Here is a 112870-nt window from a genome sequence, read left to right on the forward strand (position 1 = left end):
CGGATCCTTGAGGCGCAACAAGTCGATTTGCAGTCGGTGGACAGCATGAAATCAGCCGCCGAAGCCCTGCGCCCGCCACTGCAGTCTCACCTTTCAAAGTTCACCGACGACAATGAGCGGCAGTTTTTCATGCAGGCGACCGAAAATGTCTGGTCACCAGAAGCTCGGGCCGATCTTAGGCCGGACAGCCTGCTCGTACTCATTCCGGCGTTCGTCAGTTCAGAACTGACACGCGCATTTGAAATCGGCTTTTTGCTCTATCTGCCCTTCCTGGTTATCGATCTGATCGTATCGAATGTCCTCATGGCGATGGGCATGATGATGGTGTCGCCAACGCTCATCTCGATACCTTTGAAGATTTTTCTGTTCGTTGCAGTCGATGGATGGTCGCGACTGATGCACGGACTCATATTGAGTTACGGATAGCTGGCGATGGGTCAAACAGCTTTCCTTGCCCAGATGCAAAACGCGCTGCTGACCGTATTGTTGGCATCTGCGCCCGCACTGGCAGTCGCCATCATTATTGGTATCGCGGTGGGGCTGATCCAGGCGCTGACCCAGATACAGGATCAGACGCTGCCACAGGCCGTCAAGCTCGTCGCCGTGATGCTCACACTTATCGTTCTTGGGCCGACACTGGCGTTGCAGGTTGCAAACCTTGCAAGTCATGTTCTGGATAGTTTTCCTGCGATGACGCGGTAGCGGTCATGGATGCCGCCTTAACTACATCATCGTTGTTCGCCCTTGCCTATCCGCTTATTATTGCTACGGCTATTGCGGTGGCGCGTGCTCTTGGGATGATTGTCGTCACGCCAGCATTCATTCGCCTGGGCCTGACCGGATTGATCCGTTCCGGCGCCGCAATTGCCATCTGCATTCCCGCCATACCCGGTATATTGAACTCGCTGCTTGTTGAGGGCCCGATGAGCAGCTTGCTCATCACCGGACTCCTTGTAAAAGAAGTGCTGGTCGGCACCATTATAGGGATAGCATTTGGTATCCCATTTTGGGGCGCTGAAGTTGCCGGAGATCTGGTTGATCTGCAGCGCGGCTCCACCTCCGCGCAGTTGATTGATCCACTGCAGGTGAGCGAAACGAGCATAGCCGGCACCTTATTTGTGTTTGCCTTGCTTGCGCTGTTCTTCATGTCGGGCGGCTTCCTGCTGCTCGTCGACGGATTTTACAAAAGCTATGAGATTTGGCCCGCTGCAAAGTTTGTTCCCCTGGTGAATGTCCAGGCTGTCCCCGCTTTGCTCGGCATCTTGGACCGCATCATGCAGATCGGTGTCCTGCTGATCGCTCCGGTCGTCCTGGCGCTGTTGTTGGCGGATGTCATGTTGGCCTACCTTTCACGCATGTCGCCGCGGTTGCACATTTTCGACCTGTCGCTGGCTATCAAGAACTTGCTCTTTTCGTTGTTGATCGTGCTCTATATCGCCTATCTTGTCCCGTACATGATGGCAGAACTGAAAGAACTTCGCGGCACGTCCGAAATCATTCGCGCGCTTGTTGCCCCGCAGCCCGACAAGACCCCTTGACCTGATCCCGCACCGGCCGGCAAGCCCAAAAATTGCGCATTTTTTCCATCCGAATCGTGAATGACCGGCGAATGACCGGTGTCGCGTGAACAGAATGCGTTTGCCAAATGCGTGGCACGGGACCATCATTGCTGGCGTTGATTGCCACCCCAACAAAGCATTCAGGCCAGGGAGCATCGCATTGGCACAGCCCATCAACACTGTTGGATCACAGCAGGCACTCGAAAACACCTGGAACGATGAAAACGCGGTACAGAAATTTGAACGCGCACGCGAAAGTGCCTCGCGTGAGCACCGGGACAAATTGTTCGGCCGGCCACGGCCCAATGCCGTCGAGCTGGGGGTAGGTACAGCATTCGCCGATAACAATTTTGGGCCGGGCACCACCGACAAGGATCCTCTTTTCTTCACCAAGCATACAGCCCAGCCTTCAGCCGGTCATCGGCAGACCAGGACAGAAACGAAGAGCGTTCTTCAGTCCCCGCCAAACCCTCACCTGGTACGATATGCGGCAGGGCCAGCTATACTTGTTTGCATGATGCTGCTGCTGGCCGTCGGTCTTTATTTTGCCTGACAGGATGCGCCTCGCAGGCGGGCGGCAATCATCCGTTCGTTGAATATATTTGGTCGACGGTCCAGACGCATCGACCCGATGTTCGCTCACCGATTGTGGTCGATCAGGTCACCGGGATGCCGATGCCAAGTTCGGCAAGCACCACGTCGATCTGTGTGACGGATAACGGCATAGCCTCGCCTGACTGAATCCTGTCGGCAGTGCTTGGAACGTAAACCCCGCTGCCAGTATGCTGATAGTTCCGTTCGCCAGGATCAGTGTAGTTAGGGTCATTGCGGGCGGTGACGGTGAGCTTGGAAACATCGCCGCCGAAATCGTCGAGCGTATGGTGCAAATTGTCCCGAAGAGCTTCGAGCGCTTCCTTTGGCAGATTGTTTAACCAGTTCACAAATTTTTGCCGCTCGGCTGGCTGATCGAAATCATAACCCTTCATCTGGGCATATTTTGCCAGCATTGGCACAGGGCTGTGCCCGTCACCGCTCTGGTCCACCAGAGCAGCGGCGGCTGTCTCGTCAAGACCAGCATGAGCAAGGAAGTTTTTCGATGTATCCGTCATATAGATGTTGGAATTGCGGGCGCCGCCGACAATCATCTGGCCGATAACCGCTGCGCCGACGATGACAAGACCGGCGGGACCGAACATCGTGCCGGTACCCAGTGCGGCCATGACGGTTCCCCCGCGGCGGCTGCAGATAGGCTGCCCAGCAATGGATCGCCGGCTTTGAAATAGTCGAGCGCGTTCCAGGCATCGAAGGCACCACTGAGAGCGCCAAGGAACTTGACGGCCGGTCTGCTGCTACTGCCAAAATGCCTGACGGACGCCGAGTCAGGATCGATCCGCTCCATTCCGCCCAGAATCTCCACGCTGCGCTGCCCAAGACCAGCAAGATCGATGACCACCTTAAGACCGTTCTTCAGGGTCGGATCATTTTGCAGATTTGTCGCCGAATTGCTCAACGTGGCGCCGGTTGCTGCAACCCCCACCATGCGAAGCAACTGACCGGGGACCGCCGTATTGGCAAAGGACTTCACTCCATTTGAACTGCGCAGATCGTTAAGATCACTGTCCAATTTGGCCATTTTCGACTCGGCTTGTTCGATGCTATCGCCTGGTTCGGGCATCGATGTTTTCAGCGCATCGATGGCTTTGTTCATGTCGCCTTGGGGGATACCCAGCAATGTAGACACTTTGCCGTCCCTGAGGTGTTCAAGGCTGGCCCCGGCCCTTTCGATGGATGCCGGATTATGGGTATTCAGCTCGCCAAAGGACGGCAGGACCATGCGCCGGACAATCTGCGTCGTCGCCTCCTCGGTCAATTTGCGGCCACGATCCGTCAACCGGGCCTGGTTACCCAGAAAATTCAAAACCTGAGGTTCATCGAGCAATTCGGGCTTCTTCTTCATAGCGATATCAATCGCCATTGCTGTCTTTTCGTCCGACAATATCTGATTAATCTGGTTATCGGCAGCCGCTTGCTGGGAAGCCAATTCAGGAGGCAGATCGCTAAGCTGCGTGATTTGTGTCAGGAGTTTTTCACCTCTGGCTGCAATGTTGTCTTCGAGGCGCTTCTCCGTTGCTGTCCATTCGGTGCCCTTTTTGGGTCTTGTAATCTTTGATCGCTTGCGCGAGTTGCTCCGGTGTCATCGCTGCACCATGATTTTTGATCAACCACTGCAGCTCCTGCATATGGGTGGCGTAGGCGACCACATCCCTGTTCACCGTGCCCGTCGCATATTGCTTCACGCCAGGCGTAATATTTTGGGTCACGAAGGTCGAACTTGCCGATGAACTTTGAGCGGCCACGGCAATTGGATAGTCGAGGCTTGAACCATCGGCAATCGCTGGCGGAATGGAATTTGGATGATAGCCACCCAGCTCGGCGAAACCTTCAACAATCGCGTCAGCTCCAGGCGTTCCCGATATGCGATTGATAACCTTCATCATATCGGCTTGACCGTTGAGGCCTATCAATTGACCGCCAATTTCCTCTTGCCTTCTGCTATTGGCAGCCTTGATCGTTGGCATGGCCGCCGTGACCAAATCGACGGCAAGCGAAGGGTTAGCACCCTCGGTAAGCTTCTCCAGATTCATCATCGTCGTTGCCGCATCGCCCTGGTCGCTGACAGCAGTCTCGGGGTCGTAGTCGGCAAGCGGCCGGGCCGCCCACGTGGCAGCATTTTTTACAATTTCGCCGGCATCCTCCGAGCGCGCAAGCACCTGTTGCACATCCGGAGCCGCAGAATTGTATGCTTGATTCAACTGGATAAAAGCTTCATCTGGATTACCGGTCGTGCTGGCTGCATCAATGATGCGCCGCGCTTTTTTCTTCAACGTCCACGCCAGCGTGGGTGGATGAGCGCAAGGTGATACCCGTATCCCTTGCTGCAGTTTCAATCGCTGTTTGGGCCGGGGTGGCATCTTGCCAGTCGCGATCGTAAAGGCGCTGCAGAGCTGTCGCTCGTGCGTCCTGTGGCAATTGCCCGACGTAGGTTTTCACATCGCCGGCGATACGTTGGCTTTCGGCCTGGTAATCAATATTGGCATTGTCCGAATATTGGACTTGATTACCGCGATTGTAGATATCTTTGGTCAGTACCACTTCCGGATCGGATTGAAGACCGTGTGCCTGGATCGCCGCCGCAACGGCGGTGCCAGCCGGTCCGGCGTCGAGCCAGTCACTTTGTGCAAGTCGCAGCGCCGCCGCCTGCCTTTGCGAGGCTGGCAAATTGTCGAGATAGGTTGCGACTTGCTGCTGCATAGCCGTGGTCTGCGCCTCATCGTCGACCTGTGACGGATCAACCGCATAGGCAAGCTGATTGCCCCAATCATAAAGGTCGCTGATGAATGCAGCCTCGCCTTGCGGCACTCCGTTGCGGTTCGTCGCACCGTTTGCCACAACCTCTGGTGAACTTTGCGGCACGATCAAAACCTCGTCAGGTGCGATTACTTCGTTGCCAGTAATCTTGTTGGTCGCAAGAAGATCCCCTAGGCTGACATGGTTTTCGCTCGCGATAGTCCAAAGATTATCCCCCCGTTCGACAACAACCGTCTTTTTCTTTAACAGGATCGAGCCTGTTAGGGCCGCCCGCCTCAGCACGCTCGCGTACCGCCTGATTGATCTGTTCGACAAAGAGCCGTTGCTGTTGATCCGAAACGGCCGCAGTCCGATTTCCGGCTGCATTATAGCGGCTGCTTCCATCACTATCGATTCGGTACGACATGGACGATCTCCTGGTTGTGTGTACTTCGCAAGCTGGAGCCACCGCTTGCGACCAGTGCAACTGAGATGACAAGTTTCTGCATGATCGACAGTGTGGGTAACGGTTTGATGACATGATGCGGTCATTGCGGCGTTGCCGGTATTGTAACAATCGCAGGATGTCGACCCGGCCCCTTGGTGTCGCACCGAGGTGTTGTCCATTGTTTGAATTAAGGCGCAGAATGACACCGCTCCGGTTTTCAGGAGAATTGAAGCGCGACAGCGTTCCATTCAGCCATGGCCTTGCGGCGACGGGTGCGAATTTGTGAAGCGGATCGATTTGCACGGGATGGGATGAAGAGGTTGCGGACGGTGGAGAAGATTGACAGGAATTGCTGTAAGGCCCCGATGGATCGAAACCCTTGCCGTGTTCGCTCCCGTTTTCGAAACGGCAGATGGGAGTTCTCTGCACGGTTGTTCAGCCCCTTATGAGACCGGTGCTCGACATGCGGCATGACCTGGCACTTTGCCGCTCCACAAGAGCGCAGCTTATCGGTGACCATGCGCTTGGGTGCAACGCCCTGCTTCTTCAGCAGACGGATCAACAGGCGCCTGGCGGCCTTGGTATTCCTACGGTTCTGCACGATTTCATCGAGAACGTATCCGTCCTGGTCGACAGCCCGCCAGAGCCAGCATTTCCTGTCATTGATCCGCACGACAAGCTCATCGAGATGCCAGACATCATCATGCGAAGGCGGCTTGCGGTGTAAGCGGCGTGTATAGTCAACGCCGTGTTTGCGACACCATCGACGGATCGTCTCGTAAGAGACGATGATGCCGCGCTCGAGCATCATCTCTTCGACTTCGCGCAGGCTGACGTTGAAACGAAAGTATAGCTTGTGCGGGCGACAATCTCGATGGGAAAACGATGGTTCTTATACGTTGGGGCTGTCTGGCTCATCCGAAACGCCTAACGCAGAACCGTTGACGAAAAATCAATGTGACAACACCGGCGGAACTGCTGTCCCACTTCAGCGAAATACGCATCTAGCCCAGCCAGTTTTCGATCCGCAGGGCGCGGATGCGCGTGAACTCCCCGGTATTGGCCGTCACCAGCACCGCCCCCAGTGCATAGGCATGAGCGGCGATGAACAGGTCATTCGGGCCGATGGGCTTTCCAGCGGCTTCCAGTTCGGCACGGATACCGCCGTATTCGGCATCAGCGGGCACATCGAGCGCTAGCACTGGCAAGCTCCCAAGGATGGCCTCGATCTGCGCCAGCAGCTTCGGAGATCCCTTCTTGGCGCAACCATATCGCAGCTCTGCGGCCGTGATGATGCTGATGCAGATCGCATCCGGCCCAACTTCGGCGATGCGTCTGGTGACAGCGCCGTGCGGGTTGCGCGCCAGCTCGGACACGATGTTGGTGTCCAGCATGTAGCGTTTGCTCACAGGTCGATATCCTTCAGCGGCAACAGGGTATCATCAATCTCAGGGAACTGATCTGCCCGCCCGAGCGGTTCCAGACCGGCCAGTACTTCCAGCAGGTTCTTGCGGCGCACCGGCTCGATGATGAGCCGATCACCCTCCCGATGGATCATCACCCGGTCGCCGGGAAGCTCGAAGTCGGCCGGGATACGCACGGCCTGGCTCTTGTTGTTGCGGAAGAGCTTGGCCTCCCGTGGCGGCTCTTGCTCATGGTGTCGGAGTTGGGGCATGTTGACCTCTTTTTGCATATACAAAGACATATACACGGCAGCGAGGTAGATTACAAGTAGCTCGCGGTCGCCCGCTGGCGCGGAATGCGGAACACATTGTCCCAATCAAACGGCAGTCTATTTGGGCCATAATCCGCCCAGTAAAATCAAGGTGTTGCTAGGGTGTAGTCACATTGATTTTTCGTCAACGGTTCTGCGTTAGGCGTTTCGGATCATCGTTTTTCCCATCGAGATTGTCGCCCGCACAAGCTATACTTTCGTTTCAACGTCAGCCTGCGCGAAGTCGAAGAGATGATGCTCGAGCGCGGCATCATCGTCTCTTACGAGACGATCCGTCGATGGTGTCGCAAACACGGCGTTGACTATACACGCCGCTTACACCGCAAGCCGCCTTCGCATGATGATGTCTGGCATCTCGATGAGCTTGTCGTGCGGATCAATGACAGGAAATGCTGGCTCTGGCGGGCTGTCGACCAGGACGGATACGTTCTCGATGAAATCGTGCAGAACCGTAGGAATACCAAGGCCGCCAGGCGCCTGTTGATCCGTCTGCTGAAGAAGCAGGGCGTTGCACCCAAGCGCATGGTCACCGATAAGCTGCGCTCTTGTGGAGCGGCAAAGTGCCAGGTCATGCCGCATGTCGAGCACCGGTCTCATAAGGGGCTGAACAACCGTGCAGAGAACTCCCATCTGCCGTTTCGAAAACGGGAGCGAACACGGCAAGGGTTTCGATCCATCGGGGCCTTACAGCAATTCCTGTCAATCTTCTCCACCGTCCGCAACCTCTTCATCCCATCCCGTGCAAATCGATCCGCTTCACAAATTCGCACCCGTCGCCGCAAGGCCATGGCTGAATGGAACGCTGTCGCGCTTCAATTCTCCTGAAAACCGGAGCGGTGTCATTCCGCGCCTTAATTCAAACAATATGACAACACCCAGTTTTTTTCGCCTATTACGATTGGTTCCAATATGTCTTCTGTGGACGCCCCGTAGAATGCAAGACAATTTTTTGGATGAATTGCGGGGAGTCGAGCATGACTTCTGTCCGGCCTCTAATACGGCCATTCAGATGCCGCCGGCCCATACGGGAGTGCGTAGATCGGATCCAAAATCTACAATGCGCGTTCGAGACGCATAGACAATTTCCTGGTTTACCGATCCCGTCCCATCGACTGTTGCGCCATATCAATCCTTCGGCTGCCCTACACTCTCGGCGACCTCTGACCGTGAACGGCTATGCCGTCCCGACCGGAGCTTTGTAAACCTCAACCTTTGCCATCAGTGCCCAGACGATGCGGGCCATCTTGTTGGCAAGAGAGACAATCACCAGCATACGTGGTTTGCAGGCGATCATGCGTGCCAGTCACGATCCTTTGGGAGCACCACGGCGGGCCGCCTGCGCGACGACGGCGCATGCTCCGATCATCAGCAGGCGTCGCAATGTTCGCTCACCCATTTTTGATATTCTGCCGATCTTCTGCGACGCAAGCCTGCTTCGTATTCCGCCCAGTTCGTAACCCTGAATTTCATCTTCGCGATGTGGTGACGGTGAGCGGCATTGTATTTGTTCGGCATGAGACCACGATCGATATGGGAACTGCTCCTCTATCTATCTCGAGACCGTTCACAAGTTATCTACGCACCAACGCCCCATAAGTCCGCAAAGAGTACGGGCTCGCTGTTTCAGGCGCAAATACAGCCCGTCACCTCCTGGGACGGCGTACCGCTCTCACCTTCCCGCTGCTTCCGCCTCCGCAGAAGAACTGATCGCCACCATCCGACCTCGAGTCCCGATACGCCTGTTCCAGGCGGCATCTCGAGCCTCTCCAGGACTGCGCCCGTCTCAGGATCGACGCGCCTGACATCGCTTTCGTCACCCTCCCAGGTGCCATGCCACAGTTCTCCGTCTATCCAGGTGACCCCTGTGACGACGCGCCTGGACTCGATGGTACGAAGAATCTGCCCTGTTAGGGGATCGATTTGATGGATCTTGCGGCCCTGATGCTGACCCACCCACAATGTGCCTTCGGCCCAGGCGAGCCCGGAATCGCCACCCTTGCCGGGCGCCGGGATCGTGGAGAGAACACGACCAGTCTTCGGATCTATTTTCTGGATGCGGTCTTCAGCGATCTGGTAAAGATACCGCCCGTCGAAAGCCGTCCCCGCATGCGCGGCGACTTCAATGGTCCGAACTGTGTTGCCACTCACCGGATCAAAGGCGTTCAGCTTGTCGCCGGACGCAAACCAGACGCTCTGGCCGTCAAACGTGACGCCGTGCACGTGGTCGGTTTCCGGAAAGGGTCCATATTCACGAAGTATCTCGGCAGCGGAGCTTTTCATGATTGTATCCTGATCCTGTCAATTCGACCATACTAGTCACTCGGCAGCGGACCGGGGAGTAACAAAATAGTCGGGAACCCTGGCACGGGCGGTGTTATCCACCGGCGCGCTCGCCCGCGCCCAAACGACTGCACCTTGCCTGTGGTTGCAAGCTGGTCGAGCGCCCGCTGGATGGTGCGCGGGCTGGCTCCCAGCACAATCGCCAAGGCAGAGCTCGACCACGCCTCACCGTCAGCAAGACAGGCGAGCACATCGGCATGGCGTTCTTCAACGGGCGGGGCCAGTGTGACGACGTCGCTTGTGTCACGCGGCTCGAGCACAAAGCCACGCTTCGTCGCGCTGACCTCGGCAAACGGCCCGATCTCGGCGCGCAATCGCCCGACCTCGACCCGCAGCCGCGCACGATGCGATCTCGTCGACGTGTTTTCCTCCAAAGGCGCGTGCGATCAGTGTGCTGCGTGCCGCGTCTTCTGGCCATGCTTCAGCCAATGCCCGGGCCAGCGCGAACAATACCGGGCGCGTCGCCAGCGAAACTGTTGACCCTGACTTGCGCACGGCGTGGCGGCACGCGTCCACGACGAGCGCACCCGACGCCAGCAGTGCTTCAACGCCTTCGATCAGCAGGGGGTGTTCTGCGCCGCGCGCGATCAATCGTGCTGCAGGCGTATTAAAGACGAGAAATGCGCTTTCGACCTCCGCCGTCAGAGCGGGAATGTCAGCCAGGTGAGCGGCTTGTTTTGCCTGTGAAAGCGCGGCGCGAGCCGCCTTCGTATCCAAGCGCCGGATAGCGATGCCCGCGACCACCAATGCGTGGGCCGCTTTTGAGGCAGGAGGCAGCGGCCCAGGATGAAGCGCGGCGAGTGTGCGCTCGGCCTCGTCGATGCGGCCGATCAGCAGCAGGCGCCGCACTTCGAGATTGCGCGCATGCGCGGCATTAACGCCGTCGCCGTGCGCTTCCAGCGCCGCCCGCGCTGCATCGAGCGCTTTGGCCGGCCAGGAGAGGTCGCGCGAGACGAGTGCGATCTCGGCTTCGGCGACGACACATCGCGCCCGTGCCACCGCCTCTTTGTGGCCGAACGCGCGCCCGGCACTTTTCAGGAGCGCTTTTGCTCGAACGAAATCGCCGAGCTGCGCCATCACAATGCCTCTGAGCGCGAGCGCTGGCGCGTCGTCACGCAAGGCGACCCGCTTCAATACCCCGAGGAGATCACCTGCCGCGAGAGCGCGCGCCGCGGCTGTGATCATCGAGTCCATCGGAATCCCGTCATACTTGTAACTCCCGTGGTTTGATACCCGGCGCTAAGATCAATGCATGACCAACAACTTCCGCGAAACTTACGTTGCGCGAAATAGATGACCGATCAACCCCACAAGCGAAAAGAGACGAGAATGACCCACCGAACCGCGACCCGTGAAGAATGGCTGACAGCACGGCTTGACCTGCTCGAAGCGGAGAAGGAGCTTACGCGCCAAAGCGACAAGCTGGCGCAGCGACGCCAAGCGCTGCCATGGGTCCGCATTGACAAACAATACCGATCTGAGACCGATGGTGGGAGCGCCGCGCTGCCAGACCTCTTCCATGGACGCTCGCAGCTCCTCGTCTACCACTTCATGTTCGGGCCCGACTACACCGCAGGGTGCCCGTCCTGCTCGGCAATCGCGGACGGGTTCAACGGCATCGTGGTCCACTTGGCCAATCACGACGTTGCGTTTACGGCAGTGTCACAAGCTCCCCTTGCAAAGTTGCGTGCCTACAAGCAGAGGATGGGCTGGAGCTTCCCCTGGACGTCCTCGCTTGGCGGAGAGTTTAACTTTGACTTCAGCGTTTCACTCACCGAGGAGCAACAGCGCGAGGGGGCACAATACAACTACCGCCGCGAGGCGGCGTGGGCGCAAAGCGGAATTGGCGACTCATTGACGAAACGGGGTGAGGGGCCTGTCGCCCAAATCGCGGCGATGACCGGAACCGACGTGGCCAGATACACACGCGAGAGACCGGGCGTGAGCGCGTTCGCACTTGAGGACGGCATCGTCTACCACACCTATTCCACCTATTCGCGCGGATTGGACGGGCTTTGGGGCATGTTCCAGTGGCTCGACCGCGCTCCAAAGGGGCGCAACGAGACGGGGATCTGGTGGCGCCGCCACGACGAGTACAACACGTGATTTCCTCCGAGAGGTTTCCTACGATGAATGCTGCTGAGCATGAACCTGCAGGCGGCTGTGCGGGAAGCGCCAACACGACCGCCCTTGGCGCTGCCGATTGGCTATCGCTCGCGGCCACGCCCACCTTCGCAATCATGGCGCTGCTGACGTTTCTTGGCGGCACGCCGGACATGATCTGCTCGGTTGTGCAAGATGCGTCACCACTGGGCGGAATGGTCCCGATGTACTTGCTCATGAGCGCATTGCATTTGACGCCTTGGCTGAAGCTGGTTTCCAGCCGGCGGCGCGGTGTTTGCCAGTCATGATCCGATGCCAGATCAAACTGCAATTTTGGCGCGCGACCTCGTGGAAGTCCTCACGTCCCAAGGCAGTCCGTCGGTCACCCCGGAAGCGGATTCTTTCAACAAGTTGAAAACTCGGTATGGCTGACATCAGCATTGCACAGTTACAGGTGGCCTGTTGTGGCAGTGACGTTCAGCTGCTGAGGCTAGGGGAATGTTGCAAATTCCGCACGCACGGATCATAACGAGGCAGAGCCTAACGTCGTTAGTTTTCGTCCGTATCACAGCGAACACGACAACGACGTTTTAGGCCAAAATGAACCGGCCCTCCCGCCGGCAAATGCTATACGAACACCATGGACGCTGGGACCGCGGTATACATTGCCGATCGGCGTCAAAGCGTGCAAATTGCCTGCCGGCAAGGCTTAAGCATTCAGGGGTAAACTATGGAAGAATGGGATCCGGCGATCGTCAAGTTGTTCAGCATTTTTATGCCGACCACCTTTGAGAGGCGATTTGCCATTAAAGACTATTCTCGCTTCGTTCACTATACGACAGCAGCAAACCTGTTTCGTATCTTGGACAAGGAGGAAGTCTGGTTTCGAAACGCAAGATGCATGAACGACCATCGCGATATTGAAAATGGCATGGTTCAGCTGCAACAATGGAACAATGATGCGGAACGCAATGCCCCATTGATCCGTGCCCTTGAGGCGTGCATTCCTGGGGTGTGGAAAGACGGCCTTAGGAAATATCACCACTGGCTTCCCAACTTGCGAACTCAATCTTATGTTTTGTCCGTGGCGGAACATGCTCCGGATGAGAATGAGACCGGCAGATTGGCACTGTGGCGCGCTTATGAAAAAGGTGTGGTTGGCGTTGCCGTCGTCGTGAGCGTTGCACCGTTCATGCGGATGACGGATGCCTTGAAGGCTTATCCCAGTCCAGTGGCATACTGGACCCGCCAACAGCTCGATGACGAGTTCGAAGTGGTAGCCCACCGCATAGTGGCCAACAAGGATTTCCTGTCGAAACTCAACAAGGCCGCGGTGACCGAGATGGTGTTCTTGATGTTGCTGTTCGCGGCCATGTGCTCGAAACACACTGGATTTCACCAAGAGCGGGAATGGCGTGTTTTGACCAATCCGCTGCTCTGGCCTTCGACCCGGTTCATCGAACAACAAGATATTATCGACGGTATTCCGCAGACAATCTACAAATTGCCCCTGAAGAATAGTCCAAACGAAAACCTAACCGGGATAGAGCTGCATGAATTGATCGACCGTGTGATTATAGGACCGTCGTCTCATGCTGGCGCGATCCGTGACGCAATCGTGGCAAAACTGGCAGAAAGAAATGTCCCTGATCCTCACTCAAAAGTCGTCGTCTCGGGGATACCGGTACGCGCAACCGGCATGGGTTGATCCGGTCAACTTGCGTTCCTGATTTGCCCACTATGGACGAAAAGTGTCGTGCGCGATCCAAATCAGCACCGCGCACGCTCGAGGGCTATCGCGGAGCCCGCATCCGCCACCTCGATCTCATGAAAAGGCAACGTCGTCGGGCGAGAGATCGGCAATCGAGACGTTCTCTATGAAGATGCCATTCGTATCGCCGTCGAAGCTGACATAAACGCCGCCTTGGGTATCATGTGATGCCGCGATAAAGCTCTCGTAATCATGGATACCGGTTGCATTGCCAGAGGCGAAACTCCGAAAACTGATCACGTCGCCGCTGTCCGTGGCAAAATCGGTAATGCGGTCGGTGCTGTTATCGGCACTGACATCGGAGTAATTCCAGATGAAGGTGTCAGCCCCCGAACCGCCTTTCAGGATATCGGCGCCGGTGCCGCCGTCCAGCGTATCGGCCTCAAAACCCCCGTCGAGGGTGTCATTGCCATTCCCGCCTTCCAGGATGTCGGCCATGGTACCGTACATGGAGCCTCCCCCGTAGTCGGCATCAAGCGTATCGTCGCCATCGCCGCCGATCAGATGGTCGTTGCCGGTACCGCCCAGGAGCACGTCATCGCCGCCACGCCCGTCCATGAGGTCATCGCCGCTGGGTCCGCCCTTGTACGTGTCGAGGCTCACGAAATAATCGTTGCCGTCAGCGCCATAAAGTTCGACTCCTTTATAACCGGTGATCACGCTTATCTTGAAGTCTTCGATCGTCGAGTAAGACGCGGCGTCGAATACGAAATTCTCAGGCGTGGCGTGGAAATGTAGGTCAGCCTTGTCATAGCCTTCGCCACCATCGAGTGTACCGATCTGGCCTTCTGTCGAATAGAGGCTGAGGCTGTCATTGCCGGCACCGCCATGCATCTGAGCGTTGCCGCCCATGTAGTATTCCTCACTGCCATCGATCAGAACATCATCGCCATCACCGCCATCGAGGACATCGTAACCTTCGCCCTGATAACCGATCGCGCTCTGCAGGAAATCATTACCTTCTCCGCCTTCGATGTGATCATCTCCGGCGCCGCCGTAGAACCGGTCATCACCTGCGCCACCTAGCAAATGATCAGCACCGTCCTCGCCGAACAGCAGGTCATTGCCGATGCCGCCCTTGATGGTGTCGTCTCCATTGCCACCACCGAGACTGTCACTGCCATCGCCGCCATTGATATTGTCATTACCATCACCGCCGTCGATCTGATCATCGCCGCGGCCGCCTGCGAGACTGTCATTGCCAGCATCGCCGAAGACCTGGTCGTTGCCGTTACCGCCGTCGACGTGGTCATCTGCGCCGTCGCCGTGCAGCTCGTCATTGCCCTCACCGCCGAACAGCACATCCCTGCCGTCGCCGCCGGATACGAGGTCATTGCCATTGCCGCCCTCGACGCGATCATTGCCGGCACCCGCATGGACATTGATTTGCGCAAAATTGGTGGCGATGATTTCGTCATTACCACTGCCCGTCGTCAGATTCAGCCGCTCGATATCAACAAAATACAGATGATTGGCGGCCACGGCGGGATCACCGAAGCGGGCATGTCCGTTTGCACCATTCAACGTGAAGGCGTCAGCCGTTGCAGAAAGATCGACAACAAGTGTATCGACACCGTCACCGCCGCGCGCCGCACCACCGACCCCAGTGAACGCCAGCCGGTCATTGCCATCGCCGCCGGTAAATTCGTCAAAGCCACTTGAACTCGACAGGACGTCATCACCGGTCCCGCCAACAAGGAAATCATTCCCCGCGCCGCCATCAAGATCGTCATTGCCGGCAAGAGCCCAAAGGTGGTCCCTTTCGTCCGTGCCGCGTAGCGTATCGCTTGCGTCCGTACCAACGATCGTTGCCATCACATCCTCCTCCTTAAGATTAAGAAAGCACGTTATAAGCACCCAATCGCTACAATCAAGTATTACATTTATGACACTTTATTAGAATCCTCTTTATCCGAAATAATTCGGTTATAATTCAAAACTTAAATTAATATCCATGCAAACATCCTAAGCAACGAAGGCGAAGCAGCAACAGATTTCGATACTTTCTAGTAAAATCGCCTTTCAACGTGGAAAACCAATCGTTGATTGTATATACTCGCAGCCGCAGACGAGGGCTCGTTTGCCAATGACGTCGCATTAAACGGTCCAAGGATTGGCGAACCACACCAACGGTGTTCCAGGATGCTGTTCGCGCGCCAACATCTCCTTTCTTCGTTCCGTACAAGGTTCGACACACTTACGCCACATCAAGTCGAAAGTATTTTGAAACCAGAGAACAGTTGATTTTTTCCGCAAAGGATATCGACATGAAGCTGGATATCAATTTCCCGCCCGATTTTCGACCGCGCTATGGATATGCCTGCGATATTTCCAAACATATTCTGGCGATATTCTCGCATCACGATGCGAAAATGCGCGAGATGGTCAAGGATCTTGCAAAGTATCGCACTCTCTTTTCTGCAATTCCTATCGGAGCTGATGCCAAGAGCTTGCAACCGCGCTGGATAAACGGTTGGTTCCCTAGCCTCGACTGCATGATGCTCTATCACCTCCTGGCAGAGCGCAATCCGCCGACCTATGTCGAGATCGGCTCGGGAAACTCTACCAAGTTCGCCCGTCGTGCGATCGAGGACCACCGTCTCGGGACGCGGATCGTCTCGATCGACCCGGAGCCGCGCACTGAAGTCGATGCAATCGCCGACGAGGTTATTCGCTCGGGCGTCGAATCCGTCGATGTTTCCCTGTTCTCGCAGCTCGACACCGACAGCGTGGTCTTTTTCGACGGCAGCCACCGCTGCTTTCAAAATTCCGACGTGACCGTCTTCTTCATCGACATCCTTCCGGAGCTGAAGGCGGGGATCAATGTCGGCATCCACGACGTCTATTGGCCGTGGGACTATCCGCCCGCCTGGGTGGAGCGATACTACAACGAACAGTATATGCTCGGCACCTATATGCTCGCCTTCGGCCTCGCATTCCCGCTGATCTTCTCTTGCGCGCATGCGGCGCGAACGTTCCAGCGCGAGCTCGCCGAAGTGTTACCCGAAGCCGTCGTTGCCGCCGTGCAGCAAAAGTCCGGCTATGTCGGTGGTAGTGGCGTCTGGTTCGAGAAGCCGGCAATCGATTACGGCATGACCCCGGATCCCTTCCCGAGCTAAGCCCGCACCGACTGCATGCCCGCAGCATATCCCAAAAGCGACCGCTGCCGCTGGCCATCGAGACCTTGTCGTGCACGAGCGCTCGGGGCCTACCTCCAAAGACGGCATTCGCCAACGCGAGTTTGAAGGAATTGCGTCGGCGAGAAATCGAGAGCGACTTCGACGGCGAAGGCCTCGTGCTCGCGCGATGCGGTTGGTGGCTGATGCGAGCGACGCCAGCGGCCGAGAATTTGCGGGACCGACCGCGCCTCCATCCGCGGGGTGGTGATCGGCAATGCGCGGCCGCTACGTGAAGCGGTGCGAAGCTTGCTTCATCAATTGATGAAGCCGCACAGTCTGGGGGAACGCCCAGGCATCTGCGACATTCGCCGCTGCCAACGCCGACCGTTTTGCCTTGAATGCGTTTGTCGGTTCAGCTTATGGTGTCGTATATCGCAAACCGGCGCACAGTCGATCGATATCCAGGGCCCTGATATGTTATGCAGATGAAAAATCGAGCTGTGCTCCTTCATTCTGGACATCATTCAAGCCTTGCATGTTGCCAACAAATTGGAATTGCCTGAAAAGTGCCGCGAGAAGAACCGTTTCCCCACAAGAAGATCGCGTTGGATTCTTCCCCCGTTTCTTTCATCCATCGGTTGGCAAGTCATTGGGAAACCTTCAAAATTCAATCGCGACTGCGAAAGAGAAATGCCCGGCGCGCCGCAATTTTCTCGCTGCGTTCAGGCGACATCCGGACCCTGACAAACAGCGATATTCCGTTGGTTTTCTTAACCCGCAACGCTGAGAACTTTCTGCCGTCGTTCCTTGCACATTACCGACAGCTTGGTGTGACACGATTCTTGTGCGTGGATGACCAATCTTCCGACGCGACACGTGAAATCCTTTTGAAGCAATCCGACGTTGAACTGTTCGGCTCACCCGTTCGTTATGGCGAAGCAGATCGTGGCAGATTGTGGAGACAGGAACTGTTCCGCCTCTTCGGTATCGGCCGCTGGTATCTCAATGTCGATTGCGACGAATATTTTATCTATGATGGCTATGAGGAAAAGTCTCTGCAGACATTGATCTCACAACTTGAGGCGTTGAAGATCATGCATTGCCCTGCTCCCATGATTGACCTTTATCCAGAAGGTGTCATCTCATCGGCGGTTTTTGATGGGTCGAGCGATGTGATGCCCTGGCAAGTTGCAAGTATGTTCGATGCGAACGGGTACCATCTTAAACAGGACAATCGGTCCATGTCACTTACGGGGGGCCGCGCAAGCGCATTCTCAATGAGCATGTCGAGCTCATGAAGTACCCCTTGCTGTACGTGGAAAACACTCTTGCTTTGGCCTCCAGCATTCACAAACCATTGCCATATTACCGAAACTTTTCCCCCATCCTCGGCTCCTTGCTGCACTTCAAATTCTTCAGCGATGCGCTTTTGTTTGCGCAGGCGGCTGTGGCCGATGGCCAATACTATGGTGGTGCCCACGTCTATAAAAATGTTGTCGAGGTTTTAAGCGCACACGACGATGCGACTTTGGCTGGGCCCCACTCCGTTTCGTTCGAAAGTTCGCGTCAACTTGCGGATTTGGGTTTTTTTGCGCATTTGCCCGAACAATAACGGCGGTTGCAAATGCTTGTGAACGACTGGCTGGATTTGCAATGACTTGGCAAAGTCTGTTTGCCGAACCTTTTGGGCGCGGGACACCCCGGTTGAACATTCTTCATGCCCGGCATGGCCGACCAGGAAATCCCTCGGCGAGCAAGATCGAAAGGTAGCGGGGGAGGACGGCTCGCTTCCTTTTTTAGCACCAGGAGCGTACCCGTTTGAAACGAAATTGCCGCGCTCGATCAGTTGACCTTTATAGGACACCTCCAATAGGCTTTGCAGGTGGCCAATTGAGGGCGATTTGTGCGATTTCTGTTTGTTTTAAAGGATTTGGGCCCGCATGGTGTGGCGAACACGCGGATACGCTATTCAAGGGAACTTGCGCGCCGCGGGCACGACGTAACCATCCTTGCGCTGATCAAGGGAGAGACACGAACGATCCCGGACGGTGTCAGATTTGAGATACTCGACGCCGAAACCACCCATAGTTTGCGCACGGTATTCCAGCAGGTCCGCTTTGCCTTCAGGTTGCGCCGATGGTTCAAAAGAGAAACAAGAATCTGCCCTTTTGATTTTGTTTCCTCATCCATGACACCAACGGACCGCGTTGTGGCACGTTCAGGTCTGGTGAACGTCTATCACTGGATTCATATAGCGACCACGGAACTCCTTGGAGCCGTCACCGACAAACGCAAGCGGGCACGGCGTATGCGCCTCCTGCAAGCTGTTTATCGTGGCAAGCCGGTCATCGGTGTTTCGCAAGGTGTCATCGACGATTTATCGAGGTTCGATGCGGCACCCTGCCGATCCACGCTCATCTATAACGGGTTTGACGTGGAGCGTATTCGAGCGATGGCAAGCGAACTTCCCGCCGATCTGCCGCAGGAGCCTTATTATATCCATGTCGGGCGCTTCGCCGCGGCCAAGCGGCACGATATGTTGTTCCAAGCGCTGGCCCGCAGCGGTTCGGGGCGCAAATTGTTGCTGCTCACCGACAAGCCGCAGGAAGCGAGCAAACTTGCGCAAGAATTCAATGTCGCTGATCGGGTAATCGCCCTTGGCTTTCGCGATAACCCCTATGCATACATGCAGGCTGCCGAGGGACTCATCCTTTGCTCGGACCTCGAAGGGTTCCCGAACGTCCTCGTTGAAAGCCTCATCGTAGGCACACCCGTACTATCAACGGACTGCCCCTATGGCCCGGCGGAAATTCTCACCGGCCCCTATTCGCAATGGTTGTCACCGGTAGGTGATTGTGATGCGCTCGCATCGCAGATTCAAAAGCTGGAAACCGTGCCTTACGCAATCGGGCCCTGGGTTTATGAGCGTTTTTCCCTCTCATCTTCCATCGATACCCTCGAAAGGCTTGCCAAGTCAGCGGACCGTCCTTCCCTCGGACGATTCAGATTGCGGCTCAAACCTTGCGAAAAAGACGACCTTTGGCAATAATCGTAGCGAGCGCTGTGCCTGCAAGTCCCCTGGTCTGCAGCCCTATGCTCCCTCTTTATCCAAGTTCGAACGTGGTGATCCCGTAGATTTGTCCAAGGGGTAAATCGGGCGCCCGGCCGCGATACATCCGTGCCGTCTCGAACACCGGCTTCAGATTGTAGCGATCACACAGCGCCTGCGCGGCGGCGTTCGGCCCGGGGATATCGAGAAAGATCTGGCCACCGCCGACGCTCGTCACCAGTTTGCGAAAGATGAGATCCGCGCTGGTCTGCGTATCGGCAAACAGCGGTCCAATCTTGTGGCCCTCCCGGCAGGCGCGGATGGTGCCGTAGCCAAGGATCTGTGCGTTCCGGATGAACGCAACGCTCTTGCGCGTTGCGAGGGGCAGCAGCCATTTGCGCAAGAACGCATCGCGCCGGGCCGGATTGAAACGCGCGTCGTAGTCGACCAGGATCGGCACATGCACCGGAGAGACGCAAACAAGCCCCGTGCCCGGTGGCTCAACACATTGGACTTCGCCACCATAGCGTAAATTGGCATGCGCATAGACGAAACCCGATTTGCGGTAGCGGTCCTGCTGCGCCACCACGCCATCGAGCCCGATCGTACGGTCTCCCGCGCTCGATACCGCCTTTTGCCAGAGGGCAAAGCCGATGCCCTGGCCGCGATAATCCGGGTGCGCAATGTAGAAACCGAGAAAGGCATAGGTCGCATCAAAACGGACCAGGGAAAGCGCCGCCGCGACCACACCGTGTTTTTCGGCAATCCAATATCCTTGCGTGTCTGCCGCCCAAAAGGCAGGGGCATCGTCAAGGCCGGGATTCCAGCCCTCCCTTGCGGCCCAGTCGATCATGATATCAAGTTGGGCGCGGCTGGCTTTTCGAATGATCGCGGGCATCCCGGGTCCTGTTTAGAGTTTCCAGCTTAACGAAGCTGTTGTCCACCATTGCCACCATGGCTCGGCGCCTCGCCGGCGTGGCCAGTAGTATTTTGGCCGGTGTGTCAGGCGTTGCCTTGCGATAGTAGTTGCATGTTGAATATCCTGCATAGAGATACTTTGCCCACACCATGAGGAATCCGGTTTCCCGTCAAGGCTTGTCGGCGCTAAATTCTTTGGCAGTTTCCACCAGGTCCGGGGCCTTTTCAGCAATGCCGCGATACTGCCGGCAGAACCGAAGAACCGGCATGAAGTCATTTGACCGGCCTTGAGGGCGATGACGATCGCCACCTCGCGCTTCGTATCGCGCCGTCCCTGTTGCACATGTTGCGCCTTCGCACGATCGTTACGGTGTTCGAAACGACGTATTGGCAAGACCGTGCGCTATGCACCGTGACCGTCTTTACCTCGCCAAGGCAGTCATTCAATGGCTGGGCGAGGCCTCGTCAAAGAGCGGTCAGAATTTAACAAGTCCAGCAATATTGAATTTTAGTATTTGAAGGCGACCCGGCTCGATTCATTGCTTTGGCACTCATCAAGTAGTCTTTGCTTGTGCAATCATTGAGTAGTATTGTTTGAGTTGGGCATGAAGGCCCGGGCTTTGGGAGGAACAAATGACCAAATCAAGGACCCAAACAGGGGACAAGACCTCGCGCCGCAAGTTCTTGGGCGGTGTGGCTATGGTCAGCGCGGCGATCGTTGCTGCACCAAGCGTCGTCAAGGCGCAAGGGCCAGTCAATATGCGCTGGCAGAGCACATGGCCCTCCAAGGATATTTTCCACGAGTTCGCGCTCGATTTTGCCAAGAAGGTCAATGACATGACCGGCGGAGACCTCAAGATCGAAGTGCTTCCGGCGGGCGCGGTGGTGCCTGCATTTGGCCTGCTTGATGCGGTGTCGCAAGGAACGCTGGACGGCGGCCACGGCGTGCTTGTCTATCACTACGGCAAACAGACGGCGCTGGCGCTATGGGGATCGGGCCCCGGCTTTGCGATGGATGCCAACATGCTGCTGGCCTGGCACAAATATGGCGGCGGGAAGGAGCTCCTCGCAAAGCTCTATGACTCCATAGGTGCCAATGTTGTGTCATTCCCCTATGGTCCCATGCCGACTCAGCCGCTGGGCTGGTTCAAGAAACCCGTTGCCAAGGCAGAAGACCTCAATGGCATGAAGTTCCGCACCGTTGGCATCTCCATTGATGTTTTCACGGGTCTGGGCGCTGCGGTCAACGCGCTACCGGGCGGCGAAATCGTCTCGGCACTGGACCGCGGACTGCTTGATGCGGCCGAATTCAACAATGCCTCGTCTGACCGGGTGCTTGGTTTTCCTGACGTATCCAAGATCTGCATGCTCCAGAGCTATCACCAAAATGCGGAGCAGTTCGAGATCCTGTTCAACAGGACGAAATACGACGCACTGCCAGAACAAATGAAGGCCATCATCGCCAATGCGGTCGAGGCCGCTTCGCAGGATATGCACTGGAAGGCAATTGACCGCTATTCGAAAGATTATCGAGAGATGCAGACGACGGACAAAGTCAAATTCTACAAGACACCGGACGCGATCTTGAAGAAACAGTTGGAAGTTTATGACGAGGTGGTGAAGAAAAAGGCCGGCGAAAACCCGCTTTTCAAGGAAATCCTCCAATCGCAGCTCGCCTTTGCCGAGCGGGCAACGCGTTGGGAACAGGACACCGTTGTCAGCCGCCGGATGGCGTTCGATCACTATTTCGGCGAGAACGCGGCGGCAAAGAAAATCTAAGACGCAGTTCGAACAAAGCATCGTTGGGAACATGACCGGGGATGCTTTGTTCGGCGAAAATATCTCGCCATCGGGGGCAGGTGTGAACGTTCAGCAATTTCTGAATGCGGTCGATGCCATCAGCGTGTGGGTGGGAAAAGCCGCAGCGTGGCTTATTATCGGACTGATGACGCTTGTCTGCGTCGAGGTCTTCAAGCGCTATATCATGAACATGCCAACGGCGTGGATATTCGACGCCAGCAGCATGTTCTATGGCTCGTTATTCATGCTCGCCGGCGCGTACACGCTGGCGCAGAACGGTCATGTGCGCGGCGATTTTCTCTATAGTTCGATGCGGCCACGCACGCAGGCGGGGCTTGATTTGATATTGTACATCGTCTTTTTCCTGCCGGGGATCGCGGCCCTTGTTTACGCAGGCTACGACTACGCAGCACTTTCATGGCGGATCGGCGAGCATTCAACCGTGACCGCAGAAGGCCCGCCGATCTACTACTTCAAATCGATCATTCCATTGGCTGGGGCCCTGGTGATGCTCCAGGGCCTGGCCGAAATTGTTCGTTGTCTCGTTTGCCTCAAGACGGGGGAATGGCCCAGCCGGCTCAAGGATGTGGCTGAGATTGACGTGGTCGAGGAGCAACTCGCGCACAGCGAGCACGTGGATGAGGAAACGCGCAAAGTCGCGATCGAGCGGGCACAGCAAATCGACGAGACGGCGCGCAAACGTGGTTCGGGGGGGAGATTTGCAAACGTGAGTGATCCAGTTCTTGGAATCACGATGCTCATGCTCATCGTGGTCGTTATCATCATGGGATTTCCGACGGCCTTCACCCTGATGGGCCTTGGCATGTTTTTCGGCTTCTACGCGTTCTACAACCCCGCCGAGCACTGGATAGATAATCGCGTCTTCGACCTGATGGTGCAGCGTACTTATGGAGCCATGACCAACGACGTTCTGATTTCCATCCCGCTGTTCGTGCTCATGGGTTACGTGATGGAACGCGGAGCATTGGTCGACAAGATGTTCTACAGCATCCAGCTTTCGTTCCGGCGTGTGCCAGCATCCCTGGCCGTTGCCACACTCATCGTGTGCACGTTCTGGGGTATCGCCAGTGGTCTCGTTGGGGCTGTGGTGGTCTTGATGGGCGTGATTGCTTTCAACCCGATGCTGCGGGCCGGATACGATGTCAAGCTTGCTTCTGGCGTGATCACCGCGGGTGGCACACTGGGTATCCTGATCCCGCCGTCTGTGATGATTATCGTCTATGCGGCAGTCGCAGGACAGTCCGTTGTAAAGCTCTATGCCGCCGCGATGTTTCCCGGATTTTTCCTGGCTTTCCTTTATCTCGTCTACATTCTTGCCTGGGCGACAATCAATCCAAGGATCGCTCCCCCTTGACGGAGCAACAAACAAAGGTACCCGTGCCGGCCTGGATGCGAAGCTTTCAGACGCTCTACTCACGCAATATGCTTGTTGGACTTTTTTCGGCATTGCTCGCGCCATCCAGAGCGATGGCCCTCATGACAGACAATGGACGCCTTACCTATTGGAAACTGTTGAAGAATTTCAGTGCCGCTCTGATACCTTTCGCCCTGACGACATTCACCCTTTTGCTCGTTTGGTGGTATGTCGTTATCCATTCGCAAGCATCGAGCGAACTTGAAGCTCCATCCGGATTGGAGCAGCTCGGCTCACCGGTCGTGGAGGCGGCCCCCACGACGGCTGCTGGGCCGGCGAGTGGTTTTTACATCGCGTTCGGCCTCATTGCCGTGTTGGCTGCGCTGATACTCGGCCGCTACTACCGGAACATGAATGCCGAGCGGTTGGAGGTTGTTAAGCTTCTGACCTCCTCCGTCATGCCGCTTGGCACTCTCACCGCGGTCGTACTCGCCGTCATCCTGTTTGGAATCACGACGGCTACCGAGTCCGCGGCAGTCGGTGCCGCCGGGGCCTTTCTGCTGGCGTTTCAGGCGCGAACGCTCAACTGGAAGCGCACCAAGGAAGCGGTGTTCTTGACCGCGAAGACGACGGCCATGGTGTGCTGGCTTTTTGTTGGATCGGCACTGTTTTCGGCTGTTTTCGCAATTCTTGGCGGTCAGGCGCTGCTCGAGCAATGGGTCCTGTCGCTTGACCTGTCACCCATCCAGTTCATGATCCTGTCGCAAGCAATCATATTCATTCTTGGCTGGCCGCTCGAATGGACCGAGATCATCATCATCTTCGTGCCGATCTTTCTACCGATGCTGAAGCATTTCAACATCGACCCGGTTCTTTGGGGCGTGCTGGTTTTTGTGAATTTACAGGCGGCGTTCCTGTCGCCGCCCGTCGCCATGTCGGCGTTCTATCTAAAGGGTGTCTCCCCACCGCATGTCACGCTCAATCAAATATTTGCCGGCATGATGCCCTACATGCTGATCGTCATCGTGTGCATGATCATCATGTATATCTGGCCCGGTATAACGCTCTGGCTTCCGAACTACCTTTATGGCGGTTGAGGGCGACTGCCCTGCCTTAACCGCCGAACCCAAACTAAAAGCGCCCATCCGCGTGAAATGGTGCGGTCCGCATGCCATGCCGCCGCGTGACTTACCGACCCTTGAAAACGGACAAGGTGTGCAGGCGCAGGCACGATTTTCAACTCTTGGTTGCAATACATGGGCGATGCGGTACACTCGCGTAAGCCGTAGCGGTTCCCCCCATTTTTCCCGCGGCGGCTGTTCCCCCATGAAGGTTCTCAGCCTTCACAATTGCCGGACTGTTCAGTCCGGCTCTTTTTATCGGGGACAGCGTCTTATGGCGCAGCGACAAAAGACCATTTCTCCGAATGAGCCGAAGGCCCTATAATTGCATCATAGCCGCATCCACGGAGGGTGCCGTCGATGAATGACCTCATTGTCTTTATGTCGCTTACAACCATCGGCCTGATAATCGTAACGAACCTGCTCATAATGATCTACGATTAGCATGGTGCAGGGTTAGGCTGGCGCACGAAGATCACCGAACAGGGTTATTGGCGGGATCCGCATTCGCGTAACCTGGCTGCAACACCTTGCTTTGGTGCTGCATCGTTTTGGTGTTCCGCATGTCATCAATGCGCTGCCATGAACACCTATGCTAAACGTTTACGAGAAAACCGAAATCCGCCTTTTTTAGATTCTTATCGTCCGTTCTTTTGTCGCCAGGCGGCAAAATCGATCTTCGGTTTTTCGCTTGTGGCTGGGTAAAGCCCGATGATCGTTGCGCCATTCATGACTTGCTCTGTGACAAAATCTTCATAGGCCGTCATCTCGACCGTTTCGTCGGCAATCTCGTCGGCGAGATGGGCCGGAATAACCATGACCCCTTCATTGTCCCCAACGAGCACATCGCCCGGAAAGACAGCGACATCGCCGCAGCCGATTGGGATGTTGATATCGTAGGCTTGGTGATGGGTCAGGTTGGTTGGCGCCGAAGGACGATTGTGGTAAGCGTGAATGGTCAAATTGGCAATCTCAGGGCTGTCGCGGAAGCCTCCGTCGGTAACGACACCTGCCACACCCCGCACCTGCAGCCTTGATATCAGTATGGAGCCGGCGGAAGCTGCCCGGGCATCCTTGCGACTGTCCATCACCAGGACGCTTCCCTGCGGACATTGCTCCACCGCGGCGCGCTGCGGATGGTTGGGATCGCGGAACACCTCGATCGTGTTAAGGTCCTCGCGAGCCGGTATATAGCGCAATGTAAAGGCCTGCCCGACCATGTTGGTCTTCTTTGCGGACAGTGGTCGCACGTCTTGGATGAACTGATTGCGCAGCCCGCGCTTGAAAAGCGCCGTCGCAATTGTTGGCGTGGCCACGCCCATCAGCTTCTTGCGCGTTCCATCGCCTAGATCATAGTTTGTCATTCGTTGTCCTTGCATGTCAGTAAATATCCGGTTCAGGAGCCGATGGCCCAAAGGCTGTTTCGAGAAAGTCAAAATCCGCGCCCGTGTCGGCCTGGCCCACGTGTTTGGCAAACATCCAGCCATAGCCGCGGCCGGCCTTGTCGGCGGGTTTTTGCCATTGTGAACGACGGCGTTCGATTTCACTGTCATCGACCAGCATGTCGATACGGCGCGCATTCAGGTCAAGCCGCACGATGTCGCCTGTCCGCAAAAGTGCCAGCGGTCCCCCGACATGCGATTCCGGCGACACGTGCAGAACGCAAGCCCCATAGCTGGTCCCGCTCATGCGCGCGTCGGACAGACGCAGCATGTCGCGATATCCCTGCTTGAGCAGGGCCTTGGGCATCGGCAACATGCCCCACTCCGGCATGCCGGGTCCGCCCTGCGGGCCCGCCCCACGCAACACCAGGACATGATCGGGCGTGACGTCGAGGTTCTCGTCGTCGATCGCTGCCTTCATTTCAGGGTAGCTGTCGAAAACCAATGCCGGACCCTGATGCTGATGCAGTCTCGGATCGCATGCCGCTGGCTTCATGACAGCGCCGGTGGGCGCGAGGTTGCCCCTCAAGACCGCAAGCGAGCCTTCCTGATAGACAGGATTGTCGAGCGAGCGGATAACGTCGTCATTGAAACATTTGGCCCCCTCCAGCGTTTCTCCGAGCGTATGGCCGGAGACTGTGAGCACCGAAAGATCGAGCCTTGATGCAAGTTTTGCCATGAGCGCACGCAAACCGCCGGCATAGTAGAAATCTTCCATCAGGTAGCTATCGCCCGTTGGCCTTATGTTTGCCAGAACCGGGGTCGTCCGGCCTGCTTGATCAAGATCGTCCATTGTCAGGTTGACCCCTGCCCGGCGCGCCATTGCAACGAGATGGACAATGGCATTGGTCGAGCATCCGGTGGCCATGGCGACACAAACGGCATTGTCAACGGCCGCCCTGGTCAAAATCTCGCGCGGGATCAGGTCGTCCCAAACCATGCTGACGATCCGCCTTCCCACCGCGGAAGACATGCGGATGTGATTGGAATCTGCCGCCGGAATGGAACTCGCCCCGGGCAAAGTCAATCCGAGTGCCTCGGCAATCGCTGTCATGGTGCTGGCCGTACCCATGGTCATGCAATGGCCGTAGGAACGTGCGATTCCGGCTTCCACCTCGACCCATTCATCGGTCGATAGCTTGCCTGCACGCCGTTCATCCCAGAATTTCCAGGCGTCCGAACCGGAACCCAGAGCTTTTCCGCGGTAGTTGCCGCGCAGCATGGGGCCGGCCGGCAGATAGATCATCGGCAGGCCGGCGCTCACGGCTCCCATGACCAAACCCGGCGTGGTCTTGTCGCAGCCACCCATCAGCACGGCACCGTCGACCGGATGCGAGCGCAAAAGCTCTTCGACCTCCATCGCCAGCATATTGCGATAAAGCATGGTCGTTGGCTTGACGTAGCTTTCCGACAAGGAAAGGGCCGGCAATTCGAGCGGAAATCCGCCGGCCTGAAACACACCGCGCTTGACGTCCTCGACACGGTGTTTGAAGTGTGCATGGCAAGGGTTGGCATCCGACCAGGTGTTCAGGATGGCAATGACCGGCTTTCCTGTCCATTCTTCCAGTGCATAACCCATTTGCATGGTTCTTGATCGATGGCCGGAGCTGCGCAGGTCGTCAGGAGCGAACCATCGGGCGCTTCTCAATGTGTCCGGGATTTTCTTCATGTTTATTTGCTCAGCCTTGCAAGGTCATGGATAGCGACGGGAATGAACGGCTTATTCCTTCATGCCCCATCTTTGAATCGTGTGGCGCTCAATGGTCTGAAAGACCAGGTTCTCGACGATGAGACCGATGATGATCACGGTGAGGAGCCCGGCAAAGACTGCAGGAATGTCCAAGAGATTTCGGTTCTCAAAGATGAACCAGCCGAGCCCGCCCTGTCCCGACGAAACACCGAACACGAGTTCGGCGGCAATCAGCGTACGCCAGGCGAAGGCCCAGCCGATTTTCAGGCCGGTCAAGATCGACGGAAACGCAGCTGGAACGAGAATCCGCATCACATAGGACAAACCGGTCAATCCATAATTGCCTCCGACCATGCGCAGCGTTCGCGATACGCCAAGAAAGCCCGCATGTGTGTTGAGTGCGACCGCCCAAAGCACTGAATGGATCAGCACAAAGACAAGGCTGGAAGCGCCAAGGCCGAACCAGATCAACGCAAGCGGCAACAACGAGATTGCCGGCAACGGGTTGAACATTGCCGTCATGGTTTCCAGAAAATCGGTGCCGATCCGCGTGTTGATGGCAAGGATTGTCAATATGGCTGCAAGCAAAGTCCCTGTCACATAGCCTGTGATCAGCACCTGAAGCGTCGTCCAGATGCGCGACGGCAATGTGCCATCGACGAACCGATCGTAAAGAGTGACCAGCGTGTCACTGAGGGTCGGGAAAAGCAGCGGATTGTCGAGATAGCTTGCGTAGAGCTGCCAAATGATGGCGAGACCGATAATCAGCACCGTCTTGCGCACCGCGCTGATCCCCCAGATAAGCTCGAGGGAACCCAGCTTCTGTTCGACCTCGGTTACATTGGCATGCTGCCTGTTTGTTGTGACGTCGGCTGCAAGGATGATTTGCGGACTGGTCATGATCGTCACTCCCTGTGGCCAGGCTCGGAAAAGAGCAGGTTGTGGATATCGCGTTCAAGTGCCGAGGCACTGCCGTCGTCCTGACGGGCATGATCAACGTCGACCACCTCTGCCTTCACGCGTCCTGGATGAGGCGACAACAGCAAAATGCGGTTGGAGACCTTGATGGCTTCAGCGATCGAATGCGTGACGAAGATCACCGTAAACCTGGTGTCTTCCCAAAGCTGCAGCAGTTCATCTTGCATCTGGCGCCGCGTGAGTGCGTCGAGCGCTGCAAACGGCTCGTCCATCAGCAAAATGTCGGGTTGCATCGCCATGCCGCGGGCGATGGCCACGCGCTGTTTCATCCCGCCGGAAAGTGTGTGCGGGTAGCTGTCCGTGGCTCGTGTGAGCTTTACCTTATCAATGTATTCCCGCGCCCGCTCCTCCGCCTCCTTGCGTGGCAGTTTGCGCGCAACCATCAGTGGAAACATCACGTTATCAAGCACCGTTTTCCAAGGCAAAAGCTGATCGAATTCCTGAAACACCATCATGCGGTCGGCGCCCGGTCTTTTCACCGGACGTCCATTGATGTGAATCGAACCGCTCACCGGTGCCATGTATCCGCCAACAGCCTTCAAGAGGGTGGATTTGCCACAACCGGATGGTCCGAGAAGCACGAAGCGGTCCGATCGATTGACTGAAAAACTTACGCCCTCCGTGGCTGTAATGAGCAGGTTTGGCGTCTTGTAGCGCAGCGTGACCTTATCGACCGTCAGGAGCGGTGCGCCCGCGCTCTGCGCGGCTGGGGTGACAGGAGACACGGTTTCAGGATTATTTTTTTGCTGCACGGCCTGTAACATCTCGGCCTCCATAAGCATTGAGTGGAAAGACCTGGCATCTCATGCCAGGTCGATATCGTTCGAATGGGTATTAATTGCCCTGCAGATCGGCAGATTCAGGCAGATAGTAATCTGTCCACGCCGCAGGCATTGTCTTGAGCGTTCCGACCTTGTGCAGATGGGTGGCAAACTTCATCGTACCCTGCGGATCGGTGCGGAACTCCATCATGTCCGGCTGCTCAATGATTTTCACCAGGGCATCGAGATCGGTTTTATCCCCCGATACTTGCTTGTAGGCGCTCAATGCGTCGCGCGGGTTCTTCTTGATCATGTCGATCGCTTCGACCGTGGCTTCACGGACGGCTTTGATGATAACGGGATTTGTCTCGGCAAAATCCGTTGTCGTGAAGAACGTTGCCTGGGTTAAAGGACCGCCAATGATGTCCTTGGAATTGACCACGATGTGATTTCCGGCATCAATCTCCAGATATTGGAACGGCGGGGCGGAGAAATGACTGGCCACCTCGTGGCTCTTGTTGGCCAGCGCCGCCATTGCATCGGGATGCCCAAGCTGCACGGTGTTGACATCAAAATGCTTCAGATCGCTGTCTCCAAACATTTGACCCGCTGCCATTTGCAACAGGATCGCCTGCGTCGAAACGCCAACCGTTGGCACAGCAATCTTGTCGCTCGGACCGATGTCTTTCAATGATTTGATCTTCGGGTCACGCGATACCATGATGACTGGCTGCGCCGAGCTGGTGATGATCCCTTTCACCTTGCCACGCGTTCTGTCCCACAGCAAAAGCAAGTTGCCGGTTCCGGTATTGACGATGTCAACATTCCCCGAAAGCAGCGCATCCGTCTGCGCACCACCGCCGCTGAAGGTCCGCCAGTTAACGGTAACACCTTTCACGCCATCTTCTGCCGCGTGTTTTTCGATAAGCTTCTGCGTCTCCATGACATGGCTGGCCAGGTAAAGGATTCCTGGCTGGCGGGTGATGGAGATATCGGTCTTCTCTTGGGCATGGCCGGACGAGCCCAAACCCACAATGATAGCAAATGCGGCGATAGCGCCTTTAATCAATCGCATATTTTCCTCCCGATCGTTTTGCGTGTCGTTTGCACGAGGGCGACGATCCTCCGACATCGCTTGATTAATTAAAGCACTAATGCATCAGTGCATCAACCCAATAGTTGTGATAAACGTGTTGGAGACAGAAAACGAGAGAGCAACATTCATGAGTGGCAGGGTGCAAAAAAGTATGCTGGATCGGACAAGGCAGGTCGCCCATCAAATCCACGAAATATTGAGAGACCGTATCCTCTCCGTCGAACTTACACCCGGAACAATACTTTCCAGGGCATCGCTTCAAATGGAGTTTGGCGTCAGCCAGACCCCAGTTAGGGACGCGCTGATGCGCCTTGAGGAGGAGGCTCTCGTTGAAGTCTATCCGCAATATGCCACAGTCGTTGCAAGGATCGACATCGATCATGCAAGGCAAGCACAATTCCTTCGGCTCTCAATCGAACTCGAAGCCGTTCGCCGCCTTACCACGGAGTGTCCAGCCAAAATCGCCGCCGACCTCGAGGAATTGCTGGCAAGACAGCGGCAAGTCGCCTCTCCGCAGACATATGATCTGTTCGATGCGCTGGACAAGGATTTTCATCGGAAGATCTATGAGCGCGCAAACATCCTCAACCTCTGGTCGACCGTGCGCCGCCAGAGCGTCCATCTTGACAGGTTGCGCCGCTTGAACCTGCCGATGCCCGGCAAGATGCAAACTGTGCTTGAAGATCACCAAGAGATCATCAATGCGATACGTTCGGGACGCGCAGATACCGCTGAAACCGCCCTGCGCAAACACTTGTCTGGAACACTGTCCATCATTGATCTTATAAGCGATCAATTCCCCGATTATGTTCGCAAATGAGTAACGTTCACTTGTGGCCAGAGTGGCCACCCTGTTCAGTCGGATCGAACTGTTCGGTTCGCTATTACCATTTTCGCGAAATTGGTAATATATTCCTTTCGCTGCCTGTGATATGATCATTTTCGCAGAACTGGTAATAGCACAATGCAGCTTATCGACCACACCTATCAGGTGCTTTATTCCGAGCTGGCGCAGCGCTCGCTCGATGCAGCGTTTACGGGCGACTTTCCTCTCGACGGCCGGTTCATCTCAATGGAAAGTCGTGGTCGCCGCTACTGGTACTTCGATACCGCAAAAGAGGGCGGCGGCAAGGTCCGCCGCTATGTCGGCCCGGTCGACGACGCAGAAATTACCCGCAGGGTCGAGAGTTTCAAAGACCTCAAGGCCGATGCCCGAGCACGGCGCAAGCTCGTCTCAACACTCGTCCGGGAAGCCTACCTTCCGCGGCCGGAACCCTTTGTGGGTGCGGTGGTCCAGACCCTGGCGGATGCCGGCTTCTTCCGTTTGCGCGGCGTTCTCGTCGGCACCGTGGCCTTCCAATGCTATTCGGCGATCCTCGGCGTCCGCCTGCCGAACGCAGCGTTGCAGACCGCCGATGCCGACTTTGCCCAGTTCCACTCCATCTCAACTGCGGTCGGCGACGCACTCCCGCCGATCCTCGACGTGCTGCGAACTGTCGACCCGACATTTCGTGAAATCCCGCACCAGAGCGATAGCCACCTATCGACCAAATTCGCCAACCGTTCCGGCTATCGGGTCGAGTTTCTGACACCGAATACGGGATCCGACGATTATGGCCGCCATCCAGCACCTATGCCGGCACTGGGGGTGCGGCAGCCGAGCCCTTACGGTTTTTGGATTTTCTCATTTACCAGCCGGTGCGTGCAGTGCTGCTGCATGGACCAGGTATCCCGGTCCTGGTACCCGCGCCGGAGCGCTACGCCATTCATAAACTGATTGTGGGATCACGCCGCCGGACCGACGCCGATGGTTCGGCGAAGAGCCGCAAGGACAGGTTGCAGGCGCGGATATTGATGACAGCAATGATCGACACGAGACAGGGCGAGGCTTTGGCCGATGCTTATATGGCGGCCTGGGCCAGAGGAGAGGCATGGAAAGACGCGCTTGCTGAAAGCATGCGGACTTATGACGAACCGACGCAGGTCCTATTCAAAGACAGTCTGGCGAAAGCAATGGCTGATCTGGAAGCAGACCCGAAAGACTACGGTCTGGGCAAGAGCTGAGCCGGTGATCTTGACGTCCATGACGCATGTCTCGTGCTGCGGTTGGTCTTCATCAGCGGCAGCGTTCGCGTCATACCCCTGGCGTGCGAAGTCGCAGCTGAATTAATTCGACGGCTCAAACTCCTCAAGGTGCTGGAACGACCGGAAATACCGCTACACACCAATGCATCCGAGAACGACATCTCCGGCGGCACCATGAGCGACAAAGGCCGCCAGGCGCGTGACGTCATGCTCGGCCTGATGAAGACCTGCAGGAAGCTCGGCGTTTCCTTCTATTCGTATATCGGTGATCGGCTCTGTCTTAACAACCGCAATCAGAGGATTCCACCGCTAGCCGATCTTGTCGCTGCCGTGGCCTGAAGGCCACTGCCCGGAAATCCTCTATTTCGGCTGCATGAGTTCAATTCGATTTCCGAACGGATCATTGACGTATCGACGCTCGTACCCTTCTAGGGGCTGATCTTCTTTGGCCGAGAAACCTGCATCGTCTAGAACACGCACCAGCGCGGCCAGGTCATCCACGATAAATGCTGGATGGGCCTTTTTGGCAGGTGAAAAATCGCTCTCAACACCAAGATGAACTTTAACGCTGCCGCTTTCGAACCAGCATCCTCCCCTCGCTGCAAGCTGCGTTGGCTTGGCAACCTCAGGAATGCCAAACAAACCCTCGTAGAAGTCTCGAGCAGCATTTTCCTTGCCAACAGGCATAGCTAGTTGAACGTGATCAATTCTGCTGATGGACAAGGGTTTCTCTCCGAGATCGGAAACGCTCCGCGACGTTCTCTAACCGGAACCTTCGTGTCAAGCGCCTGTTGGAAGCTGGTTGATTGGTTGGGGCCATGGACACAAATCGTATTGTTTCCAGCCAAACTCAATCGGTATGTGATAGCCCTAAATACCCCGTGCCCGGGAATCTGGTCCGCTTACCTCCCGGATTGTAACCGGGGCAGATTTAGGGGCGAGCCGGATTCCCAACAGTGACGAATTCTGATTCAACGAGCTTATGAAGCTGCCCCTGGTTGAATCTGTTGAGACTCTGTCGCTCTCTGCGATGCGCAAGCTTGTTGCCGGGCTTGTAACCAAGGCGCATGGACACGAAGCCGAGTTTGCCAGGCTGCGTACCGTCAATGAGACGCAACGCTTGGAGATCGAGCGGCTTAAGCTCGACAATGACCGCGTGCGACTTGAGAACCAGCTGCTGCGGGACGAGATCGCCCGATTGAAGAACCTGCCACCGCGACCGCCATTCCGCTCATCCGGGATGGAGAAGGCGACTGAGCCGAAGAGCGGCAAGCCGGGAAAGAGACCAGGCCGCAGCGCCAAGCGCGACAAGGATCGGGTCACCCGCGAGGTGACATTGAAAGCAGATGTTCCGGATGGCTCGCGCTTCAAGGGCTATAAGAGCATCCTTGTGCGCGAGCTGGTTCTGGCGTCTGAGGTGGTGCGTTACAGGCGGGAACGCTGGATCACGCTCGAGGGCAAGACGATCATCGCGCCCGTGCCAACTGGCATCATTGGCGGCTTCGGACCTGGCTTGCGGCGCTTCTGCCTGGCCATGCATGCCGAGGGCCAGGTGACAACGGAACGGCTGACTTCGATACTGAACGGGATCGGCGTCGAGGTTTCCAAACGGCAGGTGGTGCGCATGCTGACGGCGGATCTCGACAAGTTTCTCGCGGAAGACCATGCCGTCCTACATGCTGGCCTTCTCTCGGCACCGTTCATCACCGTCGACGATACTGGTGCACGCCACGCCCGGCGCGACGGCGTGACCACCCAGATCGGCGGCGAGCGCTTTACAGTCTTCAGAACAGGCTGGTCGAAATCGCGATTGAACTTCCTGTCTCTACTAGGGGCAGGTCATGAAGAATATGTCACCAACGATGCTGCGCTTGACTATATGCGCCGGCGTCAGGTTGACCCGTCATTGATCGAGAAGCTCTCCGCCCACCCGGAAAAGATGTTTGGATCGCAGAGCGTATGGCTAGAACATCTGGCGCGCTGCTCCATAGATATCTTCGACAAGACTTTATTGCGGGCGTTGAGTGAAGCTGCGATCTGGGCGCCATCCGCCATCATGGCTTGATGAGCACTGCAGTTGTCGTCTCCGATGGGGCCGGGCAGTTCAGGATCGCCAATCATGCATTGTGTTGGATCCATGCCGAAAGGCTCATTCACAAATTGATGCCGGCAACACCGAAACAAGCTCGGGCGGTTGAGACGGTCCGCGATCTCGTCTGGTGCTTTTATCGGGCACTGAAGGTGTGGAAGGAAAAGCCCTCGCCGGGCGCGGCGAATGCATTCAGGCGACGCTTCGATCGCATCTTCACCCTGCGTACCGGCTTTGAACCGCTTGATCAGTTGCTCATGCGCCTGCACCGGCGCAAACCAGAACTTCTCAAGGTTCTGGAGCGGCCGGACATTCCGCTGCATACCAATGCCTCGGAGAATGATTTGCGCGCCTGTGTCATCAAGCGGAAGATTTCTGGCGGCACCATGAGCACAAGAGGCCGCCAGGCACGCGATGTCCTGCTCGGCCTGATGAAGACCTGCCGCAAGCTCGGCATCTCCTTCTTCAACTTTCTCGGTGATCGCCTCGGCCTGAATACCGGCAACCAGAATATCCCACCGCTCGCAGAACTCGTCGTTGCACGGGCTTAATGCCAGTTTTCTTTTCAGGAATCGATTAGATTGCTGCCTTGGCTCGCCTCGGCATCTCCGGTTTGCGGAGGTCGGGCAGGCGTCCATCATCGTCGTGCACGCGGGCGGCAAGTTCGGCTCCAAGGTCTATGAAACATCCGGCGGCCTGCACGGCGTCGGTGTTTCGGTCGTCAACGCGCTATCGTAACTGTTTTGCGATTATGCTGGATGAGCGTGCCATGAACGGTTTCTCCAGAGCGTCCGTCAATGCCACCCGCTCACCTATGCCTAATCTGAGCATGGCGTCTTAGGTCTTCATTTGCTGTAAGAGGGAGCCGTTCCACAATCCGGTGGTGGCAGTCGTGCAGTTCGTCTTCATTCAGACTTTCTATGTGTCGATGGTCGTACTGCCTCACCACAAAAAAACCGGCCTGAGGACCGTAAAGCAAGCCGCCAATTGCTGTGATAAGTTCCGAAAACGGATCACACGCGCCAAAGCAAAAGATGTTGCTCTCGACGAGTACGGTGTTCGCGACTAATCGATCTGATAACCTCAAGCGGCGTTTTCAATCCATTCGAGCGAAGCTCCATGGGGGTCGGCCCAAGCGACCGGAAATCCGTTGACGGAGACTAGGAAATGGCCGCGCTTTGAACTTGGTCCGGCAAGTGCAGCGATTTCGGGAAATACTCGTGGAGATTCATTTGCGATCCAATAGGGGCACAAAGATTGCACATGGCGCGCAAAAGCCGTCGCGGTCCGCCTGCGCAACCACATAGGACAGAACCGCAGTGTGAAAGACAACCAGTGTTGCCTCCTTAGGGGCCGCGTCGGCCAGCCGGCCAAGGTCGTTGCGCAAGTCACCCTTGATCACGTTGGGCCGGACCGATTTGGCAACTTTGATGGCCGCGCGCAGATCTCGCGAGACGATGGCGCTGTTCCGGCCACACCAACCTCTCGAGCCACACCGCTTGTTCCGGGTCAGATACTTCAAGTGGATTGAGATCCAGCCCGGCGCGCCAGACGATCTTTGGCATTGCTGCCGGCAACGGCGCCGCTTCATTCACTTTGCAGGAAAACAAAGGCGCTTCGACCGTCGGTGCTGTTGCACGCAGGACTACGCCACCAAAGTCGTAGCTGTAAAAATCGGGCAGGAGGTTCAGCCCGGCGGAAGCTCCAACTTCAATGAGAGCCAACGGCTGCGGCAGTTGCGCCAGAATGGGAAGTAGCGTGGCGCATCGGGCAGGCTCGTTGGTCTGGGTGGAACGCGCCAGCATCAGCGTGCGGACGTCATCGAAATTGGCCGTGATCCTTCGACGGAACTCATTCCAGCTCCCGAGCAAGCCGAACAGGTGCCGTACTGCTCCAAGCAACAGGTTAGGTTGTTGCTTGTCTTTTGGGAGGGTTGCCAGGAATGCAAGTACCTCCTGATCATCAGCCACACCATTTGCCAGTTGCTCGTACAGCGGCGAGCGGCCTCGAGCCTCTTCCTCGGCAAAACGGCGGTAGCGCGCCGAAATCTCTGCAAACTGCTGCTGGTACATTATTTAACTCCAACCTATTGGCCGGGACATGCAAGGGCCCGCAATCGTTATAGTACCACCGGTTGGTCCTAGCCGTGTGACACCTACCCCGACCTGCAGGAATTGCTTTTTACACCGCTCGCCACCAAATCTGCCCCACTTACCCCCGGATTGAATTTCACTGCTACCAACCCTCAAGACGTAACACCCTGTTTGCATTAATAGTTCTGTCCATACGGCAGCAAAATGCTAATTAGCTTCTGCTGATCGGACATGCATGAGACATTTTCCCGGTGGTAACTTCGGGCCGCTCTCTAAGCTGGTCAAGGCGGGTCGCGGAGCATCCGCGCCGTCCTCTCATCCGCATTATTTACAAATACCATTCTTCTGATGAAACGATCTTTCTCAACCCGCGTTAAGAGCACATGGATGACATTGTCTGGCAGAGAACCGGCGTTGAAACTCAGGAGCCGTCGCGTGAGTTCACGGCAATGGGCGTGAACGGGATTGATGTTGGCCGGATCTATCGCATCGATGGAGGTCCGCTCAAAGGTCGCTGGCGCTGGATTTTTCTGCTCGGTCATTCACAGTTTCGCCAAGGCATAGTGAGCGGTCACCAGGCATCGAAGCAACGGGCAGCCGACCAAGTGTGCAGAACCTACCGACGTTACCTTGAAACACCGGGCAGCGATGGTGGCGGTCAAAGCAGGATACCGCTCAAAAAGCCCTCGAACCAAGACCAGGCAATTTGAATTTGGGGACGCTCTGGTCCAATTTCATGTGACAGCGGACCGATGGGCGTCGACTGTTCCAAAGTCGCTGGAGAAAACGGATGAGACAACAATACCTCGTCCTTCTTGCCCTCGTCATGTGTTTTGCGCTGCTGGCGGCACTCGCCTTTTGCTCGACGGAAGACGGCCCGCCCGGCCAAACGCCAACCATGGCGCCTCTGCAACAACACGCAACCCATGCCTAGCAGCTCGACGGATGCTATCATGTCGTCACCAGTTGCGGATGCATTCCATTGACCTTCAACGCCGCCATCAGCATTGCCCCGATGGAAAACTCCCCTGCCCTTGCCTTTTTCGGTCAAGGCCCGCAGATAACCGCCGGCAGAATTGATGCGCTGAGCCCGCTGCAGGATGCAGGCGATGACGACGGCAGTGTTTTCCTGGCCGAAGACGTCAAGCGCCTCCTCATAGGCCGAGGGCGAAATGCCGAGGTACCCCCGCACCTGCGCCGCCGTGGTCATCAAATCGCGCCAGTTGCTGATGCCGTTTGCCGCATAGTCGGCGATTTCCGGACAGGCCCTGATCACCAATCCGAGCGGATAGGCCTTTGTGGCATCCTCAGCCTTGGTCTTTGCCAGCGCGGATTTCGACCCTTGGCTGTTTTCGAAGCCCGGTTCAATATCAAATTTTATACTAGATTCTGTAATCTGTTGTTGCGGATCATTCTGAGACTCATTGGCGCTCGGATTTTCAGCATTTACATGCTTTTCCAACAGCATAGCCACTTCGTCGTGCAACGCCGCCAAATCGCTCAGGATCGGCTCCAGGGCCTCAAGCGCTGCCCGGCGCGGGATTGCCTCGACAATGGCGCGAAACCGCGTCCACAGCGTCCCCCAGTCGCCGCAAACGTCTTCGGCAACGGCTACCTCGATGAGCTTGGCGATATCCCGCCGCTGCAGCGTGATGCGCTCACGCACCAGCTTCAGGGCCCGGGAGGCGGCCCGCACGCTCTCAGCGGCCTGCTGCAGCTCTTCTGCACGGGCCAGCAAGGGTGCCAGGGAAAAGCCGAACGCGTCGGTGATCTCCCCGCCCCTGCCCTTGCGGGAGTAGCGCTTGCCGTTGGGGCTGTCCTTGCGCGTGATCAGACCGCATTCGAGCAGCGCCGCCAAATGCCGGCGCAAGGTGGCATTGGCCATGCCATGGGCGCGCATCGACAGCTGGACGTTGGAGGGAAACACCACCAGACCGTTGTCGGCCGACAGTTCATTATCGGGCAGGAACGACAACAAAGCGTTGAGCACCGCCAGCGAGCGGTCGCCAACACCGATGATTTCCTTGCCTTCGCACAGCCAGCGATACACCTGCCACTTGTCGGCGGTCTTGCCCGCTTCGATGTCCTGGGCTTGAGCCTGGGTTTTCAACTGGCCAAGCGACATCGATCGCCGCCCAAAGGGCGTCGTTATGAGATTTCCAAGCATCTCCGTTTCACCTTTCAAAAAGGCAAAAGACTTCCGCTCGCCAAAACGACGATCAACACTCTTGACAGTGATTCGGGGAAATGCGATTCCTCTAGCTGTTCAGACTTATGAGAAGGGCTTCCGCGACTACGTCGTTTGGGGGCCTTTTTCTTTTGCGGCTTCAGTTCTCCTGTGACTGTTCGTTTTTCTCTGCCCGGGATGTCTGGGAGAGATAATCCTCGTGCAAGTTCTCAATGCGAGCCAAGAGAAAATCAACGAATTCTGTTGGCACGTTCTTCATGAAATTCAGCTTTACGCCTGATGGTGCATAGCTAATTCTCGCCAACGTGATGCCTTTTGAGCGCAACTCTGCCCTCTTCGGTTCCTTCGTGGTGCCGGTGGCGTGTTCCCTTGGACTTAACGCCTTCATGACCGCGGCAAAACGGTCACGGCTTGAAAGCTTAGGGAAAGAACGATGCGACATGACATCGTCGGCCAGTGCTTTGGGGCTGCTCGCGCGCTCCCACGCTTCGACAAATTCGATCCAGCGCGGCCGGCCAATTTCTGGCGCCGCTCCAATTTTCAAGAGCGTATCACGTGGAATTGCCGAGGCGATTTTGATCATCTCGGATACGTGCGACTTGTTGGTCGACAAGGACGAGCAGATTACATCGCGCTTGAAGCCTGCATGCTCCTGCGCAAGCGCAAAGGAGCACTTTTCGATGAATGACAGATCCTCGCGCGCAGTGTTTTCCTCGCCTTGGATAATGACTGCCTGTTCGTCGGTCAGTTCGCGGATTGCTGCCTTGAATTTGATCCCGAGCTGGTTGGCTGCCGCCAATCTGCGGCGACCGTAGACGATTTGAAAACGCCCGGCCTTGCCTGGAATGGGTCGGACCAGACCAGGAACGATCTGTCCCCGTTCGCGCATTGATTGCGCAATTTCGCCTATGGCGATCTCTTCGTAGGCAGGATCGTAACGATCGACGATTGATGACGGCTCAATCGTCGCCGGATCAAGCTCGACGATATGTTCGGCATCTTTCAACAACCGATCGGCGAGATCGCTGCGCTCCTGAATGTGGCGCACTCCCGCAGCAACCTTCAAGAGGTGCGGAGAGGATGACTTCGAATGCCCGGTCGGCTGAGAAATATCATTGCCAAGCTGGCCAAGTACGTTTGCAAACATACTCTTTGAATCTTTCCGGCTCATTGCTCACGTCCCCATGCTTGCCAAAGCAATGCTTCAATCTCAGCATTGGCTGCGTTTATGGACTCAATTGCTCTGTCATAAGTTTTCGGAGCCGAGAATCGCGCTCGTTGAACTTCGTAAAGACTCTGCTTCCAAGTCAGAGCATCAGCAACTGCAGTTGACTTGATGACGGTGTGGAGCAGGAGATCATCGCCAAACACTTGCCGCATCAGCGCTTGCATATTGGCCTGGGGATGATCATTCGGTTCAAACTTTGTGATCAAGAACTTCGCAAAATCCCATTGCGCCGATGTCCCCACTTCATCGAGAATTTGCATATAGGACGCAGCCAATTCTAGAAATTTGCCCGTTGAATCGACATCGAGCATATGGGCTGGAACCGGGATCAAAACCCCGGTTGCTGCAGTCAAGGATGAAAGCGTGAGGAAATTCAGCGAAGGTGCGCAATCGAGCAGGATCACATCATATTTTTCAGTAATTTGCTCCAACGCCTGAGACACACGAAGAAGAAAACTTGTCCCGCCTGACTTTCTCATTTCCAGGGCGACGGCGGTTTCAAACTCGGTTAGCTCGAGCCCGGCGCAAATAACATCAAACCCAGCAATATGCGTAGGTTGGACGATCTGATCTGTTGGAATGGGATCCTCGAACCGGATCGCAGAGTAAAGGGTGTCCCCTTCCCTATAATCGAAACCAGGCAGGGCGCCGTGCAGGCTTGTCAAAGAAGCCTGCGGGTCCATGTCAACCGCCAGGACGCGATAGCCGCGAAGCGCGAGATAGTGGCCGAGATGAATCGTCGTCGAGGTTTTGCTGGAGCCGCCTTTGAAATTTGTCACAGCAATAATTTGGCATTGTTCACCATCAATGCGCCGAGGGTTCATCCATTTCTTGCGGCCATGTTCAGCAAGGTACAATCTCAGCTCAAGGATTTGCTCAAGCGAGTACAGCCTTCTCCCATTGGCCGTCACTTCCGGCGTCGGCCCACGGTCCTTCAATGAAATCTGGCGAATGTATGCCTCGGTGACTTCCAGCAATGCAGCCACTTCCGACGAGGCAAATTTTCTCATCGCCCTGGTGGCGTCTGGCGGATACTGCGCGAGGCTCAAGTTATTAAGTGCCATCTCCAGTTTCGTGGAGAAGGTCTGCATGAATTCAAGGCTGCTTAAGTGACGTGTCACTCGAATCTCCATGTTTCGTCACGTTTAGCTTAGCGCTCGAGATGGTTAACGCCTAGTAAACCGCACATTGACTACGCGAAATCTCGATAATTCGAGTTCCTAGCGTAGGTACTTTTAGATCGATCTCGGCCAAGCTGAGCAAACGCGTTGTTTTGGCATGCGCTATCCCATTCTAGTCGCTCTTGCAGAAAGTTCCCAGCTGGGAACTTTCTGCATCGTTGGCTTGCAGAGGTGTTCCCAGCTGGGAACTTTCCGGTGATTACGATGCAGAGAATCCGGAACCTCGACGAACTGCAATCTCACTAACCACGCACGTCGATAATGGCGCGGTCGCGGTCGACAATGAGCCAAAATGACCGGTTTCTTTAGCTGCGCGAATTATCATATCTGTGACTGTTTGCCGGTCAGGATCGTTTGGATGGTGCGAACACACTTTGGTCTGTACGCCTCCCTTCTCGATCTTGCCGTTGACGCCGTCGCGGTCGTGATCGCCGCATCGATGCGTGAGTCCAGCGCGGCTTGACCAGCTTGGTGATGATGCCACCGCCTTGGCGAATGTTTCCGGTCGGCGGCGCCGGTGATCTGGGCGTCGACGTTGTTTGCGGCCTTGGCCAGGCAGGCTTGGGCCGCCGGCTTGTCATGGATCCATGCGCGGCCCATGTCCGCCAGCGTTATCGGGGTCGGCGGCGCCCGGGCGGCAAAACGGCTCCCATTCATTGCGCTGATCGACGGCGGCCGGCCTGATCGTTGCGCTTTTGCGGTTCAAGCTCGATACTGCGCTCGCATGCCTTTTCGCAAACCGCATCGGCCACGCGGTGAAATCGCCAATGCTGGATCCAGCCGCTTTGCCGTGAGAGTCGCGCAAGGCGACAACAACGTGAATTTAAGCACGGCGACCAACACGGTGGAAACAACACCCATTTCAAAGAAGCGAATTTCACTGGCCGAAAGTGAAGCGACAAGGCCTTGAACGTCCTGTGCAGGGACGGCATCAAGTCTGGAGTGGCGCTAAAGACCAGCGAACATCCGCCTCATCACAACGCAGCCATTGTCCCGAGCGTCGCGATTGGAACCAGAAACGAGCATGAGCTGAAAACGATGAAACAGCAAACGCCTTGCAGATGATCACTCTAAATGCAGTGAGTCGTAACGATGACAGGCGATGCGAAAGGACAGGCATTGTCCTAGACCGCAAGTCGCGGCAGTCCTCAGGACTGACAAAGCCTTAAAAGAAAAGAGGGGGGAGAAAAATACAGCGGTCTGGCCCCAGCGCCGCGAAATGCGCGCACTGCGCACGAGCAATGGGGCGATTGGCCTGGGAAAAACGATCGCCTCTTGACAACAGGTGAATATCCTCCCGGTCGAAACCGTCGTGCGAAAGACCGCCTTGTGCGTATTCGCATTGATTGATCGCGCAGGCTCGAGGGAATTCGGATCACCAGCCAACTACCGACGCAAAGATTGGCGATGCATAGGGGTAGCGTTTCATGCTGGAGGTTCTGATTCAACAATCAAACTTTAGCGCGACACGCTGAGCATACGGGAATGCAAGTACTTGGCCGAGAATTTGCGTGAGCAGCGCACTCTATCACAGAGATTGCCACCTGCCGTATAGCGCGATTTGGCAATTGATTTCCAAGAGACATGACGTTTGGGTGGAGCCCAGGAAATCATAAGGGGCAGGGTATCAATTGAGCGTCTGTGGCCATTGCCGCTCGAAGGACGTTGACGGATCTCCCTTATGGTGACATCCTTTGCAAATCAAGCGCAATAGCAGCCCGGGCCATGCCGGGCTACTACTGCCTCCCGAGACCCAGTCCCCTCACAGAGTCTCTAGAATGGAAGCCAACTCCAGATTAGTTTCCATTTATGCGTTTATTTGCTTATTTATCAACGCGTTATACACTGTACTCAATACGCTGTTCCAACTTCATTTCGACCGGATAAACCGCTAGGCTGACAGCCCCGGTCATGCTGCCGGCGTTTCAACAAGACGATCACCAAAGCGAAGTATCTTGTCCGACGTAGCGGTGCCATCGTCGTAAAGCTTGACGATCCCTTCCGGCAACGGCCGCCCGTCAGCGGCGCAGATGTAGTCGCGCATGGTTGTGCCTGTGCAGCGCGAGTCGAGATTGACGGCGCCGCGATGCGCCACGACATCGTCGATGTGCACCGTCCTGAAATCGATACTGTAGCGTGCAAAATCGGTCGTATTGGGTACTGTTTCGTGCAGCTGCGCTCCGGAGAAAATGATGATCCCCCCAGGCGGTGGCAAATAGCGCAGAGACTGAGAGTTCAACTCCTGCTGCGGCTTTGGTTGTTCGCGCGTGTCAGTCTTGACGTGTTGCGCGGCTGTCGCCCGGTTCTTGCTGTTCCATTCGTAATAATTGTAAATCTCGGAATTGTTCCTGACCGGTACGTTGAAATAGTCCGGGTAGAAGCCCATCGCATTGTCCGGGTCAATCGAATATATCGGCAGCCACCAATTGAGCTGACACATTGGTGCGGAGTACCAGGTGTCGCGATGCGGGTGAAACGCGTAAGCGATACCTGATGACAGAAAGTGCGAGGGATAGGCCGAGCGCATCCGCGGCACGTCGAAATACAGCTTATCGAGATCGACACCGCTTTCCTTCATGATGAGGGGAATCAGCCTCTTGCATTCCGGGTGGTGGATAAATGCCGGCTTCATTGTCGAGAGGATTGCCGCAACCTCTTCCGGCGTCATGTGCTTGTGAATGGTGCGCGGATCGTGCGGCGCAAAGGCTTCATCAAGCATCTTCTTGGCAAGAGCGATGAGCTCTCTGGTTGTGTCGGTTGCACACGAAATGAAAATATCGCCGGAATAAAGTCTGCGACGCCGTTCATCATCATTTAGATCGGAATCTATGAATACGCCTGGCATAAGTATTCCTTTCAGCAGAATCGGCAATGTGGCGGTCCGACAGACCTCGCTACCGACGATAGGCCCTGGCCCTATTTAATGTTCACAATGGTACGTGAAAGCCCAACTCCACAACACTGAGTCATTAGTCGTAACGGGTTGTCCAAGCGGCTACCCATTTTGGCCAAGGCAGTCACCAAGGAATGCAGCACGCAGTATCTGGCAGCCAAGCAAGCAGGTACGCTCAATGGCCAGAAATGGCCACAGTTCCTCTCGGCCTGTAGCGACAGCCTGAAGTCCGATAATTCGGACGCAGCGGTACCGGATGAGCCGACCCCTGCCGCAACCAAGACCACTGCAAGCAAGACCACGACCAAGACAGCTCCAGCAGCAACCACGGCCGACGGCAAGCCGCTGTCACCGGGTCAGGTTGCGTTCCGCGCGCGCATCAGCGAGTGCGGCGAGCAGTGGCAGAAGGCCAAGGCAGCCAACAAGACAGGTGGCAAGACCTGGCCGCAATATTGGAGCGCCTGCAACACGCGGCTCAAGGCCAACTAATTTCGATCGCATACCAACTTTTGACCGCCCGGACCCATGTCGTCCGGGCGTTTGACTATGCACAAGCAAGATGTTTGCTCATCAAGGGCCTGTTACTGCGGCGGGCTGACATTTTGCAGCCGACAATATAAACCGTTGCGCATCACCATGAGGAAACGCGGGCATGAACGGAACAAAGCGGACAGTCTATTTCGCGCTTGGATGGGTCATGGTGGCGCTCGGTTTCGTCGGCGCTTTTTTGCCCGTCATGCCGACGACCATCTTCCTCATTCTCGCCGCTTGGTGTTTCAGCCGCTCTTCACCGCGCTTTGAAAAGTGGCTGCTCGAACATCCGGTCTTTGGTCCAACCCTGGTGCAATGGCGAAAATATGGAGCTGTGCCAAAACGCGTGAAATGGATCGCATGCGCGGGCATGGTCTTCGGCTATGGCGCCTTCTTTTATTTCGCCCGCCCGACCCCCATCATCGGCGGTGTGGTCGCGGTGTTCTTTATTGCCTGTGCTGCCTACGTCGTTACCCGTCCAAGCCGCCGCCGCGTAGTGGGGCTTGTCACGTTGTTTGGCTTAACCGTTTTTGGAAAACAGATGGCCCGTCTTCCGGTGCCGTTACGTTACGTTGGTGTATCGTACCGGACCTGAACGGCGTATATTGCGGGCATGCGGAATTCTTCCAGGATGGACCGTGGATGACGACCGAAGAACAAGTTGCCAGACATTACACGCATGGCGCGCTTGAACGGGCAATTCTCGACGCATTGCTCGCGAGCGGTAAAGATATTGACACCCTGGTTGCATCCGACCTTTCGGCGCTGGACGAACTACATCTCGGTTGGCGCGCTGCAACTGTCGAGCTCGGCAAGGATCTCGGGCTTGCATCTCACATGCATCTTTTGGATATCGGTTCCGGCATCGGCGGACCCGCACGCTACTTTGCCGAAACATATGAATGCCGCGTCACCGGCGTTGATCTTACCGATGAGTTTGTCGAGGTTGCGGAGGCTTTGACCGACCGTTGTGGCCTTGACGACAGGCTTGCGTTTCATCAGGCAAATGCTTTGGCACTTCCTTTCGATGACCGAAGCTTTGATGCGGCAAGCATGATCCATGTCGGCATGAACATTGAGGACAAGGCATCGCTGTTTGCCGAGGTGAATCGCGTGCTGATGCCTGGAGCGCGCTTTGGTGTCTATGATGTCATGTCCCTGCAAGATGCGCCGCTTCCCTTTCCTATGCCGTGGGCCGACACCATTGAAACCAGCTTCGTCAGGACACCTGAAACCTACCGCAAGTTGTTGACGGAGCATGGCTTCCAGATCGAACAGGAACACAATCGCCTTGATCTCGCATTGAAGCTCAGCCGTGAAATGCGCGAAAAGGCTGCAATTGAGGGCCCTCCAGCGTTGGGCCCGCACATCATTATGGGACCGGCAGCAAAACAGCGCCTGGCAAATGTCATGGACGCGCTTCAGAACGGGATCATCGCGCCCATTGAGATCCTCGCCAGGACATAAGTTTATCATCGTCCCACAAAAATCGAGACCTTGACGCGGGTCCCCCACGGCGCCCTAAGAGGTTGTCAGCATTTTTATTTCAACTGAAAGCCAAAGTCCTTAAGGATTGCCAAAAGCCTGTCGCGGTTTTTGAGGGACGCCTTTGTCGCAATGCGCCGGGCTATCTGCTCGGACCAGTCGATCGTTGCCATGGACTGGATTTTCTGAAACGTCCGCAATGTCTGATTGTAGCCAATCAATTCTTCCTGGCCCGGATTATCGCGATACTGCTCCCGGTGCAGCAAGGTAGTCTGCGGCAATCGTGGTTTGATATCGGTCCTGATGGATGGGTCGGGAAAACCCACCGTCAGCCCGAAAACCGGGAAAACCTGATCCGGAAGATTAAGCTCACGGGCGACGGTGATCGGATCGTTGCGGATAGCACCAATGTAACAGGTGCCGAGCCCCAGCGATTCCAGTGCGACGAGGGCATTTTGAGCGGCGAGCGCCGCGTCGATGATGCCGAGGAGAAAGCTTTCAAGGTAATCGAGGCCCTCGGAAGTTGAACTTTGCCCGTCCGCGATGCGGCGCAGGCGCGACAGGTCCGCCAGCCACACCAGTAGCAGCGGCGCCTGCTCGATCTGGCGTTGATTGCCCGCGACAGCATTGATGCGGGCTTTGCGTGCCGCATCCTCGACAGCAACGACGCTCCAAGCCTGCAGGTTCGAGGAAGTCGGGGCGGATTGTGCTGCTGCAACGGCAAGCTCAAGGGTCGCTGGGGGTACCGGCTCTGGCAGATAGGACCGTACACTCCTGTGGGCGAGCAACGTATCGATGGTTTGTGTCCACGAAGCGCTGGCGGATCGCGTTGAAGCATTGCCATAACGTTGTCGAAGGAGGATTTCGAGGCGATCTTCACCGCTTCGTTCCTCAGGCTTGACGGGATCAGCGGCGGCGATGGACATGGGTTATACTTTCAATGCGCACTGACGCGCCAGCGCAGGAGATAGGACTCAACCGTAGCGGCGAGGCGGTTAAGAATAAAGCCGACCAGGCCGAGGATGATCACGCCAACCATGACGAGCGCCATGTCAAACCGTTCGCGGCCTGCGATGATCAGTCCGCCAACGCCCGGACCAACGGCCAGGAAATATTCCGCGCCGACGGTTGCCAGCCATGAATAGATCAGTCCGAGATGAACGCCGGTTGCGATCGATGGCAGCGCCGATGGGAGAAAAATACGCGTGATGCGCTGCAGCGGCGTGAATTTCAACGCGCGTCCAACTTCGATCAGATCGCGGGGCGCATTGCGCATGCCTTCATAGGTGTTGAGCACAACCGGGATGAAGGCTGCGATGGCGACAAAGACAATTTTGGCCTGCTCGCCAAAGCCGAACCAGATCGAAATCAGCGGGATCCAGGCCAGAAGCGAAATCTGCTTCAATCCGTTAAAGGTCGGCGTGATTAAGGCGTCGGCTAAACGCGACAGCGCAAGCAGCGTTGCAAAGAGGATGCCAATCACTGAGCCGATGAAAAACCCCGCTATATTGCGGAACAGGCTAAAGCCAAGCTCGCCGAAGAGATTGTTGTCGATGAGTTCGCGCTTGGCGGTCAGAAAAACATCTTCCAGCGAGGGCAGGAAGCGGGCATCCACCAGACCTGTATGGCTGGACACCTCCCACAGCGCAAGAAGAAGCACAGGAAGGGTCAAACCGCGGCGTATCTTGACTGCGCGTTTGGTTTGAAGGGTTGCGGCAAGTGACATTAGCTGTCCTCCCCTTGCTTCCAGCGCTGGACCAAGTTTTCGGAAGCATCAAGCCCCTTGTCCATCAAAAAGCCGATGACGCCGACGGCAATCATCGCCACGATCACCACATCAAGCCAGAACATCTGCCTCCCCCAGACCAGGAGATAGCCAAGCCCTTCGGATGAGGCGAGCAATTCAACGCCAACGAGAGCGGTCCACGAATGGGTCAGGCCGTAGCGGATGCCGGTAAAAAGGGACGGAGCGGCGCCGGGTAAAACGATCAGACGCAATGTTTGCAGGCGGCTGAAACGCAGGGCATGGCCAACTTCCACCAAACTTGCCGGTACGGCGCGAATACCCGCTGCGGTATTGATCGTCATGGGCACCAGGGCGCCCTTGGCGATGACGATGATCTTCAAGGCCTCGCCAATGCCGAAGATGAGCATCAAAAGCGGGATCCAGCCGAGGGTCGGAATCTGGGCGAAGGCCAAAAACAACGGCCTCACATAATCGTCAACCCGCCGTGACAGACCCATGGCCATGCCTAACGTGAGACCAGCAGCAGCGCCAAAGAGAAAACCGATTACCACACGCCGCAGGCTGACGCCTGCGTGATAGAAGATTTCACCGGAAGTGACCATCTCCAGCGCTGTTGAAGAGACATAAGCTGGCGATGGAAGGATCTGTTCGGGTAGCCAGCCCTGGCTGGATGCGATCCACCAGGCGAGGAGCAGGCCCAACGGCACAATCAATGCGATCCCAAAACGATCAAGTGCGCGGCGATTTAACAGCTTTCGCGGCGCCCCACGGATTTGGACCGATGCAGGCGCGACGGAAACGCTCTTTGATGCGGTGCTCATGCGATGGCTACCAACTTCTGAGATGCTTTATGATGAGCCGAGTGGCTTGCCATTTGCGCCATAGGCCTGCCAGAATTTCTGAAGGCCCAGCTTCTCCAGTGAGACCTTGAGATATTTCGGCTCGAACCAGCCTTCAACGCTGACGTTACGGCGGATCAACCCGAATTCCTTGGCCTTGGTCCCCTGCTCCTCATATTGCGAGACCAGCAGATCGTCTATGAGCGGTGAATTGCGATAAGCCAGTTTGTCATTGCTGAAATAGTCCTCGAGGATCGGAATCGGGGTGCCGGACTTGTGCCAGAGCTCAAAAAGAGCCGCCCGGTTGGGTTCGTCGGAAGACCATTGCGCCGCCTTCACAAAGGCATCAACGACGCGCTGAGTGATTTCCGGATGTTTGTCGATGAAATCCTCCCGGCCGATAATGCCAGCGTTACGGCCAAAGCGGGGATCGTCGCCCTTTGTGGTATAGATCACCCTGGCATTGCCCTTGGAGGCAAGGTTAATCAGCGTTGTGTCGCCAAAGGCCGCGTCGATATCCTGACTGGTCAGTGCCGCCACCGTTCCAGCGCTGTCGAGATTGATGACCTGAATATCCTTCTCCGTCAGGCCGTTGGCTTCCAGAACCTTGATTGCGGCCAAATGGCCGTTGGTGCCACGCTGATAGGCGACTTTCTTGCCCTTAAGGTCTCCAACCGACTTGATCGTCGAATCCTTGGCTGCGGCGAGATAGAGCGGCTTGCGCGCGCCGCTTGCCAACAGATATTTCGTCTTCAGCCCATTGGCACGGCCGATCAGCGACGGAAGATCGCCCTGATAGGCAAAATCGAGCTGATTGTTGGCAAATGCCTCGTTGACCGCCGGTCCGGCGCCCTTGAAGAAAAACCACTCGATCTTGACAGTGGGATCGTTGGCAAATTCCTTTTCGAGGTACTCGCCGGCTCGCGCTGTGGCCGCGGAAGTTCCTTCCGCATAGGGGCGGCTATCAAGTCCAATCGCGGCATAACCGACATTGATCGTCAGGGGTTCTTCTGCAACGGCAGAAGAGGCCAGTACAGACAAGGCAAATGCGGCCATAACCGCGCGGCGGGTGAAATGGGATAACGTCATGTTAAATCTCCGTCGTTGAAAACAGGGGTTTGCCGGATGGCTTTGCTCTGAGCACGGCATGGGCCGGAATTGTCTTGGCGAGCGGACGCTTTTGCCGTGTTGGCTGTATTGCCGTTGCCGCAGGCAGACCGACAGTCGTGCTGTTGAGAATATCAAGAACGTGGTTGCGAATGCTGGCGAGCTGCGATGAGGTGCGTTCACGCGGGTGCGGCAGATCGACGGGCACGATTGTTCTGATCCGGCCTGGACGCGGCGACATGATCACAACGCGGTCGCCGAGATAGACAGCCTCGTCCACATCATGCGTGACGAGCACCATGGTGATCTGTCCCTTCGCCCAGATGTCCTGCAACTCGCCCTGAAGGCGCGCCTTGGTAATAGCGTCGAGCGCGCCGAAGGGCTCATCGAGAAAAAGAACATCGGGGCGGTTGACGAGGCCGCGTGCAATTCCGGCGCGTTGCGCCATGCCGCCCGATAGCTGATGCGGGTAGGCTTTTTCGAAACCGGTCAAGCCAACGAGTTCGATCTGCTGTGCGACGAGGTCGCGTTTTTCTGCCTTCGACAACGGAGCGTTTTCAAGACCAAGATCGACGTTGCGTTCAACCGTCAGCCACGGGAAAAGCCGCGGCTCCTGGAATACGATCCCGCGATCGAGGCTCGGACCTTCCACCGGCTGGCCGCCATGTTCGATGACACCGTCATGCTCGACGTCAAGTCCGGCACCAAGGCGCAGCAAGGTCGACTTGCCGCAACCGCTCGCACCGACAATGGTCACAAATTCGCCGGCTCGAACGTCAAGGCTGACCTCGTCGAGCGCCGTAAGGTCACTGCCATTGACGCGGAACCTTCGGCTCACATTGCTGATCCTTAAATGGGCTGTGCTGGTCATGGCGCCATCTTTCTTGCTTGAATGGACAGGATTATTCGGCTGCAACTGCGGAGCGCGGGTGCTGCGGCTCGCGCAGGCCGAGATGGCTGCGCAAGGTGCGGCCCTCATACTCGGTGCGAAACAGGCCGCGCCGGCGCAGTTCAGGCACAATGTGCTCGACGAAATCCGTAAGACCGGCAGGCAGGTGCGGCGGCATGACATTAAATCCGTCGGCGGCGCCCGACGTGAACCATTCTTCCATCTGGTCGGCGATCTGTTGCGGCGTGCCCACGATCTGCCAATGGCCGCGTGCGCCGGCAACCCGCAGATAGAGCTGGCGAATGGTCAGGTTTTCGCGGCGGGCCAGATCGACCATCAGCTTCTGACGGCTCTTGCTGCCGTTGGTCTCGGTTACTTGCGGAAATGGCCCATCCAGCGGGTATTTCGACAAGTCGACGTCCCCGGCCATGCCATTGAGCAGAGACAGACCAACAGCCGGATGGATCAATTCCTGGATCTGTTCGAATTTCTCGCGAGCCTCCGATTCTGTCCTGCCAATCACCGGGAAAATGCCGGGCATGATCTTCAGATCATCTGGAGAGCGGCCGAAACGGGCCAGCCTGCCTTTGACATCGCCATAGAAGGCGCGGGCGTCATCGATATTCTGGTGCGCGGTAAAGATGACTTCCGCGGTGCGGGCGGCCAGATGCTTGCCCGGCTCCGATGAGCCTGCCTGAACAATTACCGGATGGCCCTGCGGCGCGCGCGCGACGTTGAGCGGCCCGCGGACCTTGAAGTGCTTGCCGCGGTGATTGAGCAAATGTTGCTTGTCGGGGTCGTAGTAGATACCGCTTTCCTTATCGCGAAGGAAGGCGTCCTCTTCCCATGTGTCCCACAATCCGCGAACGACATCGGCAAATTCTTCGGCCCGCTCGTAGCGTTCCGCATGGGCAACGTGGTGCTCGCGGTTGAAATTGTGTGCTTCGTCCTCACTCGCCGAGGTCACCAGATTCCATCCGGCCCGTCCGCCGCTGATATGATCAAGCGAGGCAAATTTCCGGGCGATGTGATAGGGTTCGTTATATGTGGTCGAGGCCGTGGCGACAAAGCCGACCCGATCCGTCAAAGCTGCCAGCGCCGACAGCAGCGTCAGCGGTTCGAACTGGGCCACATAGCGGATTGCAGTGCGGCTGAGCGCCTCGGTATCGGTGCCACGCGTACCAACGCCGTCGGCCATGAAGATCAGATCGAATTTTGCCGCCTCGGCGGTGCGTGCAAGTTCGGCGTAGTGGGCGAAATTGGATCCGGCATCGGCTTGGGCCTCGGGGTGGCGCCATGCAGCAATGTGATGCCCGGTGGGATAGAGGAATGCCCCCAGTTTCATTTGGCCGCCGCGTTTGCTCATTTTCAGTTTCCTGATGACTGTCTTTGCGAAAGCCTAGGCCGCAAATTCTAATCACGACAGAAATGGTATTCTTTAAAATTTGGCCGGCGGGGTTTTATTGATTTCCCGTCACCTGCTACCGGAGGTTGTTTTTCGAACGCCGCCCGGATTTGTTGGAGCTTGTGTTCGGGTCTGAGACATAGTTGACTGTCGATGGATCAGGTTCGGGGACGGCAATGACTCTTAAAGATGACGACGAACACCTCATTGAAACGCTTTTCCGCAACGGCACAATTACCGTGGTTGGTGTGGTGCTTTCATTCTCCCTTGGATTTCTCACCCAGTGGGCAAGTAATCCCATACCCTGGAAACTCGCTGATCTGCCGACTCTCCTCCTCATTTCGATCGGCATCGTTCTTCAGTTGCGATCTCTCGCTTTTCTGCTGAAGACGGATTCATTGAGGAAAGTGGTCTATGACAGGGCAAGCCGGCTGTTTCTAGACGGGGTGATCACCACTGGGTCAGGTGTTTTCCTGGCCATTGTCATCGACACCTTCCGATTGCTGGCCGAGCGTTAACCGACACTTGCGATCTCTTCCCGTCGCCCCTTGATTTGCTGCCGCACCCCTGTTGTGTTGCTGGCTGTTGAGGAGACGGAAATGCGATTAGAAACTGATTTGTCGGACTTCAGAAACAGCCGGTTTTCGCGTGAACCTGCGCCATCGCACTGGCCCCGCGGCGTCAGACAGCTTTCGGCCAAGGGCAGCGACCTGTTCGGCGTTCATGAAGAGACCGGCAACCTCTATTGGGATGGCAAACTCGTCCAGACGACCAACCGCCTTGGCAATTTCGAAAGAGGGCTGGCAATCGCGCTTGCGGCATCATTGGTGTCCCTCGCCGTATTGGATGCCATCCGCTTTTTTCTCGGCCACTGATCCACCGAGCGTGCTTGCAGACTATTTTAATACAAATGCAAACAACCCGACTAACATGGCATTAAGCAAGAAGAACAGTCAGCTTTCGTCAACCATATTCTTTAAGATCCCTGTAAATGCCGGCGACTTATGTTCACGACGGTTCAACGAAACCAAAGTCAACAAACGACCAGCCAAACAGGGATCCATGATCATGAGCAAACTTTTCGCACGCTTCCTTAAAGATGAGTCCGGCGCAACTGCTATCGAGTACGGCCTGATTGCAGCCCTCATCTCCGTCGGCATCATTGCCGGTGCAACTGCCCTCGGTTCGAGCATCAATACGACGTTCACAAACCTCGGCACAGCTATGTCTGGCGCTGCTCCGGATTAATGAGTGGATTGGGTGCTCTTCAAGCAGCCCCTCTCGGTTAAGTTTAGGCCACCTACGGGTGGCCTTTTCATTTTTGGCGATGAATAAATGGATCACCTATAGTGTTTTGACGCCTGACAAGGCCAGCGCGCAGGGCGTCATTCTATGGAGGACAAAATGGAAAGATTTCAGGCACCCATCGCGCTGCTTGCAAGGTTGTTTCTGGCCTATATCTTCATCATTGAGGGCTGGGGCAAGATTGGCGAATACGCGGCAACCGGCAGCTATATGGAAGCCAACGGCGTGTCAGCGGCGCTCCTCCCCCTCGTCATAGTCACCGAGCTCGGCGGGGGGATCCTCGTCGCTGCCGGCTTCGCAACCCGCTATGCGGCGGCAGCGCTCGCCGGGTTTTGTCTGCTGACAGCGATGCTGTTCCACACCGATTTCAGTGACTCTGAACAAGTCATCAACTTCAACAAGAATATCGCCATGACAGGCGGGTTTTTGGCGATCGTTGCTTTTGGTCCCGGTGCCTGGTCAATCGAGGCATGGCGAAAACGCACCTAACGAAATTTGGCTCGCATGGCATCGATGCCGGGAATTTTCGCCATCAGCGGGCGGTGCACTTCCTCGAAATTCTACACGAGGGAGCGCTGCGTCTTCCCGACGAGAATCGTAAAAATATAGGACGCATGGCCGGGCGAGGTTGCGGTGGGGTGGTATCCCGTCGAGAAAGCGAATGTGTCGCCGCTTCGCGTCACGTATACATGGGGCTCTTTCTCCTCCTCATGCCAGAGTTGGGTGCCAAACCCTGACGATGGATCGAAGCGCCAGTGATATAGTTCCTCATGCGCCGTCTCACCGGGCCGGCCGGTATCGTGCTTGTGCGGCGGATAGCCGGACCAGCAGCCCTCATCGGCATAAAGCTCGCTGACCAGCAGACGTCCAACGCGATCTGCCTGTTTATTGCCGAGAATGTGAAAAATGCGCCGACGCGATTTTGTCTCGTTGGATCCGACATCGACCATGTCGACGTCCTCAGGCACAACGCGAAAAGGTGCCATTGGCTCGCGCCAGCGGCCTCCGGCAATGGCGATCTCGCAATCGCCAAGTGCGGTGATCTCGCACCTCGGCACCGGGGCAGGTTTTGACCGTGACCGACACTTGTTGACTGTGGAGATTTGAAGTCAGCCCCGCAACCCCTTCCAACATAAATCGATAATCGCTTCTGTCTGACAGAGGCAGTTTTGTGCGCTGGCACGATTTTCTCTTCACTTGCGGTTCGAACATAGGTTCCGCCAGATCCTCGCCTTGCTAGCGCCGATGACCATAGCAGAGTGTTTCGTGCTGCGGCCCAAATTCAGGTGCGCATCCATTGTAATCCGAAGGGGTTGGTCAATCTTTTGGGGACTGCCCCTCGACTGTCTCTGTTCACGACCGTCTTCGCCCGTTTCCGTCGGCTCATTTTTCGTCAAGAAGTTCCAGCGGTGGCTGGTGAGACCGCCTGCATCCGCCAACATCACTTAACATTTCAAAACCCAACCCAACGAGGGAATGTGGGAACTCATCCTGGCAACCGGCAGAGAGTGGTGCAGCCCCGGAGACAAGGGATGTCATCGCCATGTCCTATAACAGGAACACGATATGTCACATTCCCGAATTGGCCTGGCAGGCGACCTGTCGCGGCGTCGATCCATTGGCTCCAAGCATCTTGTATGGCCTCTGGCTTTGATGGTTGGTGGTTGCGCCTCAGTGCCGCTCCAACAGGCGAACTCGTTGACGTCCTACGATGGTTTGGCCTCGAACGGTGGGCGATTGACCAAGGCGAAATATAAGGTTGCGCCTGCGGATATCGCTGCGGCAAAGACGGTCTATGTAGAGCCGACGACGATTTCAGCCGCCGCCGCACAAGATCGCTGAGGGCACGTTCCCCGCCCGGTTGAAAATCAGCATCCATGGCGCGGGCTGGCGCAGAATCCGACATCAACCGCTGGGTGGCAAATCCCATTGGATGGCGCGCTGTCAACGACAACGAAGCGCCTAACGCAAAGGGAGAGCACCCATGACGCCGGATGACCCGCCCGATCCAGAAGATCATCTTGTCGCAGCCAACGATAACGGCGGTATGGACCGCCCTGATCCCGAGGCGCTGCGCAAGGTCAACGATGTCGTTGTCGAGCTTGCGCGCATCATCGGTCGCCGTATGGCGCGTGAGGACTTCGCCAAGCAGATCGCCGCGAACAACAACGCGCCGAAATCTGGCGACAGAGCGGACGACAGGAATACATGAAGCCGCACTCATTTTGTCTTGACAATGTCTGTCATTCTGGCAGGGTGCGTGCAGGAGACAACATCATGACCACACGCATCAACCGCACCGAAAAGCTCGATCTCCGCCTGACGGCGGACGCCAAGCACACACTGGCCGCCGCCGCGCAGGCGGAGCGCCGCTCGCTAAGCGAGTTCGTGCTTGAAAGCGCCCTTAACCGGGCCGAGGAAACCCTTGCCGACCGTCGCGTTTTCCAACTTCCACCAGAGGAGTGGGAAGCCTTCATCTTTGCCCTGGACGCCCCGCCGCGCGATCTGCCGCGCCTGCGTGAACTTCTGAACGAACCGAGCGTCTTTTCGGGTGACAAGCGGACGTGACAGGCTTTCGCATCGAAAAGCTGCATCGCCGCCATGCCGTCGAAAACTTCGATTGCGGTGAGGAAGCGCTGAACCGCTTTCTGGTTCGCTTCGCCCTTCCAAACCAGATGGCAAACGCCTCGCAGACCTATGTCGGCATCGCGGATGACGATGCTATCGTTGGTTTTTATACGCTCGTTGTCGGCGAGGTTCGCTATGAGGGCGCGCCGGAGCGCCTGACCAAAGGATTGGCCAGGCATCCCGTGCCGGTCATGCTGCTGGCTCGGCTGGGAGGCAGTGAGCAGTGGCAGGGCAAGAGGATCGGCGCTGGATTGCTGCGCGACGCCATTCTGCGCACTTTGCAAGTAGGCGACATTGCCGGCGTCCGCGCACTTGTGGTTCACGCCAAGAACCAGGCGGCGCGCTCGTTTTATGAGCGGTTCGACTTCCAACCGTCGCCCACCGATCCGCTGCATCTGTTCGCGCTCATCAAGGATTTGAAGAACCTCTAGACAGGAATGCCGCCGTCCTGACCCGCGTTGCCCTTTATGCTCGCTATTCCTCCGACAACCAGCGTGATGCCTCTATCGAGGATCAGTTGCGCCAGTGCCGTGAGCGGGCCGCGCGAGGGCTGGACCGTGGTGGACACCTATTCCGACCGCGCCATCTCCGGCGCCTCCCTTATCCGCTCCGGCATCCAGTCGCTGCTTGCCGACGCGCGGGCTGGCCGCTTCGACATGGTTCTGTCCGCGGCGCTGGACCGTATCAGCCGCGATCAGGAGGACGTGGCCGGCGTCTTTAAACGCCTGCGCTTTGCCGGCGTCACAATCTTCACCCTGTCGGAAGGCGAGATCAACGAACTTCATGTCGGTCTGAAAGGCACCATGAACGCGCTGTTCCTGAAAGACCTCGCCATCAAGACCCATCGTGGTATCAGGGGCCGGGTCGAGGCCGGCAAGACCGGCGGCGGCAACGGCTATGGCTACCGCGTTGTCCACCAGCTCGACGCGCGGCGAGCCGATCCGGGGCGAACGCGAGATTATCGAGGAACAGGCCGAGATCGTGCGCCGCATCTTTCGTGAATATGTCACCGCAACGTATCGCCGCCGATTTGAATCGCGACGGTATCCCGAGCCCGACCGGCAAGCGGTGGAACGACACCACGATCCGGGGCAACCGGACCATCAGTTCCGGCATTCTCAATTGCGAGCTTTATATCGGAATCATCCGCTGGAACCGGCAGAAGAAGCTGAAGAACCCCGACACCGGCCACTTTGCCTATCGGCTCAATCCCGAAAACGAATGGATACGCTCCGAGGCTCCCGAGCTTCGCATCGTGCCGCAGGAGCTATGGGATGCCGCCAAGATACGACAGGACGAAATGACCGCCCGCTACAAGAACCAGATCGAGGCATCGCGCGAAGGCGTGAAGCACAGCCTCCAGACACTGCTGCGGCTGCCGACGCAAGCGAATTTCGTGCCATCGACATGAACGTCGCAGCTGCCGGCGAGCGGCACGATGGCCGTTTCGAAGTCAGCCAGACGATAGGAAGACACGCCTTCTGTGGTCAATTTGACCAGGTTGAAATGAATAAGGTTAGCCGGTTCACTCCCGTTGAGAATGGGTTCGTTGCCATTGTCGAAGGTGCGGATCATTTTGGCCGCCAGTTTACTGCGTCTCGCTGTTCAGCACCTGAAGCAGCGCCGCGATATAGCCATAGGTGAAGGCGAAGGCCGTATTTTGCGGATCGCGGCCGGAGACCTGCGGCACGTGGTCCGGCATGATCATGTATGGATAGCCGACTTCCGCATAAGTCCTGAGCGACCGCCACATGTCCATGTCACCCTCCTCGGGGAAAGTTTCCATGAAAGACAGCTTGCCGCCGCGAATATTGCGGAAATGCACGTTGAACAATTTGCCGCGTTCACCGAACCAGCGGATGACATCGAAGATTTCCTTCGCGGGATTGTCGAGCATCTCACCCACAGTACCCTGGCAGAAATTCAAGCCGTGATACGGACTTTCACGCATCAGCACGAATTTCTTCAGGCCTTCGACCGTACCGAGAACCCGCGTCACACCGCGATAGCCTGGCGGGGTATAGGGATCGTGCGGATGACAGGCGAGCCGCACCCTGTTCGCCTCGGCGACAGGCACGACGCGTTCGAGGAAATAGTCAATGCGCTGCCAATTCTCGTCCTCATCAACGACACCGGCGATTGTTGGCGGCGCATCGTGATCGGCCTTATCCCAGCGAAACGCGTCGTTGCGTGATCCGCCCCTCCCCGTTTCGAGTTCCGTGCGCGGAATACCGATGATGTTGAGGTTATACTTGACTGCCGGAATGCCAGCCTGTGCAGCGCGCTCGATCAGACGGCAGATCGAATCGATCTGGCGATCGCGGTCAGGCCCGGCAGAGAGGATATCCGGACTGAACTGCTTCTCGATGACATGCGAGCTCAACGGCAGCTGGATCATATCGAGGGCAAGGCCGAAACCCGCTAGATGATCGCGATGCTCCTCAAGAATATCCAAGGTCCAGTCGTGCGGATTACCGGCGGGGTCGGCGCAGACATGTTCGATACCAAATTGTGCCATGACCCGGTAATCATCATCATCGCGCGCACGAAATTGGGTGCCCAGAAACATGTTGTACTCCCTGTTAATTGCTGGAAACGCGCGGCTCGGCGACGTCCCGCGGGTCTTCGCCGTAAGCTTCGCTCGCTGCGATAAGTTTTTTCGTATAGGCCCTCGTTGCACCGCCATTGATGAGCGCCTCGACGCCCAAAGTTTCGACGATCAATCCAGCGTGCATCACCGCTGTGCGTTTGCACATGTGGGCGACGACACCAAGATCATGGCTGACCATGAGGTAGGTCAAGCCGCGCTCATCCTGCAAATCGCAAAGAAGGTTGAGAATTTCCGCCTGCACCGAGACATCAAGCGCTGACGTTGGTTCGTCCAGAAGCAAAACGTCGGGCTCCGACATCAGCGCTCGGGCAATGGCCACGCGCTGTCTTTGGCCACCGGAAAGCTGATGCGGGTAGCGCCAGAGCAGTGTTTGACTCAAACCGACCGAGTCGAGCGCCGCATGACCGCGCGCTTCGGCATCGGGAATATGTTGGATGCGGGCAGGTTCCATGAGCTGGCGCCAGATCGTATGGCGCGGATGCAGGGCCTCGTAGGGATCCTGAAAAACCATCTGGACCTTGCGGTAGAAATCCTTGCCGCGCTTTTGTCGCACATCCTGGCCGGCCACGCGCATGACATCGGCCTCGTTGGCAACGAGCCCCGTGATCGCCCGCAGGATCGTTGATTTTCCCGAGCCGGATCCCCAACGAGCCCAAAGGTCTCGCCGCGATTGACGCAAAAGCTGATGCCACCGACCGCCCGGCGCTCGTCCTCCCCTTCCCCGAAAGTGACGACGAGGTTCTCGATTTCGATGATCGGCGTTTGGCTAGTCATGTCGCTTACCATGCTGCGTCACGCTTAAGCACAGGCAGACGCTTGCGCTGCGCGTGAATGCGCGGCATCGCGTCGAGCAGCCCCCTCGTATAGGGATGCGTCGCCTCGTCGAGTTCACTTGCCTTGAGGGTCTCGACCACCCGGCCCCGATACATGATCAGGACCCGATCGCAGAAGCGGCGCACCAGATTGAGATCGTGGCTGATGAAAATCAAACCAAGTCCGCGCTTTTGCACGAGTTCGTTGAGAAGGCCGAGAATTTCGAGGCGCACGGTCACATCAAGTGCCGATGTTGCTTCGTCGGCGATCAGGATTTCGGGTTCCGAAACCAGCATCATGGCGATCATGATGCGTTGGCCCATACCACCGGACATTTCATGCGGGTACATGCAATAAACGCGCTGCGGATCGCGGATCTGGACCGCGCCGAGCATTGCGACAGCCTTTTGGCGTGCTTGCGAAGCGGAAGATCGGGCATGGATGCGGTAGGCTTCCGCAATCTGTTCGCCAACCGTGACGACGGGATTGAGCGAGTATTTCGGATCCTGCATGATCAGGCCAATGCGGCGTCCGCGAAGGGCATCCATCGTCTTTTCGGACGCTCGCAGAATATCGATTTCACCGAGCTGGATGCGCTCCGCCCCGACGGCTGCTGCGGGGGAGTCAAACGCATGATTGCGCGGCCGGTCATGCTTTTTCCGGAACCGGATTCGCCGACAATGCCGAGTTTTTCCCGTCCAAGGTCAAAGGACACGCCGCGCACTGCGTCGAAGGTGCCGGCAGCGCCGTGGAAGCTGATCTTCAGGTCACGTACGGAAAGCAGAGGTTTGTCCATGCCGTTCACTCCTGCCTCGGATCGAGTGCATCGCGCAGCGCATCGCCGACAAGATTGAAGGCCAAGCTGACAGTCAGGATCGAAAGACCAGGCATGGTCCCGACCCACCAGCTGTCAAGCATGAAGCGCCGGCCGGTCGAGACCATTGCACCCCATTCGGGACTTGGCGGCTGCGCGCCGAGCCCGAGAAAGCCAAGTCCGGCAGCCGTCAGAATGATACCTGCCATGTTGAGTGTGATACGCACGATCACCGAGGGCACGCACAGGGGCGCGATATGGCCAAGTACAATGCGCAGGTTCGTGGCGCCCATCAGATGCACGGCCGAAATATGATCGCGCTTGCGCAGGCTAAGGGATTCAGCACGAGCCAGCCGAGCGATCGGCGGCCATTGCGTTAGCGCAATGGCAATGATCGCATTGTTCAAACTTGGCCCCAGTGCCGCGACAAAAGCCAGCGCCAGAATGAGGCTGGGAAAAGACAGAAACAGCTCGGTTATGCGCATTAAGATCGTATCGAGCCAGCCGCCATAGTAGCCAGCGAGGCAGCCTACGACGAGGCCGATGGGCGCGACGATGACACTGACAATGGCGACGATCGACAATGTGATGCGGCTTCCCCAAAGAATTCGGCTCAGAATATCCCTGCCCAGCTCGTCGGTACCAAGAAGGTGCTGACCGTCTGGTGGTGAAAGTGCGTCGCGCAAGTTCTGATCAAACGGCGAGTATGGGGCAAGCCAGGGTACAAAAATGGCAACGAAAACCAATAGCAGGATGATGACTAGACCGGCTAGGCCGAGCGGATTGGACGCAAACCGCGTCCAGACATGCCATGTATTTTGAAAAGCTGCGTGGGTTGCGCTGCTTGGCTCTTCGGTGGTCAGCCAGGCTGTCAGCCCCTTGCTATCGGTGCTCATTGAATCCTCGGATCGAACAATTTGTAGAGCAGGTCGGAGATCACGTTGAGGGCGATGAAGACGCAACCGATGATCAGCGTGCAGGCGACGACGACATTCATGTCGCCGATGACAAGGGCGTTGGTCAGGTACTGGCCGAAGCCTGGCCAGCCGAATACAGTCTCGATAAGAACCGCCCCCTCCAGCATGCCGCCATAGGAAAGCGCGACAACGGTCACCAATTGCACGCGAATGTTCTTGAAGGCGTGACGCCATATGACGCCGCTGCGCGCAACGCCCTTGGCGCGCGCAGTGATCACATACTCCTGGTTCAATTGTTCCAGCATGAAACTGCGCGTAATACGGCTGATATAGGCAATCGACGCATAGGCGAGCACGCAGGCCGGCAGGATGATGTGCGATACGGCACTCCAGAACACTTCCATGTCCCCGGCGAGCAGCGCGTCGACCAGCAGGAAGCCAGTTACATTCGGCACGATATCTTCATAAAAGAGGTCTATGCGTCCCGAGCCGCCAACCCAGCCGAGCTTTGCATAAAACAGCATCAGCCCGACCATGCCGATCCAGAAGATGGGTGTTGAGTGGCCAAGCAGTGAGATGAGCCGCACCGCATGATCGGCGAAGCGGCCACGATTGACCGCCGCGTAGACGCCGAGCGGAATACCGATCCCGGCGCCAAGAATAATCGTCACTGTTGCAAGCTCGACTGTCGCGGGCAAGACCCGGGCAATATCCTCCATGACCGGACGGCCTGTCAGCAGGGTGCTGCCGAAATCACCATGCAAAAGGTTGTTGAAGAAGATCCAAAATTGCTGCAGCACTGGCAGGTCCAGCCCCAGCTCTTGCTTGACCTTAAGGTAGGTAGCACGGTCAGCGTCCGGGCCGACCACGGCAATCACCGGGTCGACCGGCATCAGCCGGCCGATCACGAATGTCAGAAGCACCAGCAGGAAGAGCGTGGTGACGACACTGGCCAGCGAGCCGCCAAAACGGCGATATTTTCGCAGACCCGAACGCCGCCTTGGCGTTTGCACTGCCGTTTCTACCTGGTTGACCATGCGCGGGGCGACCTGACTGTGCTTTTCTAGTCCTGTTTCTCGACCTGATCCCAGCGGGTCATCCAGCCAATATCGCCGACATAATTCTTGAGGCGGGCACTCTTGGCATAGGGATCGACGCGCTGCGAAATCGGGATAATGGGCGGAGCGGACGCTTCAAACAGCTTCAATGCCTGCTCGTAAAGTTCGATGCGCTTTTCCTCATTGTCGGTGATTGCAGACGCTTCGTCGACCAGTTTGTTGACCTCGGGCAGCTCAAAAGAGGCCCGCCACGCCTGCAGATTGGCAAGATTGGCGCCGTCAGTATTGTCGGGGTTATATGCATGGGTACGGATCCAGCCATCCGCATCCGTCTGCGCCGAAGAGGCGGTGCGTCCGACGCCGAGCTGGAACTTGCGATCACGCATCGGCCCATAGGTCTGATCGCCGTTGCCTGTCTGAATTTCGACCTTGACGCCAGCCACGGCGAGGTTTTGCTGAATGGCGGTCGCAAGATCTGCATAGGGCGTAGAATTGAGCGAAAGCAGCTGCTTGCTGAAGCCGTCGCCATAACCTGCAGCGGTCAGATCCTGCTTGCATTTCTCCGGGTCATATTTGTTGCCGATGTCCGCAAGATAGCCCGGTATGTCGGACGGAACGAATGTCGTTGTACTCTTGCCGTAGTTCTTCATCACGACATCATTGATGTCCTTGTAGTTGATGCAATAACGCAAAGCCTTGCGGACTTCTGGCTTGGCAAATTCAGCGTCCTTTGTGCTCATGATCAGATAGTAAAACCCCGAACCGACGAGCCGGTCGATGACAATGTCCGGATTGCTTGAAAGACCGTCAATATCAGCGGAAACGAGCTGGAAGCCAACGTCCAGATCGCCCTTTTCCAGCTGCAGCCGTTCCGTCTGTGATTCAGGAAGATGGCGCACGAGAACGCGCTTCATCTTTGGCTCGCCGCCCCAATAGCCATCAAACCGGCTAAGAACGGCAATGTCGTTGGGATTCCAGCGGTTGAGCGTGAACGGGCCGGAGCCGGCGGCGTTCGAAGCCAACCAGCCACGCCCCATATCGCCATCCTTTTCGTGCTTGGCGATGACTTCCTTGTCGAGGACGGCACCATAGGCGCGCGTGAGTGCACCGAGCTTTAGCGAGGGCGCAACCGGCGTTGCCACCTCCATGACGAAGGTCTTGTCGTCCTTGGCACGGAATTTCTGCTCGACGTTGTCCGCAGTATAACCCCAGTTGGCGTAGTAGGATTTGGCAAGCAGGCCAAGTTTGACAGCACGCTGCAGGGAATAGGCAACGTCACTTGCGGTGATCTTGCGCCCGCTCTGGAACGCTGCCCTGTCGTCAAGGGTAAACTCGATCGTGCCATCCGGCAGGATGTTCCAGGATTTAGCCAGCATCGGCAGGATTTTGCCCGGCGTCTGCGGATCGTTGCGGACCAGCGTGTCGTAGAGATTGGCTATGACATGGTAAGATTCATAGGAATTGACATTGTGCGGATCGAGGCTGGTCAGATTGACCATATTCATGCCGATGACCAGCTGGTCCTGCGGCGTTTTTGCCTCGGCAACATTCATTGTCATGGCAGCGACGACGGCCGTCGTCCCTGCCAGTAAGGCCCGAAAATGCGACATAGTTTTCCTCCCTATGGGCAGCGTTCGTATATGTTGTATGACATCGTAGTATTGATTTGGCGAACCGGCAAGGGCAAATTTGCCGCTGCGGTGGCTGGGCAAAGGCGCGTCTGCACGGCACAAGCCAAAGCCAGATCTGCGCAAAGCATTTGATTTTATGAGGAAATGTCGGTGCCGCAGTTTTCATTCAATGAATATATGATATCTTACTTTGTTAACACTTACGCCTATGGCATCCTGCTCCAGGAACGGCGAGCAGCGTTGTTTGGCGGAAGCAAAGAAGGTGCACATGGCCGGTCTTGGCAAACGAGAAACGCTTACAGGTCAATTGGTTAAGGCGGTTGCAGACCGGATTACGTCCGGCCATTACAAGCGCGGCGAACGGTTGCCGACAGAGCAGGACATGATCGCCGAATTCAATGTGAGTCGGACCGTGGTGCGCGAAGCCATCGCCAATTTGAAAGCCAAAGGACTGGTTCACACCCAACAGGGCATCGGGGCTTTTGTGCTTAAAGACATTCCTGCGGTGGCGTTCCGGATTGAAGAAGACAATCTCGAACTCGTCGAGGAAATTGTCGGCGTTATGGAGCTGAGAATTAGCATCGAGCTTGAGGCTGCTGCCTTGGCGGCGGTGCGTCGCGACGAGGAAGATCTTGCGAGAATCAAAAATGCGCTCGACCTGATGAATGAAGCCATAGAGCGCGATGAAAGTTCGATCCATGCCGACCTGGAATTTCATCGCGCAATCGCAATTGCCACAAAAAACCGTCACTTTCTGAGTATGTTCAACTATCTCGGCGAGGTCCTGATTCCGCGCGCGCGGTTGCAAACCCATCGGATCAATGGTTTGCCACAGCGTGAGTATCTGGAACGGATCAATCGCGAGCATGACCAGATCTACCAGGCCATCAGGGCGCAGGACGTGGAAGGTGCCCGCGCCGCCATGCGCCTTCACCTTGGCAGCAGCCGCGACCGGCTGCGCAATAGTGCCCTGCACGCGGATCAACGGCAGGCCTAACTCGGCCGATGAGCCTGAAAGCGAAGTCAGTAAAGATCCGTTTTATAGTTGTATGATGACATACACGATGGTAATCGTCGGTGTGTTCGATTCCAGACGAGGCTCCCATGCATTTCCAGGCACTCAAGCAAGCAGTCAGCTCCGGTCTCCTGTCCTTCCCCATCACTGATTTCAATGAGGCTGGAGACTTCCAGCCGGATTCCTACACCAAACGTCTGGAATGGCTTGCGCCTTATGGCGCCTCGGCGCTGTTTGTCGGTGGCGGGACGGGCGAAGGATTTTCGCTGACGCCGGCCGAACATGAGCAAGTGGTTCGTACCGCAGTTGCAGCTTGCGGTAAGCAAGTGCCCATTATCGCTGCAGCTGCATACGGAACGCGCATTGCCGCGGAGATGGCACGAGCTGCAGAAAAGAACGGTGCTGCCGGACTGCTCTTGCTGCCACACTATCTGACTGAAACCAGCACCGAGGGCGTTTGCAGACATGTCGAGGCGGTCTGTGCTGCGACAAGCCTTGGCGTCATCGTCTACAACCGCAATGTGTGCAGGTTGAACGCAGATGCGTTGGAACGCCTTGCCGAAAAATGCCCGAACCTCATCGGCTTTAAGGATGGCGTGGGCGAAATTGAGAATATGGTTTCGATCCGCCACCGTCTCGGTGATCGGTTCGCCTATCTCGGCGGCTTGCCCACCGCTGAGGTCTATGCGCAGGCCTATAAGGCCATGGGTGTCGATGTCTATTCGTCGGCCGTCTTCAATTTCATTCCGCGAACCGCCCTCACCTTCTACAAGGCAGTCGCCGAAAATGATCGGGAGACGACGGCAAGATTGTTGAGCGAGTTCTTCTTACCCTACATTGCCATTCGCAACCGCGTTCCCGGCTATGCCGTAAGCATCGTCAAGGCAGGTGCGTCGATCGTTGGCCGGTCTGCCGGAGGTGTGCGCGCGCCACTTGTGGACTGCACAGCCCGGGACCGAGAGGATCTGGGGGAGCTTATCGAACGACTGGGCCGGCAAACCTGATTGGCCAGCAAACCTGATTGGCTTGCAACCTGCCGCTCAACCGAAGCTTGATGTTTTCAAAAACTCTGCAAGCCGTTCGCTCTTCGGCTTGTGGAACATCTCGCGCGGATTGCCCTCCTCGCCGATTCTGCCCCTCATTCATGAAGATGACCCGGTTGGAAACCTCATAGGCGAAACGCATTTCGTGGGTGACGAGCAGCATACTCATCCCGTCCTGGGCCAGCGCCTTGATCACCTGCAGCACTTCGTTGACGAGCTCCGGATCAAGGGCCGACGTCACTTCGTCAAACAGCATCAGTCTGGGGTTCATGGCGATGGCCCGAGCAATGGCCACGCGCTGCTGCTGGCCGCCGGAAAGCTGTCCGGGGAAGTGGTCGGCGCGCCCACGAAGCCCAACGCGGTCCAGCCATTTCTCGGCAAGGGCCCGCGCTTCCTCCTTGCTCAGTTTCTTCACCTTCATCAGGCCAAGCATGACATTGCGGGCGGCGGTCATATGCGGGAAGAGATTGAACTGCTGGAAGGCCATGCCGGTCAGTGCCCGCTGGCGCGCGATCTCCTTTTCCTTCTTGCGGCGGCGCTCACCACCAACAATTTCGTAGCCGATCTCCTGCCCGTCAATGCTGATCGAGCCGCCCTGGAATTCTTCCAGCATGTTGATACAGCGTAGCATTGTTGTCTTGCCGGAGCCGCTTGACCCGATAATGCTGATGACGTCGCCTTGCGACATGGTGCAGTCGACACCTTTTAAAACTTCGACATCGCCGTAGCTTTTGTGCAGGTCGCGGATTTCAAGCAGGTTATTTGACATCGGCGGACATCCTTACGAGGGAACTGCAGTCTTGCGTTCGACATAGCGGCCGAAACGCTCGATGGCGTAGTTGATGGTGAAATAGAGAAAGCCGGCGAACAAATAGAATTCGAGGCTCATGAATGCGCGTGAGATCAGTTCTTGCGTTCGCAACAACAGCTCGGCAACGCCGATGATGGAGAGCAAGGTCGATGCCTTGACCATTTCCGCAGCGGTGTTGACCCATGCCGGCAAGACTTGACGCAGCGCCTGCGGTCCGAGCACATAGGCAAAGGTTTGCGGGAAGGTCAGGCCGATTGCCTTGGCAGCTTCCGTCTGTCCTTTGGGGATCGACTGCAGCGCGCCGCGCACGATTTCGCCAACATGCGAACTGCAGAAGACTGCGAGCGCCAGAACACCAGCCTGGAATGGTCCAAGATCGAGGCCAATCGTGCCAAGGACATAATAGCTTGCAAGGACGAGGACCAGCACCGGGGTACCGCGGATGAAGTCCGTATATCCTCGAACAATCCAGCGCAGCGGGCGAACACCGTAGGTCAGGGCCAAGCCGACAAAAAGACCGAGCACTGTGCCGAAACAGATTGCCAGGAACGAGATCGAAATCGTAACCCCAAGACCCTTTAGGATCGGCAAGCGTGCGAGCCAGAGAACATCGAGGAAATGCGCAATATCCATCACATCACCTCGGCAATGACAGGCGACGGCTCGACAGCGCGCATCAGCGCCGCGAGGATCGAACAGGTAAACACATAGAGGCAGCTCGCAACAATCCATGTCTCGATTACGCGAAATGTTTCGACATTGATCTTGCGCGCCTCGAAAGTCAGTTCCGGCACGGCAATCGCAGCAGCCAGCGAGGTGTCCTTGAACAGCGATATAATGGTACTGCTGAGCGATGGCAGGACATTGCGGAGCATCAATGGTGCGATAATGGAGGTGCGAATCTGCATTTCGGTCAGGCCGATGGCGAGACCTGCTTCGCGCAGGCCGCCTGGAATTGACAATAGTCCTGCGCGAAAAACTTCCGCGAGGTAGGCGCCGGAATAAAGAGCAAGCGTGAAGACAAAACTTTCGATCTTGCCAAGGCGGAACCCAATTTGCGGCAGTGCGAAATAGGTGAACAGGACCAGCACCAGGATTGGCGTGTTGCGGATGATCGTCACGTATGTGCCGGCGGGACGCTGGATGAAGCCATTCTTCGAGATCAGACAAAACGCGATGAAAAGGCCGATCACGGCGCCTATGGCAATGGCGCCAAAGGCCAGAGCAAGGCTCAGCGCCAGTCCTTCGAGCAAAAGGTCAAAGCTGCGCCAGACCGCAGCAAAATTCAGTGTATAGCCCATGAAGCGCTCACCGTTCCAAACCACAAGAGCACGGATCCGGCGAAGCCGGAGCCGTGGGATGACCGGGGTTACTTATACTCGACCGGGAAACCGATTTGCGGTGGTGTCAGATCCTTGCCGAACCAGGTCTTGAACGATTTAGCATAGAAATCGAACTCGACGCCTGTCATGGCTTCGTGCAGGGCCGTGTTGACAAAATTCAGCCAATCCTGGTCGCCGCGCTTGACACCGCAGGCATAGGTCTGCGGGCTCCAGCCATAACCGGCATCCTTGTAGCGCCCCTGGTTCTGGGTCATGTACCAGGCGAGCGACGACTGGTCGGTCGCAGCCGCATCGGCGCGGCCGGATTCCAGCGCCTGATAGATCAGGTCCACAGACTCATATTGATCGACCTTGGCTTCCGGCAGGGCCGCATGCACCATGCTCTCGGCATAGACATTCTGCAAAACGGAGATCGTAACGGACGAGCCCGCCGCTTTCAGCGCAGCATAATCAGCATATTTGCTGTCGGCCTTGAGCATGAGGCCGACGCCTTCCCGGTAATAGGGAATAGTGAAGGCGATCTGTTGGGCGCGTTCACCCGTAACGGTCATGAACTGGCAGGTGATATCGACCTTGTCAGTGGTGATGTTCGGGATGCGGGCATCCGAAGATTGATTGACGAATTCAATTTTCTCGGGATCGTTGAAAAGTGCCTTGGCAATGATATGGCCCATGTCAACGTCGAAGCCTTGCAGCTTGTCGTCAGCACTCTTGAAATGCCATGGCGCATTGGTGCTGCCGGTACCAAGCACCAGATGGCCGCGAGCCAGAACCTCATCAAGTTTGCTCTTGGTTTCCTGGGCGAACGCGCCGAGCGAAGGCATCATGGAAAGTGCGGCAACAGCGGCCGCAAGATAAAATCGTTTGGACATTTTAGTTCCCCTATTCGTCGAAGCGAATGTTTCTAATCCATTATAATGGAATATAGTACCTAATAATGGATTGCTAATAGAATGACAGGTGCTGCAACTTGTCAAGCGGCATTTAGGGGACCTGAGCTGAACTACATGCCGTAGGCGATAAGCTGACCATAAACCTCAACGGCAAGCCAGACGAGCGCCGCCAAGCCCAAAGAGACCGTCAAGATGGCCAGGAGCGGATAGCCCTGTCTGACCTGTTTCGCATCTTCAGCATTAATTCTCTTTGCCATGTCGAACCTCGATTGTTCGTGGGTCTCGCACGATTGAACGGGTCGAGGTGACGATTGTTCCCATTCTACAGAACACAAAAGAGGCCCGCATCACCGATGCGGGCCTTTTGCAAAACGGAAGGAAAATTAGGCGGCGGCCGCGTTGACGCGGCTTTCAGCCATAGCCGTCAAAGCCTCGTCGGTCTTCATTTCTTCCTTGAGGTTTTCCTGCAGCAAGGCGGCGCAGTCATTGCGGCCAAGCTGCTTTGCCCAAGCTATCAAAGTGCCGTAGCGGGTGATTTCATAGTGCTCGACAGCTTGTGCAGCAGCGATAAGCGCTGCATCCAGCACCTTGTCGTCATCGACCTCGCCGGCGACTTCATCGGCTTCTTCAAGAATGCCATCGATTGCCGGGCAATTGACGCCGCTGACCTCTACTCCATGCAGTTTGAAAACCTGCTCCAGTCTTTCGATCTGCATTTCGGTTTCCTGCAGATGGCGCTCGAAACCGTCCTTCAACTCCTGATCGAACGCCTTGTCGATCATTTCCGGCAATGCCTTCACGATCTGATTTTCTGCGTAATAAATGTCACGCAGCGTGTGGACGAAAAGATCGTCCATGGTTTTGATATCCTTGGAAAAGAAACCCATTTTGTCCTCCTGATTATAGACGCGCACAGCCATTCGGCAGTCTGATGACATCCGCAAGCAGTCGCTTATTGGGGTCGGTTACACAGCAACTAACGGTGTCGCGGCGCAATGGTTCCTTCCGATTGCGCGCGCTATATCCTGACAGGAGGATCAAGGCGGCCTTTGCCGGCGAGCTCGACAAGAAAGGTTTTTCCGGCGTCAGGATCGGACTTGTGGACCCGTTCGCTCATCTCACGATAGGCCGTTGTCACGATAAGATTGGCCGTTTCCTCGCCGACAAAGGCGGGACAGGAGGGTTGCCGGACCGGCATTGCTATGGAGCGTACGCGTTTCCCCGCCGGCGAATAGACGTCAACGCTCGATCGGCCCCAACAGGCGTTCCACAAATTGCCCTCGCCATCGACAACCGAGCCATCGACACCGCCCTTTTCCTTGTGTTGATAGAATAGTACAGGCTCGGTGATGGGAAGCCCGGTCTCAGGGTCTGTATCGACACGCCAAATGATGTTCTTGCCGGTGTCGGCGAAATAAGCGATGCGTCCATCCGGGGAAAAGCTGATCGAGTTGGTAATCGATATGTCGCTGAAAAGCCTGCGCAATTCGCCTTGCCGATACCAATAGATCGAGCCAGCGCCCTTCTCGCATTTTTTTCCCATCGTGCCGATCCAAAACGCTCCCGCGGGATGCACGCGCCCGTCATTGGAGCGTGTGGCAGGATTTTCCGCCTCGATCGGCTGGTGCATTGTGGTGTGACCGGTCTGGCGATCACGGATGAAGAGCCCGGTCTCGGTAGCGATGAGCTGTCGCTTTTCGTCAATAATGGCCAGAGCGCTGGCCATCTGTCCAAGGGTATGAATTTCAGCTTTGCCGCCGGCAAGCGGCTTTTTCGAACAGCCGTCCGGTGACGATATCGAACCACCAGACGTTCTTGGTCAGAGCATCATAGCCCGGCCCTTCGCCCAACTCGCACGCCACATCATGAAAAATGCTGATCTTCGGCTCGTCCATCATAGGGTTCCGCTTGCGAAAACGCGATCATAGGCATCCACAGTTGCCTTTGCCCGGTCGCGGACAAAGGATGAAGAAGCGCCCACCTTGTATAGGCTCGAGCCGAGGCCGAATGTGCGCACGCCCACCTTGGCATAGGCGGCAAAGCCACTCTCGTCGACGCCGCCGACGGCGCCAATCACCGCGCCTTTCGGCAATACTGCGCTAATGGCCTTGATGCCGTCGGGGCCAAGAACGCTCGCCGGGAAGAACTTCAGACCGGACGCACCGGCTTTCAGGGCAGTGAGCGCTTCGGTCGGGGTAAAGACGCCCGGCATCGTCACCATGCCCGCTTCAGCAGCGGCGGCCAAGACATTGACATCGACATTGGGGCTGATCATCAGACGCCCGCCGGCCGAATCCAGCCGCCTAATGTCGGCCGGATCGAGCACTGTGCCGGCACCAATCAGCACATGTGCTGGAAGTGTTTTGGCAAGCAATTCAATGGATTGGAACGGATCCGGCGAATTCAGCGGAACCTCGATGACCTCGATTCCTGCATTTACCAGTTCCTTGCCAATGGCCAGCACCTCGTCTGGTTTGACACCGCGCAGAATGGCGATGAGGTTGCGCTTCAGCGCCGGCCAGGGAGCCGAGATCTGTGTCATTTGGATGGTCCTTCGCTGGGCCAGATGCCGGATGCGGCGACGAACAGGCCTTTGCGTACGGCTTCGTCGGCGTCGACAAAATCATGATCGAGGCCGGCAACCTCGAGCGCCCTGCCATAGAGCCCGGCCATGGTGCCGGACGCGACGAGGGTGACCTTGCCGTTCTGCCTTGCCTTCGCAGCAGCGATCTCCGCGCCAATGAGCAGACCCGACAACCGCGAAGCAGCGCCCTCCGGTGGTAAATTGTCAAGCAGCATGGCCGCGCGGATGCCGAAGAGTTCGCCCAGCATCCGTTCGCCAGAAAACATCAGTTGGAGCGCTGCGGTGAACTGAGGATGGTCCGGCGCGGCAAAGGCAGCGGCCTCGCCAATCGAATGGCGCAGGATCGATTGCGAGGCGAGTAGCGCATAGAGCTCGCCCGTCAGGTAGGTGGAAAACGACTTAGCTCGACCGTCGACGAGCTCGACCCACTTGGAGTGGGTACCTGGCATCGCAATGATTCCATTGGTCAAATTCTTGGTGAGGATGGCACCGAGCAATTGCGTTTCCTCGCCGCGCATGACGTTCGGGGCGGTGCCCGACTGCGACAGGCCGGGGATGATCCGCACGTCACGCAAGATGGTTTCGATTTTTACCGTGCCCGAAAGGATCGCTTGCAGATCGGCCGGAACCGGCACGTAATTCGCTTCGAGCCAGCCCTGCCGCGAACCCGCCATACCGCAGATGACAACCGGCAGGTCGGCAGGGGCTCCCAGTCCGGCAAGATGACTTTCCAACGTCGCGGCAAAGCCGCGGGCGCGGGAGGCATCCAGCCCGTCCTCGGAGCGCTTCTCCACCAGAACCTGACCGTTCCCGTCAACGAGCCAAAGGCGAAAACGGCTAGTTCCCCAATCACTTAATGCGTAGACAGGCACGGTACTCACAGATAGCCACCATCGACAATAAGTGTCTGGGCGCTAAGCATGCGGGCGGCGTCCGAGGCAAGAAACAGGCAGGGGCCAACCATGTCGCCGGGCTGAATTTCCTCACGCAGCACCTGCTTGTTGATATGGGTCTTGAGACCTTCTTCGGTCACCCAATGTTCGCGCTGGCGTGGCGTCATCACCCAACCCGGCGCAATGGCATTGACGCGGATCTTCTCTGGTCCCAGCCGTCCGGCCAACCCCTTGGTAAGTCCAATGATTCCAGATTTCGCCGCCGTATAGGAAGGCATATCGCCCTGGTTGATCATGAATGATGTCGAAGTGAAATTGATAATGGAACCGCCGCCTGCCTCACGCATTCCCGGCACGACAGCCTGCGCCGCGAAGAATTGCGGCCGCAGGTTGATGGCCTGGTTCCGGTCCCAGTATTCGACCGTCACATCGTCGATATCATGCCTGTCGTCCCAGGCCGCATTATTGACGAGGACGGTAATTGGTCCGTTCTTATCAATGGCTTGGGCGATGGCATTGCGCAGTAGCTCAACGTCGGTAATGTCTGCATTCAAATAGAATGGCCGGTTGCCGTATTGCTTTTCCAGCCGCCCTGCCAAGGCCTGCGAGGGTTTTTCGGCGATGTCGATGAAGGCGACGCGCGCGCCTTGGGCGATGAAGCCCTCGGTCAGTGCGGCGCCGATGCCGGAGCCGCCCCCGGTAATGAGGACGGAGCGGTCTTTCAGGTCCGGGAAGATTGCAGAAGGCATCATGGTGGTGGTCTCCCAGGATCAATAGGAGTTCCATTATATGGAACATAGTTTGACTATGCTGAATTGTCATACTAGAATGGAATAAGTCAAGATGTGACGCCTTTTTATAGCTTCACACAACTGAAATTCTTGCGGAGGTTGTTAAAGTTGGGCCAGAATCGGCAGTCCTTGAGCAGGCATGGCGGACGTTTGCACGAGCGCTGCGCCGGACCTGATCCGATCCGTTCCAAGGTAATGGGGTGAACCGGTGCGGGAAGATCCGGGAGGCGGGGTCGTGAAAAAAGCCTACCCATCAGTGCGCAAAACGTCAGGGAACCGGCAGGAACGGGCACGCTCGGCAAGGCTATCGCCGTCCTTGATATCATCGCCGCTTCGCCCGGACCGCTGCGCTTTACCGACGTCCTTCAACTCACCAACCAGCCGCGTGGCACCCTGCACCGGCAGATCTCCAACCTGATCGAGGAAGGGCTGCTGACTGTCAACCGAGACCACTCCTATGAGCTCGGTTTGCGGCTGCTGCAGTTCGCTTCGAAGGCCTGGGCCAGCAACCGCTTCCGCTCGATAGCCGAACCGCATCTGCACAGATTGCACGAAGCGACCGGCGAGACGGTCCATCTGGGTGTTCTGCGCAATACAGATGTCGTCTACGTCGACAAGTTTGAAAGCCGGCAAAACATACGCATGGTTTCGCAGATCGGCAATACTGCGCCCGCCTGGTGTACCGGCGTCGGCAAGGCGGCGCTTTCCGCTCTGCCCGATGATGAATTGCGCGCGCGACTGGGTCGGATCAGTTTCCGGAAATTTACGCCAAACACGCTCACCGACCGCCAGGCTCTGCTTAGTGAAATCGAATTTATCCGCGCCGAGGGCAATGCCTATGACCGGGAAGAACATGAGACCGGCATCTGTTGCGTTGCGGCGCCAATTCATTCCGCTGACAGGCAGCTGATCGCGGGTATCTCGGTAACCGGCCCCGCCTATCGGATCACGCCTGACGTCCTCAGGTCCTGGGCCGGGATTACCCGCGTCGCTGCCGCCGCGATCATGGAAGATATGGCAACGCAGCTTTCGCCCCGGAGCTGACAATCGTTGTGGATAAAACGATCAATTGCTGACGGTAAAATCCGCATCCCGCGACTCTTCGACAACGAGTTCCGCATTCGGCATGTCATTTGACAAGGCGCGCTGTTGTGCCGAGCCGACATTATGGCCAAAGCCGAGCCAACGCTGCACCAGCCGGTTTTCCAGTTCGATCCGGTCCACATCAAGAAAAATTGTCACGTCGAAGAGCGGTGCCAGCCGGTCCCAGGGCGGCAGGTTGAGCAAAAGGTAATTGCCTTCGACCAAAAGAATGCGCTGGCTTGCCATGACGATACCCGCGCCGGCCCGCGCCAGATCAAGCTTGCGGTCGAACAACGGGATGACGACATCTTCGCTGGTGTCGCGCAGGCGCGTCAGGAGCACTTCGAAGCCGGCGCAGTCGAATGTCGGTGGCGAACCCTTGCGCTTGCGCAGGTTCCGCGCGTCGAGAATGGCATTGTCGAGGTGGAACCCATCCATCGGCACGACGGCTGCGGCAACCGGATCGCGGGCGTTGATGGCTGCGCAGAGCGTCGCGGCAACGGTGGATTTGCCGGCTCCCGGGGGACCGGCTATGGCCACGATTAGCCGCTTGGTCTTCGCCGCGCGGGCCAGCAGCTCAGGCACCAGATCGTCGAGCGTGATCAACATACTGTTTTGCCGCGCCAATCAAGCAAGCCATTTGTCGTAATCGGAGACGAGCAGGTGCAAGGGGGCCTCGTCCTCGTCGATCGAGGAGAAACGCCCGATCGGTTCGCGGAAGATATTGTCGGTCAGGTCATCATTAACCGTCGAGACTTCGCCGATCAGGACATCACCGCCCTCGCCCCAAAATGCATGCCAGTTGCCCGGCAGCAGGGTGACGCTCTCACCCGGCTGCAGCTTCAACAGGCCGCCAGCCTTCTGGCGGACGATACGCCCATCGGTCGCCACCTCAACATCGGTCTTCTCATCGACGTTGCCGTCGGGATTGGAATTGAACAGCTCGAGGACGAGTGTGCCGCCGCCGCGATTGATGATGTCTTCCGCCTTGACGATATGGCGGTGCATCGGTGACAGCTGCCTCTCCCTCGAGATCATGATCTTCTCGGCATAGAGCATGCCGCCGCCCTTTTTCAGGTCTTGCTGATTGCCGTTGCGGGTGGTGAAGAGGAACAGGCCAAGTTCATCGAACTTGCCCTGTCCGTAATCGGTGATGTCCCAGCCCAGACGCGCCTGAAGGATGGCTTTGGAATCGCTGGAGGTACGGGCCTTCAGTTCCTCCGGTGACCAATAGGCGAAAGGCGGCATGACATAGCCGAACGAGCGGATGAACTTGTCGCTCTCGCGGATGATCTCATTGACTTCGGAACGCTTCATTCTCACTCATTTCCTCTATGCGATGGATTGTGCCGGGGGTGTCTTGGCGCCGGTCATGAAGGCAACGGCATCCGACATCGTGTATTCCTTCGGATCGATCACGGTAAGGCGCTTGCCCAGCCGGTGAATGTGGATACGGTCCGCCACTTCGAAGACGTGTGGCATATTGTGCGAGATCAGCACAATCGGCAGTCCGCGTTTTTTCACATCCTGGATGAGTTCGAGGACACGGCGGGATTCCTTGACGCCGAGCGCTGCCGTCGGCTCGTCCATGATGACGACCTTGGAACCGAAGGCGGCAGCACGCGCCACCGCAACACCCTGACGTTGACCGCCGGAGAGCGTTTCCACCGCCTGGCCGATGTTCTGGATGGTCATCAGGCCAAGTTCAGTGAGCTTGTCACGCGCCCGCTTTTCCATGGCCTTGCGATCAAGCATGCGGAACCAGCTGCCCATGATACCGGGCTTTCTGATCTCGCGGCCCAGGAACATATTGTCGGCGATGGACAGCGCAGGCGAGAGGGCGAGCGTCTGATAGACGGTCTCGATGCCGGCATCGCGCGCTTCCATGGGCGAGCGGAAATGCATCGGCTTGCCTTCGAGCGTCATCTCGCCTTCATCGGGATGAATGGCGCCGGAAATCGCTTTGATCAGGGAGGATTTCCCGGCGCCGTTGTCGCCGATCACCGCCAGCACTTCGCCGGGGTAGAGGTCGAAATCCGCGTGATCGAGAGCAGTGACACGTCCATAGCGTTTCACCAAGCCGCGAGCGGTGAGGATGGGTTCTCTTGACATCAGCCTGCTACCTTTCTGATCCACTGGTCGATGGCAACAGCCAGGATGATCAATACACCGATGATAAGGTACGTCCATTGAACGTCCGTGCCGTACATGCGCATGCCGAAGGAGAAGACGCCCACGATCAATGCACCAAAGAGCATGCCGAGAATGGAGCCACGCCCGCCAAAGAGCGACATACCGCCAATCACCACTGCTGTAATGGATTCAATGTTGGCGAACTGACCGATTTGCGGAGAAACCGAACCGTTGCGTCCGATCGAAGCCCAGCCGGCCAGGGCGCAGATGAGACCGGCCAGTACGTAAACCGTAATGAGAACCTTCTTGGTCCTGACGCCAGAAAGCTTCGCCGCCTCGGGATCATCGCCGATGGCATAGACATGACGGCCCCAGGCGGTGTGATTGAGCACATACCAAAGGATGGCGATGAGGACGAGCATGGCGAAGACGCCATAGGTGAAGGTGGCCCCTCCGATATTGATCTTCTCGCCGAAGAACTGCAGCAGCCTTGCATTCGCTTCGATATCCTGGGCACGGATCGTCTCGTTGGCGGAATAGATATAGGTCGTCGCCAGGTAAATCTGCCAGGTGCCGAGGGTCACGATGAAGGGCGGCAACTTTAAATAGGCAATCAGCACGCCGTTGATAAAGCCGCACAGCGCCCCGAGCGCCACGCCGCACAGGATCGCGAGTTCTACGGGCATGCCATAGCGGAACGTGAATTGACCCATGATGACGGACGTCAGCACCATGATGGCGCCAACGGAAAGGTCGATGCCCGCAGTCAGGACGACGAGCGTTTGCGCAGCGCCGACAATGCCGACGATGGCCACCTGCTGCAGGATGAGCGACAGTGCAAACGGCGTGAAGAAGCGCGAGCCGACAATGACCGCAAAGATGATCAGTGACAGCACCAGAACGATGAGCGGCACGGAAGCCGGACTGGAATGGAGGAAATGCCGGACCTTTTCAAGCGGGCTTCTCTCATGGGTGTCGAAACTGGCAACAGCCGTCGCGCTTTGTGAAAGCACGCGCTCGAACTCCTGCGCCGGCTCTGATGTTGTTTTGGTCTCTGTCATGGGTCAGCTCCCTGGGTCATTAACGCATGAGTTGAAATGATGCGAGGCTCTACAATCCGATAAAGTATGGAGAGAGGACGTTACACCGTCCTCTCCTCGCCTGCTAATATTTCTGTCAATCGGGCCAGATCAGCCCCAGCACTTGGCCATGCCGGTCTTGACGTCGATGGATTCAAGGCCCTGCACCGGCTTGTCCGTGATCAGCGAGACGCCCGTGTCGAAGAAGCTCTTGCCTTCGGTGGGCTTGGGCTTTTCACCCGTGTCGGCGAACTTCTTGATCGCTTCGATACCCAGCGATGCCATCATCAGCGGGTACTGCTGCGAGGTTGCGCCAATGACGCCGGCTTCGACGTTCTTCACGCCCGGGCAGCCGCCATCAACGGAAACAATCAGGACGTCCTTTTCCTTGCCAAAAGCCTTCAATGCCTCATAGGCACCGGCAGCGGCAGGCTCGTTGATCGTGTGAACGACGTTGATGCCCGGATCCTTCTGCAGAAGGTTTTCCATCGCCTTGCGTCCGCCTTCTTCATTGCCGTTGGTCACGTCATGGCCAACAATGCGCGGGTCCTTTTCGTCGCCGATCTTGTTGATGTCGACGACGTCAATGCCAAAGCCCTTCATGAAGCCCTGGTCGCGCAGAACGTCAACGGTTGGCTGTGACGGTAGGAGGTCGAGGAATGCAATCTTGGCGTCCTTTGCCTTGTCGCCAAGGGTTCCGGCAGCCCATTTGCCGATCAACTCGCCGGCAAGCAGATTGTCGGTGGCGAATGTCGCATCGGCCGCATCGGCTGGATCGAGCGGCGTATCGAGAGCGATGACCAGGAGACCCGCATCGCGTGCCTGCTTGACCGAGGAGACAATGCCGGCCGTGTCGGATGCGGTGATCAGGATACCCTTGGCGCCATCGGCGATGCAGGTTTCGATGGCGGCAACCTGGCTTTCGCTGTCGCCGTCGATCTTGCCGGCATAGGTCTTCAGCTCAACACCGAGCTCCTTGGACTTGGCAAGGGCGCCCTCTTTCATCTTGACGAAGAACGGGTTGGTGTCGGTCTTGGTGATCAGGCAGGCGCCCACACCGGCAGCCTGCGCCGGAGCGGCAAATGCGGCAACTGCCACAGCGGCAGCACCCAATACAGTCGATTTCAGATAGAAACTTCTACGCATGTCACTTCCTCCCTATAAATCGCGCCAATGCGCGACGGGCCGACGGCGGTCGTACCCTGGTTCCGCGTTGAACATCTCGGACAGTTATCCTCCCGGCCAAGTGTTGGACCCTAGCAAATACCACTGTTTGCAAGCTGTCAACATTAATAAATCACTCTGATTTAATATTGACAGCTTTGCCGGATATCTCCATTGTCAGCGGATTGTTGGAGGAGTCCCATTTGGGCATTCGAGTTTCGGAGCGTAGCGGCACGGGAGGAACCAGGCCGACGCTCCATCACGGTACAAACCAGAGCGGCATGCGCGACCACAACGAGCGTGTGGTACTGTCACTGTTGCGCCAGCATGGCAGTCTCGCCAAGACGGCGATCGCCCGCATGACGGGACTTTCGGCGCAGACAAGCTCGATCATCATGCGCATGCTGGAAGCCGATGAGCTCCTGTCACGCGAGGAGCCGTTGCGCGGCCGTATCGGCCAGCCGCTCATTCCGATGTCGCTCAATCCTGAGGGTGCCTTCTTCCTTGGCCTGAAGATCGGGCGCCGCAGCGCCGATCTGGTGCTGATTGATTTTCTCGGTCAGATCCGTTCCATGCTGCAAGTGCCCTATGATTATCCGGCGCCGGAACCGATCTTCCGCTTTGCGAAGGAGGGTATTGCGCAGATGATGCGCGGGCTGACCAAGAAGCAGCGCGACAGAATTTCCGGAATTGGCATTGCCGCGCCGTTCGAACTGTGGAAATGGGCTGATACGGTCGGAGCGCCGCAGGAGATCATGGACCAGTGGCGCGGTTGCAATATCCGCGCGCGGGTCACTGCGCTGTGCCCTTTTCCGGTCTATCTTCAAAATGACATGACGGCCGCCTGTGGCGCCGAACTGGTGTTCGGCCAGACCAAGGACGTCAATGATTTTGTCTATTTCTACATAGGCTCGTTCATCGGCGGTGGCATCGTCATCAATGGCAGCCTCTATGCGGGACGCAGCGGCAATGCCGGAGCGCTGGGTTCGATGCCGGTACCGGGTCCAGGTGGCGCCGCGCGGCAGCTGATCGACATCGCCTCGATCACCGCGCTCGAGAGGGTCGTGACCGAATTGGGGCGGGATCCTTCGCCGCTTTGGGCCTCGCCCGAGGACTGGGGCGTCATGGGCGCCGAGCTGGACGATTGGATCGACACCGCCGGCAAGGCGATCGCGCAAGCGGTTGTCGCTTCGTCTTCCGTCGTGGATTTCGAGGCTGCCATCATCGATGGCTGGATGCCGGTCAGCGTGCGCGCGCGTATCGTCGAAGCGGTCCGCAAGCATGTCGAGACATTCGATCTTGAAGGCATCGAACTGCCCGCCATCCTCGAAGGAACGGTGGGCATTCACGCCCGGGCGCTGGGGGCAGCCAGCCTGCCGCTTTCCGACCGCTTTCTGCTTGCACAGAAGATTTTCAGGAAGGTTGACTAGTCATGTTGATTGGAATTCCCCCGATGCTGGGGCCGGAGCTGCTGGCGACGCTGCGCGCCATGGGCCACGGCGACGAGATCGCCCTGGTCGATGGCAATTACCCGGCGCTGGAACATGCAAGGCGGCTGATCCGTGCCGATGGGCTGCCGCTCGTCCCGCTGCTCGATGCCATATTGCAAGTGCTGCCGGTCGATGATTTCGTGCCGGCAGCCCTATTCCGCGCGTCGGTTAAAGGTAACCCTGTGCTTACCGATCCCGTGCATGAAGAGATGGAAGCGGTCTGCTCCCGGCGGGCGCCGGACTACGCGCTGGTTGCGCTTGACGGGAATGCGTTCTATGCGCGTGTGAAAAATGCCCATACCATTGTTGCGACAAGCGAGCCGCGGCTCTATGCCAATATTATCATCCGCAAGGGTGTCGTATATCCTGAGAAAGATTGATCAATGATTTTATGTTGTGGTGAAGCCCTCATCGATATGCTGCAGCGCAAGAGCGAGGCCGGCGAACCGGCATTTGCGCCGTATGTCGGCGGTGCCGTCTTCAATACGGCGATTGCTCTTGGACGGCTCGGCGTTCCGACCGGGTTTTTCTCGGGGGTTTCTTCCGATTTCTTCGGCCAGATGCTGCTCGACAGCCTTACCGCCAATCATGTCGGCACCCACTATGCGCATATTTCTCCGCAGCCGACGACGCTGGCCTTCGTGCGCCTGACCGATGGGCAGGCGAGCTATATGTTCTACGACGAGAACAGCGCCGGACGTTCGCTCGCGATCGAACACCTGCCCGAACTCGGCGATAATGTCACGGCGCTGCAGTTCGGCGCCATCAGCCTGATACCGGAACCCTGCGGCTCGACCTATGAGGCGCTGATGGCGCGCGAGCACGAAAAGCGCGTGATCATCCTCGACCCGAATATCCGGCCGGGATTCATTCCCGACAAGGAGAAGCATCTCGCCCGCATGCGCCGTATGATCGCCATGACCGATATCGTCAAGATTTCCGATGAGGACATGCGCTGGTTCGGCGAAAGCGGGACCATGGACGAGATTGCACGGCGCTGGATCGTTCCCGCTGGGAAGCAGGGACCGAAGTTCATTCTCGTTACCCACGGCGCCGATGGTGTGACGGGCTATACCGCAGATCTCACCGTGCATGTCGCGGCCCAGAAAGTGCCGGTCGTCGATACGGTCGGCGCTGGCGATACGTTTACCGCCGGCGTGCTGGCTTGTCTCGATGAGGCCGGGCTATTGACGAAGACCGCGCTTACCGCACTGACCGAAGCGCAGATCAGCGATGCGCTGCTGCTTGGCGTGAAGGCCGCCGCAGTGACCGTTTCGCGGGCTGGTGCAAATCCACCCTGGCGTTCCGAGCTGGGGTAGACGCCGTCGGCCGACTCAAGCCACTTCGATGTCGGTGTAGGGGAAGTCATTGCCTTTGAACAACAGGGGCATATTGTGTGCCTTCGCGCACGCATAGGCAAAACAATCGCCCATATTGAGACTGGCCTTGTGGCGGCCCCGGCCAAACGTGTTGAATGCGTTGACGGCATGCCGGCCAATCTCGGCAGTTATATCAATGATCTGGGCATCCGTCTGTTCGATGAATATATCGACCGATCGTTCGGCTACCTCTGTCGGTGAAGCGCGCTTGCGGGCAAGACCAGTCACAGTTTCATAAATAACCACCGGCGATATGTAGATGGGCGAAGCTTGAGTCATCCGTGCGGAAAGGACAACAGCGTCCTCTTCGCCATCGATGATAGAAATGACCGCTGATGCATCCACGAATATCATTCATTACCCGAAAGGTCGTCGAAGAAGGCTTTGTCTGCTTCCAGGCCAGTCTTTGGGTAGCTCCTGTATTCTTCAAAAATCTTCGCGAGCTTTTCGTGTAATGGAGTTTCTCTCCTGGCACGCTCATATTCATGCACAACTGCTTCGCGAATAGCTTCGGTGAGACTGGTATTTTTCAGTTTTGCCAGCCGTCGCACTGCCTCATCAGTCGCTTTGTCTTTCACAGAAAAGGCCATTCTATAGCTCCGCGTCTATACGTCTATACGTGATTGTCTATAAAATGAGCTCTTTCCTTATCGAATGCAAGGGCAGCTCATTCCAGATCGAAAGCCGCGGCCATCAGCGTCTTGGTATAGGCCTGGTGCGGGGAGTCGAAGATCTCCTCGGTGGGGCCTTCCTCGACGATCTTGCCGTTCTTCATCACGATCACATAGTCGGACATCGCCTTGATCACCGCGAGATCGTGGCTGATGAAGATATAGGAGAGACCGTGCTTCGCCTGCAGGTCGCGCAGAAGCTCGATCACCTGCCCCTGCACGGAACGGTCCAGCGCCGATGTGGGTTCATCGAGAATGACCACCTTCGGCTTCAGGATCACTGCGCGGGCGATGGCGATACGCTGGCGCTGACCGCCCGAGAACTCATGCGGGTAGCGATTGCGCGCGGCCGGATCAAGCCCGACTTCCTTCAGCGCTGCTATGGCCCGCTTGTCGCGATCAGCGCGTGATAGTTGCGGCTCGTGAATGAGCAGGCCCTCGGTGATGATCTCGCCCACGGTCTGGCGCGGCGACAGCGAGCCGTAAGGGTCCTGGAAGACGAGCTGCAACTCCTTGCGCAGCGGCCGCATGGCGGAGCGATCGAAGTTCGATATGTTCTTGTCGGCGAAATGATAGTGGCCGCTGCTTGGCAGGAGCCGCAGCAGTGCCCGGCCAAGCGTCGATTTGCCGGAGCCGGATCTCGCCGACGATGCCGATGGTCTGGCCCTTTTTCAGCCGGACGCTGACGCCGTCCACAGCGCGGAAGGATGTGTTGGAACCGAAGAAGAAACCACCACCTATGGCGAAATCCACCGAGACGTTGCGGCCCTCGAGGATAATGGGCGCAGTGTCTGCCGGCGGCTCCTTGATGCCGCTCGGTTCGGCGGCCAGAAGCATTTTTGTATAGTCTTCCTTCGGCTGTTCGAAAATCTCCTTGATGCTCCCCTTTTCCACCACCTCGCCGCGGCGCATGACGACCACTCGATCGGCAAAATGCTTGACGATGCCAAGGTCGTGGGTGATGAGCACGACAGCCATACCGAAACGTTGCTGGAGCGAGCGCAAGAGATCGAGAATCTGCGCCTGGATCGTCACATCGAGCGCGGTCGTCGGCTCATCCGCGATAAGCAGATCCGGTTCGTTGGCCAGTGCCATGGCGATCATGACACGCTGGCGCTGGCCGCCGGACATTTCATGCGGATACGAGTTCATGCGGCGCTCGGGTTCGGGAATGCCGACGAGCTTGAGCAGTTCCAGGACGCGCACCTTGGCCTGCTTGAAGGTCATGCCCTTGTGATGAACGAGCGGTTCGGCGATTTGCCGGCCGATGGTATAGAGCGGATCAAGCGAGGTCATCGGCTCCTGGAAGATCATGGTGATCTTCGAGCCGCGCACTTCGTTGAGGCCCTTGACCGGCAACCCGACCAGCTCCTTGCCGCGATACCGCGCCGAACCCGCAACCCTGCCATTGTTGGCCAGCAGCCCCATGATACCCATCATGGTCTGGCTCTTGCCGGAGCCGGATTCGCCGACGACGGCGAGCGTTTCGCCTGGCTTCACATCCAGGTCGATACCCTTGACGGCGTTCACATCGCCGTCCGGGGTGGTGAAGTCGACTTTCAGTCCGCGCACGGACAAAACGTTTTCGTTGGTGCCCATTGAATCGGCAGTCATGTCAGCGGTCCTTGGGGTCGAGTGCGTCGCGCAGTCCATCGCCGATGAAATTGAGCGAGAACAGGGTGACGACGAAAAAGATGGCCGGGAAGATCAGCAGCCAGGGTGCGGATTGCATCTTGTTGGCGCCTTCGGAAATCAGCGCCCCCCAGCTGGTCAGCGGTGCCTGAACACCAAGACCAAGGAAGGAGAGGAAACTTTCCAGAAGAATGACCTTTGGCACGACCACGGTGACGAACACGATAACGGGCCCGATGGTATTGGGGATGATATGGCGGCGGATAATCTGCCAGTCGGTCAGGCCAAGGGCCTGCGCGGCGCCGATAAATTCACGGCGTTTCAGGGCCAATGTCTGGCCACGCACGATACGGGCCATGTCGAGCCATTCCACCGCGCCGATGACCAGAAAGATCAGGATGAAGCTGCGTCCGAAGAATACGACCAGCACCACAACGAGGAAGACGAAGGGCAGCGAATAGAGGATTTCGACGAGGCGCATCATGACATTGTCGATGCGACCGCCAATATAGCCGGAGATCGCACCATAGGTCACGCCGACCGCCAACGAAACGAGACTGGCGAGGAAGCCGACGGCGAGCGAAATCTGACCGCCCAGCATGATGCGGGCGAGCATATCACGGCCGTTGGCATCGGTGCCGAAGGGGAAATATTCGCGGTGAACTTCACCGGTGAGTTTCAGCGTCCTGCCATCCTCTTCAGTGGCGGTAACCTGCGTATTATCGAACTCGTTGGCGCGGTCGAAATAACGGGTGGAGCGCGGGTCGATGGGCTGGTCCGAGTGGATGGTTGCGGTGAAGCTGTTGTCTTCAACCGCAAAGTCACGCAGCTCGACGCGGGCGCGATCTGCAACACCCTTCATCACGTCACCCAAAGTTTCCGCCTTGGGAAGCGGTTCGAGGCTTGGCGGGACTGTCACATAAGATGGGAACACCTGATCATAGCTATGATTGATGACGTACGGTCCGAAGAACGAAAAAATAGTGATGAGCGTGAGCATCACGATGCCGCTCATCGCGGCACGATTGCGGCGGAAGCGGATCACGGCGAGCTGGAACAGACTGCGCCCTTTGGATTCTTCCGGTGGAATGATGGTCGTGGGGATATCGGTCAAATCAGTCATGACGAACCCTCGGATCAAGAAGGCCGTAGAGAATATCGACCACAAGATTGAAAACGATGACGAAGATCGCCACGAGAACCACCGTTCCCATGACGAGCGTATAATCACGGTTGATTGCGCCGAGCACGAAATATCTGCCGACGCCGGGGATGGTGAAGATGGATTCCACCACGGCCGAACCGGTCAGCAGTGCCGCAGCGCAAGGTGCAAGATAGGATACAACCGGCAGCAGCGCCCCGCGCATGGCGTGGGTAACGACCACGGCGCGTTGTGGCAGGCCATAGGCTTTCGCGGTTCGGATATGGTCGGCATGCAGGGCTTCGATCATTGAACCGCGCGTCAGGCGGGCGAACACTGCCAGCTGCGGCAGTGCCAGCGTGATGACCGGCAGGATCAGGAATTTCAACGATCCGTCACCCCAGCCGCCCGCAGGAACCCACGACAGCAACAGGGCGAAGATCAACGTCAAAATCGGCCCGACCACGAAATTTCGGCACGGTCACGCCGGTCGTGGCGACGGACATGACAAGAAAATCGAGAAAGGAGTTTTGCCGCAGGGCGGCGAGTGTGCCGACAAGGACGCCGCCAATCAGAGCGAGCAGTAACGCATAGGTGCCGAGCTGGACCGAGTAGGGCAGACCCTTGCCGATCAGCTCAGCAATGGTGTTGTCCTTGTAAATATAGCTTGGACCGAAATCGCCGGTCACGGCATTCTTCAGGTACTGGATGTACTGGTTCCACAGGGGCTGATCGAGATGGTAGGCCTTCATCAGGTTTTCCATCGTCGCCGGGGGCAGCGGTCTTTCCAGATTGAAGGGCCCCCCGGTGCAAACCGCATCAGGAAGAAGGAGATGGTGACGACGATAAACAAGGTCGGCACTGCACTCGCCAGTCTGCGAAGAACAAATTGAAACATGGCATCACTCTCTCAAATCTAGCGCGCAACCCGCATCGGCTTGCGCGCTGCGTACTTATTCCGCCACGCTCAGATACTTGCTGAGATGGTCGTTGGATCCATTGTCCTGCCAGCCTTTGACCTTGCTCGACACAAGCCAGAGCTGGCCGAAGTTCATCATGGGCGCGATTGGCTGGTCGCGCAGAACGATGGCTTCTGCTTCGTGCATGATCTTCGCGCGGGCGGCCGGATCCTTCTCGTTGTAGGATTTCTCCACGAGCGCGTCGTATTCCGGATTGTCATAGCGGCCATAGTTGAAGACGGGATTCTTCTTCAGATTGATCGCCAGGAAGTTTTCCGCATCGGCGTAATCGGCCGTCCAGCCGGCACGGGCAGCATTGAATTTGCCGCCCTCCTTCAGGTAGGCGTAGTGAGCGCTGATATCGTTCTGCAGCAGCGTGACATTGGCGCCGAATGTCTTCTTCCACATGTCTGCGACTGCGATGGCGACGCGCTCATGATTGGGGTTGGTGTTGTAGCGGATTTCAATGTTTAGCGGTTTGCCACCTTCGCCGTAGCCCGCTTCCTTCATGAGTTCGATGGCCTTGTCCTCGCGATCGAGCTGGGACCAGGCGGCGAAATCGGGCTTGGCAGGTTCGCCATAGGTGGCGATACCAAGCGGTATCAGCGAATAGGTGGGCAACTGCGCGCCGCTATAGATTTCCTTCGACAGGAAATCACGGTCGATAGCCATGGAAAGCGCCCGCCGCACGCGGATATCGCTGAATGGCTCAACGCGCGTATCGAACGAATAGAAGTAGGTGGAAAGCGCTGCATTCACACGAACTTCATCGCCATGCGACGCGCGCAGCCGCTCGATCTGATCGGCGGAGAAATTATAGACAAGTTGAAGTTCGCCCGCCTCGAAGCGCCGCACGGCCGCGGCCTGGTCTTCGGACGGGTAGAAAATCACCTTGTCGAGCTTGACGTTGGCGGCGTCCCAGTAGTCAGGATTCTTGACGGCGGTCAGGTGATCGTTCTGGACATGCTCGGAAAGTTCGAACGCCCCGTTGGAGACGAGTTTGCCGGGCTTGATGAAGTCCGCACCGTTCTTTTCAAAGCTGGCCTTGTTGACGGGGAGAGCCGTCTGGTGGGCCAACAATTCGACAAAGAAAGGGGTCGGGCGTTCAAGCGCAATTTCGAGGGTCTTGGCATCGATTGCCTTGACCGCGAGCTGGTCGATTGGCAGTTCGCCCTTGTTGACCTTCTCCGCATTCTTGATCGGGTAGAGAATATTGGCGTAGCCGGCCGCTGTCTTCGGATCTTCGACGCGCCGCATCGAAAATACAAAATCTTCGGCCGTTACCGGTGATCCGTCCGACCAGTTTGCCTTGTCGTGAAGCTTGAATGTGTAGACCGTGCCGTCGTCCGACACTGTCCAGCTCTCAGCCGCACCTGGCACGATCTTGCCGGCGGCGTCATAGGCAGTGAGACCCTCATACAGATCCTTCAGGATGAACGCTTCGATTTCGAGCGATGTCTGGGATGGATCGAGGGTCTGTGGTTCGCCGCTATTGCCACGATGCAAGACAGCTTCCGCAAGTGCGGGACACGCAGCGATGAGCAGTGATCCCAATAGAATTGCGGCGCCAAATTTATGCTGCATGAAGGTCATTCCCTTCAATCCTCCCATCCGTATGAACCATCCGGCATAACCCGGATTATCTCTTCAATCGCATCAGCAGGCTGCACGGCATCTTACACCAGTTAACGACGTGCAGCTGATTGAAACTGCTAACGGCAAAGCATGACGCTGCCCTCTTGAAGCAGGGCGGCGGGCTAGCCGTTGCAAATTGTGCTGTCGGGAAAGTGTCGCATTGCGAGCCGGGCAACAAAGGCGCGCAACCCGTCATCACGGGTTGCGCGCTTAAGCGTTATTCGACGCTCAGGTACTTGCTCAGATGCTCGTTGTTGGCATTGTCGCCCCAACCCTTGACCTTATCGTTCACCAGCCAGAGATTGGCGTCGTTCATCAATGGAGCGATCGGCTGGTCGCGCATGATCAAGGCTTCCGCCTCATGCAGGATCTTGGAGCGGGCTGCAGGATCGCGCTCCTCATAGGACTTCTTCATCAGCGCGTCGAATTCCGGGTTTTCATAATGACCGTAATTGAACGTCTTGTTGCTGCTGACGCTGAGGTTGAGGAAGTTTTCCGCATCGGCATAGTCGGCAGTCCAGCCGGCGCGGGCGACGTTGAACTTGCCGCCTTCCTGCAGATAGGCGTAGTGCGACGAGATATCGAGATTCATCAGCGTTACATTGGCGCCGAAGGTCTTCTTCCACATGTCGGCGACGGCTGTGGCGACGCGTTCATGGTTCGGGTTGGTGTTGTAGCGGATCTCGATGTTGAGCGGCTTGCCACCTTCACCGTAACCAGCCTCTTTCATGAGTTCCACGGCCTTGTCTTCGCGATCGAGCTGCGACATGCCGGCAAAGTCGGGCTTGGCTGGCTCGCCATAGGTTTCAAGCCCTGGGGGCACCATGGAATAGACCGGCAGTTTCGTCCCGTTGTAGATATCCTTGGCAAGGAAGTCGCGATCGACGGCCATCGAAAGCGCCCGGCGCACGCGAACGTCGTTGAATGGTTCCGTGCGCGTATCGAAGGGGTAGTAATAGGTTGCCGCTGCGGGTGTGACGTGCACCTGTTTGGGATTGGCGGCACGCAGGCGGTCGATCTGGTCGGACGAGAAGTTGTAGACGAGGTCGAGTTCACCAGCCTCGTAGCGGCGAACATTCGCAGCCTGGTCATCGATCGGATAGAAGATCACCTTATCCAATTTGACGTTGGCAGCGTCCCAGTAATTTTCGTTCTTGACGACGGTCAGATGGTCGTTCGGCACGTGCTCGGCGAGCTTGAACGCGCCATTGCCGACCAGCTTGCCGGGCTTGACGAATTCAGCGCCATTCTTCTCGAAGCTTGCCTTATTGATCGGCAGTGCGGTCTGGTGCGACAGCAGTTCGATGAAGAAGGGGGTCGGCCGTTCCAGCGTAATCTCAAGCGTCTTGTCGTCGATGGCCTTCATGCCAAGCTGATCGACAGCCATTCCGCCCTTGTTGATCTTTTCGGCGTTCTTGATCGGATAGAGAATGTTGGCATATCCGGCCGCGGTCTTCGGATCTTCGACCCGGCGCATGGAGAAGATGAAGTCTTCAGCGGTTACCGGCGAGCCGTCGGACCATTTCGCGTCAGCCCGGATCTTGAAGGTATAGACGGTGCCATCATCTGACACGGTCCAGCTTTCGGCGGCGCCTGGCACGATCTTGCCGTTGGCGTCATAGATGGTCAGGCCCTCATAAAGGTCCTTGACGATGAAGGCTTCGATGTCGATCGAGGTCTGCGACTGATCGAGGGTTTGGGGTTCGCCGCTGTTGCCGCGATGAAGTACCATTTCAGCCAGTGCCGGGCTTGCGCCGAGCATGAGTGATCCAAGCAGCAGGGCCGCGCGGATGTTGAGTTTCATAAGGGTCATTTTCTTATCCTTCCCCTCCAAGAGAATTGCGAAGGCATGAACAAATGCCAAAATTTTCCCAAAGGCAAGGAGGGTGTAATGCTTTCGTTGTAATATTTTTTGAACACGGGGCTTACGAGCACGTCAAAAAATTGTTGCACCATATGGACCAAAGCGCCATTTGGCGGCACTTTTCAATGGAAATGCGGCAATTTGCGACAGACGACAAATTTTGTCGGATTGTGTGGAAAACCGCGGTTATCGGGTTTTGTTAAAGGCTTCCAGCGCCCTTTCACGGGCACGTTGAAGGTCGACAATGGGCAAAGGATAGGTCTTGCCGAGATCAATCTTCGCCATTTTTAGGGTGACGTGAGGCGCAGACCATGGCCGGTGCAGATATTTGTCGGGCAGCGCCGCCAGCTCGGGCAGGAATTTGCGCACGTAGTCTCCCTTCGGATCGTGTTTTTCGCCCTGCAGGACAGGATTGAAGATGCGGAAATAGGGTGCCGAATCCGCGCCTGAGCCAGCCACCCACTGCCAGCTCGCGGCGTTGTTTGCCGGGTCCGCATCGAGGAGCGTCTCCCAGAACCATCCCTCGCCGATGCGCCAATCGACAAGCAGATGCTTGATCAGGAAAGAAGCAACGATCATGCGCACGCGGTTATGCATCCAGCCGGTCCGCCATAGCTGGCGCATGCCGGCATCGACGATTGGATAGCCGGTTCGGCCATGCTTCCAGGCGCTGAGAAGGTCGGGGCGATTTTCCCAGGGGAAAGCATCAAAAGCAGCATTGTAATTTTCCGAGGGCAACTTCGGATTGTTGTACAGCAGATGGTAGGAAAATTCGCGCCAGCCAAGTTCCTGACGGAATTTCTCCACTCCTGCCCGCTGCCCATCGAGCATCGGGTTCCTCGTGGCGTGCCAGATCTGAAAGGGCGTGATTTCGCCATGGGCAAGGTGCGGCGACAAGCGCGATGTCGCCTCAATATCCGGCCGGTCGCGATATTCGGCGTAACTGCCGATCCTATCGTGGAGGAAAACCTGGAGCCGATCGCGTGCGCCCTTCTCGCCCGGGCTCCACGCTTCGGAAAATCCCTTGGCCCAGTTCGCCTGGTGCGGCAGCAGTCCCCAATCATCAAGTGTGTCCGAAGCAAGTTCATGTTGCCAGCCCTTCAGTTCAAGCGGTGCCGGCAACGGATCGCGAAGCCCGGGTATAGCGTTGAGCACGCGCCAAAACGGCATATAGACGCGGTAATGCCCGCCGGCCCCCGTCCTGAGCACAGAGGGTTCGTGCAATATTTGCCCTTCGAAAGTCTGCGTCGCGATAGCCCGATGCGACAGTTGCACGCGCAGCGCCTCGTCAATCTCGGCTCCGGGAGGATCATAGCGGCGGTTCCACACGACCATATCCGCGCCGGTATCGTTGATCAGGGTGTCGATGACGTTGTCGGTCCTGCCGCGCCTTAGGACCAGGGGAGCCCCGAGCTCCCGCAGTGAAGCAGCAAGCGCGATCAGGGAATGATGCAGCCACCATCGCCGGGCGCCGCCCATAGGACGGCTGTCGCCGCTCACTCTTTCGTCGCGTAGATATACTGGAATGACCGGCTTTCCGGTCTGCGATGCGCGATGGAGCGCGCGATTGTCACCGAGCCGCAGATCATGGCGGAACAGAACAATGACGGGCTTTTCGTTACCGGTATCGCTCATCTGGATAGCTGCACACCCTGCGCAATGACGATCACGCCTCAACCCTTATAGTGTCCTTGCCGGGTTGACCATGAGGAACGTGCGATCACGGAAACATAGCAGTTAACGGTTATCCTGGTGCACCAAATTTTCTGCGGCCAGCAGCGGAGGGCGGGTAACTTGTTTTGTGCCAGGCCGGGACATCAATCTTCCGTTTCGGAATCGCGCAACAGGGCTTCCAGTGTTTCCAGCCGGTCTGCTTCGATGGGCGGCTTGTCCCAGCGCAGGCGGGAGATGCGCGGGAAGCGCATGGCAACGCCCGACTTGTGCCGCTTGGAGCGATTCAGGCCTTCGAACGCCACTTCCAGCACAAGGCCGTGCTTAGGCTCGGCCCGCACCGAACGCACCGGGCCAAAACGCTCGGTCGTATTGTTGCGCACGAAAGCGTCGAGCTGTTTCAGCTCATCGTCGGTGAAGCCGAAATAGGCTTTGCCGACGGGAACGAGGTACGGCTCGGTTTCCGGCCCGGTCCATACGGCGAATGTGTAGTCCGAATAGTAGCTCGACCGCTTGCCATGGCCGCGCTGGGCATAGACAAGCACGGCATCGATGATGAACGGATCGCGCTTCCACTTGAACCAGGGGCCCTTGGGGCGGCCCGGCACATAGGCGGAGGAGCGTTGCTTCAGCATCAGTCCTTCGATGATCGGATGCGGCGGAGCCTTGCGCAGTTCGACCAGGTCCTCGAAGGACGCGTAGGGCACCAATGGCGAAAGGTCGAAGCGTGTGGGTTCCAGCTTTCTGACGAAGGTTTCGAGTCGGGTGCGGCGCTCGGCAAAGGGCAAGGCACGGATATCCGCCTCGCCGTCGAAGAGCAGGTCATAGAGCCGCACGAAGGCCGGATGGCTTTCGAGCTGCTTGGCTGAAACATTCTTGCGGTTGAGACGCTGCTGCAGATCGCCGAAGGCACCGATCTCGATGCCGGACTCTGCGCCGCGTGCGACCAGCAATTCGCCGTCGAGTGTGCCCTCGAAGGTCATAAAATTGGCGATATCGGGAAAAACATGGGAGATATCATCGCCGGTGCGCGAATAGATGCGCCGCTGTCCGCCTTCCGCGGTCAATTGCACACGGATGCCGTCCCACTTCCACTCGGCGGCATATTCGGTTGCGTTGATCCTGGCATAATCCAGCTCTTCGAGCGGAGTCGACAGCATAACCGGGCGGAAGGGTGCGGCGGCGAGGCTCTGCGGCTTGTCCGCCTTGTTTTCCAACCAGGCGAAGAGCGGCTCATAGGGCGGTTTCAACCCATGCCACAATTCCTCGATCTCGGTGACGTCTACCTTACCGAATTGCGCCAGCGCCTGCTTGGCGAGCCGCGCCGAGACGCCGATGCGCAGGCCGCCGGTGACAAGCTTGAGCAGAGCGTAACGGGCCGAGGCATCGAGCTGATCGAGCCATCGCTCAACCAGCCGTAACGCATCGCTGCGTGACGCACGGGCAAGCGAACTGATCACCTCGCCAAGGGTGGGCACCGCATTGGCGCGGACAGGTTCGTCCGTCGACCAGACCAGCGAAATGGTCTCGGCAAGGTCGCCGACATAATCATAGGAATAGGCGAACAGCTGCTCGTCCACGCGCTCGGCGATAAGCGCGCGGATCATCGCCGGTTTGACATTGGCAACGTCGAGATCACGGGTAATGGCGGCCAGGGCAAGTCCGCGATCCGGGTCGGGGGTGTCGCGGAAATAATCGACAAGCAAAGTGAGCTTGCCGTTGCGCGCGGGCGTCAGGACCAGCCGGTCGAGGAGCTGTGCGAATTCTTCCATTGCGACCTAGTCTCCCTCGTCCTCATAGCCGACGAGATGCAACGGCCGCGCGGCAAAGCCATTCAGCTCGCACCAGCGCACCAGCGCTTCCTCGCGCCCGTGCGTCACCCAGACCTGCGAAGGACCAAGCTCAGTGATCGTATCGGTGAGCTCGTCCCAATCGCAATGGTCCGACAGGATAATGGGGAGTTCGACGCCGCCCTGACGCGCGCGCTGGCGGATCTCGCATCCAGCCGGACGCGAAGCAGGAGACAGGATCAGGGAACCGCCGCGCCCAGCGATCGACAAAAGCGGAGGGTGGGCCGACGACAATGGCGCCGGCAAAATCCTGTACGCTGCCCGTTTCGACGGTCGCGGCTGCCAGAGGTCCAAGATCGACGCCTTGCGACTGGTAGTAGTCACAAAGTTTGGCCAAAGCGCCGTGAATATAAATGGTCCGGTCATACCCTGCATCGCGGAGCATTCGAATGACGCGCTGGGCTTTGCCAAGCGCATAGGCGCCGACGAGGTGGGAGCGTTCGGGAAACTGTTCGACCGATTTCAAGAGCTTGGCAATCTCCTCGCGGCCATCGGGATGGCGGAATACCGGCAGCGCGAAGGTCGCTTCGGTGATGAAGACATCGCAGGCAACGGGCTCAAAACCAAGACAGGTCGGATCGGCGCGGCGCTTGTAGTCGCCGGAGGCGACAATGCGCATGCCATCCTTCTCGACGGCGATCTGTGCCGAACCCAGCACGTGGCCGGCCGGATGAAAGCTGACGATGACGCCATTGACTTCGACAGAATTGCCAAGTGTGGCAGCTTGCGTTTCGCCGGCGAAATGCGCGCCATAGCGCAAGCCCATAATGTCGAGCGTCTGCCGCGTCGCCATCACCTTTTGATGGCCGGAGCGTGCATGGTCCGAATGACCGTGAGTGATGAGTGCGCGATCTACGGGGCGCACCGGATCGATATAGAAATCGCCGGCGGGCGAATAGAGGCCGGCAGGTGTCGAGCACAAAAGAGCTTCAGGACGTTTCAGCAAGATGATCCTCTGGTTTACCCCCTAACGAAGATAGGCCGCATTTCGCTCCATGCAATCCTGACAAACAAGGCCTTGGCGCATTGAATCAACACCACTACATTCGCCGCCGTGAGCACGAGCAAAGTACCCCTCGCCGATATCGGCACCCCTCTTCTGCCGCCGCCTTTCCTGAACTGGTTTCAGGCCAAGGGCTGGTCGCCGCGCGTGCATCAGCTCGATCTACTGCTGGAGGCACAACAGGGGAACTCAACCCTCCTGATCGCGCCCACCGGTGCCGGCAAGACGCTGGCTGGATTTCTTCCGGCTCTGGTCGACCTTGCAAGCCGCGGCAAAAGCAACACAACGAGCCGCGGCGTCCATACGCTTTATATTTCACCGCTGAAGGCGCTGGCTGTCGACATTCGCCGCAACCTCGAAAGGCCTATCGAGGAGATGGGACTGGATATTTCGCTGGAGACCCGTACCGGCGATACGCCCGCCTACAAGCGCCAGCGGCAGAAACTGGCGCCGCCGGACATCCTGCTGACGACGCCGGAACAGCTGGCGCTGCTGATTTCAGCCAAGGACGCCGGGCGTTTCTTCGAAGACCTGCGCTATGTAATCTTCGACGAACTGCATTCGCTTGTCACTTCCAAGCGTGGTCACCTCCTGTCGCTCGGGCTGGCGCGGCTGCGCCGTCTGCAACCGGGCGTGCAGACGATCGGTCTGTCCGCCACGGTCGCCGAACCCGATGCACTGCGACGCTGGCTCTTGCCACAGAGCGGAGATCTCGGCGATGGCCAGCCTCGTTACGGTGGAGGGCGGCGCGAAGCCGCACATCACCATCCTCGAAACCGATGACCATGTACCATGGGCGGGGCATTCGGCGGTCTATGCGCTGCCGGGTATTTACGATGCGATCAAGCGGCATGGGACCACGCTGATCTTCGTCAATACGCGCAGCCAGGCCGAGCGCCTGTTTCATGATCTGTGGATGGCGAATGACGATAATCTTCCAATTGCGTTGCATCACGGCTCGCTCGATGTCAGCAAGCGCCGCAAGGTCGAGCAGGCAATGGCGGCGAATGCCCTGCGCGCCGTGGTCGCCACCTCGACGCTGGATCTTGGTATTGACTGGGGCGACGTCGATCTCGTCATCCATGTCGGTGCACCCAAGGGCGCAAGCCGCCTCGCCCAACGCATTGGCCGCTCCAATCACCGCATGGACGAACCATCGCGCGCCATCCTCGTTCCCGCCAACCGCTTCGAGGTGATGGAATGCCAGGCGGCGCTCGATGCCAATTATGTCGGCGCGCAGGATACGCCGCCGCTCGGCGACGGTTCGCTCGACGTGCTGGCCCAGCATGTGCTCGGCATGGCCTGCGCCGAGCCGTTCCATGCAGACGATCTCTATGCAGAAGTCTCCACCGCCCTGCCTTACGCAGCGCTGCCGCGCGAAACCTTCGACCGCATCGTCGATTTCGTCGCGACCGGCGGCTACGCGCTGAAAAGCTATGAGCGTTTCGCCAAGATCCGCCAGACTGTCGATGGCACGTGGCGTGTGACACATCCGCGCTTTGCCCAGCAATACCGGTTGAATGTCGGCACCATCATCGAGGCGCCAAGCCTGAATGTTCGCTTGACGCGCCAGCGTGGCAAGGGCGCCAATGCACGTGAAATGATCAAGCGGGGAGGACCGGTGCTTGGCAAGGTGGAGGAATATTTCGTCGAAGGGCTCAGTCCCGGCGACACGTTTTTCTTCTCCGGACGTGTGTTGCGCTTCGAGGGTATCCGCGAGAACGAGTGCATCGTATCGAACGCCGAGGGCTTCGACGCCAAGATTCCGGCCTATGCCGGCGGCAAGTTCCCGCTGACCACCTATCTCGCCGATCAGGTGCGCTCCATGCTCGCAGATCCCAAGCGCTGGGGTGCCCTGCCCGATCAGGTCAGCGACTGGCTGCGCATCCAGCGTGACAGGTCCGTCCTGCCGCAGCCGGGCAGCCTGCTTGTCGAGACATTCCCGCGCGGCGAGCGTTCCTACATGGTGACCTATCCATTCGAAGGCAGGCTGGCGCACCAGACGCTCGGCATGCTGCTGACGCGGCGGCTGGAGCGGGCCAAGGCGAGACCGCTCGGCTTCATTGCCACGGATTATGCGCTCACCATCTGGGGACTGCGCGACATGGGCCGCATGTTCAAAAAAAATGAGCTGCCGCTGTCAGAGCTCTTCAACGAGGACATGCTGGGCGACGACCTTGAGGCCTGGCTGGCGGAAAGCTGGATGCTGAAACGCACCTTTCGCAACTGCGCGCTCATCTCCGGTCTCGTGGAAAAACGCCACCCTGGTCAGGAGAAGTCCGGCCGGCAGGTGACAGTCTCGACGGACTTGATTTATGACGTGTTGCGGGAGCATGAGCCGGACCACATCCTGATCCAGGCGACGCGTGCCGATGCCGCAACGGGCCTTCTCGACATTCGCCGTTTGGCCGATATGCTAAGCCGAATCAAGGGGCATATCGTGCACAAGGATCTCGACCGGATTTCGCCGCTCGCCGTTCCCGTGATGATGGAAATCGGCAAGGAACGCGTTCCCGGCGAAGCGCACGAGAGGCTGCTGGAAGAGATCGCCGACGAGTTGACCCGCGAAATGATGGACCACAGATGAATTTGGCATTTCAGGCGACGAAGACAGCCTTGCACGGCACGGCCGAAATGGCCGTTGCCGGGCAGCGGGCCGTGTGCGATCCGTCGGGGGCGCTATACCTCGACAGGGACCGGATTCTCGTTGTCTCGGATCTGCATTTCGAAAAAGGCTCGTCCTTTGCCCGGCGTGGGATGCTGCTGCCGCCCTATGATACGGCAACGACGCTGGCGGCGCTTGCCAAGGTCATTGCGCGCTACAATCCGGTCTGCGTGATCAGCCTCGGCGACAGTTTCCATGATGGCGATGCAGCGGCCCGCCTGCCTGCACTTTATGCGGCGCAACTTGCCGTGCTGATGGCAGGACGGGAGTGGATCTGGATCACCGGCAATCATGATCCGGAGCACCCCGCGGATCTGCCGGGCGAAACGTTTGCCGAACTCGCATTTGGCAATCTCGTCTTCCGGCACGAGCCGTCGAAGACGCCCTGCCCCGGCGAGATCGCAGGACACCTGCATCCGGCCGCCAAGGTGGTGCGGCGCGGACAGGCGGTGCAACGGCGCTGTTTTGTCAGCGACCAGTCGCGCGTGATCATGCCGGCCTTCGGCGCCTATACGGGCGGGCTCAACGTTCTTGGCCGGGCATTTCACGGGCTGTTCGATGCCCACGCGATTACGGCCTATATGCTCGGCCATGCCCGGGTCTATCCGATGGTAAGGAAGGCGCTTTATATTTGAATCCTATGCGACGCGTGCTTGCAATTGGTAAGGAAATTCCTTACTTTCCGTGCAAGGAGATGCACATGATTACCAGCAAAATGACCAGCAAAGCGCAGACGACGATACCGCAAGCGGTCCGTATGGCTCTTAATCTGAAGCCTGGTGACGAAATCGCCTATCAAATTGAGGACGGTCGCGTGATTCTCATGCGGACGGAAGGTAGCGCGCTGACCGATGACCCGTTTGCAACGTTCTCAGAGTGGGACAGCGAAGCGGACAGAAATGCCTATGCCAACCTTTAAGGCTGGCGACGTTGTGCGTGTTCCATTTCCATACACCGATCGGAACACCCGCCAGCACCGGCCTGCCTTGGTGATTTCAGGTGGCGCGATTGGTGACAATCAGGAACTTCTGTGGGTGCTGATGATCACCAGTGCAGCAAACCGGCCCTGGCCAGGGGATGTTCCTATACTTGCCCATCATGATGCAGGCCTTCCTGCGCCTTCAGTCATTCGGCCCGCCAAGATCGCAACAATGGAAGCTTCACATGCCGACAAACTCGGAAATGTCACGAAAGCAACTTTCAAGCAGGTCATGCAAGCAGTTGATGCAATCCTGAGCGGATAGGTCAGAGGTCATATCGGCAAGCGACCGTCTTCCTTCAGGGTGTCGAGCACGATGGCGGTTTTGACATGCTGCACGGATTCATGCGGCAGCAGGATTTCATTGACGAACGTGGAAAGCCCGCGCAGGTCCGGCGTCACGACCTTGATGAAATAATCCATCTCTCCAGTCAGCGCATGGGCTTCCATCACTTGCGGCAGGTTTGAAATCAGCTCGGAAAACCGTTGCGCATTGTCCCGGTTGTGCGTTGCAAGGGTCACCGAGATGATGTTGACGATGCCGAGGCCAAGCTTTTCCCGGTCAATTTCTGCCCGGTAGCCGCGAATGTACCCTTCCTCTTCCAGCCGGGTACGGCGGCGTGAACATTGCGAGGGCGAGAGGTTGATTCGCTCGGAAAGCTCGTTGTTCGTCAGCCGGCCATCTTCCTGCAGGCAGATGAGTATTTTGCGGTCAGACGGGTCAAGCTGTTCCATTCATGCATCCTTTGCTTCAAATACGCACGAAACATGCAAACCCTACATCATAAGAGCTTTGAAATGCAAGCACATTGCGGGCGCTTTGCGCGATAATGGCGCCAACCAAATGGAGGATGATATGGGCCCGTTTCCGCATGACGCACCGAAGGCGGTCATCAGCAAAGACAACCCGGCCGGAACGGACGGATTTGAATTTGTCGAATTCTCCCATCCCGAGCCGGATAAGCTGGAAGAGCTGTTTGCCCGCATGGGCTACATGCCGGTTGCCCGCCACAAATCCAAGAAAATAACTGTGTGGCGCCAAGGCGATATCAATTACATCCTCAATGCAGAGCCTGGGTCCCATGCCACGCGATTCGTAGAAAAGCATGGTCCATGCGCCCCCGCCATGGCCTGGCGCGTGGTGGATGCAAATCACGCTTTCAATCATGCGGTGGCCAAGGGTGCGACAGCCTATGAAGGCGACGACAAGACGCTCGATGTCCCGGCGATTGTCGGTATTGGCGGTTCGATGCTGTATTTCATCGAAACCTATGGGGACAAGGGTTCAGCCTATGACGCTGAGTTTGAATGGCTCGGCGAGCGTAATCCGGCGCCGGAAGGTGTCGGTTTCTATTATCTCGATCACCTGACGCACAATGTGTATCGCGGCAACATGGATAAGTGGTGGGCGTTTTATCGTGAGCTGTTCGGCTTCAAGCAGATCCATTTCTTCGACATTGCCGGGAAGCTGACGGGCCTCGTTTCGCGTGCCATCACCTCGCCGTGCGGCAAGATCTCGCATTCCGTTGAACGAATCGACCGACGACAAGAGCCAGATCGAGGAATACCTGCGCAAGTACAACGGCGAAGGCATCCAGCACATCGCCGTTGGCACAGAAGCGATCTATGACGCGACCGACAGGCTTGCTGACAACGGACTGAAATTCATGCCCGGTCCGCCGGAGACCTATTATGAAAAATCGCATGAGCGCGTGCACGGGCACGACGAGCCGATCGAGCGGATGAAGAAACATGGCATTCTCATCGATGGCGAAGGGGTGGTCGATGGCGGTATGACCAAAATCCTCTTGCAGATTTTCTCCAAGACAGTCATCGGGCCGATCTTCTTCGAATTCATCCAGCGCAAGGGTGACGAGGGCTTTGGCGAGGGCAACTTCCGCGCGCTGTTCGAGTCGATCGAGGAAGATCAGATCCGCCGCGGCGTGATCAAGATCGAGGCTGCGGAGTAGGCGACAACAGCAGCATTGCACCGGGTGAAAATATGACCTAAATTATGGTCATAAGGAGCCTTGCTGTGAACATTTCAATTGCGCAAGCGAAAGCCAGATTCTCAGAACTTGTCGCCCGCGCACAGTCGGGCGAGGAGATCGTCCTCACGCGTCACGGCAAGGCAGTCGCAACCATATCGCCCCTGCCCAATCACAATGTCGAGCCCGGTACCTTGATCGGCGCCCTGAAGGGACGCGTGAAGATTTCGGACGACTTCAATGATCTTGGCCCCGAATGGGATGACTACGTCAAGTGAGCCGTCCGCTCTACCTCATCGACACGCATGTGCTGCTCTGGGCTGTCAGTGATGATCGGAGACTTTCACGGTCGCAAAGGGCCATCCTTGAGCAGGGTGATGGTCTCATCGTCAGCGTCGCCTCGATTTGGGAGATCGCAATAAAACGCGCCTCGGGCAAGCTTGTCCTCGATGGCAATATTGTCGAGACGGTCAGGGGGCACAACATCCCCTTCCTTGCGGTCAACGCGTTGCATGCGGCGCGGACGGAGCATTTGGGCGATCACCACCGGGATCCCTTTGACCGCATGCTCATAGCCCAGGCGCAGATGGAAAATCTGACAATCCTGACATCGGATAAGATATTCAGCCAGTACGATGTGACCGTTATCTGACATCCATTGTTCCCCGGATGAGCAGCGGGCCGTGTCAACAATGACTAAACGGTCGGCTTCACCCGATCCGGATGCGCGGCACCAAAGGCTTCTATTGCCTCGCAATGTCCCGCAATTGCGTTGATGCGGGCAAGGTGGCCGATCCCTGCGCCCCAGCGCCTGGCGTTGTAGACCTGCGGAACCAGGCAAAAATCCGCCATTCCGGGTGTGTCGCCGTGGCAGAATTTACCCGTATCGGGATGATCCAGCATGTTCTCAAACGCCACGAGCCCCTCAGAAATGAATTTGCGCATCCAGGCGCTTCGGGTCTCTTCGGTTCCCCCCGTCAATTGCATGACATGCGATATCGTGCCCAGGTTGCAGACAGGATGGATCTCCATGGCGATGGCGTGGGACAGCGATCGCACGCGCTGGCGCCCCACCGGGTCGGCCGGCAGAAAGCCGGCACCGGGATGGGTCTCGTCAAGATATTCGATGATCGCCAGGGATTGCGTCATCATGTGACCGTCTATGGCGAGCGCCGGTACCAGACCCTGGGGGTTGCGGCACAGATGGTCGAGACCCTTTTGCTCGTTCGCCAGAAGATTGACGGAGACGGATTCATACTCAAGTCCAAGAAGGTTGAGCGCAATGCGCACCCGGTAACTGGCGGATGATCGCCAATAGTCGTAAAGGATCGCCCTAGCGCCCATAATGCGTCACCTGCTGCTCGATGGCGCCAAAGATCGAACGGCCATGTTCGTCCTTCATCTCGATACGAACAATGTCGCCGAAGCGCATAAACGGCGTCTGTGGTGCGCCAAGATCGATCGTCTCGATCATGCGGATTTCGGCTATGCACGAATAACCGGCGCCGCCGTCCTCCACTGACTTGCCCGGTCCACCGTCGAGCTTGTTGGACACCGTGCCGGAGCCGATGATGGTTCCGGCGGCAAGCGGCCTCGTCTTGGCGGCATGGGCAATCAGCGTTGGAAAATCGAAGGTCATGTCGATGCCGGCATTGGCCCGGCCAAAGGATTTGCCATTGAGATCGACATGCAGCGGCAGATGCACCTTGCCGCCATCCCAGGCATCGCCCAGCTCGTCAGGTGTCACTGCCACCGGTGAAAATGCCGATGAAGGCTTGGACTGAAAGAAGCCGAACCCCTTGGCGAGCTCTGCCGGAATGAGCGCACGCAGGCTGACATCGTTGACCAGCATGATAAGGCGGATAGCGTCGCGCGCTTCATCCGTGCTCGCACCCATGGCCACCTCGTCGACGATCACCGCGACCTCGCCTTCCATGTCGATGCCATAGGCCTCTTCCGCCACCCAGATCGGCTCGCGGGGTCTAAGGAAACTGTCGGAGCCACCCTGATAGAGCAAGGGATCGGTCCAGAAGCTTTCAGGCATCTGCGCGCCGCGCGCCTTGCGCACCAGCTCGACGTGATTGACATAGGCCGATCCATCCGCCCACTGATAGGCACGCGGCAACGGCGACAGGGCGTCATGCTCGTGAAAGCGCTCGAATGGGACCGCGCCGAGTTCAAGGCCGGAGCTTAACGCTTCAAGATGCGGCGCGATGCGCCCCCAATTATCGAGGGCAGACTGGAGGGTCGGTATCAGGAACGAAGCGTCGGTGTAGCGCGTCAGGTCCTTCGATACGAGGACGAGCCTGCCGTCGCGCGTTCCATTGGTCAACGAGGCGAGCTTCATGTGTTTTTGGCCTCCTCTGGCCAATGGCCCGCAACGGTTCCGTTGAACCGCTTTTTCAGGTCCTTCCAGCAATCGGCATAATTGTCCTGAAGCGAGTCCAGCTCCGCTGCAAAACGGGTCAGATGCTGCGGGAAACGCGTTTCGAACATGAATGCCAAGGTGTTCTCCAAACGCTGCGGCTTCAGGTCCACCGTCGAAGCCTTGTTGAAACCCATGGCGTCGGGACCATGCGGCAGCATCATGTTGTGCAGGCTCATACCACCGGGCACGAATCCCTCCCTCCTTGGCATCGTACTGACCATATACAAGTCCCATGAATTCCGACATGATATTGCGATGGTACCAGGGCGGGCGAAAACTGTGCTCCGCCACCAGCCAGCGTGGCGGAAAAATCACGAAATCAACATTGGCCGTTCCCTCTTCACCCGAGGGCGCGGTGAGCACGGTGAAAATGGATGGGTCGGGGTGATCGAACAGGATCGCGCCGACGGGCGAGAAGGTGCGCAGGTCATATTTGTACGGCGCATAATTGCCGTGCCAGGCCACGACGTCGAGCGGCGAATGGTCGAGCGTGGTTTCATAGAACTTGCCGCACCATTTCACATGGAGGCGGCATGGTACTTCCTTGTCCTCGTAGGCTGCGACCGGCGTCTTGAAATCGCGGGGATTGGCCAGGCAGTTTGCACCGATCGGGCCGCGGTCGGGCAGCGAGAATTTTGCGCCGTAGTTCTCGCAAATGTAACCGCGAGCCTCGCCATCGAGTGCTGCGACCTTGACCATCATGCCGCGCGGGATGACGCAGATTTCCGAAGGTTCGACCTCGATGAGGCCCATCTCGGTGAAAATGCGGAGCCTGCCTCGCTCTGGCACCAGCAGCAACTCGCCATCGGCATTGAAGAAATAGTCGTCGACCATGTCACTGTTGAAGGCATAGACATGCGCCGCCATGCCCGCCTGCCCATGCACATCGCCGGCAGTGGTCATGGTGCGGATACCGTCGATGAAATTGACGGGCTCTTTCGGCATGGGCGTCGGGTTCCAGCGCAGTTGCCCGATCGGCAGTTCATGATCATCGAGATTGGGTGCAGTCTTCCAATGGTCGCGCCTTGCAGATGCGAACCGCCCGCTATGCTTGACGGAGGGGCGGATACGATAGAGCCAGGAGCGCTCGTTGATGCCGCGCGGGGCGGTGAAGGGGGAACCGGAAAGCTGCTCGGCATAGAGCCCGTAGGCGCAACGCTGTGGCGAGTTCTGTCCCTGCGGCAGCGCGCCGGGCAGGGATTCCGTTTCGAAGTCATTGCCGAAGCCCGGCATATAATGAAGAGCGGCCATGGTTCTTCCTCCTGGACCAATTTAGTTGCAATTGTGACGATATATTTTGTAACTATCAACGCTAAACAGGGATTTTGAAGCAATGACAGACGAGAGGCCGCCGCTGATACTGGAGGACTTCATCCCCTACCGGCTGAACAAAGCGGCGGAGGCCGTCAGCCAGCGCTTCGCCCGTCTCTACCGGGATCAGTATGGTCTGACACGGCCGGAATGGCGAACTCTGGCGACGCTCGGCCAGTTCGGTATACTGACAGCAACGGCCATTGGCGTGCATTCATCCATGCACAAGACCAAGGTTTCGCGGGCAGTCTTCGCGCTTGAGCAGCGGCGCTGGCTGCAACGCAAACGTGACGAAACTGACCGGCGCATCGAGAATCTGGAGCTCACGGCTGCAGGGCGCAAAGCATATAACGAGCTTGCCAAGGTTGCGCATCAATTCGAGGCGGAGCTTTTGTCAAACCTCGGTTCAAAAGGCGAGAAGGAGCTTAAGGCCGGACTGGCTGCGTTGGAAGCCTATTTTGGATAGAGATATTCTTGATATTGCCTTTGGAACACTCCATATTGATGTGTGATGTTTGATGCTCGATGTTTGGAGATTGAAATGCGAACGACTTTGGCTATTGATGACGACGTGCTTGCGGCAGCAAAAGGCTTAGCCGAACATCAAAACAAGACAATCGGCGAGGTCATATCAATGCTTGCCCGGAAATCTCTACAGGCGCCAATTGCCAGCATAACCGAACGTAACGGTGTACCGCTGCTTACTGTAAAGGATGGAACTCCCGTTACGATGGAGTTCGTCAATCAGTTGCGCGATGAATTGCCCTGATGACATTTTTGCTCGACGTCAATGTGCTCATTGCGCTGTTTGATCCAGCACATATTCATCACGTTTCCGCGCACAATTGGTTCGCAGAGATTGGTCAGTCCGCTTGGGCCACTTGCCCCTTACGGAGAATGGTGTCATTCGCATTATCGGCGACGCGCGCTACCGGAATTCCCCCGGTTCTCCAGCTGCGATTGCGTCGTTGTTGGCAGTTTTTACGTCCAGGCCCGGCCATGAGTTCTGGGCGGACAGTATCAGCCTTATGAGGTCAAAGCTGATAGACCAGTCGAGACTGCTAATTTCGAGTCAGATTACAGACACCTACCTTCTTGCACTTGCAAGATCCAATGAAGGCCAGTTGGCAACTTTTGACCGGCGCTTGGTGACTGACGCTGTGCCCGGTGGAAAAGATAACCTTCACCTGATCGAATTGTGACTCTGCACCTTAACTCTTCAATCTATAGCCCGTCCTGAAGATCCAGCGCAGCACCAGCATGCAGGCAATGAGGAACACTGCCGTCATGGCGAGGCTCGTTCCGATATGCACGTCCGACAGGCCATAGAAGCTCCAGCGGAAACCGCTGATGAGATAGACGACCGGGTTGAACAGCGTCACCGTCTGCCAGAATGGCGGCAGCATGTCGACCGCATAGAAACTGCCGCCGAGGAAGGTGAGCGGCGTGATGATCATCAACGGCACAAGCTGGAGTTTTTCAAAACCATCGGCCCAAATGCCGATGATGAAACCGAAAAGGCTGAAGGTGACGGCAGTAAGGACCAGGAAAAGCAGCATCATGAAAGGATGCTCGATCCGCAATGGCACGAACAGCGCAGCCGTCGCCAGGATAATCAGGCCGAGGATGATCGACTTTGACGCAGCTGCCCCGACATAGGCGATGACGATCTCGACATAGGAAACGGGTGCCGACAGGAGCTCGTAGATCGTACCGACGAATTTCGGAAAATAGATGCCAAAGGAAGCGTTCGAGATGCTTTGCGTCAGCAGCGACAGCATGATGAGGCCCGGTACGATGAAAGCGCCGTAGCTGACCCCGTTGATCTCCGGAATACGGCCGCCGATGGCCGAGCCGAAGACGACGAAATAAAGGCTGGTGGAAATCACCGGCGAGATCACGCTTTGCATGATCGTGCGCCATGTGCGGTGCATTTCGAACAGGTAGATTGCCTTGATGGCGTAGAGGTTCATTTGCGTTCCCTCACGAGACTGACGAAGATTTCCTCCAGCGAGCTTTCCTTCGTCTGGATATCGTTGAAGCGGACTTCGGCCTTGTCGAGATCTTTCAGCAGTGCGGTGATGCCGGTGCGCTCTTTTTGGGTGTCGTACGTATAGATCAGCTCGGCGCCATCCGGCGACAGTTCGAGGCCATACTTGGTCAGCGCTTCCGGTACAGTTTCGCGCTTTCCCTGCAAATGCAGCCGCAGCTGCTTCTTGCCGAGCGAGCGCATCAGTTCGTCTTTTTCCTCAACCAGAATGATCTCGCCGTGGCTGATGACACCGATCCGGTCAGCCATCTGCTGGGCTTCCTCGATGTAATGCGTCGTCAGGATGATGGTCACGCCCGACGCGCGCAGAGCGCGCACGACATTCCACATGTCACGCCGCAATTCGACGTCGACGCCGGCGGTGGGCTCGTCCAGAAACAGGATCTCCGGCTCATGCGACAGCGCTTTGGCGATCATCACGCGGCGCTTCATGCCGCCAGAGAGGGTCATGAGCTTGGAGTCTTTCTTATCCCAAAGTGACAACTCTTTCAGGATCTTCTCGATGTGCGCAGGTTTTGCGGGTTTGCCGAACAGACCCCGGCTGAAGCTGACCGTATTCCACACCGTCTCGAAGGCATCCGTCGTCAGTTCCTGGGGAACGAGGCCGATCTTGGTGCGCGCTGCACGATATTCCTTGATGATATCGTGGCCGTCGGCGAGGATTGTTCCCGACGTCGGGTTGACGATGCCGCAAATCGTGGAAATCAGGGTGGTCTTGCCCGCGCCGTTGGGCCCGAGCAAAGCGAAAATCTCGCCGTGGCGGATCTCGAGATTGATGTTCTTCAGCGCTTCAAAACCGGTCGAATAGGTCTTGTAAAGACTGGAGACAGAGATGGCTGAGGACATGAAGGTACCCGGAAAGGAATTTCGGTCTGGACGTGTTTAGCAGAACGCATCGCTAGATGCGAAGCATCATTGGGAATGATGTTGCTTATATGGAGGTGCTTGGCAGGTTTTCAAACCACCCCCGCTGACAATTGACGTCAGCAGACTGCCCTGGACAAGAAAAAGCCCGGAAGAAGGTCCCGGGCTCTTCTGGTGATTATGCTGCGACGCTTTCTCCGCGAACTTCCCGCATGCTTGGCAGAAAAATTGTCAGCAGACCCAGGAATGGCAGGTACGAACAGATCAAATAGACATAGTCGATGCCCTTGATATCGGCAACGAAGCCGAGCACAGCGGCGGCAATGCCGGCCATGCCGAAGGCGAAGCCGAAGAAGATCCCGGCGATCATGCCGACGCGGCCCGGCACCAGTTCCTGCGCGAAGACGACAATGGCAGGAAAGGCCGAGGAGAGGATAAGGCCGATGAAGACGGTCAGGACGCCGGTCCAGAACAGGCTGGCGTAGGGCATCATCAGCGTGAACGGCAGGACACCGAGGATCGAGAACCAGATCACCGCCTTGGTACCGATCTTGTCGCCGATCGGTCCGCCGAGAATGGTCCCTACACCGGCCGCGCCGAGGAACAGGAAGAGCATCATCTGCGACTGTGGCACCGATATGCCAAACTTGTGGATGACGTAGAAGGTGTAATAGCTGGAGATGCTGGCGAGATAGATGTTTTTGGTGAAGACCAGCAGCGTCAGGATGATCAAGGACATCACGACCTTGCCCCGCGGCAGTTTCAGCTGCCTGCTTGCGGCCGGCCTGTTGGCATTGGCGGCGCGGTAGCGCTGGTACCAGCTGCCGACCTGGTAGAGAATGATCATTCCGATCAAAGCTGCCAGCGAAAACCAGGCGATACTCTGCTGGCCACGTGGCAGGACGATAAAGGCCGCAAGCAGCGGGCCGCTTGCGCTGCCGAAATTACCGCCGACCTGAAAGAACGACTGGGCGAGACCATGGCGGCCACCGGAGGCCAGCCGGGCCACGCGCGAAGATTCCGGATGGAATATCGAAGAGCCAATGCCGATGAAAGCGGCGCCTGCAAGCAGCATCACATAATGGGTAGCGATGGATAGGAGAACAAGCCCGACAAGTGAGAACGCCATGCCGACAGTCAATGAATAGGGCATCGGGCGCTTGTCAGTATAGGTGCCGACAATGGGCTGCAACAGCGATGCGGTGACCTGGAAGGTCAGCGTGAGAAAGCCGATCTGCTTGAAATCGAGGCCATAATTCTGCTTGAGCATCGGATAGATGGCCGAAAGCAGCGATTGCATCATGTCATTGAGAAAATGGCAAAAACTCACGGCAAATATGATGGCAAATACGGTGGTTTCAGCGGAACTGCGCTGCGCAGGCATGGCGGTATCGGTCATTTAGCGTTTCCATCGAAGAATGAGGGCATTATCGCAAACGACTGCGGCGCCCTTCTGAGCCACTGATATACCTGTTGCGCCCAACCTGCTTTCGTGGTTTGGTCCAGTTCTTTCGTGACTGGGCCAAAACATGCGCTATAAAACATTTGCCGCGCGCAATGCCGCCGGCGTCGAACTGGAAGAGCTGCACAAGATGCGTCTCGACTGGCTCGAGCAGGCGGAGGGCGACGTCTTTGCCCTCGCCGCCTACTATCCATCCGGATTTCATATTCCCGATCATCATCACAGTCAGTCGCAATTGCTGCACGCGATCACCGGCGTTGCCATGGTCACGACGCAGTTCGGCCGCTGGATGGTGCCGCCGCATCATGCGCTGTGGCTGCCGGCCGGGATCGAACATGCTGTCGACATGCTCGGCGATGTCGCCATGCACTCGATCTACGTGCGGCCCGATGCGGTCGACGGCTTGAAGAGCCACCTGCACGTGGTGGGTCTGACACCGCTGATGGACAATTTGATCAGGGAGGCGGTGGCGGCTCCCGCCGATGTACCGGCTGATCCGCGGACGACTTTCATCATGGGACTGCTGCTGCACGAGATTCCAAACCTGCAGGAACGCCCGCTCGGTCTGCCCTTCCCGGAAGACCGGCGTCTGGCGGCACTCTGCCGGGGTTTTCTCAAAGACCCCTCACCCCACACCAATATCAATGACTGGGCCGATGGACTGGGCATGAGCCGGCGCACTTTCACGCGTGTGTTCCGCCGGGAAACAGGTCTCAGCCTTTCCACCTGGCGTCAGCAGGCCTGTCTGCTCTCAGCCTTGCCGCGGCTGACGGAAGGCGAGCCGGTAACCAGCGTCGCACTCGATCTTGGCTACAACAGCGTCCCGGCCTTCACCACCATGTTCAAGCGCATGCTCGGGGCACCGCCACGGCACTATCTTCACTCGGCGGCCTGAACCCTCGGCGCGGGAACGTAATTGAGGATCGGTCCCAGCCAGCGCTCGACTTCGGCGACCGGCATGGATTTGCGCTTCGAATAGTCTTCCACCTGATCGCGTTCGACCTTTGCAACACCAAAATAATAGCTTTCCGGATGGGCGAGATAGACACCCGAAACCGATGAGCCAGGCCACATCGCGTAGCTCTCCGTGAGGCGAACGTTGATCTTGGCCTCGGCGTCGAGCAGGCGGAACAGCGTTTTCTTCTCCGTATGATCGGGTTGTGCCGGATAGCCGGGGGCCGGGCGGATGCCGCGATAGGGTTCGCCAATCAGCTCGTCCGGCGAAAGGGTTTCGTCGGGCGCGTAGCCCCAGAACTCCTTGCGGACACGTTCGTGCATCAGTTCGGCAAAGGCTTCGGCGAAACGGTCAGCCAGAGCTTTGACAAGGATGGAGGAATAATCATCATTGGCCCGCTCGAAGCGTTCGGCAATGGCGATTTCCTCGATCCCGGCAGTGACGACAAACCCGCCGACGTAATCGTTGCTGCCGCTGTCGACCGGCGCGACGAAATCGGCAAGCGCCAAATTCGGGCGTCCGTCGCGCTTCGACAGCTGCTGGCGCAGGGTGAAGAAGGTCGCTAGTTCCTCCTTGCGTGCCTCATCGGTGAAGAGGCGAATATCATCGCCGACCGCGCCCGCTGGCCACAGGCCAATGATGGCCTTCGGGTTGAACCACTTCTCGGTGATGATCTTCTTCAGCATGGCCTGTGCATCGTCGAAGAGCTGCCGCGCCGCTGCGCCCTGCTTCTCATCGTCGAGAATGGCGGGATAGCGGCCCTTCAATTCCCAAGTCTGGAAGAACGGCGTCCAGTCGATATAGCGGGCGATTTCAGCAAGATCGTAATTTTCGAATATCCGCGTGCCGAGGAAGCTCGGCTTGGGCGGCGTATAGGATGACCAGTTGATCTTGTGCGCATTGCCCCGTGCCTTTTCGAGGCTCAGCCGCTGCTTGTCCGCTTCGTTGCGCGCGTGGGCTTCCGCGACTTTCAAATATTCGGCCTGGATTGTTTCGACATATCCGGGCTTGGTCTCCAAAGACAGGAGATTGGAGACAACGCCAACGGCGCGGCTCGCATCCGTCACATAGATGGTCTGGCCTTTGTTATAGCGCGGATTGATCTTGACCGCAGTGTGCACGCGGCTGGTCGTTGCGCCCCCGATAAGCAGGGGAATATCAAAGCCTTCGCGCTCCATTTCCGAGGCAACGTGCACCATCTCGTCAAGCGATGGCGTGATCAGACCGGACAGGCCAATGATGTCGACGTTCTGTTCCTTGGCCGTCTGCAATATCTTGGCCGAGGGCACCATCACGCCGAGATCGATGATCTCGTAATTGTTGCAGGCAAGCACGACGCCGACGATGTTCTTGCCGATATCGTGCACGTCGCCCTTGACGGTCGCCATCAATACCTTGCCAGCGCTTTCGCGCTCGCCGGTGCCGCCATTGGCAAGCTTTTCCGCCTCCATATAGGGCAGCAGCAGAGCCACCGCCTGCTTCATCACGCGGGCAGATTTAACCACCTGCGGCAGGAACATCTTGCCGGCACCGAAGAGATCGCCGACGACATTCATGCCGGCCATCAACGGACCTTCGATCACGTGCAATGGCCGCTCTGCCCCAAGCCGCGCCTCTTCGGTATCGACATCGATGAATTCCGTGATGCCATTGACCAGTGCGTGCTCGATGCGCTTGCCGACGCCCCATTCGCGCCAGGCCAGATCGCGTTCGCGCGCTTCCTTGCCCGCCGAACCCTTGTAGCGTTCGGCAAGGTCAAGCAGCCGCTCGGTCGCATCGTCGCGGCGGTTGAGAACCACATCCTCGCAGGCTTCGCGCAATTCCGGGTCGATCGATTCATACACCGCGAGCTGACCGGCATTGACGATACCCATATCCATACCGACCTGGATTGCATGGTAGAGGAACACCGCATGCATCGCCTCGCGCACGGGCTCATTGCCACGGAACGAGAAGGACAGATTGGAGATGCCGCCGGAAATGTGCACATGCGGCAGGGTTTCGGTAATCTGCCTGGTCGCTTCGATAAAAGCGACGCCATAGCCATTATGCTCTTCGATGCCGGTGGCGACAGCAAAGACGTTGGGATCGAAGACGATATCTTCCGGCGGGAATCCCGCCTCCCTGGTCAAGAGGTCATAGGCGCGTGTGCAAATCGCGACCTTGCGTTCCAGCGTGTCGGCCTGACCGTCCGTATCGAAGGCCATGACCACCACGGCCGCACCATAGGCGCGCACCTTTTTGGCGTGATCGATAAAGGCCTGCTCGCCCTCCTTCATGGAGATGGAATTGACCAGCGGTTTGCCCTGCACGCATTTCAACCCGGCCTCGATAACATCCCATTTGGATGAATCGATCATCACCGGCACGCGGGCAATGTCCGGTTCGGCGGCGATGAGGTTGAGGAACTCGACCATGGCCTTTTCGCTGTCGATCAGGCCCTCGTCCATGTTGATGTCGATGATCTGCGCGCCGTTGGCCACCTGGTCGCGTGCGACATCGAGGGCCGTGGCGAAATCGCCGGCGGTGATGAGCTTGCGGAACTTGGCCGAGCCAGTGATATTGGTGCGCTCGCCGACGTTGACGAAGGCAAGGTCCTTGGTCAGCGTAAAAGGCTCAAGGCCCGAAAGGCGCATGTGGGTCGCAGTTTCGGGAATTTCGCGCGGCTTGTATTTGCTGACCGCCGCGGCGATCGCCCGGATGTGTTCGGGGGTCGAGCCGCAGCAACCGCCGACGATGTTGAGCAGGCCTTCCCTGGCGAATTCTTCCAGCTGCGCAGCCATCGCCTCCGGGCTCTCGTCATACTGGCCGAATTCGTTGGGCAGGCCAGCATTGGGATAGGCGCAGACAAACGTATCGGCAACGCTGGCAATTTCCGCCAGATGGTCGCGCATGGCATTGGCGCCAAGCGCGCAGTTGAGGCCGATGGTGAAAGGCCGGGAATGGCGCACCGAATACCAGAACGCTGTCGGCGTCTGGCCAGAAAGGGTGCGGCCGGAGAGGTCGGTGATCGTGCCGGAAATCATCACGGGAAGGGTGACGCCCTGCTCCTCGAACACTTGCTGGGTCGCGAAGATCGCCGCCTTGGCATTGAGCGTATCGAAGATCGTCTCGATCAGGATGATATCCGCACCGCCATCAATGAGGCCGCGTACCTGGTCGGCATAGGCGACACGCAGGTCATCGAACGTAACAGCGCGGTAGCCGGGGTTGTTGACGTCCGGTGAAATCGAGGCCGTACGGTTGGTCGGGCCGAGTGCGCCGGCGACAAAGCGGCGACGGCCATCCTTCTGCTCGGCCTTCAATGCGGCTCGGCGGGCAAGCCGGGCGCCATCGCGGTTCAGTTCATAGACGACCTTTTCCATGCTGTAGTCGGCCTGGGCGATGGTCGTGGAGGAAAAGGTGTTGGTCTCGAGAATATCGGCACCTGCCATGGCGTAGGCGTAGTGGATATCCTCGATCGCCTGCGGCTGCGTCAGGATCAGAAGGTCGTTATTGCCCTGGAGATGACAGGAGCAGTCGCCGAAGCGCTCGCCGCGAAAGCTTTCCTCGTTGAGGTTGAGGCCCTGGATCTGCGTGCCCATGGCGCCGTCGAGAATGAGGATACGTTCCTGCGCCGCCTTGGTGAGCGCTGCAAAAACTTCCCGTCCGTCCCGAGGAGCGCCCATGGGACCGAACAGATTATCGACTGCAATACTCATAACTCGACAGGCCTCATGATCCGTGATTTGGAAGAGGCGGCAGGGTCACATAAAGATATGTTTATGTCAACAAATCAATTCTATTGGCGGCAGGAAATGTCGCAATCTCATATATGAGTGGATCTGATCTTTTCTTGCACATCGGCAATG

Annotated in this window: 102 protein-coding genes and 23 pseudogenes (1 of these 125 running past the window's edge); 53 read left to right on the forward strand and 72 right to left on the reverse strand. The window is 57.3% G+C overall.

The genetic code is table 11. The annotated features are described in order from the left end of the window. The 4 genes from sctR to N8E89_RS20175 all read left to right on the forward strand — a co-directional run. Positions 1–426 carry the 3' portion of a type III secretion system export apparatus subunit SctR gene (gene sctR, locus N8E89_RS20160; RefSeq protein WP_262262957.1) on the forward strand. Its footprint begins 228 nt before the window's first position, so the window shows 426 of its 654 coding nt (coding positions 229–654); the start codon falls outside the window, past its left edge; the stop codon is at positions 424–426. 6 nt (positions 427–432) lie between these two features. Beyond that, entirely contained in the window at positions 433–702 is a 270-nt protein-coding gene (locus N8E89_RS20165) for an EscS/YscS/HrcS family type III secretion system export apparatus protein (protein ID WP_113173598.1), read from the forward strand. Positions 703–707: 5 nt separating this feature from the next. After that, positions 708–1538, forward strand: coding sequence for a type III secretion system export apparatus subunit SctT (gene sctT / locus N8E89_RS20170; protein WP_262262958.1), 831 nt, complete (start codon positions 708–710; stop codon positions 1536–1538). Between the two features lie 181 nt (positions 1539–1719). Further along, complete coding sequence (locus N8E89_RS20175; RefSeq protein ID WP_262262959.1) at positions 1720–2112, forward strand: hypothetical protein; 393 nt, start codon at positions 1720–1722, stop codon at positions 2110–2112. Between the two features lie 103 nt (positions 2113–2215). On the opposite strand, the gene N8E89_RS20180 is transcribed toward N8E89_RS20175, so the two are convergent. The 7 genes and pseudogenes from N8E89_RS20180 to N8E89_RS20210 form a co-directional block, all read right to left on the reverse strand. Continuing rightward, the gene (locus tag N8E89_RS20180) at positions 2216–2779 is read right to left on the reverse strand and encodes a hypothetical protein (RefSeq protein ID WP_262262960.1); all 564 of its coding nucleotides are present in this window, start codon (positions 2777–2779) and stop codon (positions 2216–2218) included. Continuing rightward, positions 2701–3534, reverse strand: a complete 834-nt coding sequence (locus tag N8E89_RS20185; protein ID WP_262262961.1) for a hypothetical protein — start codon at positions 3532–3534, stop codon at positions 2701–2703. The genes N8E89_RS20180 and N8E89_RS20185 overlap by 79 nt, the downstream gene beginning before the upstream one ends. 112 nt (positions 3535–3646) lie before the next feature. Next, positions 3647–4444: a hypothetical protein gene (locus tag N8E89_RS20190; protein WP_262262962.1), complete on the reverse strand. Its 798-nt coding sequence runs from the start codon at positions 4442–4444 to the stop codon at positions 3647–3649. Further along, positions 4416–5210 carry a LysM peptidoglycan-binding domain-containing protein gene (locus N8E89_RS20195; RefSeq protein ID WP_262262963.1) on the reverse strand — a complete coding sequence of 265 codons (795 nt, stop codon included), beginning with the start codon at positions 5208–5210 and terminating at the stop codon, positions 4416–4418. Before N8E89_RS20195 ends, N8E89_RS20190 begins: the two co-directional genes overlap by 29 nt. A 362-nt stretch (positions 5211–5572) precedes the next feature. Further along, positions 5573–6273, reverse strand: a pseudogene (locus N8E89_RS20200) (IS6 family transposase). An 86-nt stretch (positions 6274–6359) separates the two neighbouring features. Then, on the reverse strand, positions 6360–6764 hold the full coding sequence (locus N8E89_RS20205; RefSeq protein WP_262262964.1) for a type II toxin-antitoxin system VapC family toxin: 405 nt from the start codon (positions 6762–6764) through the stop codon (positions 6360–6362). Further along, on the reverse strand, positions 6761–7030 hold the full coding sequence (locus N8E89_RS20210) for an antitoxin (RefSeq protein ID WP_262262965.1): 270 nt from the start codon (positions 7028–7030) through the stop codon (positions 6761–6763). Before N8E89_RS20210 ends, N8E89_RS20205 begins: the two co-directional genes overlap by 4 nt. 249 nt (positions 7031–7279) lie before the next feature. On the opposite strand from N8E89_RS20210, the pseudogene N8E89_RS20215 reads away from it, so the two are divergent. Beyond that, positions 7280–7915: pseudogene (locus N8E89_RS20215) on the forward strand (IS6 family transposase); the annotation flags it as partial. Between the two features lie 349 nt (positions 7916–8264). Here N8E89_RS20215 and N8E89_RS20220 read toward each other — a convergent pair. From N8E89_RS20220 to N8E89_RS20235, 4 pseudogenes are all read right to left on the reverse strand, one after another. Continuing rightward, positions 8265–8528: pseudogene (locus N8E89_RS20220) on the reverse strand (IS110 family transposase); the annotation flags it as partial. Continuing rightward, positions 8501–8605 (reverse strand): annotated as a pseudogene (locus N8E89_RS20225) (IS5/IS1182 family transposase); the annotation flags it as partial. The pseudogenes N8E89_RS20225 and N8E89_RS20220, both read right to left, overlap by 28 nt. Positions 8606–8733: 128 nt before the next feature. Beyond that, positions 8734–9370, reverse strand: a pseudogene (locus tag N8E89_RS20230) (PQQ-binding-like beta-propeller repeat protein). Positions 9371–9402: 32 nt separating this feature from the next. Next, positions 9403–10624, reverse strand: a pseudogene (locus tag N8E89_RS20235) (helix-turn-helix domain-containing protein). Positions 10625–10759: 135 nt separating this feature from the next. On the opposite strand from N8E89_RS20235, the gene N8E89_RS20240 reads away from it, so the two are divergent. The 3 genes from N8E89_RS20240 to N8E89_RS20250 all read left to right on the forward strand — a co-directional run bounded on the left by N8E89_RS20240 (position 10760) and on the right by N8E89_RS20250 (position 13241). Continuing rightward, the gene (locus tag N8E89_RS20240; RefSeq protein WP_262262966.1) at positions 10760–11536 is read left to right on the forward strand and encodes a DUF899 domain-containing protein; all 777 of its coding nucleotides are present in this window, start codon (positions 10760–10762) and stop codon (positions 11534–11536) included. A gap of 23 nt (positions 11537–11559) precedes the next feature. Further along, positions 11560–11841 carry a hypothetical protein gene (locus N8E89_RS20245; protein WP_262262967.1) on the forward strand — a complete coding sequence of 94 codons (282 nt, stop codon included), beginning with the start codon at positions 11560–11562 and terminating at the stop codon, positions 11839–11841. A 422-nt stretch (positions 11842–12263) separates the two neighbouring features. After that, positions 12264–13241 (forward strand): DUF2971 domain-containing protein, encoded by a 978-nt coding sequence (locus N8E89_RS20250; protein WP_262262968.1) that lies wholly within the window; start codon positions 12264–12266, stop codon positions 13239–13241. A 117-nt stretch (positions 13242–13358) separates the two neighbouring features. Here N8E89_RS20250 and N8E89_RS20255 read toward each other — a convergent pair whose 3' ends face one another. After that, positions 13359–15119, reverse strand: a complete 1761-nt coding sequence (locus N8E89_RS20255) for a calcium-binding protein (RefSeq protein WP_262262969.1) — start codon at positions 15117–15119, stop codon at positions 13359–13361. A gap of 452 nt (positions 15120–15571) precedes the next feature. Between N8E89_RS20255 and N8E89_RS20260 the strand changes: the two genes are divergently transcribed. The 4 genes from N8E89_RS20260 to N8E89_RS20275 all read left to right on the forward strand — a co-directional run bounded on the left by N8E89_RS20260 (position 15572) and on the right by N8E89_RS20275 (position 19472). After that, the gene (locus N8E89_RS20260) at positions 15572–16423 is read left to right on the forward strand and encodes a class I SAM-dependent methyltransferase (RefSeq protein WP_262262970.1); all 852 of its coding nucleotides are present in this window, start codon (positions 15572–15574) and stop codon (positions 16421–16423) included. A gap of 830 nt (positions 16424–17253) precedes the next feature. Continuing rightward, entirely contained in the window at positions 17254–17721 is a 468-nt protein-coding gene (locus tag N8E89_RS20265; protein WP_262262971.1) for a glycosyltransferase family 2 protein, read from the forward strand. After that, positions 17718–18035 carry a hypothetical protein gene (locus N8E89_RS20270; RefSeq protein WP_262262972.1) on the forward strand — a complete coding sequence of 106 codons (318 nt, stop codon included), beginning with the start codon at positions 17718–17720 and terminating at the stop codon, positions 18033–18035. The genes N8E89_RS20265 and N8E89_RS20270 overlap by 4 nt, the downstream gene beginning before the upstream one ends. Before the next feature lie 291 nt (positions 18036–18326). Continuing rightward, positions 18327–19472, forward strand: coding sequence for a glycosyltransferase (locus N8E89_RS20275; protein ID WP_262262973.1), 1146 nt, complete (start codon positions 18327–18329; stop codon positions 19470–19472). Positions 19473–19527: 55 nt separating this feature from the next. On the opposite strand, the gene N8E89_RS20280 is transcribed toward N8E89_RS20275, so the two are convergent. After that, positions 19528–20370, reverse strand: coding sequence for a GNAT family N-acetyltransferase (locus N8E89_RS20280; RefSeq protein ID WP_262262974.1), 843 nt, complete (start codon positions 20368–20370; stop codon positions 19528–19530). A gap of 653 nt (positions 20371–21023) precedes the next feature. On the opposite strand from N8E89_RS20280, the gene N8E89_RS20285 reads away from it, so the two are divergent. The 3 genes and pseudogenes from N8E89_RS20285 (at position 21024) to N8E89_RS20295 (ending at position 24662) form a co-directional block, all read left to right on the forward strand. After that, a complete protein-coding gene (locus N8E89_RS20285) occupies positions 21024–22169 on the forward strand; it encodes a TRAP transporter substrate-binding protein (protein WP_262262975.1) in 1146 nt (381 codons plus the stop codon). 31 nt (positions 22170–22200) lie between these two features. After that, positions 22201–22905: pseudogene (locus N8E89_RS20290) on the forward strand (TRAP transporter small permease subunit); the annotation flags it as partial. Positions 22906–22917: 12 nt separating this feature from the next. Beyond that, a pseudogene (locus N8E89_RS20295) lies at positions 22918–24662 on the forward strand (TRAP transporter large permease subunit). A gap of 662 nt (positions 24663–25324) precedes the next feature. Here N8E89_RS20295 and N8E89_RS20300 read toward each other — a convergent pair. The 5 genes from N8E89_RS20300 to N8E89_RS20320 form a co-directional block, all read right to left on the reverse strand. After that, on the reverse strand, positions 25325–26050 hold the full coding sequence (locus tag N8E89_RS20300; protein ID WP_262262976.1) for a ribonuclease activity regulator RraA: 726 nt from the start codon (positions 26048–26050) through the stop codon (positions 25325–25327). Between the two features lie 16 nt (positions 26051–26066). After that, positions 26067–27797, reverse strand: a complete 1731-nt coding sequence (araD, locus tag N8E89_RS20305) for an L-arabinonate dehydratase (protein WP_410010435.1) — start codon at positions 27795–27797, stop codon at positions 26067–26069. 51 nt (positions 27798–27848) lie between these two features. Beyond that, a complete protein-coding gene (locus N8E89_RS20310; RefSeq protein ID WP_262262977.1) occupies positions 27849–28718 on the reverse strand; it encodes an ABC transporter permease in 870 nt (289 codons plus the stop codon). Between the two features lie 5 nt (positions 28719–28723). Beyond that, on the reverse strand, positions 28724–29560 hold the full coding sequence (locus tag N8E89_RS20315) for an ABC transporter ATP-binding protein (protein WP_262262978.1): 837 nt from the start codon (positions 29558–29560) through the stop codon (positions 28724–28726). A gap of 70 nt (positions 29561–29630) precedes the next feature. Continuing rightward, positions 29631–30632 (reverse strand): ABC transporter substrate-binding protein, encoded by a 1002-nt coding sequence (locus tag N8E89_RS20320; protein WP_262262979.1) that lies wholly within the window; start codon positions 30630–30632, stop codon positions 29631–29633. Between the two features lie 148 nt (positions 30633–30780). On the opposite strand from N8E89_RS20320, the gene N8E89_RS20325 reads away from it, so the two are divergent. From N8E89_RS20325 to N8E89_RS20335, 3 genes and pseudogenes are all read left to right on the forward strand, one after another. Further along, complete coding sequence (locus tag N8E89_RS20325) at positions 30781–31473, forward strand: GntR family transcriptional regulator (RefSeq protein ID WP_262262980.1); 693 nt, start codon at positions 30781–30783, stop codon at positions 31471–31473. 252 nt (positions 31474–31725) lie between these two features. After that, positions 31726–32717 (forward strand): annotated as a pseudogene (locus tag N8E89_RS20330) (GSU2403 family nucleotidyltransferase fold protein). A 33-nt stretch (positions 32718–32750) separates the two neighbouring features. Continuing rightward, the gene (locus N8E89_RS20335; protein ID WP_262262981.1) at positions 32751–33077 is read left to right on the forward strand and encodes a hypothetical protein; all 327 of its coding nucleotides are present in this window, start codon (positions 32751–32753) and stop codon (positions 33075–33077) included. 21 nt (positions 33078–33098) lie between these two features. On the opposite strand, the gene N8E89_RS20340 is transcribed toward N8E89_RS20335, so the two are convergent. Beyond that, positions 33099–33461: a VOC family protein gene (locus N8E89_RS20340; RefSeq protein ID WP_262262982.1), complete on the reverse strand. Its 363-nt coding sequence runs from the start codon at positions 33459–33461 to the stop codon at positions 33099–33101. 259 nt (positions 33462–33720) lie between these two features. Between N8E89_RS20340 and N8E89_RS20345 the strand changes: the two genes are divergently transcribed. Together N8E89_RS20345 and N8E89_RS20350 are read left to right on the forward strand one after the other, a co-directional pair. Next, entirely contained in the window at positions 33721–34803 is a 1083-nt protein-coding gene (locus tag N8E89_RS20345; RefSeq protein ID WP_262262983.1) for a transposase, read from the forward strand. Further along, positions 34803–35378 (forward strand): IS66 family transposase, encoded by a 576-nt coding sequence (locus N8E89_RS20350; RefSeq protein ID WP_262262984.1) that lies wholly within the window; start codon positions 34803–34805, stop codon positions 35376–35378. Before N8E89_RS20345 ends, N8E89_RS20350 begins: the two co-directional genes overlap by 1 nt. Positions 35379–36055: 677 nt before the next feature. On the opposite strand, the gene N8E89_RS29055 is transcribed toward N8E89_RS20350, so the two are convergent. Together N8E89_RS29055 and N8E89_RS20355 are read right to left on the reverse strand one after the other, a co-directional pair. Next, positions 36056–36229, reverse strand: coding sequence for a hypothetical protein (locus N8E89_RS29055; RefSeq protein WP_315975730.1), 174 nt, complete (start codon positions 36227–36229; stop codon positions 36056–36058). Beyond that, positions 36216–36899 (reverse strand): DUF2332 family protein, encoded by a 684-nt coding sequence (locus N8E89_RS20355; protein WP_315975731.1) that lies wholly within the window; start codon positions 36897–36899, stop codon positions 36216–36218. The genes N8E89_RS29055 and N8E89_RS20355 overlap by 14 nt, the downstream gene beginning before the upstream one ends. A gap of 404 nt (positions 36900–37303) precedes the next feature. On the opposite strand from N8E89_RS20355, the gene N8E89_RS20360 reads away from it, so the two are divergent. After that, positions 37304–37630 carry a hypothetical protein gene (locus N8E89_RS20360; protein ID WP_113173645.1) on the forward strand — a complete coding sequence of 109 codons (327 nt, stop codon included), beginning with the start codon at positions 37304–37306 and terminating at the stop codon, positions 37628–37630. A gap of 80 nt (positions 37631–37710) precedes the next feature. Beyond that, on the forward strand, positions 37711–37854 hold the full coding sequence (locus tag N8E89_RS20365) for a hypothetical protein (RefSeq protein WP_262262985.1): 144 nt from the start codon (positions 37711–37713) through the stop codon (positions 37852–37854). Positions 37855–37871: 17 nt separating this feature from the next. On the opposite strand, the pseudogene repC reads toward N8E89_RS20365, so the two are convergent. The 4 genes and pseudogenes from repC to N8E89_RS20385 all read right to left on the reverse strand — a co-directional run bounded on the left by repC (position 37872) and on the right by N8E89_RS20385 (position 44362). Beyond that, positions 37872–39087, reverse strand: a pseudogene (gene repC, locus N8E89_RS20370) (plasmid replication protein RepC). A gap of 160 nt (positions 39088–39247) precedes the next feature. Continuing rightward, the gene (gene repB / locus N8E89_RS20375; RefSeq protein WP_262262986.1) at positions 39248–40279 is read right to left on the reverse strand and encodes a plasmid partitioning protein RepB; all 1032 of its coding nucleotides are present in this window, start codon (positions 40277–40279) and stop codon (positions 39248–39250) included. Further along, entirely contained in the window at positions 40276–41457 is a 1182-nt protein-coding gene (gene repA, locus N8E89_RS20380) for a plasmid partitioning protein RepA (protein ID WP_262262987.1), read from the reverse strand. Before repA ends, repB begins: the two co-directional genes overlap by 4 nt. Positions 41458–43426: 1969 nt before the next feature. Next, positions 43427–44362, reverse strand: coding sequence for a hypothetical protein (locus N8E89_RS20385; protein WP_262262988.1), 936 nt, complete (start codon positions 44360–44362; stop codon positions 43427–43429). A gap of 159 nt (positions 44363–44521) precedes the next feature. Between N8E89_RS20385 and N8E89_RS20390 the strand changes: the two genes are divergently transcribed. The 3 genes from N8E89_RS20390 (at position 44522) to N8E89_RS20400 (ending at position 46408) form a co-directional block, all read left to right on the forward strand. Continuing rightward, positions 44522–44899 carry a hypothetical protein gene (locus N8E89_RS20390; protein ID WP_262262989.1) on the forward strand — a complete coding sequence of 126 codons (378 nt, stop codon included), beginning with the start codon at positions 44522–44524 and terminating at the stop codon, positions 44897–44899. A gap of 208 nt (positions 44900–45107) precedes the next feature. Continuing rightward, positions 45108–45536 (forward strand): YbaN family protein, encoded by a 429-nt coding sequence (locus tag N8E89_RS20395; RefSeq protein WP_262262990.1) that lies wholly within the window; start codon positions 45108–45110, stop codon positions 45534–45536. A 47-nt stretch (positions 45537–45583) separates the two neighbouring features. Next, the gene (locus N8E89_RS20400) at positions 45584–46408 is read left to right on the forward strand and encodes an SAM-dependent methyltransferase (protein WP_262262991.1); all 825 of its coding nucleotides are present in this window, start codon (positions 45584–45586) and stop codon (positions 46406–46408) included. 74 nt (positions 46409–46482) lie between these two features. Here N8E89_RS20400 and N8E89_RS20405 read toward each other — a convergent pair whose 3' ends face one another. The 6 genes from N8E89_RS20405 to N8E89_RS20430 are packed head-to-tail and all read right to left on the reverse strand — an operon-like array spanning position 46483 to position 52374. Beyond that, positions 46483–47352 carry an NADPH-dependent oxidoreductase gene (locus tag N8E89_RS20405; RefSeq protein ID WP_410010436.1) on the reverse strand — a complete coding sequence of 290 codons (870 nt, stop codon included), beginning with the start codon at positions 47350–47352 and terminating at the stop codon, positions 46483–46485. An 11-nt stretch (positions 47353–47363) separates the two neighbouring features. After that, positions 47364–48152, reverse strand: coding sequence for an ABC transporter permease (locus tag N8E89_RS20410; RefSeq protein ID WP_262262992.1), 789 nt, complete (start codon positions 48150–48152; stop codon positions 47364–47366). Further along, entirely contained in the window at positions 48152–48994 is an 843-nt protein-coding gene (locus N8E89_RS20415) for an ABC transporter permease (protein ID WP_262262993.1), read from the reverse strand. The genes N8E89_RS20410 and N8E89_RS20415 overlap by 1 nt, the downstream gene beginning before the upstream one ends. Positions 48995–49021: 27 nt before the next feature. Then, on the reverse strand, positions 49022–50101 hold the full coding sequence (locus tag N8E89_RS20420) for an ABC transporter substrate-binding protein (protein ID WP_262262994.1): 1080 nt from the start codon (positions 50099–50101) through the stop codon (positions 49022–49024). A 1-nt stretch (position 50102) separates the two neighbouring features. Then, positions 50103–50990: an ABC transporter ATP-binding protein gene (locus tag N8E89_RS20425; protein WP_262262995.1), complete on the reverse strand. Its 888-nt coding sequence runs from the start codon at positions 50988–50990 to the stop codon at positions 50103–50105. Between the two features lie 31 nt (positions 50991–51021). Next, the gene (locus tag N8E89_RS20430; protein ID WP_262262996.1) at positions 51022–52374 is read right to left on the reverse strand and encodes an LLM class flavin-dependent oxidoreductase; all 1353 of its coding nucleotides are present in this window, start codon (positions 52372–52374) and stop codon (positions 51022–51024) included. Between the two features lie 215 nt (positions 52375–52589). On the opposite strand from N8E89_RS20430, the gene N8E89_RS20435 reads away from it, so the two are divergent. The 4 genes from N8E89_RS20435 to N8E89_RS20450 all read left to right on the forward strand — a co-directional run bounded on the left by N8E89_RS20435 (position 52590) and on the right by N8E89_RS20450 (position 54207). Further along, the gene (locus tag N8E89_RS20435; RefSeq protein WP_262262997.1) at positions 52590–52931 is read left to right on the forward strand and encodes a hypothetical protein; all 342 of its coding nucleotides are present in this window, start codon (positions 52590–52592) and stop codon (positions 52929–52931) included. 81 nt (positions 52932–53012) lie between these two features. Next, the gene (locus N8E89_RS20440; protein ID WP_106665471.1) at positions 53013–53288 is read left to right on the forward strand and encodes a hypothetical protein; all 276 of its coding nucleotides are present in this window, start codon (positions 53013–53015) and stop codon (positions 53286–53288) included. Positions 53289–53481: 193 nt separating this feature from the next. After that, complete coding sequence (locus tag N8E89_RS20445) at positions 53482–53661, forward strand: Flp family type IVb pilin (protein WP_262262998.1); 180 nt, start codon at positions 53482–53484, stop codon at positions 53659–53661. Between the two features lie 156 nt (positions 53662–53817). Beyond that, positions 53818–54207, forward strand: a complete 390-nt coding sequence (locus N8E89_RS20450; RefSeq protein ID WP_262262999.1) for a DoxX family protein — start codon at positions 53818–53820, stop codon at positions 54205–54207. A 71-nt stretch (positions 54208–54278) separates the two neighbouring features. Here N8E89_RS20450 and N8E89_RS20455 read toward each other — a convergent pair whose 3' ends face one another. Further along, positions 54279–54776 carry a 5-deoxy-glucuronate isomerase gene (locus tag N8E89_RS20455; protein WP_262263000.1) on the reverse strand — a complete coding sequence of 166 codons (498 nt, stop codon included), beginning with the start codon at positions 54774–54776 and terminating at the stop codon, positions 54279–54281. A gap of 508 nt (positions 54777–55284) precedes the next feature. On the opposite strand from N8E89_RS20455, the gene N8E89_RS20460 reads away from it, so the two are divergent. From N8E89_RS20460 to N8E89_RS20485, 6 genes and pseudogenes are all read left to right on the forward strand, one after another. After that, the gene (locus N8E89_RS20460; RefSeq protein WP_262263001.1) at positions 55285–55560 is read left to right on the forward strand and encodes a hypothetical protein; all 276 of its coding nucleotides are present in this window, start codon (positions 55285–55287) and stop codon (positions 55558–55560) included. Further along, positions 55550–55706: pseudogene (locus tag N8E89_RS20465) on the forward strand (helix-turn-helix transcriptional regulator); the annotation flags it as partial. The gene N8E89_RS20460 and the pseudogene N8E89_RS20465, both read left to right, overlap by 11 nt. Then, a complete protein-coding gene (locus N8E89_RS20470) occupies positions 55703–55930 on the forward strand; it encodes a hypothetical protein (RefSeq protein WP_262263002.1) in 228 nt (75 codons plus the stop codon). The pseudogene N8E89_RS20465 and the gene N8E89_RS20470, both read left to right, overlap by 4 nt. 65 nt (positions 55931–55995) lie before the next feature. After that, positions 55996–56286 carry a type II toxin-antitoxin system TacA family antitoxin gene (locus N8E89_RS20475; RefSeq protein WP_262263003.1) on the forward strand — a complete coding sequence of 97 codons (291 nt, stop codon included), beginning with the start codon at positions 55996–55998 and terminating at the stop codon, positions 56284–56286. Beyond that, the gene (locus N8E89_RS20480; RefSeq protein ID WP_262263004.1) at positions 56283–56777 is read left to right on the forward strand and encodes a GNAT family N-acetyltransferase; all 495 of its coding nucleotides are present in this window, start codon (positions 56283–56285) and stop codon (positions 56775–56777) included. The genes N8E89_RS20475 and N8E89_RS20480 overlap by 4 nt, the downstream gene beginning before the upstream one ends. 17 nt (positions 56778–56794) lie before the next feature. Next, positions 56795–57655, forward strand: a pseudogene (locus tag N8E89_RS20485) (recombinase family protein); the annotation flags it as partial. Positions 57656–57657: 2 nt separating this feature from the next. Here N8E89_RS20485 and N8E89_RS29420 read toward each other — a convergent pair. The 7 genes and pseudogenes from N8E89_RS29420 to N8E89_RS20515 form a co-directional block, all read right to left on the reverse strand. Next, positions 57658–57921, reverse strand: a complete 264-nt coding sequence (locus tag N8E89_RS29420) for a 5-deoxy-glucuronate isomerase (RefSeq protein WP_410010437.1) — start codon at positions 57919–57921, stop codon at positions 57658–57660. 13 nt (positions 57922–57934) lie between these two features. Next, a complete protein-coding gene (locus N8E89_RS20490; RefSeq protein WP_262263005.1) occupies positions 57935–58915 on the reverse strand; it encodes a mannonate dehydratase in 981 nt (326 codons plus the stop codon). A gap of 13 nt (positions 58916–58928) precedes the next feature. Further along, positions 58929–59743, reverse strand: a pseudogene (locus N8E89_RS20495) (ABC transporter ATP-binding protein). Then, positions 59737–60566 (reverse strand): annotated as a pseudogene (locus N8E89_RS20500) (ABC transporter ATP-binding protein). The pseudogenes N8E89_RS20495 and N8E89_RS20500 overlap by 7 nt, the downstream one beginning before the upstream one ends. Before the next feature lie 5 nt (positions 60567–60571). Continuing rightward, entirely contained in the window at positions 60572–61480 is a 909-nt protein-coding gene (locus N8E89_RS20505) for an ABC transporter permease (RefSeq protein ID WP_262263006.1), read from the reverse strand. Further along, the gene (locus N8E89_RS20510) at positions 61477–62538 is read right to left on the reverse strand and encodes an ABC transporter permease (RefSeq protein WP_262263007.1); all 1062 of its coding nucleotides are present in this window, start codon (positions 62536–62538) and stop codon (positions 61477–61479) included. The genes N8E89_RS20505 and N8E89_RS20510 overlap by 4 nt, the downstream gene beginning before the upstream one ends. A gap of 26 nt (positions 62539–62564) precedes the next feature. Next, the gene (locus tag N8E89_RS20515) at positions 62565–64169 is read right to left on the reverse strand and encodes an ABC transporter substrate-binding protein (protein WP_262263008.1); all 1605 of its coding nucleotides are present in this window, start codon (positions 64167–64169) and stop codon (positions 62565–62567) included. A 289-nt stretch (positions 64170–64458) separates the two neighbouring features. Between N8E89_RS20515 and N8E89_RS20520 the strand changes: the two genes are divergently transcribed. Beyond that, positions 64459–65187 carry a FadR/GntR family transcriptional regulator gene (locus N8E89_RS20520; protein WP_106665516.1) on the forward strand — a complete coding sequence of 243 codons (729 nt, stop codon included), beginning with the start codon at positions 64459–64461 and terminating at the stop codon, positions 65185–65187. 107 nt (positions 65188–65294) lie between these two features. Further along, positions 65295–66209, forward strand: coding sequence for a 5-dehydro-4-deoxyglucarate dehydratase (gene kdgD, locus N8E89_RS20525; RefSeq protein WP_262263009.1), 915 nt, complete (start codon positions 65295–65297; stop codon positions 66207–66209). Between the two features lie 36 nt (positions 66210–66245). On the opposite strand, the pseudogene N8E89_RS20530 reads toward kdgD, so the two are convergent. From N8E89_RS20530 to N8E89_RS20575, 10 genes and pseudogenes are all read right to left on the reverse strand, one after another. Further along, a pseudogene (locus N8E89_RS20530) lies at positions 66246–67017 on the reverse strand (amino acid ABC transporter ATP-binding protein). A gap of 12 nt (positions 67018–67029) precedes the next feature. Next, positions 67030–67692 carry an amino acid ABC transporter permease gene (locus N8E89_RS20535; protein WP_113173827.1) on the reverse strand — a complete coding sequence of 221 codons (663 nt, stop codon included), beginning with the start codon at positions 67690–67692 and terminating at the stop codon, positions 67030–67032. A gap of 4 nt (positions 67693–67696) precedes the next feature. After that, a pseudogene (locus N8E89_RS20540) lies at positions 67697–68360 on the reverse strand (amino acid ABC transporter permease). 68 nt (positions 68361–68428) lie between these two features. After that, positions 68429–69229: a transporter substrate-binding protein gene (locus N8E89_RS20545; protein ID WP_410010470.1), complete on the reverse strand. Its 801-nt coding sequence runs from the start codon at positions 69227–69229 to the stop codon at positions 68429–68431. Positions 69230–69405: 176 nt separating this feature from the next. Next, the gene (locus tag N8E89_RS20550) at positions 69406–69552 is read right to left on the reverse strand and encodes a hypothetical protein (protein WP_262263011.1); all 147 of its coding nucleotides are present in this window, start codon (positions 69550–69552) and stop codon (positions 69406–69408) included. Positions 69553–69678: 126 nt separating this feature from the next. Then, positions 69679–70182 (reverse strand): YciE/YciF ferroxidase family protein, encoded by a 504-nt coding sequence (locus N8E89_RS20555; RefSeq protein WP_262263012.1) that lies wholly within the window; start codon positions 70180–70182, stop codon positions 69679–69681. A gap of 131 nt (positions 70183–70313) precedes the next feature. After that, a pseudogene (locus tag N8E89_RS20560) lies at positions 70314–71190 on the reverse strand (SMP-30/gluconolactonase/LRE family protein). Then, positions 71190–71837 carry a 2-dehydro-3-deoxy-6-phosphogalactonate aldolase gene (locus N8E89_RS20565; protein WP_262263013.1) on the reverse strand — a complete coding sequence of 216 codons (648 nt, stop codon included), beginning with the start codon at positions 71835–71837 and terminating at the stop codon, positions 71190–71192. Before N8E89_RS20565 ends, N8E89_RS20560 begins: the two are co-directional and overlap by 1 nt. After that, positions 71834–72760, reverse strand: coding sequence for a 2-dehydro-3-deoxygalactonokinase (locus N8E89_RS20570; protein WP_262263014.1), 927 nt, complete (start codon positions 72758–72760; stop codon positions 71834–71836). Before N8E89_RS20570 ends, N8E89_RS20565 begins: the two co-directional genes overlap by 4 nt. Continuing rightward, complete coding sequence (locus tag N8E89_RS20575) at positions 72757–73524, reverse strand: SDR family NAD(P)-dependent oxidoreductase (protein WP_262263015.1); 768 nt, start codon at positions 73522–73524, stop codon at positions 72757–72759. The genes N8E89_RS20570 and N8E89_RS20575 overlap by 4 nt, the downstream gene beginning before the upstream one ends. A gap of 507 nt (positions 73525–74031) precedes the next feature. Between N8E89_RS20575 and N8E89_RS20580 the strand changes: the two genes are divergently transcribed. Beyond that, complete coding sequence (locus tag N8E89_RS20580) at positions 74032–74607, forward strand: IclR family transcriptional regulator (protein WP_315975732.1); 576 nt, start codon at positions 74032–74034, stop codon at positions 74605–74607. Between the two features lie 21 nt (positions 74608–74628). Here the strand turns inward: N8E89_RS20580 and N8E89_RS20585 are convergent, their stop codons facing one another. The 5 genes from N8E89_RS20585 to N8E89_RS20605 form a co-directional block, all read right to left on the reverse strand. Further along, positions 74629–75255, reverse strand: coding sequence for a nucleoside triphosphate hydrolase (locus N8E89_RS20585; RefSeq protein ID WP_262263016.1), 627 nt, complete (start codon positions 75253–75255; stop codon positions 74629–74631). Between the two features lie 18 nt (positions 75256–75273). Next, positions 75274–75963 carry a D-lyxose/D-mannose family sugar isomerase gene (locus N8E89_RS20590; RefSeq protein WP_262263017.1) on the reverse strand — a complete coding sequence of 230 codons (690 nt, stop codon included), beginning with the start codon at positions 75961–75963 and terminating at the stop codon, positions 75274–75276. Between the two features lie 15 nt (positions 75964–75978). After that, entirely contained in the window at positions 75979–76758 is a 780-nt protein-coding gene (locus N8E89_RS20595) for an ATP-binding cassette domain-containing protein (protein WP_112760153.1), read from the reverse strand. Beyond that, the gene (locus tag N8E89_RS20600) at positions 76758–77840 is read right to left on the reverse strand and encodes an ABC transporter permease (RefSeq protein ID WP_112760152.1); all 1083 of its coding nucleotides are present in this window, start codon (positions 77838–77840) and stop codon (positions 76758–76760) included. The genes N8E89_RS20595 and N8E89_RS20600 overlap by 1 nt, the downstream gene beginning before the upstream one ends. 129 nt (positions 77841–77969) lie before the next feature. After that, positions 77970–78986 carry a sugar ABC transporter substrate-binding protein gene (locus tag N8E89_RS20605; protein WP_262263369.1) on the reverse strand — a complete coding sequence of 339 codons (1017 nt, stop codon included), beginning with the start codon at positions 78984–78986 and terminating at the stop codon, positions 77970–77972. Between the two features lie 317 nt (positions 78987–79303). On the opposite strand from N8E89_RS20605, the gene N8E89_RS20610 reads away from it, so the two are divergent. Genes N8E89_RS20610 through N8E89_RS20620 form a run of 3 tightly spaced genes read left to right on the forward strand, consistent with a single transcriptional unit; the run spans position 79304 to position 81831 of the window. Further along, positions 79304–80452 (forward strand): ROK family transcriptional regulator, encoded by a 1149-nt coding sequence (locus N8E89_RS20610; RefSeq protein WP_262263370.1) that lies wholly within the window; start codon positions 79304–79306, stop codon positions 80450–80452. Positions 80453–80454: 2 nt separating this feature from the next. Next, positions 80455–80892 (forward strand): RbsD/FucU family protein, encoded by a 438-nt coding sequence (locus N8E89_RS20615; RefSeq protein ID WP_262263018.1) that lies wholly within the window; start codon positions 80455–80457, stop codon positions 80890–80892. Between the two features lie 3 nt (positions 80893–80895). After that, a complete protein-coding gene (locus N8E89_RS20620; RefSeq protein ID WP_262263019.1) occupies positions 80896–81831 on the forward strand; it encodes a carbohydrate kinase family protein in 936 nt (311 codons plus the stop codon). A gap of 15 nt (positions 81832–81846) precedes the next feature. Here N8E89_RS20620 and N8E89_RS20625 read toward each other — a convergent pair whose 3' ends face one another. The 10 genes and pseudogenes from N8E89_RS20625 to N8E89_RS20670 form a co-directional block, all read right to left on the reverse strand. Beyond that, positions 81847–82245, reverse strand: a complete 399-nt coding sequence (locus tag N8E89_RS20625) for a type II toxin-antitoxin system VapC family toxin (protein ID WP_262263020.1) — start codon at positions 82243–82245, stop codon at positions 81847–81849. Next, complete coding sequence (locus tag N8E89_RS20630) at positions 82242–82481, reverse strand: type II toxin-antitoxin system VapB family antitoxin (protein ID WP_262263021.1); 240 nt, start codon at positions 82479–82481, stop codon at positions 82242–82244. Before N8E89_RS20630 ends, N8E89_RS20625 begins: the two co-directional genes overlap by 4 nt. Positions 82482–82558: 77 nt before the next feature. Then, positions 82559–84161, reverse strand: a pseudogene (locus N8E89_RS20635) (ABC transporter ATP-binding protein). A gap of 16 nt (positions 84162–84177) precedes the next feature. After that, entirely contained in the window at positions 84178–85317 is a 1140-nt protein-coding gene (locus N8E89_RS20640; protein WP_262263022.1) for an ABC transporter permease, read from the reverse strand. Further along, a pseudogene (gene oppB, locus N8E89_RS20645) lies at positions 85310–86233 on the reverse strand (oligopeptide ABC transporter permease OppB). The gene N8E89_RS20640 and the pseudogene oppB overlap by 8 nt, the downstream one beginning before the upstream one ends. Before the next feature lie 55 nt (positions 86234–86288). Beyond that, a complete protein-coding gene (locus N8E89_RS20650; protein WP_410010438.1) occupies positions 86289–87878 on the reverse strand; it encodes a peptide ABC transporter substrate-binding protein in 1590 nt (529 codons plus the stop codon). A 268-nt stretch (positions 87879–88146) separates the two neighbouring features. After that, positions 88147–89742 (reverse strand): peptide ABC transporter substrate-binding protein, encoded by a 1596-nt coding sequence (locus N8E89_RS20655; protein ID WP_106665510.1) that lies wholly within the window; start codon positions 89740–89742, stop codon positions 88147–88149. A gap of 237 nt (positions 89743–89979) precedes the next feature. Beyond that, complete coding sequence (locus N8E89_RS20660; protein ID WP_262263024.1) at positions 89980–91428, reverse strand: cryptochrome/photolyase family protein; 1449 nt, start codon at positions 91426–91428, stop codon at positions 89980–89982. A 182-nt stretch (positions 91429–91610) separates the two neighbouring features. Then, on the reverse strand, positions 91611–93236 hold the full coding sequence (locus tag N8E89_RS20665; protein ID WP_262263025.1) for a cisplatin damage response ATP-dependent DNA ligase: 1626 nt from the start codon (positions 93234–93236) through the stop codon (positions 91611–91613). Positions 93237–93242: 6 nt separating this feature from the next. Then, positions 93243–94260: pseudogene (locus N8E89_RS20670) on the reverse strand (ligase-associated DNA damage response exonuclease). Between the two features lie 108 nt (positions 94261–94368). Between N8E89_RS20670 and N8E89_RS29425 the strand changes: the two are divergent. From N8E89_RS29425 to N8E89_RS20690, 5 genes are all read left to right on the forward strand, one after another. Then, the gene (locus tag N8E89_RS29425; RefSeq protein WP_410010439.1) at positions 94369–95100 is read left to right on the forward strand and encodes a DEAD/DEAH box helicase; all 732 of its coding nucleotides are present in this window, start codon (positions 94369–94371) and stop codon (positions 95098–95100) included. Next, positions 95036–96904, forward strand: coding sequence for a helicase-related protein (locus N8E89_RS20675; RefSeq protein ID WP_410010440.1), 1869 nt, complete (start codon positions 95036–95038; stop codon positions 96902–96904). The genes N8E89_RS29425 and N8E89_RS20675 overlap by 65 nt, the downstream gene beginning before the upstream one ends. Beyond that, positions 96901–97617, forward strand: a complete 717-nt coding sequence (gene pdeM, locus N8E89_RS20680; protein ID WP_410010441.1) for a ligase-associated DNA damage response endonuclease PdeM — start codon at positions 96901–96903, stop codon at positions 97615–97617. The genes N8E89_RS20675 and pdeM overlap by 4 nt, the downstream gene beginning before the upstream one ends. A gap of 65 nt (positions 97618–97682) precedes the next feature. Continuing rightward, positions 97683–97901, forward strand: a complete 219-nt coding sequence (locus N8E89_RS20685) for an AbrB/MazE/SpoVT family DNA-binding domain-containing protein (protein ID WP_262263026.1) — start codon at positions 97683–97685, stop codon at positions 97899–97901. Beyond that, positions 97888–98226, forward strand: a complete 339-nt coding sequence (locus tag N8E89_RS20690; RefSeq protein ID WP_262263027.1) for a type II toxin-antitoxin system PemK/MazF family toxin — start codon at positions 97888–97890, stop codon at positions 98224–98226. Before N8E89_RS20685 ends, N8E89_RS20690 begins: the two co-directional genes overlap by 14 nt. Before the next feature lie 8 nt (positions 98227–98234). Here N8E89_RS20690 and N8E89_RS20695 read toward each other — a convergent pair whose 3' ends face one another. Then, a complete protein-coding gene (locus tag N8E89_RS20695; protein WP_106665446.1) occupies positions 98235–98696 on the reverse strand; it encodes an Lrp/AsnC family transcriptional regulator in 462 nt (153 codons plus the stop codon). A gap of 121 nt (positions 98697–98817) precedes the next feature. Between N8E89_RS20695 and hppD the strand changes: the two are divergent. From hppD to N8E89_RS20710, 3 genes and pseudogenes are all read left to right on the forward strand, one after another. Further along, a pseudogene (hppD, locus tag N8E89_RS20700) lies at positions 98818–99931 on the forward strand (4-hydroxyphenylpyruvate dioxygenase). A 65-nt stretch (positions 99932–99996) separates the two neighbouring features. Next, complete coding sequence (locus N8E89_RS20705; RefSeq protein ID WP_262263028.1) at positions 99997–100227, forward strand: type II toxin-antitoxin system Phd/YefM family antitoxin; 231 nt, start codon at positions 99997–99999, stop codon at positions 100225–100227. Continuing rightward, positions 100224–100601, forward strand: coding sequence for a type II toxin-antitoxin system VapC family toxin (locus N8E89_RS20710; RefSeq protein WP_262263029.1), 378 nt, complete (start codon positions 100224–100226; stop codon positions 100599–100601). Before N8E89_RS20705 ends, N8E89_RS20710 begins: the two co-directional genes overlap by 4 nt. Positions 100602–100645: 44 nt before the next feature. Here the strand turns inward: N8E89_RS20710 and maiA are convergent, their stop codons facing one another. The 3 genes and pseudogenes from maiA to hmgA form a co-directional block, all read right to left on the reverse strand. Next, positions 100646–101293, reverse strand: coding sequence for a maleylacetoacetate isomerase (maiA, locus tag N8E89_RS20715; protein ID WP_262263030.1), 648 nt, complete (start codon positions 101291–101293; stop codon positions 100646–100648). Then, positions 101283–102296, reverse strand: a complete 1014-nt coding sequence (locus N8E89_RS20720) for a fumarylacetoacetate hydrolase family protein (protein WP_262263031.1) — start codon at positions 102294–102296, stop codon at positions 101283–101285. Before N8E89_RS20720 ends, maiA begins: the two co-directional genes overlap by 11 nt. Next, positions 102293–103628: pseudogene (gene hmgA / locus N8E89_RS20725) on the reverse strand (homogentisate 1,2-dioxygenase). The gene N8E89_RS20720 and the pseudogene hmgA overlap by 4 nt, the downstream one beginning before the upstream one ends. A gap of 82 nt (positions 103629–103710) precedes the next feature. Here hmgA and N8E89_RS20730 point away from each other — a divergent pair. From N8E89_RS20730 to N8E89_RS20740, 3 genes and pseudogenes are all read left to right on the forward strand, one after another. Beyond that, positions 103711–104154, forward strand: a complete 444-nt coding sequence (locus N8E89_RS20730; RefSeq protein WP_262263032.1) for a MarR family winged helix-turn-helix transcriptional regulator — start codon at positions 103711–103713, stop codon at positions 104152–104154. Between the two features lie 75 nt (positions 104155–104229). Next, positions 104230–104457 carry a CopG family transcriptional regulator gene (locus N8E89_RS20735; RefSeq protein ID WP_113173802.1) on the forward strand — a complete coding sequence of 76 codons (228 nt, stop codon included), beginning with the start codon at positions 104230–104232 and terminating at the stop codon, positions 104455–104457. Then, positions 104457–104890: pseudogene (locus tag N8E89_RS20740) on the forward strand (TA system VapC family ribonuclease toxin). Before N8E89_RS20735 ends, N8E89_RS20740 begins: the two are co-directional and overlap by 1 nt. 9 nt (positions 104891–104899) lie before the next feature. Here the strand turns inward: N8E89_RS20740 and N8E89_RS20745 are convergent. The 3 genes from N8E89_RS20745 to N8E89_RS20755 form a co-directional block, all read right to left on the reverse strand. Beyond that, positions 104900–105661: an ABC transporter permease gene (locus N8E89_RS20745; protein WP_106665436.1), complete on the reverse strand. Its 762-nt coding sequence runs from the start codon at positions 105659–105661 to the stop codon at positions 104900–104902. Then, a complete protein-coding gene (locus N8E89_RS20750) occupies positions 105658–106584 on the reverse strand; it encodes an ABC transporter ATP-binding protein (protein ID WP_262263033.1) in 927 nt (308 codons plus the stop codon). Before N8E89_RS20750 ends, N8E89_RS20745 begins: the two co-directional genes overlap by 4 nt. Positions 106585–106780: 196 nt before the next feature. Then, complete coding sequence (locus N8E89_RS20755; RefSeq protein WP_106665434.1) at positions 106781–108001, reverse strand: MFS transporter; 1221 nt, start codon at positions 107999–108001, stop codon at positions 106781–106783. Positions 108002–108131: 130 nt separating this feature from the next. Between N8E89_RS20755 and N8E89_RS20760 the strand changes: the two genes are divergently transcribed. Beyond that, positions 108132–108959: an AraC family transcriptional regulator gene (locus N8E89_RS20760; RefSeq protein WP_262263034.1), complete on the forward strand. Its 828-nt coding sequence runs from the start codon at positions 108132–108134 to the stop codon at positions 108957–108959. Here the strand turns inward: N8E89_RS20760 and metH are convergent. Then, positions 108944–112720 (reverse strand): methionine synthase, encoded by a 3777-nt coding sequence (metH, locus tag N8E89_RS20765; RefSeq protein ID WP_262263035.1) that lies wholly within the window; start codon positions 112718–112720, stop codon positions 108944–108946. The two genes, N8E89_RS20760 and metH, sit on opposite strands and share 16 nt — an antisense overlap. Between the last annotated feature and the right edge of the window lie 150 nt (positions 112721–112870).

It is taken from the genome of Phyllobacterium sp. A18/5-2 (assembly GCF_025452215.1).
Taxonomy (GTDB): domain Bacteria; phylum Pseudomonadota; class Alphaproteobacteria; order Rhizobiales; family Rhizobiaceae; genus Phyllobacterium; species Phyllobacterium sophorae.

What these genes read in the sequence shown, in the direction of transcription:
- N8E89_RS20555 (WP_262263012.1), bottom strand. Translation starts at nt 70,182, where the DNA reads ATGGGTTTCTTTTCCAAGGATATCAAAACCATGGACGATCTTTTCGTC.
- N8E89_RS20315 (WP_262262978.1), bottom strand. Translation starts at nt 29,560, where the DNA reads ATGTTACAGGCCGTGCAGCAAAAAAATAATCCTGAAACCGTGTCTCCT.
- N8E89_RS20415 (WP_262262993.1), bottom strand. Translation starts at nt 48,994, where the DNA reads ATGAGCACCGCATCAAAGAGCGTTTCCGTCGCGCCTGCATCGGTCCAA.
- N8E89_RS20760 (WP_262263034.1), top strand. Translation starts at nt 108,132, where the DNA reads ATGCGCTATAAAACATTTGCCGCGCGCAATGCCGCCGGCGTCGAACTG.
- N8E89_RS20325 (WP_262262980.1), top strand. Translation starts at nt 30,781, where the DNA reads ATGAGTGGCAGGGTGCAAAAAAGTATGCTGGATCGGACAAGGCAGGTC.
- N8E89_RS20515 (WP_262263008.1), bottom strand. Translation starts at nt 64,169, where the DNA reads ATGTCGCATTTTCGGGCCTTACTGGCAGGGACGACGGCCGTCGTCGCT.
- pdeM (WP_410010441.1), top strand. Translation starts at nt 96,901, where the DNA reads ATGAATTTGGCATTTCAGGCGACGAAGACAGCCTTGCACGGCACGGCC.
- N8E89_RS20675 (WP_410010440.1), top strand. Translation starts at nt 95,036, where the DNA reads ATGGCCAGCCTCGTTACGGTGGAGGGCGGCGCGAAGCCGCACATCACC.
- N8E89_RS20260 (WP_262262970.1), top strand. Translation starts at nt 15,572, where the DNA reads ATGAAGCTGGATATCAATTTCCCGCCCGATTTTCGACCGCGCTATGGA.
- N8E89_RS20550 (WP_262263011.1), bottom strand. Translation starts at nt 69,552, where the DNA reads ATGGCAAAGAGAATTAATGCTGAAGATGCGAAACAGGTCAGACAGGGC.
- araD (WP_410010435.1), bottom strand. Translation starts at nt 27,797, where the DNA reads ATGAAGAAAATCCCGGACACATTGAGAAGCGCCCGATGGTTCGCTCCT.
- N8E89_RS29420 (WP_410010437.1), bottom strand. Translation starts at nt 57,921, where the DNA reads ATGATCCGCACCTTCGACAATGGCAACGAACCCATTCTCAACGGGAGT.
- N8E89_RS20180 (WP_262262960.1), bottom strand. Translation starts at nt 2,779, where the DNA reads ATGGCCGCACTGGGTACCGGCACGATGTTCGGTCCCGCCGGTCTTGTC.
- N8E89_RS20345 (WP_262262983.1), top strand. Translation starts at nt 33,721, where the DNA reads ATGAAGCTGCCCCTGGTTGAATCTGTTGAGACTCTGTCGCTCTCTGCG.
- N8E89_RS20630 (WP_262263021.1), bottom strand. Translation starts at nt 82,481, where the DNA reads ATGGCCTTTTCTGTGAAAGACAAAGCGACTGATGAGGCAGTGCGACGG.
- N8E89_RS20280 (WP_262262974.1), bottom strand. Translation starts at nt 20,370, where the DNA reads ATGCCCGCGATCATTCGAAAAGCCAGCCGCGCCCAACTTGATATCATG.
- N8E89_RS20475 (WP_262263003.1), top strand. Translation starts at nt 55,996, where the DNA reads ATGACCACACGCATCAACCGCACCGAAAAGCTCGATCTCCGCCTGACG.
- N8E89_RS20565 (WP_262263013.1), bottom strand. Translation starts at nt 71,837, where the DNA reads ATGACACAGATCTCGGCTCCCTGGCCGGCGCTGAAGCGCAACCTCATC.
- N8E89_RS20650 (WP_410010438.1), bottom strand. Translation starts at nt 87,878, where the DNA reads ATGCAGCATAAATTTGGCGCCGCAATTCTATTGGGATCACTGCTCATC.
- N8E89_RS20470 (WP_262263002.1), top strand. Translation starts at nt 55,703, where the DNA reads ATGACGCCGGATGACCCGCCCGATCCAGAAGATCATCTTGTCGCAGCC.
- N8E89_RS20665 (WP_262263025.1), bottom strand. Translation starts at nt 93,236, where the DNA reads ATGGAAGAATTCGCACAGCTCCTCGACCGGCTGGTCCTGACGCCCGCG.
- N8E89_RS20685 (WP_262263026.1), top strand. Translation starts at nt 97,683, where the DNA reads ATGATTACCAGCAAAATGACCAGCAAAGCGCAGACGACGATACCGCAA.
- N8E89_RS20730 (WP_262263032.1), top strand. Translation starts at nt 103,711, where the DNA reads ATGACAGACGAGAGGCCGCCGCTGATACTGGAGGACTTCATCCCCTAC.
- N8E89_RS20320 (WP_262262979.1), bottom strand. Translation starts at nt 30,632, where the DNA reads ATGCGATTGATTAAAGGCGCTATCGCCGCATTTGCTATCATTGTGGGT.
- N8E89_RS20655 (WP_106665510.1), bottom strand. Translation starts at nt 89,742, where the DNA reads ATGACCCTTATGAAACTCAACATCCGCGCGGCCCTGCTGCTTGGATCA.
- repB (WP_262262986.1), bottom strand. Translation starts at nt 40,279, where the DNA reads ATGAGCCGGAAAGATTCAAAGAGTATGTTTGCAAACGTACTTGGCCAG.
- N8E89_RS20310 (WP_262262977.1), bottom strand. Translation starts at nt 28,718, where the DNA reads ATGACCAGTCCGCAAATCATCCTTGCAGCCGACGTCACAACAAACAGG.
- N8E89_RS20595 (WP_112760153.1), bottom strand. Translation starts at nt 76,758, where the DNA reads ATGTCAAGAGAACCCATCCTCACCGCTCGCGGCTTGGTGAAACGCTAT.
- N8E89_RS20505 (WP_262263006.1), bottom strand. Translation starts at nt 61,480, where the DNA reads ATGAGCACCGATAGCAAGGGGCTGACAGCCTGGCTGACCACCGAAGAG.
- N8E89_RS20435 (WP_262262997.1), top strand. Translation starts at nt 52,590, where the DNA reads ATGACTCTTAAAGATGACGACGAACACCTCATTGAAACGCTTTTCCGC.
- kdgD (WP_262263009.1), top strand. Translation starts at nt 65,295, where the DNA reads ATGCATTTCCAGGCACTCAAGCAAGCAGTCAGCTCCGGTCTCCTGTCC.
- N8E89_RS20185 (WP_262262961.1), bottom strand. Translation starts at nt 3,534, where the DNA reads ATGGCGATTGATATCGCTATGAAGAAGAAGCCCGAATTGCTCGATGAA.
- metH (WP_262263035.1), bottom strand. Translation starts at nt 112,720, where the DNA reads ATGAGTATTGCAGTCGATAATCTGTTCGGTCCCATGGGCGCTCCTCGG.
- N8E89_RS20735 (WP_113173802.1), top strand. Translation starts at nt 104,230, where the DNA reads ATGCGAACGACTTTGGCTATTGATGACGACGTGCTTGCGGCAGCAAAA.
- N8E89_RS20400 (WP_262262991.1), top strand. Translation starts at nt 45,584, where the DNA reads ATGACGACCGAAGAACAAGTTGCCAGACATTACACGCATGGCGCGCTT.
- N8E89_RS20600 (WP_112760152.1), bottom strand. Translation starts at nt 77,840, where the DNA reads ATGACAGAGACCAAAACAACATCAGAGCCGGCGCAGGAGTTCGAGCGC.
- N8E89_RS20420 (WP_262262994.1), bottom strand. Translation starts at nt 50,101, where the DNA reads ATGACGTTATCCCATTTCACCCGCCGCGCGGTTATGGCCGCATTTGCC.
- N8E89_RS20385 (WP_262262988.1), bottom strand. Translation starts at nt 44,362, where the DNA reads ATGCCAGGCGTATTCATAGATTCCGATCTAAATGATGATGAACGGCGT.
- N8E89_RS20210 (WP_262262965.1), bottom strand. Translation starts at nt 7,030, where the DNA reads ATGCCCCAACTCCGACACCATGAGCAAGAGCCGCCACGGGAGGCCAAG.
- N8E89_RS20620 (WP_262263019.1), top strand. Translation starts at nt 80,896, where the DNA reads ATGATTTTATGTTGTGGTGAAGCCCTCATCGATATGCTGCAGCGCAAG.
- N8E89_RS20575 (WP_262263015.1), bottom strand. Translation starts at nt 73,524, where the DNA reads ATGATGCCTTCTGCAATCTTCCCGGACCTGAAAGACCGCTCCGTCCTC.
- N8E89_RS20755 (WP_106665434.1), bottom strand. Translation starts at nt 108,001, where the DNA reads ATGACCGATACCGCCATGCCTGCGCAGCGCAGTTCCGCTGAAACCACC.
- N8E89_RS20640 (WP_262263022.1), bottom strand. Translation starts at nt 85,317, where the DNA reads ATGACTGATTTGACCGATATCCCCACGACCATCATTCCACCGGAAGAA.
- N8E89_RS20695 (WP_106665446.1), bottom strand. Translation starts at nt 98,696, where the DNA reads ATGGAACAGCTTGACCCGTCTGACCGCAAAATACTCATCTGCCTGCAG.
- N8E89_RS20250 (WP_262262968.1), top strand. Translation starts at nt 12,264, where the DNA reads ATGGAAGAATGGGATCCGGCGATCGTCAAGTTGTTCAGCATTTTTATG.
- N8E89_RS20750 (WP_262263033.1), bottom strand. Translation starts at nt 106,584, where the DNA reads ATGTCCTCAGCCATCTCTGTCTCCAGTCTTTACAAGACCTATTCGACC.
- N8E89_RS20410 (WP_262262992.1), bottom strand. Translation starts at nt 48,152, where the DNA reads ATGTCACTTGCCGCAACCCTTCAAACCAAACGCGCAGTCAAGATACGC.
- N8E89_RS20450 (WP_262262999.1), top strand. Translation starts at nt 53,818, where the DNA reads ATGGAAAGATTTCAGGCACCCATCGCGCTGCTTGCAAGGTTGTTTCTG.
- N8E89_RS20590 (WP_262263017.1), bottom strand. Translation starts at nt 75,963, where the DNA reads ATGAAGCGTTCCGAAGTCAATGAGATCATCCGCGAGAGCGACAAGTTC.
- N8E89_RS20610 (WP_262263370.1), top strand. Translation starts at nt 79,304, where the DNA reads ATGCGCGACCACAACGAGCGTGTGGTACTGTCACTGTTGCGCCAGCAT.
- N8E89_RS20520 (WP_106665516.1), top strand. Translation starts at nt 64,459, where the DNA reads ATGGCCGGTCTTGGCAAACGAGAAACGCTTACAGGTCAATTGGTTAAG.
- N8E89_RS20545 (WP_410010470.1), bottom strand. Translation starts at nt 69,229, where the DNA reads ATGATGCCTTCGCTCGGCGCGTTCGCCCAGGAAACCAAGAGCAAACTT.
- N8E89_RS20365 (WP_262262985.1), top strand. Translation starts at nt 37,711, where the DNA reads ATGAGACAACAATACCTCGTCCTTCTTGCCCTCGTCATGTGTTTTGCG.
- N8E89_RS20285 (WP_262262975.1), top strand. Translation starts at nt 21,024, where the DNA reads ATGACCAAATCAAGGACCCAAACAGGGGACAAGACCTCGCGCCGCAAG.
- N8E89_RS20165 (WP_113173598.1), top strand. Translation starts at nt 433, where the DNA reads ATGGGTCAAACAGCTTTCCTTGCCCAGATGCAAAACGCGCTGCTGACC.
- N8E89_RS20625 (WP_262263020.1), bottom strand. Translation starts at nt 82,245, where the DNA reads ATGATATTCGTGGATGCATCAGCGGTCATTTCTATCATCGATGGCGAA.
- N8E89_RS20425 (WP_262262995.1), bottom strand. Translation starts at nt 50,990, where the DNA reads ATGACCAGCACAGCCCATTTAAGGATCAGCAATGTGAGCCGAAGGTTC.
- N8E89_RS20615 (WP_262263018.1), top strand. Translation starts at nt 80,455, where the DNA reads ATGTTGATTGGAATTCCCCCGATGCTGGGGCCGGAGCTGCTGGCGACG.
- N8E89_RS20245 (WP_262262967.1), top strand. Translation starts at nt 11,560, where the DNA reads ATGAATGCTGCTGAGCATGAACCTGCAGGCGGCTGTGCGGGAAGCGCC.
- N8E89_RS20585 (WP_262263016.1), bottom strand. Translation starts at nt 75,255, where the DNA reads ATGTTGATCACGCTCGACGATCTGGTGCCTGAGCTGCTGGCCCGCGCG.
- N8E89_RS20720 (WP_262263031.1), bottom strand. Translation starts at nt 102,296, where the DNA reads ATGAAGCTCGCCTCGTTGACCAATGGAACGCGCGACGGCAGGCTCGTC.
- N8E89_RS20490 (WP_262263005.1), bottom strand. Translation starts at nt 58,915, where the DNA reads ATGTTTCTGGGCACCCAATTTCGTGCGCGCGATGATGATGATTACCGG.
- N8E89_RS20690 (WP_262263027.1), top strand. Translation starts at nt 97,888, where the DNA reads ATGCCAACCTTTAAGGCTGGCGACGTTGTGCGTGTTCCATTTCCATAC.
- N8E89_RS20255 (WP_262262969.1), bottom strand. Translation starts at nt 15,119, where the DNA reads ATGGCAACGATCGTTGGTACGGACGCAAGCGATACGCTACGCGGCACG.
- N8E89_RS20440 (WP_106665471.1), top strand. Translation starts at nt 53,013, where the DNA reads ATGCGATTAGAAACTGATTTGTCGGACTTCAGAAACAGCCGGTTTTCG.
- N8E89_RS20270 (WP_262262972.1), top strand. Translation starts at nt 17,718, where the DNA reads ATGAAGTACCCCTTGCTGTACGTGGAAAACACTCTTGCTTTGGCCTCC.
- N8E89_RS20240 (WP_262262966.1), top strand. Translation starts at nt 10,760, where the DNA reads ATGACCCACCGAACCGCGACCCGTGAAGAATGGCTGACAGCACGGCTT.
- maiA (WP_262263030.1), bottom strand. Translation starts at nt 101,293, where the DNA reads ATGGGCGCTAGGGCGATCCTTTACGACTATTGGCGATCATCCGCCAGT.
- N8E89_RS20445 (WP_262262998.1), top strand. Translation starts at nt 53,482, where the DNA reads ATGAGCAAACTTTTCGCACGCTTCCTTAAAGATGAGTCCGGCGCAACT.
- N8E89_RS20510 (WP_262263007.1), bottom strand. Translation starts at nt 62,538, where the DNA reads ATGGTCAACCAGGTAGAAACGGCAGTGCAAACGCCAAGGCGGCGTTCG.
- N8E89_RS20350 (WP_262262984.1), top strand. Translation starts at nt 34,803, where the DNA reads ATGAGCACTGCAGTTGTCGTCTCCGATGGGGCCGGGCAGTTCAGGATC.
- N8E89_RS20660 (WP_262263024.1), bottom strand. Translation starts at nt 91,428, where the DNA reads ATGAGCGATACCGGTAACGAAAAGCCCGTCATTGTTCTGTTCCGCCAT.
- N8E89_RS20395 (WP_262262990.1), top strand. Translation starts at nt 45,108, where the DNA reads ATGGTGGCGCTCGGTTTCGTCGGCGCTTTTTTGCCCGTCATGCCGACG.
- N8E89_RS20300 (WP_262262976.1), bottom strand. Translation starts at nt 26,050, where the DNA reads ATGACAAACTATGATCTAGGCGATGGAACGCGCAAGAAGCTGATGGGC.
- N8E89_RS20430 (WP_262262996.1), bottom strand. Translation starts at nt 52,374, where the DNA reads ATGAGCAAACGCGGCGGCCAAATGAAACTGGGGGCATTCCTCTATCCC.
- sctT (WP_262262958.1), top strand. Translation starts at nt 708, where the DNA reads ATGGATGCCGCCTTAACTACATCATCGTTGTTCGCCCTTGCCTATCCG.
- N8E89_RS20360 (WP_113173645.1), top strand. Translation starts at nt 37,304, where the DNA reads ATGGATGACATTGTCTGGCAGAGAACCGGCGTTGAAACTCAGGAGCCG.
- N8E89_RS20355 (WP_315975731.1), bottom strand. Translation starts at nt 36,899, where the DNA reads ATGTACCAGCAGCAGTTTGCAGAGATTTCGGCGCGCTACCGCCGTTTT.
- N8E89_RS20405 (WP_410010436.1), bottom strand. Translation starts at nt 47,352, where the DNA reads ATGTCCATCGCCGCCGCTGATCCCGTCAAGCCTGAGGAACGAAGCGGT.
- N8E89_RS20535 (WP_113173827.1), bottom strand. Translation starts at nt 67,692, where the DNA reads ATGGATATTGCGCATTTCCTCGATGTTCTCTGGCTCGCACGCTTGCCG.
- N8E89_RS20460 (WP_262263001.1), top strand. Translation starts at nt 55,285, where the DNA reads ATGTCACATTCCCGAATTGGCCTGGCAGGCGACCTGTCGCGGCGTCGA.
- N8E89_RS20745 (WP_106665436.1), bottom strand. Translation starts at nt 105,661, where the DNA reads ATGAACCTCTACGCCATCAAGGCAATCTACCTGTTCGAAATGCACCGC.